111 protein-coding genes and 5 pseudogenes (2 of these 116 only partly in view) are annotated in these 113,779 nt (G+C 67.4%); 55 read left to right on the top strand and 61 right to left on the bottom strand.

Going from position 1 to position 113,779, the window contains the following annotated elements:
- A protein-coding gene (locus PV766_RS13275) for a bifunctional phosphatase PAP2/diacylglycerol kinase family protein (RefSeq protein ID WP_421097197.1) crosses the window boundary here: on the top strand, window positions 1-465 show its 3' portion. It extends 1,071 nt beyond the left edge of the window; 465 of the gene's 1,536 nt are visible here — the last part of the coding sequence; its start codon lies off the left edge, out of view; it ends in the stop codon at window positions 463-465.
- On the opposite strand, the gene prcA is transcribed toward PV766_RS13275, so the two are convergent.
- From prcA to PV766_RS13240, 7 genes are all read right to left on the bottom strand, one after another.
- Window positions 399-1,175, bottom strand: a complete 777-nt coding sequence (prcA, locus tag PV766_RS13270; protein ID WP_064065515.1) for a proteasome subunit alpha — start codon at window positions 1,173-1,175, stop codon at window positions 399-401. The two genes, PV766_RS13275 and prcA, sit on opposite strands and share 67 nt — an antisense overlap.
- Window positions 1,172-1,933: a proteasome subunit beta gene (gene prcB, locus PV766_RS13265; RefSeq protein WP_242496748.1), complete on the bottom strand. Its 762-nt coding sequence runs from the start codon at window positions 1,931-1,933 to the stop codon at window positions 1,172-1,174. Before prcB ends, prcA begins: the two co-directional genes overlap by 4 nt.
- Window positions 1,934-2,022: 89 nt before the next feature.
- Window positions 2,023-2,214: a ubiquitin-like protein Pup gene (locus PV766_RS13260; RefSeq protein WP_006552173.1), complete on the bottom strand. Its 192-nt coding sequence runs from the start codon at window positions 2,212-2,214 to the stop codon at window positions 2,023-2,025.
- 165 nt (window positions 2,215-2,379) lie between these two features.
- On the bottom strand, window positions 2,380-3,873 hold the full coding sequence (dop, locus tag PV766_RS13255; protein WP_115311458.1) for a depupylase/deamidase Dop: 1,494 nt from the start codon (window positions 3,871-3,873) through the stop codon (window positions 2,380-2,382).
- A 57-nt stretch (window positions 3,874-3,930) separates the two neighbouring features.
- On the bottom strand, window positions 3,931-4,317 hold the full coding sequence (locus tag PV766_RS13250; protein WP_129976850.1) for a nitroreductase family deazaflavin-dependent oxidoreductase: 387 nt from the start codon (window positions 4,315-4,317) through the stop codon (window positions 3,931-3,933).
- Window positions 4,318-4,393: 76 nt separating this feature from the next.
- Window positions 4,394-6,163, bottom strand: coding sequence for a proteasome ATPase (gene arc, locus PV766_RS13245; protein WP_064065566.1), 1,770 nt, complete (start codon window positions 6,161-6,163; stop codon window positions 4,394-4,396).
- Between the two features lie 224 nt (window positions 6,164-6,387).
- On the bottom strand, window positions 6,388-7,239 hold the full coding sequence (locus PV766_RS13240; protein ID WP_064065565.1) for a tRNA (adenine-N1)-methyltransferase: 852 nt from the start codon (window positions 7,237-7,239) through the stop codon (window positions 6,388-6,390).
- Window positions 7,240-7,328: 89 nt separating this feature from the next.
- On the opposite strand from PV766_RS13240, the gene PV766_RS13235 reads away from it, so the two are divergent.
- Together PV766_RS13235 and PV766_RS13230 are read left to right on the top strand one after the other, a co-directional pair.
- Window positions 7,329-8,204 (top strand): RecB family exonuclease, encoded by an 876-nt coding sequence (locus PV766_RS13235; RefSeq protein ID WP_421097196.1) that lies wholly within the window; start codon window positions 7,329-7,331, stop codon window positions 8,202-8,204.
- The gene (locus PV766_RS13230; protein WP_064064104.1) at window positions 8,201-9,040 is read left to right on the top strand and encodes a thioesterase family protein; all 840 of its coding nucleotides are present in this window, start codon (window positions 8,201-8,203) and stop codon (window positions 9,038-9,040) included. The genes PV766_RS13235 and PV766_RS13230 overlap by 4 nt, the downstream gene beginning before the upstream one ends.
- Window positions 9,041-9,077: 37 nt before the next feature.
- Here the strand turns inward: PV766_RS13230 and hisG are convergent, their stop codons facing one another.
- The 6 genes from hisG to metH form a co-directional block, all read right to left on the bottom strand.
- Complete coding sequence (hisG, locus tag PV766_RS13225) at window positions 9,078-9,941, bottom strand: ATP phosphoribosyltransferase (protein WP_016934618.1); 864 nt, start codon at window positions 9,939-9,941, stop codon at window positions 9,078-9,080.
- 91 nt (window positions 9,942-10,032) lie between these two features.
- Window positions 10,033-10,314, bottom strand: a complete 282-nt coding sequence (locus PV766_RS13220; RefSeq protein ID WP_172506045.1) for a phosphoribosyl-ATP diphosphatase — start codon at window positions 10,312-10,314, stop codon at window positions 10,033-10,035.
- Window positions 10,315-10,353: 39 nt separating this feature from the next.
- Window positions 10,354-11,241: a pseudouridine synthase gene (locus PV766_RS13215; protein ID WP_064064103.1), complete on the bottom strand. Its 888-nt coding sequence runs from the start codon at window positions 11,239-11,241 to the stop codon at window positions 10,354-10,356.
- Between the two features lie 4 nt (window positions 11,242-11,245).
- Complete coding sequence (locus PV766_RS13210) at window positions 11,246-12,106, bottom strand: rhodanese-related sulfurtransferase (RefSeq protein WP_064064102.1); 861 nt, start codon at window positions 12,104-12,106, stop codon at window positions 11,246-11,248.
- Window position 12,107: 1 nt separating this feature from the next.
- Window positions 12,108-12,833, bottom strand: a complete 726-nt coding sequence (locus tag PV766_RS13205; protein ID WP_421097195.1) for an HAD family hydrolase — start codon at window positions 12,831-12,833, stop codon at window positions 12,108-12,110.
- Window positions 12,826-16,395, bottom strand: a complete 3,570-nt coding sequence (gene metH, locus PV766_RS13200; protein WP_421097194.1) for a methionine synthase — start codon at window positions 16,393-16,395, stop codon at window positions 12,826-12,828. The genes PV766_RS13205 and metH overlap by 8 nt, the downstream gene beginning before the upstream one ends.
- 51 nt (window positions 16,396-16,446) lie before the next feature.
- Here metH and PV766_RS13195 point away from each other — a divergent pair, with 51 nt between their 5' ends.
- From PV766_RS13195 to PV766_RS13185, 3 genes are all read left to right on the top strand, one after another.
- On the top strand, window positions 16,447-17,346 hold the full coding sequence (locus PV766_RS13195; protein WP_129976844.1) for a PAC2 family protein: 900 nt from the start codon (window positions 16,447-16,449) through the stop codon (window positions 17,344-17,346).
- On the top strand, window positions 17,343-18,488 hold the full coding sequence (locus tag PV766_RS13190; protein WP_421097193.1) for an MFS transporter: 1,146 nt from the start codon (window positions 17,343-17,345) through the stop codon (window positions 18,486-18,488). The genes PV766_RS13195 and PV766_RS13190 overlap by 4 nt, the downstream gene beginning before the upstream one ends.
- Window positions 18,489-18,828: 340 nt before the next feature.
- Window positions 18,829-19,011 (top strand): hypothetical protein, encoded by a 183-nt coding sequence (locus tag PV766_RS13185; RefSeq protein ID WP_064064097.1) that lies wholly within the window; start codon window positions 18,829-18,831, stop codon window positions 19,009-19,011.
- A 24-nt stretch (window positions 19,012-19,035) separates the two neighbouring features.
- On the opposite strand, the gene PV766_RS13180 is transcribed toward PV766_RS13185, so the two are convergent.
- The gene (locus tag PV766_RS13180) at window positions 19,036-19,497 is read right to left on the bottom strand and encodes a 6,7-dimethyl-8-ribityllumazine synthase (protein ID WP_421097192.1); all 462 of its coding nucleotides are present in this window, start codon (window positions 19,495-19,497) and stop codon (window positions 19,036-19,038) included.
- Window positions 19,498-19,590: 93 nt separating this feature from the next.
- Between PV766_RS13180 and PV766_RS13175 the strand changes: the two genes are divergently transcribed.
- From PV766_RS13175 to PV766_RS13160, 4 genes are all read left to right on the top strand, one after another.
- Window positions 19,591-20,685 (top strand): helix-turn-helix domain-containing protein, encoded by a 1,095-nt coding sequence (locus tag PV766_RS13175; RefSeq protein ID WP_421097191.1) that lies wholly within the window; start codon window positions 19,591-19,593, stop codon window positions 20,683-20,685.
- A gap of 70 nt (window positions 20,686-20,755) precedes the next feature.
- The gene (otsB, locus tag PV766_RS13170) at window positions 20,756-21,607 is read left to right on the top strand and encodes a trehalose-phosphatase (protein ID WP_421097190.1); all 852 of its coding nucleotides are present in this window, start codon (window positions 20,756-20,758) and stop codon (window positions 21,605-21,607) included.
- Window positions 21,608-21,672: 65 nt separating this feature from the next.
- Window positions 21,673-24,090, top strand: coding sequence for a glycoside hydrolase family 65 protein (locus tag PV766_RS13165; protein WP_207213525.1), 2,418 nt, complete (start codon window positions 21,673-21,675; stop codon window positions 24,088-24,090).
- 15 nt (window positions 24,091-24,105) lie between these two features.
- On the top strand, window positions 24,106-24,870 hold the full coding sequence (locus tag PV766_RS13160; RefSeq protein WP_064064093.1) for an HAD family hydrolase: 765 nt from the start codon (window positions 24,106-24,108) through the stop codon (window positions 24,868-24,870).
- Between the two features lie 3 nt (window positions 24,871-24,873).
- On the opposite strand, the gene PV766_RS13155 is transcribed toward PV766_RS13160, so the two are convergent.
- From PV766_RS13155 to PV766_RS13135, 5 genes are all read right to left on the bottom strand, one after another.
- A complete protein-coding gene (locus PV766_RS13155) occupies window positions 24,874-27,282 on the bottom strand; it encodes a phosphoketolase (RefSeq protein ID WP_421097189.1) in 2,409 nt (802 codons plus the stop codon).
- Between the two features lie 61 nt (window positions 27,283-27,343).
- On the bottom strand, window positions 27,344-28,027 hold the full coding sequence (locus tag PV766_RS13150; protein WP_421097188.1) for a DNA alkylation repair protein: 684 nt from the start codon (window positions 28,025-28,027) through the stop codon (window positions 27,344-27,346).
- 138 nt (window positions 28,028-28,165) lie between these two features.
- Window positions 28,166-29,296 (bottom strand): integrase, encoded by a 1,131-nt coding sequence (locus PV766_RS13145; protein ID WP_421097187.1) that lies wholly within the window; start codon window positions 29,294-29,296, stop codon window positions 28,166-28,168.
- Window positions 29,293-31,785, bottom strand: coding sequence for an aminopeptidase N (gene pepN / locus PV766_RS13140; protein WP_421097186.1), 2,493 nt, complete (start codon window positions 31,783-31,785; stop codon window positions 29,293-29,295). Before pepN ends, PV766_RS13145 begins: the two co-directional genes overlap by 4 nt.
- Window positions 31,782-32,144 carry a hypothetical protein gene (locus PV766_RS13135; RefSeq protein ID WP_421097185.1) on the bottom strand — a complete coding sequence of 121 codons (363 nt, stop codon included), beginning with the start codon at window positions 32,142-32,144 and terminating at the stop codon, window positions 31,782-31,784. The genes pepN and PV766_RS13135 overlap by 4 nt, the downstream gene beginning before the upstream one ends.
- Before the next feature lie 20 nt (window positions 32,145-32,164).
- Between PV766_RS13135 and PV766_RS13130 the strand changes: the two genes are divergently transcribed.
- The gene (locus PV766_RS13130; protein WP_421097184.1) at window positions 32,165-32,404 is read left to right on the top strand and encodes a hypothetical protein; all 240 of its coding nucleotides are present in this window, start codon (window positions 32,165-32,167) and stop codon (window positions 32,402-32,404) included.
- A 92-nt stretch (window positions 32,405-32,496) separates the two neighbouring features.
- Here the strand turns inward: PV766_RS13130 and PV766_RS13125 are convergent, their stop codons facing one another.
- Both PV766_RS13125 and PV766_RS13120 read right to left on the bottom strand, forming a co-directional pair.
- Complete coding sequence (locus PV766_RS13125) at window positions 32,497-33,141, bottom strand: hypothetical protein (protein ID WP_064064087.1); 645 nt, start codon at window positions 33,139-33,141, stop codon at window positions 32,497-32,499.
- Window positions 33,138-33,383, bottom strand: a complete 246-nt coding sequence (locus tag PV766_RS13120) for a hypothetical protein (RefSeq protein WP_064064086.1) — start codon at window positions 33,381-33,383, stop codon at window positions 33,138-33,140. Before PV766_RS13120 ends, PV766_RS13125 begins: the two co-directional genes overlap by 4 nt.
- 993 nt (window positions 33,384-34,376) lie before the next feature.
- Between PV766_RS13120 and PV766_RS13115 the strand changes: the two genes are divergently transcribed.
- The gene (locus tag PV766_RS13115) at window positions 34,377-34,814 is read left to right on the top strand and encodes a carboxymuconolactone decarboxylase family protein (protein WP_064064085.1); all 438 of its coding nucleotides are present in this window, start codon (window positions 34,377-34,379) and stop codon (window positions 34,812-34,814) included.
- Between the two features lie 40 nt (window positions 34,815-34,854).
- Here the strand turns inward: PV766_RS13115 and PV766_RS13110 are convergent, their stop codons facing one another.
- Entirely contained in the window at window positions 34,855-35,106 is a 252-nt protein-coding gene (locus PV766_RS13110; protein ID WP_421097183.1) for a LysM peptidoglycan-binding domain-containing protein, read from the bottom strand.
- Between the two features lie 1,349 nt (window positions 35,107-36,455).
- Between PV766_RS13110 and PV766_RS13105 the strand changes: the two genes are divergently transcribed.
- The gene (locus tag PV766_RS13105; protein ID WP_421097182.1) at window positions 36,456-37,523 is read left to right on the top strand and encodes a hypothetical protein; all 1,068 of its coding nucleotides are present in this window, start codon (window positions 36,456-36,458) and stop codon (window positions 37,521-37,523) included.
- A 79-nt stretch (window positions 37,524-37,602) separates the two neighbouring features.
- Here the strand turns inward: PV766_RS13105 and PV766_RS13100 are convergent, their stop codons facing one another.
- Both PV766_RS13100 and PV766_RS13095 read right to left on the bottom strand, forming a co-directional pair.
- Window positions 37,603-38,043: a VOC family protein gene (locus PV766_RS13100; RefSeq protein ID WP_421097181.1), complete on the bottom strand. Its 441-nt coding sequence runs from the start codon at window positions 38,041-38,043 to the stop codon at window positions 37,603-37,605.
- A 98-nt stretch (window positions 38,044-38,141) separates the two neighbouring features.
- On the bottom strand, window positions 38,142-38,738 hold the full coding sequence (locus PV766_RS13095) for a hypothetical protein (RefSeq protein ID WP_129976829.1): 597 nt from the start codon (window positions 38,736-38,738) through the stop codon (window positions 38,142-38,144).
- Window positions 38,739-39,124: 386 nt separating this feature from the next.
- Here PV766_RS13095 and PV766_RS13090 point away from each other — a divergent pair, with 386 nt between their 5' ends.
- From PV766_RS13090 to PV766_RS13070, 5 genes are all read left to right on the top strand, one after another.
- Window positions 39,125-39,556 (top strand): hypothetical protein, encoded by a 432-nt coding sequence (locus PV766_RS13090; RefSeq protein WP_421097180.1) that lies wholly within the window; start codon window positions 39,125-39,127, stop codon window positions 39,554-39,556.
- 375 nt (window positions 39,557-39,931) lie between these two features.
- On the top strand, window positions 39,932-40,276 hold the full coding sequence (locus tag PV766_RS13085) for a lycopene cyclase domain-containing protein (RefSeq protein WP_255161072.1): 345 nt from the start codon (window positions 39,932-39,934) through the stop codon (window positions 40,274-40,276).
- The gene (locus PV766_RS13080; protein WP_129976827.1) at window positions 40,273-40,614 is read left to right on the top strand and encodes a lycopene cyclase domain-containing protein; all 342 of its coding nucleotides are present in this window, start codon (window positions 40,273-40,275) and stop codon (window positions 40,612-40,614) included. The genes PV766_RS13085 and PV766_RS13080 overlap by 4 nt, the downstream gene beginning before the upstream one ends.
- Window positions 40,611-42,185 (top strand): FAD-dependent oxidoreductase, encoded by a 1,575-nt coding sequence (locus PV766_RS13075; protein WP_421097179.1) that lies wholly within the window; start codon window positions 40,611-40,613, stop codon window positions 42,183-42,185. Before PV766_RS13080 ends, PV766_RS13075 begins: the two co-directional genes overlap by 4 nt.
- Before the next feature lie 2 nt (window positions 42,186-42,187).
- A complete protein-coding gene (locus PV766_RS13070; RefSeq protein ID WP_421097178.1) occupies window positions 42,188-43,231 on the top strand; it encodes a DUF5914 domain-containing protein in 1,044 nt (347 codons plus the stop codon).
- A 122-nt stretch (window positions 43,232-43,353) separates the two neighbouring features.
- Here PV766_RS13070 and PV766_RS13065 read toward each other — a convergent pair whose 3' ends face one another.
- Both PV766_RS13065 and PV766_RS13060 read right to left on the bottom strand, forming a co-directional pair.
- Window positions 43,354-44,607: an acyl-CoA dehydrogenase family protein gene (locus PV766_RS13065; protein WP_421097177.1), complete on the bottom strand. Its 1,254-nt coding sequence runs from the start codon at window positions 44,605-44,607 to the stop codon at window positions 43,354-43,356.
- Between the two features lie 56 nt (window positions 44,608-44,663).
- Window positions 44,664-45,542 carry a helix-turn-helix domain-containing protein gene (locus PV766_RS13060; RefSeq protein ID WP_421097219.1) on the bottom strand — a complete coding sequence of 293 codons (879 nt, stop codon included), beginning with the start codon at window positions 45,540-45,542 and terminating at the stop codon, window positions 44,664-44,666.
- 241 nt (window positions 45,543-45,783) lie between these two features.
- On the opposite strand from PV766_RS13060, the gene PV766_RS13055 reads away from it, so the two are divergent.
- Together PV766_RS13055 and PV766_RS13050 are read left to right on the top strand one after the other, a co-directional pair.
- Window positions 45,784-46,758 (top strand): cyclase family protein, encoded by a 975-nt coding sequence (locus tag PV766_RS13055; RefSeq protein ID WP_421097176.1) that lies wholly within the window; start codon window positions 45,784-45,786, stop codon window positions 46,756-46,758.
- A gap of 8 nt (window positions 46,759-46,766) precedes the next feature.
- Window positions 46,767-48,425: a class I adenylate-forming enzyme family protein gene (locus PV766_RS13050; protein WP_421097175.1), complete on the top strand. Its 1,659-nt coding sequence runs from the start codon at window positions 46,767-46,769 to the stop codon at window positions 48,423-48,425.
- Window positions 48,426-48,578: 153 nt separating this feature from the next.
- Here PV766_RS13050 and PV766_RS13045 read toward each other — a convergent pair.
- A pseudogene (locus tag PV766_RS13045) lies at window positions 48,579-49,086 on the bottom strand (SRPBCC family protein).
- Window positions 49,087-49,125: 39 nt separating this feature from the next.
- Here PV766_RS13045 and PV766_RS13040 point away from each other — a divergent pair.
- Window positions 49,126-49,440: pseudogene (locus PV766_RS13040) on the top strand (ArsR family transcriptional regulator); the annotation flags it as partial.
- Between the two features lie 184 nt (window positions 49,441-49,624).
- Here the strand turns inward: PV766_RS13040 and PV766_RS13035 are convergent.
- Complete coding sequence (locus PV766_RS13035) at window positions 49,625-50,038, bottom strand: lipopolysaccharide assembly protein LapA domain-containing protein (RefSeq protein ID WP_421097174.1); 414 nt, start codon at window positions 50,036-50,038, stop codon at window positions 49,625-49,627.
- Window positions 50,039-50,227: 189 nt separating this feature from the next.
- Window positions 50,228-50,479, bottom strand: coding sequence for a DUF6480 family protein (locus PV766_RS13030; RefSeq protein ID WP_016933973.1), 252 nt, complete (start codon window positions 50,477-50,479; stop codon window positions 50,228-50,230).
- Between the two features lie 327 nt (window positions 50,480-50,806).
- Here PV766_RS13030 and PV766_RS13025 point away from each other — a divergent pair, with 327 nt between their 5' ends.
- Together PV766_RS13025 and PV766_RS13020 are read left to right on the top strand one after the other, a co-directional pair.
- Window positions 50,807-52,099, top strand: coding sequence for a JmjC domain-containing protein (locus tag PV766_RS13025; protein WP_421097173.1), 1,293 nt, complete (start codon window positions 50,807-50,809; stop codon window positions 52,097-52,099).
- Window positions 52,100-52,165: 66 nt separating this feature from the next.
- Entirely contained in the window at window positions 52,166-53,005 is an 840-nt protein-coding gene (locus PV766_RS13020) for a sucrase ferredoxin (protein ID WP_421097172.1), read from the top strand.
- 668 nt (window positions 53,006-53,673) lie between these two features.
- Here PV766_RS13020 and PV766_RS13015 read toward each other — a convergent pair.
- A complete protein-coding gene (locus PV766_RS13015; RefSeq protein WP_421097171.1) occupies window positions 53,674-54,555 on the bottom strand; it encodes an NAD-dependent epimerase/dehydratase family protein in 882 nt (293 codons plus the stop codon).
- A 151-nt stretch (window positions 54,556-54,706) separates the two neighbouring features.
- Between PV766_RS13015 and PV766_RS13010 the strand changes: the two genes are divergently transcribed.
- Window positions 54,707-55,363 carry a ScbR family autoregulator-binding transcription factor gene (locus PV766_RS13010; RefSeq protein WP_421097170.1) on the top strand — a complete coding sequence of 219 codons (657 nt, stop codon included), beginning with the start codon at window positions 54,707-54,709 and terminating at the stop codon, window positions 55,361-55,363.
- Between the two features lie 7 nt (window positions 55,364-55,370).
- Here PV766_RS13010 and PV766_RS13005 read toward each other — a convergent pair whose 3' ends face one another.
- From PV766_RS13005 to PV766_RS12990, 4 genes and pseudogenes are all read right to left on the bottom strand, one after another.
- Window positions 55,371-56,333 (bottom strand): ScbA/BarX family gamma-butyrolactone biosynthesis protein, encoded by a 963-nt coding sequence (locus tag PV766_RS13005; RefSeq protein ID WP_421097169.1) that lies wholly within the window; start codon window positions 56,331-56,333, stop codon window positions 55,371-55,373.
- Between the two features lie 191 nt (window positions 56,334-56,524).
- On the bottom strand, window positions 56,525-56,896 hold the full coding sequence (locus PV766_RS13000; RefSeq protein ID WP_421097218.1) for a hypothetical protein: 372 nt from the start codon (window positions 56,894-56,896) through the stop codon (window positions 56,525-56,527).
- A 48-nt stretch (window positions 56,897-56,944) separates the two neighbouring features.
- Window positions 56,945-57,133 (bottom strand): annotated as a pseudogene (locus PV766_RS12995) (TetR family transcriptional regulator); the annotation flags it as partial.
- A 168-nt stretch (window positions 57,134-57,301) separates the two neighbouring features.
- On the bottom strand, window positions 57,302-58,090 hold the full coding sequence (locus PV766_RS12990; protein ID WP_421097217.1) for a crotonase/enoyl-CoA hydratase family protein: 789 nt from the start codon (window positions 58,088-58,090) through the stop codon (window positions 57,302-57,304).
- Window positions 58,091-58,649: 559 nt separating this feature from the next.
- On the opposite strand from PV766_RS12990, the gene PV766_RS12985 reads away from it, so the two are divergent.
- The 4 genes from PV766_RS12985 to PV766_RS12970 all read left to right on the top strand — a co-directional run bounded on the left by PV766_RS12985 (window position 58,650) and on the right by PV766_RS12970 (window position 61,212).
- On the top strand, window positions 58,650-58,823 hold the full coding sequence (locus PV766_RS12985) for a hypothetical protein (RefSeq protein ID WP_421097168.1): 174 nt from the start codon (window positions 58,650-58,652) through the stop codon (window positions 58,821-58,823).
- Between the two features lie 247 nt (window positions 58,824-59,070).
- Window positions 59,071-59,325: a hypothetical protein gene (locus tag PV766_RS12980; RefSeq protein WP_129976819.1), complete on the top strand. Its 255-nt coding sequence runs from the start codon at window positions 59,071-59,073 to the stop codon at window positions 59,323-59,325.
- A 227-nt stretch (window positions 59,326-59,552) separates the two neighbouring features.
- Entirely contained in the window at window positions 59,553-60,311 is a 759-nt protein-coding gene (locus PV766_RS12975; protein WP_129976933.1) for an HAD-IIA family hydrolase, read from the top strand.
- Between the two features lie 142 nt (window positions 60,312-60,453).
- Entirely contained in the window at window positions 60,454-61,212 is a 759-nt protein-coding gene (locus PV766_RS12970; protein ID WP_421097167.1) for a DUF6920 family protein, read from the top strand.
- Between the two features lie 47 nt (window positions 61,213-61,259).
- On the opposite strand, the gene PV766_RS12965 is transcribed toward PV766_RS12970, so the two are convergent.
- From PV766_RS12965 to PV766_RS12955, 3 genes and pseudogenes are all read right to left on the bottom strand, one after another.
- Window positions 61,260-61,868: a hypothetical protein gene (locus tag PV766_RS12965; protein ID WP_421097166.1), complete on the bottom strand. Its 609-nt coding sequence runs from the start codon at window positions 61,866-61,868 to the stop codon at window positions 61,260-61,262.
- A gap of 141 nt (window positions 61,869-62,009) precedes the next feature.
- A pseudogene (locus tag PV766_RS12960) lies at window positions 62,010-62,911 on the bottom strand (phosphatidylinositol mannoside acyltransferase).
- A 71-nt stretch (window positions 62,912-62,982) separates the two neighbouring features.
- Window positions 62,983-63,687, bottom strand: a complete 705-nt coding sequence (locus PV766_RS12955) for a phosphatase PAP2 family protein (RefSeq protein ID WP_421097165.1) — start codon at window positions 63,685-63,687, stop codon at window positions 62,983-62,985.
- Between the two features lie 245 nt (window positions 63,688-63,932).
- Between PV766_RS12955 and PV766_RS12950 the strand changes: the two genes are divergently transcribed.
- Complete coding sequence (locus PV766_RS12950) at window positions 63,933-64,235, top strand: glutaredoxin domain-containing protein (RefSeq protein WP_421097164.1); 303 nt, start codon at window positions 63,933-63,935, stop codon at window positions 64,233-64,235.
- Between the two features lie 73 nt (window positions 64,236-64,308).
- Here the strand turns inward: PV766_RS12950 and PV766_RS12945 are convergent, their stop codons facing one another.
- The gene (locus PV766_RS12945; RefSeq protein WP_026003569.1) at window positions 64,309-64,581 is read right to left on the bottom strand and encodes a GlsB/YeaQ/YmgE family stress response membrane protein; all 273 of its coding nucleotides are present in this window, start codon (window positions 64,579-64,581) and stop codon (window positions 64,309-64,311) included.
- Between the two features lie 110 nt (window positions 64,582-64,691).
- Between PV766_RS12945 and PV766_RS12940 the strand changes: the two genes are divergently transcribed.
- From PV766_RS12940 to PV766_RS12925, 4 genes are all read left to right on the top strand, one after another.
- The gene (locus tag PV766_RS12940) at window positions 64,692-65,390 is read left to right on the top strand and encodes an SIMPL domain-containing protein (protein WP_064065164.1); all 699 of its coding nucleotides are present in this window, start codon (window positions 64,692-64,694) and stop codon (window positions 65,388-65,390) included.
- A gap of 62 nt (window positions 65,391-65,452) precedes the next feature.
- Window positions 65,453-66,187, top strand: a complete 735-nt coding sequence (locus PV766_RS12935) for a helix-turn-helix domain-containing protein (RefSeq protein ID WP_421097163.1) — start codon at window positions 65,453-65,455, stop codon at window positions 66,185-66,187.
- A 153-nt stretch (window positions 66,188-66,340) separates the two neighbouring features.
- Window positions 66,341-67,624: a competence/damage-inducible protein A gene (locus PV766_RS12930; protein WP_064065163.1), complete on the top strand. Its 1,284-nt coding sequence runs from the start codon at window positions 66,341-66,343 to the stop codon at window positions 67,622-67,624.
- 326 nt (window positions 67,625-67,950) lie between these two features.
- Complete coding sequence (locus PV766_RS12925; protein ID WP_421097162.1) at window positions 67,951-68,709, top strand: cutinase family protein; 759 nt, start codon at window positions 67,951-67,953, stop codon at window positions 68,707-68,709.
- 57 nt (window positions 68,710-68,766) lie between these two features.
- On the opposite strand, the gene PV766_RS12920 is transcribed toward PV766_RS12925, so the two are convergent.
- On the bottom strand, window positions 68,767-70,173 hold the full coding sequence (locus PV766_RS12920) for a selenium-binding protein SBP56-related protein (protein ID WP_421097161.1): 1,407 nt from the start codon (window positions 70,171-70,173) through the stop codon (window positions 68,767-68,769).
- Window positions 70,174-70,454: 281 nt separating this feature from the next.
- On the bottom strand, window positions 70,455-71,936 hold the full coding sequence (locus PV766_RS12915) for a glyceraldehyde-3-phosphate dehydrogenase (protein ID WP_421097160.1): 1,482 nt from the start codon (window positions 71,934-71,936) through the stop codon (window positions 70,455-70,457).
- A 341-nt stretch (window positions 71,937-72,277) separates the two neighbouring features.
- Between PV766_RS12915 and PV766_RS12910 the strand changes: the two genes are divergently transcribed.
- Window positions 72,278-73,309 (top strand): YihY/virulence factor BrkB family protein, encoded by a 1,032-nt coding sequence (locus PV766_RS12910; protein ID WP_421097159.1) that lies wholly within the window; start codon window positions 72,278-72,280, stop codon window positions 73,307-73,309.
- 93 nt (window positions 73,310-73,402) lie between these two features.
- Window positions 73,403-73,726, top strand: coding sequence for a pyrimidine/purine nucleoside phosphorylase (locus PV766_RS12905; RefSeq protein ID WP_421097158.1), 324 nt, complete (start codon window positions 73,403-73,405; stop codon window positions 73,724-73,726).
- Between the two features lie 103 nt (window positions 73,727-73,829).
- Here the strand turns inward: PV766_RS12905 and PV766_RS12900 are convergent, their stop codons facing one another.
- The 4 genes from PV766_RS12900 to PV766_RS12885 form a co-directional block, all read right to left on the bottom strand.
- On the bottom strand, window positions 73,830-75,317 hold the full coding sequence (locus PV766_RS12900; RefSeq protein ID WP_421097157.1) for a DHA2 family efflux MFS transporter permease subunit: 1,488 nt from the start codon (window positions 75,315-75,317) through the stop codon (window positions 73,830-73,832).
- 58 nt (window positions 75,318-75,375) lie between these two features.
- Window positions 75,376-76,098 carry a PadR family transcriptional regulator gene (locus PV766_RS12895; RefSeq protein WP_064065157.1) on the bottom strand — a complete coding sequence of 241 codons (723 nt, stop codon included), beginning with the start codon at window positions 76,096-76,098 and terminating at the stop codon, window positions 75,376-75,378.
- Window positions 76,099-76,505: 407 nt separating this feature from the next.
- Complete coding sequence (locus PV766_RS12890; RefSeq protein WP_421097156.1) at window positions 76,506-77,705, bottom strand: S8 family serine peptidase; 1,200 nt, start codon at window positions 77,703-77,705, stop codon at window positions 76,506-76,508.
- A 202-nt stretch (window positions 77,706-77,907) separates the two neighbouring features.
- A complete protein-coding gene (locus tag PV766_RS12885; protein WP_115311570.1) occupies window positions 77,908-78,591 on the bottom strand; it encodes a winged helix-turn-helix transcriptional regulator in 684 nt (227 codons plus the stop codon).
- A 108-nt stretch (window positions 78,592-78,699) separates the two neighbouring features.
- Between PV766_RS12885 and PV766_RS12880 the strand changes: the two genes are divergently transcribed.
- Window positions 78,700-79,623, top strand: coding sequence for an alpha/beta fold hydrolase (locus PV766_RS12880; RefSeq protein ID WP_084422047.1), 924 nt, complete (start codon window positions 78,700-78,702; stop codon window positions 79,621-79,623).
- 18 nt (window positions 79,624-79,641) lie between these two features.
- Here the strand turns inward: PV766_RS12880 and PV766_RS12875 are convergent, their stop codons facing one another.
- The 4 genes from PV766_RS12875 to PV766_RS12860 are packed head-to-tail and all read right to left on the bottom strand — an operon-like array spanning window position 79,642 to window position 82,785.
- Complete coding sequence (locus tag PV766_RS12875) at window positions 79,642-79,905, bottom strand: WhiB family transcriptional regulator (RefSeq protein ID WP_255161047.1); 264 nt, start codon at window positions 79,903-79,905, stop codon at window positions 79,642-79,644.
- Window positions 79,902-80,525 (bottom strand): LutC/YkgG family protein, encoded by a 624-nt coding sequence (locus PV766_RS12870; protein ID WP_064065544.1) that lies wholly within the window; start codon window positions 80,523-80,525, stop codon window positions 79,902-79,904. The genes PV766_RS12875 and PV766_RS12870 overlap by 4 nt, the downstream gene beginning before the upstream one ends.
- A complete protein-coding gene (locus PV766_RS12865) occupies window positions 80,522-82,024 on the bottom strand; it encodes a LutB/LldF family L-lactate oxidation iron-sulfur protein (RefSeq protein WP_016934054.1) in 1,503 nt (500 codons plus the stop codon). The genes PV766_RS12870 and PV766_RS12865 overlap by 4 nt, the downstream gene beginning before the upstream one ends.
- The gene (locus PV766_RS12860; protein ID WP_115311569.1) at window positions 82,021-82,785 is read right to left on the bottom strand and encodes a (Fe-S)-binding protein; all 765 of its coding nucleotides are present in this window, start codon (window positions 82,783-82,785) and stop codon (window positions 82,021-82,023) included. Before PV766_RS12860 ends, PV766_RS12865 begins: the two co-directional genes overlap by 4 nt.
- Window positions 82,786-83,006: 221 nt before the next feature.
- On the opposite strand from PV766_RS12860, the gene PV766_RS12855 reads away from it, so the two are divergent.
- Both PV766_RS12855 and PV766_RS12850 read left to right on the top strand, forming a co-directional pair.
- A complete protein-coding gene (locus PV766_RS12855; protein WP_371053774.1) occupies window positions 83,007-84,725 on the top strand; it encodes an L-lactate permease in 1,719 nt (572 codons plus the stop codon).
- A 26-nt stretch (window positions 84,726-84,751) separates the two neighbouring features.
- Complete coding sequence (locus PV766_RS12850; RefSeq protein WP_064065426.1) at window positions 84,752-85,462, top strand: FadR/GntR family transcriptional regulator; 711 nt, start codon at window positions 84,752-84,754, stop codon at window positions 85,460-85,462.
- Between the two features lie 76 nt (window positions 85,463-85,538).
- Here PV766_RS12850 and PV766_RS12845 read toward each other — a convergent pair whose 3' ends face one another.
- Window positions 85,539-85,994, bottom strand: a complete 456-nt coding sequence (locus tag PV766_RS12845) for a MarR family winged helix-turn-helix transcriptional regulator (RefSeq protein WP_421097155.1) — start codon at window positions 85,992-85,994, stop codon at window positions 85,539-85,541.
- Window positions 85,995-86,156: 162 nt separating this feature from the next.
- On the opposite strand from PV766_RS12845, the gene PV766_RS12840 reads away from it, so the two are divergent.
- Both PV766_RS12840 and PV766_RS12835 read left to right on the top strand, forming a co-directional pair.
- A complete protein-coding gene (locus PV766_RS12840) occupies window positions 86,157-87,383 on the top strand; it encodes an MFS transporter (RefSeq protein ID WP_421097154.1) in 1,227 nt (408 codons plus the stop codon).
- Window positions 87,384-87,422: 39 nt separating this feature from the next.
- Window positions 87,423-88,253, top strand: coding sequence for an aldo/keto reductase (locus PV766_RS12835; RefSeq protein ID WP_421097153.1), 831 nt, complete (start codon window positions 87,423-87,425; stop codon window positions 88,251-88,253).
- A gap of 150 nt (window positions 88,254-88,403) precedes the next feature.
- Here the strand turns inward: PV766_RS12835 and PV766_RS12830 are convergent, their stop codons facing one another.
- The gene (locus PV766_RS12830) at window positions 88,404-89,339 is read right to left on the bottom strand and encodes a formylglycine-generating enzyme family protein (RefSeq protein WP_421097152.1); all 936 of its coding nucleotides are present in this window, start codon (window positions 89,337-89,339) and stop codon (window positions 88,404-88,406) included.
- Window positions 89,340-89,444: 105 nt separating this feature from the next.
- On the opposite strand from PV766_RS12830, the gene ligD reads away from it, so the two are divergent.
- Window positions 89,445-90,413, top strand: a complete 969-nt coding sequence (gene ligD / locus PV766_RS12825) for a non-homologous end-joining DNA ligase (protein WP_064065422.1) — start codon at window positions 89,445-89,447, stop codon at window positions 90,411-90,413.
- Window positions 90,414-90,435: 22 nt separating this feature from the next.
- A complete protein-coding gene (locus tag PV766_RS12820; RefSeq protein WP_064065421.1) occupies window positions 90,436-90,837 on the top strand; it encodes a TIGR03668 family PPOX class F420-dependent oxidoreductase in 402 nt (133 codons plus the stop codon).
- Window positions 90,838-90,841: 4 nt separating this feature from the next.
- Here the strand turns inward: PV766_RS12820 and PV766_RS12815 are convergent, their stop codons facing one another.
- Window positions 90,842-91,687 (bottom strand): alpha/beta fold hydrolase, encoded by an 846-nt coding sequence (locus PV766_RS12815; protein ID WP_421097151.1) that lies wholly within the window; start codon window positions 91,685-91,687, stop codon window positions 90,842-90,844.
- Between the two features lie 148 nt (window positions 91,688-91,835).
- Between PV766_RS12815 and PV766_RS12810 the strand changes: the two genes are divergently transcribed.
- A complete protein-coding gene (locus PV766_RS12810; RefSeq protein WP_242496717.1) occupies window positions 91,836-92,231 on the top strand; it encodes a hypothetical protein in 396 nt (131 codons plus the stop codon).
- A 236-nt stretch (window positions 92,232-92,467) separates the two neighbouring features.
- On the opposite strand, the gene PV766_RS12805 is transcribed toward PV766_RS12810, so the two are convergent.
- A complete protein-coding gene (locus PV766_RS12805) occupies window positions 92,468-93,346 on the bottom strand; it encodes a LysR family transcriptional regulator (protein ID WP_421097150.1) in 879 nt (292 codons plus the stop codon).
- Between the two features lie 183 nt (window positions 93,347-93,529).
- Between PV766_RS12805 and PV766_RS12800 the strand changes: the two genes are divergently transcribed.
- From PV766_RS12800 to PV766_RS12750, 11 genes are all read left to right on the top strand, one after another.
- The gene (locus PV766_RS12800) at window positions 93,530-94,849 is read left to right on the top strand and encodes an MFS transporter (RefSeq protein WP_255162898.1); all 1,320 of its coding nucleotides are present in this window, start codon (window positions 93,530-93,532) and stop codon (window positions 94,847-94,849) included.
- 16 nt (window positions 94,850-94,865) lie between these two features.
- A complete protein-coding gene (locus PV766_RS12795; protein WP_421097149.1) occupies window positions 94,866-96,596 on the top strand; it encodes an acyl-CoA dehydrogenase family protein in 1,731 nt (576 codons plus the stop codon).
- On the top strand, window positions 96,593-97,768 hold the full coding sequence (locus tag PV766_RS12790) for a CaiB/BaiF CoA transferase family protein (protein WP_060653369.1): 1,176 nt from the start codon (window positions 96,593-96,595) through the stop codon (window positions 97,766-97,768). Before PV766_RS12795 ends, PV766_RS12790 begins: the two co-directional genes overlap by 4 nt.
- Window positions 97,769-98,019: 251 nt before the next feature.
- Window positions 98,020-98,322: an urease subunit gamma gene (locus tag PV766_RS12785; protein WP_016933273.1), complete on the top strand. Its 303-nt coding sequence runs from the start codon at window positions 98,020-98,022 to the stop codon at window positions 98,320-98,322.
- Between the two features lie 12 nt (window positions 98,323-98,334).
- Window positions 98,335-98,664, top strand: coding sequence for an urease subunit beta (gene ureB / locus PV766_RS12780; RefSeq protein WP_016933274.1), 330 nt, complete (start codon window positions 98,335-98,337; stop codon window positions 98,662-98,664).
- Between the two features lie 4 nt (window positions 98,665-98,668).
- Window positions 98,669-100,369, top strand: coding sequence for an urease subunit alpha (locus PV766_RS12775; protein WP_421097148.1), 1,701 nt, complete (start codon window positions 98,669-98,671; stop codon window positions 100,367-100,369).
- On the top strand, window positions 100,369-101,064 hold the full coding sequence (locus PV766_RS12770) for an urease accessory protein UreF (RefSeq protein WP_421097147.1): 696 nt from the start codon (window positions 100,369-100,371) through the stop codon (window positions 101,062-101,064). The genes PV766_RS12775 and PV766_RS12770 overlap by 1 nt, the downstream gene beginning before the upstream one ends.
- Window positions 101,057-101,809 carry an urease accessory protein UreG gene (gene ureG, locus PV766_RS12765; protein ID WP_421097146.1) on the top strand — a complete coding sequence of 251 codons (753 nt, stop codon included), beginning with the start codon at window positions 101,057-101,059 and terminating at the stop codon, window positions 101,807-101,809. Before PV766_RS12770 ends, ureG begins: the two co-directional genes overlap by 8 nt.
- 2 nt (window positions 101,810-101,811) lie before the next feature.
- On the top strand, window positions 101,812-102,543 hold the full coding sequence (locus PV766_RS12760) for an urease accessory protein UreD (protein ID WP_421097145.1): 732 nt from the start codon (window positions 101,812-101,814) through the stop codon (window positions 102,541-102,543).
- Complete coding sequence (locus PV766_RS12755) at window positions 102,530-103,465, top strand: energy-coupling factor ABC transporter permease (RefSeq protein ID WP_421097144.1); 936 nt, start codon at window positions 102,530-102,532, stop codon at window positions 103,463-103,465. Before PV766_RS12760 ends, PV766_RS12755 begins: the two co-directional genes overlap by 14 nt.
- Before the next feature lie 124 nt (window positions 103,466-103,589).
- Entirely contained in the window at window positions 103,590-104,294 is a 705-nt protein-coding gene (locus PV766_RS12750) for a DUF899 domain-containing protein (protein WP_064065411.1), read from the top strand.
- Window positions 104,295-104,363: 69 nt separating this feature from the next.
- Here the strand turns inward: PV766_RS12750 and PV766_RS12745 are convergent, their stop codons facing one another.
- From PV766_RS12745 to PV766_RS12730, 4 genes are all read right to left on the bottom strand, one after another.
- Window positions 104,364-104,915: a dihydrofolate reductase family protein gene (locus tag PV766_RS12745; RefSeq protein ID WP_064065410.1), complete on the bottom strand. Its 552-nt coding sequence runs from the start codon at window positions 104,913-104,915 to the stop codon at window positions 104,364-104,366.
- Between the two features lie 58 nt (window positions 104,916-104,973).
- The gene (locus PV766_RS12740) at window positions 104,974-105,780 is read right to left on the bottom strand and encodes a glycoside hydrolase family 19 protein (RefSeq protein WP_242496716.1); all 807 of its coding nucleotides are present in this window, start codon (window positions 105,778-105,780) and stop codon (window positions 104,974-104,976) included.
- A 724-nt stretch (window positions 105,781-106,504) separates the two neighbouring features.
- Entirely contained in the window at window positions 106,505-107,554 is a 1,050-nt protein-coding gene (rsgA, locus tag PV766_RS12735; RefSeq protein WP_421097143.1) for a ribosome small subunit-dependent GTPase A, read from the bottom strand.
- A 100-nt stretch (window positions 107,555-107,654) separates the two neighbouring features.
- Window positions 107,655-108,320, bottom strand: a complete 666-nt coding sequence (locus tag PV766_RS12730) for a class I SAM-dependent methyltransferase (protein WP_255162834.1) — start codon at window positions 108,318-108,320, stop codon at window positions 107,655-107,657.
- 129 nt (window positions 108,321-108,449) lie between these two features.
- Here PV766_RS12730 and PV766_RS12725 point away from each other — a divergent pair, with 129 nt between their 5' ends.
- Window positions 108,450-109,757: an alpha-hydroxy-acid oxidizing protein gene (locus PV766_RS12725; protein WP_064065406.1), complete on the top strand. Its 1,308-nt coding sequence runs from the start codon at window positions 108,450-108,452 to the stop codon at window positions 109,755-109,757.
- Window positions 109,758-109,764: 7 nt separating this feature from the next.
- Here PV766_RS12725 and PV766_RS12720 read toward each other — a convergent pair whose 3' ends face one another.
- From PV766_RS12720 to PV766_RS12700, 5 genes and pseudogenes are all read right to left on the bottom strand, one after another.
- A complete protein-coding gene (locus PV766_RS12720) occupies window positions 109,765-109,905 on the bottom strand; it encodes a hypothetical protein (RefSeq protein WP_157100864.1) in 141 nt (46 codons plus the stop codon).
- A gap of 23 nt (window positions 109,906-109,928) precedes the next feature.
- On the bottom strand, window positions 109,929-110,234 hold the full coding sequence (locus PV766_RS12715) for a hypothetical protein (protein WP_064065405.1): 306 nt from the start codon (window positions 110,232-110,234) through the stop codon (window positions 109,929-109,931).
- A gap of 155 nt (window positions 110,235-110,389) precedes the next feature.
- Entirely contained in the window at window positions 110,390-111,805 is a 1,416-nt protein-coding gene (locus PV766_RS12710; protein ID WP_064065404.1) for a phytoene desaturase family protein, read from the bottom strand.
- Window positions 111,802-113,619 (bottom strand): annotated as a pseudogene (locus tag PV766_RS12705) (DUF3556 domain-containing protein). Before PV766_RS12705 ends, PV766_RS12710 begins: the two are co-directional and overlap by 4 nt.
- 72 nt (window positions 113,620-113,691) lie before the next feature.
- On the bottom strand, window positions 113,692-113,779 hold the end of the coding sequence (locus PV766_RS12700) for a class I adenylate-forming enzyme family protein (RefSeq protein WP_421097216.1). The gene runs 1,415 nt beyond the window's last position; 88 of the gene's 1,503 nt are visible here — the last part of the coding sequence; its start codon lies off the right edge, out of view — the gene reads right to left on this strand; the stop codon is at window positions 113,692-113,694.

Below are 113,779 nucleotides of genomic sequence, written 5' to 3'. Positions count from 1 at the left end.
GGCCTGGCGATGCTGGCGGTGCTGCGCACGGCGAGCCCGATGCCGGTGCGGATCGACGGCACCGGGCGGGCGGTGTGGTTGCTGTTCGTCGGCAACGGCCGCTACACCCCGGGCGATCAGGTGCCGATGTCCCGGTCGCATCTGGATCCGGGCACCCTGGATGTGCGGTACCTGCCGGCCGAACGCCGGTTCTCGCGGCTCCGGCTGCTCGCCGCCGCCGCGACCGGCACCCTCGGCGCCTCCCCGATGTATCGGCATCGGCACAGCCCGGCCCTGGCGGTGCAGGTGATCGGGGATCCGGTGGCGTTGGCCACCGACGGGGAGGTCCCCGCCGACGGCACCGGATTCGACTTCGAGGTGGTGCCGTCGGCGTTGACGGTCTATCGGCTCGCGGTGGATCAGCCCGCGTCGGTGCCGGCCTCGGGAGCCGGCTCGGATCCCGGTGTCTCCGACGCCGCCGGCTGAGCCGAACCGGTGGGCAGCAGCGCATCGAGCGCCGCCCCCGCGATGCGGCGGAACGCGCGGCGCGGACGCTGCTTCTCGAGCACCGCGACCTCGAGTTCGCCGCGGCCGAGCAGCCGCGGCGCCGCATCGGCGGTGGCCGGCTGCTGCAACGCGGTGACCGCCACGGCGACCGCCTCGTCGAGCGGCAGACCGGCCTTGTAGGACGAGCGCAGCGCGGTGACGATCGGCTCGGTGTTACCACCCATCACCACGAACTGCGGTTCGTCGACGATCGACCCGTCGTAGGTGATGCGGTACAGCTGCGGGCCGTCCTCGGTGCCGGCGCGACCGACCTCGGCGACGCAGATCTCCACCTCGTAGGGCTTCGGCTGCTCGGTGAAGATCGTGCCCAGGGTCTGCGCGTAGGCATTCGCCAACGCCCGCCCGGTCACGTCCCGCCGATCGTAGGAATAGCCGCGCATGTCGGCGTGCATGATCCCGGCACGACGCAGATTCTCGAACTCGTTGTACTTGCCGACGGCGGCGAAACCGACCCGGTCGTACAGTTCGCTGATCTTGTGCAGCGCCTTCGACGGGTTCTCCGCCACCAGCAACACCCCGTCGGCGTAGGTCAACGCGATCACCGAGCGACCCCGGGCGATGCCCTTGCGGGCCAGCTCCGAACGATCGCGCATGATCTGCTCGGCGGACGCATAGTACGGAAGTGTCACCGGGCATCTCCTGCGGTGCGGTCGGCCACGATGCTGCGGGCCAGCTCGGACAGGGTTTCCTCCGCGACCGCCACGGCCCCCGCCGCGGTGATCACCACCGCCGTCGGGTAGATTCCGCGGGTGGTGTCGGGGCCCCCGGTGGCGGTGTCGTCGTCGGCCGCGTCGTACAGCGCCTCGACGGCGGTGCGCAGCGCGCTCTGCTCGTCGGCGTCGGCGCGGTAGAGCTTCTTCAGCGACGACCGGGCGAACAACGAACCCGAGCCGACCGCGTGATAGCCGGCGCGTTCCTCGTAGCGGCCACCGACCACGTCGTACGACACGATCCGCCCGGCGCGGTGCGCGTCGGGAGCGTCGAGGTCGACACCGACCAGCAGCGGCACCACGGCCAGACCCTGCATGGCCGCACCGAGATTGCCGCGCACCATCGACGACAGCCGATTGGCCTTGCCGTCGAAGGTCAGCGGCACGCCCTCGATCTTCTCGTAGTGCTCGAGTTCGACGGCGAACAGCCGCACCAGTTCGATCGCCAGGCCCGCGGTGCCGGCGATGCCGGCCGCCGAATAGTTGTCGGTGATGAACACCTTGTCGACATCGCGGGAGGCGATCAGGTTGCCCATCGTCGCGCGCCGGTCGCCGGCGAGCAGCACACCCCCGTCGAAGGTCAGCGCCACGATGGTGGTGCCGTGCGGGGCGAGGTCCACGTGGTCACCCCGTTCGAACCGGAACCGGTTCTCCGGCAGCATCTCCGGGGCGTGCATGCGCAGATGGTCGGAGAACGACGACAAGGGCGACGCGAGGTGCAGCCTCGGCTGCACCTCGCGGAAGGGAAGAGAGGACCGTTCGGCTGTCACTGGCCACCTTTCTGCACATATGCCCGCACGAAGTCCTCCGCGTTCTCCTCGAGCACGTCGTCGATCTCGTCGAGAAGATCGTCGGTGTCCGAGGCGAGCTTCTCGCGACGCTCCTGACCGGCACCGCCGTCACCGACGACCTCGTCGTCGTCTCCGCCACCACCGCGTGTGGTCTGCTCCTGTGCCATCGCCGCCGACCTCCTCCTGTACTCGGCGCGGAACCGTCACCGGTCGACGATCGGTGTGGTCACCGCTGCTTCGAACTCCTACCCTACCCAGCGAAACGGTCCGCCGGTGGCGACACGCGTACTCGCGGCACACGATCGGGCCACCACCACACCCCGGGACGACCGTCAGTGGGTGAGCTGATCGACCAGTTCGGCCGCCGACTGCGCCGTCTCGAGCAACTCCCCGACATGCGCGCGGCTGCCCCGCAACGGCTCGAGCGTCGGGATGCGCACCAGCGACTCGCGACCCAGATCGAAGATCACCGAATCCCAGCTCGCCGCCGCGATATCGGCCCCGAAGCGGCGCAGGCACTCGCCGCGGAAGTAGGCCCGGGTGTCCGACGGCGGGGTGCGCACCGCGTCGAGCACCTGCTGTTCGGACACCAGCCGCTGCATCGACCCGCGGGCCACCAGGCGGTTGTACAGGCCCTTGTCCAGGCGCACATCCGAATACTGCAGGTCCACCATGTGCAGGCGCGGCGCCGACCAGGACAAGCCCTCCCGGTTGCGGAAACCCTCGAGCAGCCGCAGTTTCGCCGGCCAGTCCAGCAGGTCCGCGCATTCCATCGGGTCGCGTTCGAGCAGGTCGAGCACCATCGCCCACTTGTCGAGGATGTCGAGGATCCGCTTGTCCTCGGTGCCGTCGTGGAACTTCGCGACCCGCTCGTGGTAGATCCGCTGCAACGCCAGGCCCGTCAGCTCCCGGCCGTCGGCGAGCGCGACGGTCTTGCGCAGCGACGGATCGTGACTGATGTGATGCACCGCGGTGACCGGGCGGGCCAGCTGCAGATCCGACAGGTCGATGCCCGCCTCGATCAGGTCGAGCACCAGCGCCGTGGTGCCGACCTTGAGGTAGGTGGACATCTCCGCCAGGTTCGCGTCACCGATGATCACATGCAGCCGCCGGTACTTGTCGGCGTCGGCATGCGGCTCGTCGCGGGTGTTGATGATGCCGCGCTTGAGGGTGGTCTCCAGACCGACCTCGACCTCGATGTAGTCAGCGCGCTGCGACAACTGGAAACCCGGCTCGTCGCCGGACTGCCCGATCCCCACCCGCCCCGAGCCGGTGATCACCTGCCGGGAGACGAAGAACGGCGTCAGGCCCGCCACCACCGCGGAGAACGGGGTGTCGCGGTCCATCAGATAGTTCTCGTGGGTGCCGTAGGAGGCGCCCTTGCCGTCGACATTGTTCTTGTACAGCTGCAGCCGCGGCGCGCCGGGCACACTCGACGCGTGCCGCGCCGCGGCCTCCATCACCCGCTCACCGGCCTTGTCCCAGATCACCGCGTCCAACGGGTCGGCGACCTCCGGTGCGGAGTACTCCGGGTGGGCGTGGTCGACGTACAACCGCGCCCCGTTGGTGAGGATCATGTTCGCGGCGCCGACCTCGTCGGCGTCGATGACCGGGGCCGGGCCGTTGAACCGGCCCAGATCGAAGCCCCGCGCGTCACGCAACGGCGATTCGACCTCGTAGTCCCAGCGGGTGCGGCGGGCGCGCGGCACCCCTTCGGCCGCCGCATAGGCCAGCACCGCCTGCGTGGAGGTCAGGATCGGGTTCGCCGATGGCTCGTTGGGTGAGGAGATCCCGTACTCGACCTCGATACCGATGATCCGCTGCATGCCGTCGAGCCTAGGCGATCCGGGCGGTCCTGGTCGTGGACCACCCCGCCGCCCCGATCAGGGGGCCCGCCGCGGGGTGCAGTCCAGATAGCCGGACGCCCCGATCGCCCGCAGCGCCATCCGCACCGGCAGCGGCGCCCAGCTCGCCTGCGGATCGTTGCCGAGCCGCGGCGCGGTCACCGGTACCGCCTCACCCCGGGTGTGCACCACCGCGCTCCCGGCGGCGCGCACGTTGCGCACCCAGTCGGTGTCGGCGCCGTAGGTCAACGCGATCCGCAGATCGTCCCCGACGCCGAACAGCAGCACCGGGGTGCGGAAGATCCGGCCCGAGCGGCGACCGCGATGCTCGACCACCGCGGTGCCGGGCAGCAACTGCGCGAACGGGGTGGTGACCCGGTTGGTGACCACCTTGTTGAACCGGGCCATTGTGCGCGGCAGCGGCATGACCGGTCCTCCCCCCGGAAGAGCGCGGCGGCCGGGCCTTCCGGATCGGGGAAGGCACCGCCGCCGCGGTCGAGTCCTACAGGTACTGGCCGGTGTTCGATTCGGTGTCGATCGCGCGGCTCGCGCTGGCGTTCTTGCCGGTGACCAGGGTGCGGATGTACACGATCCGCTCGCCCTTCTTCCCCGAGATCCGGGCCCAGTCGTCCGGATTCGTGGTGTTGGGCAGGTCCTCGTTCTCGGCGAACTCGTCGACGATCGAATCGAGCAGATGCTGCACCCGCAGACCGGGCGCCCCGGTCTCGAGCACCGACTTGATCGCGTACTTCTTCGCCCGGTCGACGATGTTCTGGATCATCGCGCCCGAGTTGAAGTCCTTGAAGTACAGGACCTCCTTGTCGCCGTTGGCGTAGGTCACCTCGAGGAAACGGTTGTCCTCGGACTCGGCGTACATCCGCTCGACGACCCGTTCGATCATCGTCCGCACGCACGCGACCCGGTCGCCACCGAACTCGGCGAGATCGTCGGCGTGCACCGGCAGGCTCTCGGTCAGGTACTTCGAGAAGATGTCCTGGGCGGCCTCCGCGTCCGGACGTTCGATCTTGATCTTCACGTCGAGGCGGCCGGGCCGCAGGATCGCCGGGTCGATCATGTCCTCCCGGTTCGACGCGCCGATGACGATGACGTTCTCGAGCCCTTCGACACCGTCGATCTCGGCGAGCAGCTGCGGCACCACCGTGGTCTCCACATCGGAGGACACCCCCGACCCGCGGGTACGGAAGATCGAGTCCATCTCGTCGAAGAACACGATCACCGGGGTGCCCTCGGACGCCTTCTCCCGGGCCCGCTGGAAGATCAACCGGATGTGTCGCTCGGTCTCACCGACGAACTTGTTCAACAGTTCCGGGCCCTTGATGTTCAGGAAGAACGACTTCGCTTCCTTCGAATCGTCGCCGCGGGCCTCGGCGATCTTCTTCGCCAGCGAATTCGCGACGGCCTTCGCGATCAGGGTCTTACCGCAACCGGGCGGGCCGTACAGCAGCACACCCTTCGGTGGGCGCAGCGAGTACTCGCGGAACAGGTCCTTGTGCAGGAACGGCAACTCCACCGCATCGCGGATCTGCTCGATCTGCCGGCCCAGACCACCGATGTCGCCGTAGCCGACGTCCGGGACCTCCTCGAGCACGAGATCCTCGACCTCGGCCTTCGGGATCCGTTCGAAGGCGTAACCGGCCTTGCTGTCGACGAGCAGCGAATCACCGGGGCGCAGCGTGAACGAATTCTCGTCGTCGACGAGGGCGTCGGTCTCGACGTCGGCGGCCGCCGCGGCCAGCGGCGCCGCCAGCCACACGATGCGTTCCTCGTCGGCGTGCCCCACCACCAACGCCCGGGTACCGTCGTCGAGCACCTCCCGCAGAGTGGTGATCTCCCCGACGCGTTCGAAACCACCGACCTCCACAACGGTCAACGCCTCGTTCAACCGCACCGTCTGACCGGGCCGGAAGGTGTCGAGTTCGAGATTCGGCGACACCGCGACCCGCATCTTGCGGCCCGAGGTGAACACGTCGACGGTCTGGTCGTCGAACGTCTCGAGCAACACCCCGTAGCCGCTCGGCGGCTGGGCCAGCCGGTCGACCTCCTCCCGCAGCGTGATCAACTGCTGACGCGCATCCTTGAGGGTCTCGAGCAGTTTGCCGTTGCGGACCGTGAGGGATTCGAGCCGGGTCTCGAGGTCGCGTACCTGATCGGACGGTTCGCCGAGCCGACGACGCAAGGTCGCCACCTCCATGCGCAACTCATCGATCTCTCGTGCCGCCGCAACCGCATCCGGCTTCTCTGACGAGCTCATAGCGACTCCCTCCACTGTCGGTCATTCCACGCTACCGGGACATCGCCCGGCATGGGGGAGGACACGAAACAGTCGTGTTCCGAACATGTGTCGCGTGCGGGACGCACCATGGCACCACACCCCCGATCCACTGTCGGGCTTCCCGAGACCGTGAGTCGACCGGTCCCCTCGAAGGTACTCTCCCGTGATCCCGCCCCCGCCGGGTCCCGCAGGTCGGCGTCGGCTCAGCCCTTGCTGGGCCGACGCTGCGGCTTCGGGGTCTCCACCCCGTCCTGCAGCCGCCGGGCACTGACCAGAAACGCGGTGTGCCCCTGCATCCGATGCTCCGGCCGCACCGCCAGCCCCACCACGTGCCAGCCGCGCACCATCGACTCCCACGAGCGCGGCTCGGTCCAGCAGGTCTGCTCCCGCATCGCCTCGACCACCCGCGACAGCTGCGTCGTCGTCGCCACATAGACGATGAGCACCCCACCCGGCACCAGCGCCTTCTTCACCGTCTCCAGCACATCCCAGGGCGCCAGCATGTCCAGCACCACCCGATCGACCCGCCCGTACTTCTCCACGTCGTAGTCCGCCAGATCCCCGAGCACCGTCGTCCAGTTCGCCGGGCGCTCCCCGAAGAACGTGTCGACATTGCGCTCGGCGTAGGCGAGATGGTCCTCGCGCACCTCGTAGGAGATCACCCGGCCGCCCTCCCCGACAGCGCGCAGCAGCGAACAGGTCAGCGCCCCGGATCCGGCGCCCGCCTCGAGCACCGTCGCGCCGGGGAAGACATCGCCCTCCTGCACGATCTGCGCGGCGTCCTTCGGGTAGATCACCTGCGCACCGCGCGGCATCGACATCACGTAGTCCACCAGCAGCGGCCGCAACGCCAGATAGGGGGTGCCGTTGGTGGAGGTGACCACCACACCCTCGTCGGTGCCGATCAGATCGTCGTGCAGAATCCCGCCGCGGTGGGTGTGGAACTCCTTGCCCGGCTCGAGCACCACGGTGTACTTGCGGCCCTTGGCGTCGGTCAACTGCACCCGGTCCCCCACCTGGAAGGGTCCGCTGCGCCCGAGTCCGCCTACTGCCATCGCCGTGTCCACCTTCGTTCCAGCCCCGCACCCGCGCACGGGCACGCGGGTCCGGCACCGTGTCGGACCCGCGTCCTAGCCTGCCAGGTGTGACCACAGCTGCGCCCACACCCCCCGCCGACACGACGCGGCCGGTCGCCCTGTCCCCCTCCCGCGCCGCCGACTTCACCCGCTGCCCGCTGCTCTACCGCTTCAAGGCCGTCGACCGGCTCACCGCACCCCCGACCCGCGCCCAGGCGCGCGGCACCGTCGTGCACGCCGCTCTCGAAGCACTGTTCGCGCTCGACGGACCGGCCCGCACCGCCACCGCCGCGCAGACCCTGCTGCCCGACGCCCTGGCCCGGATCCTCGCCGCCACCCCCGATCTGGGCGTGGACGCCGACGACGCGGGGTTCCTCGCCGAGGCCGCCGCGCTGCTGAGCACCTACTTCACCGTCGAAGACCCCACCGCCGTCGTCGCCGACGGCTGCGAACTGCGGGTGGAGACCACCCTCGACGGCGACGTCCCGCTGCGCGGCATCATCGACCGCCTCGATGTCGACGCCACCGGCGCGGTGCATGTCGTCGACTACAAGACCGGCCGCGCCCCGTCTCCGCGCGGCGAGCGGGCGGCGCTGTTCCAGCTGAAGTTCTACGCGCTGATCGTGTGGCGGCAACGCGGCCTCGTCCCGGCCTCGCTGCGGCTGCTGTATCTCGGCGACGGTCAGGTGCTGCACTACCGGCCCGACCCCGACGAACTGCGCCGCTTCGAACGGATCGTGCGGGCGATGTGGACGACGATCCGGCAGTTGCGCGGCAGCGGCGACTTCCGCCCCAATCCCGGCCCCGGCTGCCGGTGGTGCGATCATCGGGCATTGTGCCCGGCATTCGGCGGTACCCCACCGCCGTATCCCCTCGACAGCCTTGCGGCGCAGTCGACGTCGGGTGCGCCCCACCGCATCGAGCAGCAGGAGAATCCCGAATGAGCGACGCCGCCTACTACGTGCCGGTCCCCCGGCCGGCCGGCCCCACCGGCCCGGCCGACGACATCGAGATCGCGGTGTTCCGCCCCACCGACCGCACCGTCAGCACCTGGGGCCCGCACCTGCAGCACGGCGCCCCGCCCTCGGCGCTGCTCGCCCGCGCCATCGAACGGCACCGGCCCCGCCCCGACACCCGCCTGACCCGCCTGACCGTCGACCTGCTCGGCCCCGTCCCGCTCACCGACCTCGAGGTCCGCACCCGCATCGAACGGCCCGGCCGCCGCATCGAACTCGTCGTCGCCGAATTGTGGGCCACCGCCCCCGACGGCACCCACCGCCCGGTGGCGCGCGGCACCGGCTGGCGCCTCGAAACCGTCGACCTGCCGGCCGTGGCCCGCACCTCCGAGACCCCGCTCCCGGCCCTGGGCAGCTTCGAACCCCACGCCCCGCACGCGTCGTGGCAGGGCGGCTACATCGACACCGTCGACTGGCGCATCATCGTCCCCTTCGGCACACCGGGCCTGTCGTCGGCGTGGGTGCGCGGCGAGATCGCCCTCGTCGAAGGCGAAACCCCCAGCGGCCTCGACCGACTGATGAGCGTCGCCGATGTCGCCAACGGCGTCGGCTCCAAACTCGACCCCCGCGAGTTCACCTTCCTCAACACCGACCTGACCGTGCACCTGTTCCGCGCCCCCGAGTTCCGCGAACAGGACTGGGTGGGGATCGCCGCGGAGACGTCCGTCGGACCCGACGGGGTCGGCATGACCGCCGGGCTGCTCTACGACCAGACCGGCGCGCTCGGCCGCATCACCCAGAACGTGCAGGTGCGGCCCCGCTGATCGCGGAGCCGCACCGAGACGACGGGAAGGTGTGCGTCTACTCGGGGGCGCGCATCGCCCGGCACGAGCGGATGTTCGACGCGAGGATCGCGCGGGCACCGATCTCGGCGAGCCGATCCATCACCGCGTTGTGGCCCTTGCGCGGCACCATCGCCCGCACCGCCACCGAATTGTCGTTCGCCAACGGCGAGATCGTCGGCGACTCGAGTCCCGGGGTCACCTGCACCGCCTGCTCGAGCAGGTGCTTGGGGCAGTCGTAATCGATCATCACGTACTGCTGCGCGAAGACCACACCCTCGAGCCGGGCGATCAGCTGGTTGCGGGCCCGATCCGAACGATCCGACCCCTCCCGCTCGATCAGCACACCCTCCGAATCGCACAGCGACTCCCCGAAGGCGACCAGATCGTGCTGCCGCAACGTCCGGCCCGAGCCCACCACATCGGCGATCGCGTCGGCGACGCCGAGCTGGATGGAGATCTCCACCGCCCCGTCGAGCCGGATCACCTCGGCCTCGATACCGCGGGCGGCGAGATCACGACGCACCAGATTCGCGTACGAGGTGGCGATGCGCAGCCCCCGCAGATCCTCGACCGTCCAGTCCCGGCCCTTCGGCGCGGCATACCGGAAACGCGACGACCCGAAACCCAGCGACAGGCGTTCGGCGACCGGCGCCCCCGAATCCATCGCCAGATCACGGCCGGTGATCCCCAGATCCAGCTCGCCGGAACCGACGTAGATCGCGATGTCCTTCGGGCGCAGGAAGAAGAATTCGACGTCGTTGACCGGGTCGATGACCGTCAGATCACGCGAGTCGGTGCGGCGACGGTAGCCGGCCTCCTGCAGGATCTCGGCGGCGGACTCGGACAGCGAACCTTTGTTGGGGACTGCGACGCGCAGCATGACGGATTGGGGTCCTTTCGAACGACGAGCAGAAGCGAGGAAGGGATCTACAGGGCACGGACGGCGGCACCGCACAGCGGGCCGGCGGCCGTCACAGATGCTTGTAGACGTCCTCGGGCTTCAGACCCCGCCCCACCATCAGCACCTGCACCCAATACAACAGCTGCGAAATTTCCTCGGACAGTTCCTCGTCGGACTGGTACTCGGCGGCGATCCACACCTCACCGGCCTCTTCGAGTACCTTCTTGCCCTGGAAATGCACGCCGGCGTCCAGGGCGGCGACGGTGCCGGAGCCCTCGGGGCGGGTCGCGGCGCGTTCGGACAGCTCGGCGAACAGGGAATCGAAGGTCTTCACAGGGGTCGATTGTTTCATGCCCCGCCGCCGGCCCCGCAGCCAGGACACCGACACCCCTCAGAACTCGAGCTCCCGCCCGCTGACGAACCGCCGCGCCACCCCGCTGACCGGATCGGTGAACTCGAGCGACCGCGCCAGCAACCGCAGAGGATCGGTGAAATCGTCCGCCCCACGCGGCCGGAACCGCGGATAGAAGTTGTCCCCGACGATCGGCACCCCCAGGGACATCAGATGCAGCCGCAACTGATGGGTGCGGCCGGTGCGCGGACACAACCGATAGCGGGCCAGCTCCCCGCGCCGCTCGACCACCTCGATGCGGGTCTCCGAATTCGGCTCGTCGGCGAACTGCTCGGCCGTCAACTCCCCGTGCCGCTTGACGATCCGGGTGCGCACCACCCGCGGGAACGACAGGTCGGGCCGGTATCCGGCGACCGCCTCGTACACCTTGCGCACCCGCTGCCGCTCGAACAGCTCCTGATAGGGCCGCCGCCACCCCGGATCCGTGGTGCACAACAGCACACCCGCGGTCATCCGGTCGAGCCGGTGCACCGGCACCAGATGCGGCAACTCCAGCTCGCGCCGCAACCGCACCACCACCGATTCACGGATGTGCGCCCCACGCGGAATCGTCGCCAGAAAATGCGGCTTGTCGACCACGACCAGCCCGTCCTCACGGTGCAGCACATGCACCGGGAACGGCACCGGTACCTCCGGCGCCGGATCGCGATAGAAGTACACGAACCGCGTCGGCCGATAGGGGGTGTGCGGTTCGACGCGGCGCCCGTGCTCGTCGACCAACTCCCCCGCCGCCATGCGCGCCGCCCAGTCCTCGTCGGGATGGTCGGCCTCGAGGAACTCCACGACCGTGTCGGCGCCGTGATCGGCGGGCATCCGGATACGGTCCGGGCCGAGCCCGTCGCGTACCGGCAACGGCGCGGCGCGCATCCGGTTACACCTCCACCGGGTCCGGCACACAGCCCTCGCACACCAGAGTCAACTCCCGGCCGCGAACATCCGGATGGTTGCGATACCGCGAGGTGGGCGTGCCGCACAGCGCGCAGCGCCCGATCACCGTCGTCTCGTCGCTGAACTCGACGTTCATCCGCCCGTCGAAGACGTACAGCGAACCCTCCCACAGGCCCTCGTCGCCGAAGGTCTCGCCGTACCGCACGATGCCACCGTCGAGCTGGTAGACCTCCTCGAAACCACGGTTGCGCATCAACGCCGACAGCACCTCACAGCGCACCCCACCGGTGCAGTAGGTCACCACCGGGCGGCCCTTGAGATGGTCGTAGCGGCCGCTGTCGAGCTCGGCGACGAAATCGCGGGTCGTGGCCACCTCCGGCACGATCGCATCCCGGAACCGGCCGATCTGCGCCTCGAACCGATTACGGCCGTCGAAGAACACCACCTCGTCGCCGCGCTCGGCGACCAGCTCGTGCACACCGTGCGGCGACAGATGGGTGCCGCCGTCGACGATGCCGTGCTCGTCGACCTTCACCTCGTCGGGCACCCCGAAAGTGACGATCTCCGGACGTACCTTCACCGACAGCCGCGGAAAATCGTCGCCGGTGCCGTCGGACCACTTGACGTCGGTGTCCTCGAACGCCGCGTAGCCGCGCAACCCACGCACATACTTCTTCACGTCGGCGATGTCGCCGCCGACGGTGCCGTTGATGCCGTGCTCGGAGATCAGGATCCGCCCGGTCAACCCCAGCGACGACGCCAAGGTGTGCTGCCACAACCGGATCGCCTCCGGATCGGGCAGCGGGGTGAACTTGTAGAACAGCACGATCTTCGGAACCGCCACCTCAGGGCACCCCCGCACCGTGCAGCTCGTGCAGATCCTCGGCGCTCAACCCCTCCAGCGTCGATCGGAACACGCGCCGCTCCGATCCGGGCACATCCACCAGCGACGGCACCACCAGCACCGTGCACCCGGCCGCATCCGCCGCGGCCGCCCCGGTCGGGGAATCCTCCACCGCCAGGCACTGCGCCGGATCCAGACCGAGCAGCTCCGCCGCCCGCCGGTAGGGCGCCGGATCGGGTTTGCCGGCCGGCACCTCGTCGCCGCACACCGAATGATCGAAATGCTCACGACCGAGGGTCGCGAGGGCCACCTCGCACAACGCCCGCTCGGTGTTGGTCACCAGCACCGACCCCAGGCCCGCCTCGCGCACCGTACGCAACGCGGCCTGCGCGCCGGGCCGCCACGTCAGTCCGTCGGCGAACAACCGGCCCATGTACTCGGTCAGCCACGCCGCCGCAGCCGCCGCCTCGTCCGGGGTCGGATCCAGACCCAACCCGGTGAAAGTGCGCAGCACCGCCAGATCCATCGGACCCCCGATCGTGGAGATGCGGGTCTCCTCACTCATCGGCCCACCGAGATGCAACGACAACTCGCGCATCCCGATGTCCCACAAGCGTTCAGATTCGAGCAGGGTGCCGTCCATATCCCACAGCACCGCCCGCAGCACACCGGCCCGCACCGCGAGCGGCGCCTCCACCCGATCAGACGCCTCCACCCGATCAGACATTGAAGTACTTCGCCTCCGGGTGGTGCAGCACGAACGCATCCGTCGACTGCTCGGGATGCAACTGCAGCTCCTCCGACAACTCCACCCCGATCCGCTCGGGTTCGAGCAACTCGACCAGCTTGATCCGATCCTCGAGATTCGGGCACGCCCCGTACCCGAACGCGAACCGGGCGCCGCGATAGGCGAGCTTGAAATACTCCGCGACCTCCTCCGGATCCTCGTCCGCAGCCGTGCCACCCCCGGCGAACGCCAACTCCTGCCGCACCCGCCGATGCCAGTACTCGGCCAACGCCTCGGTCAACTGCACACCGATGCCGTGCACCTCGAGATAATCCCGGTACGAATTCGACGCGAACAACTCGTTCGCGAAATCCGCGATCGGCTGGCCCATCGTCACCAGCTGGAACGGCCACACATCCACCTGCCCCGACGCGAGCGCATCCTCCCGCGACCGCACGAAATCGGCGATGCACAGGAACCGCGAACGCTGCTGCCGCGGGAAGGTGAACCGGTAACGCTCCGGAGCATCCGGACGCGGCTCGGTCAGCACCACCACGTCGTCACCCTCCGACACCGCCGGGAAATAGCCGTACACCACCGCCGCGTGCTGCAGGATGCCCTCGGTCGCCAACCGATCCAACCAGTACCGCAACCGCGGCCGGCCCTCGGTCTCCACCAGCTCTTCATAGCTCGGGCCCTCACCGCCCCGCTGACCACGCAGCCCCCACTGCCCGAGGAACAACGCCCGCTCGTCGACCAGCGCCGCATAGTCGGCCAACGGAATGCCCTTGATCACCCGGGTACCCCAGAACGGCGGCGTGGGCACCGGCAGATCCTTCGCGACATCGCTGCGCTCGGGGATCTCCGCCGGCGTCTCGGCGGCCTTGCGCTTCTCCGCGATCCGCTTGCTGCGCTCGTGCCGTTCCTTGCGCTCGGCGGCCTTGCGGGCCGCCTCGATCGCCTCCGGACTGTCCGGCGCCGGCGCCTCACCGCGCTTCTCCGCCATCACCCGATCCATCAGCGACAGACCCTCGAACGCGTCGCGTGCATACGACACCTTGCCCTCGTAGACCTCCGCCAGATCATTCTCGACATAACTGCGGGTCAGCGCCGCACCACCGAGCAACACCGGGAACTGCTCCGCGACCCCACGAGAGTTGAGCTCCTCGAGGTTCTCCTTCATCACCACCGTGGACTTCACCAGCAGCCCCGACATGCCGATCACATCGGCACGCTTGTCGACCGCCGCATCCAGGATCGTCGCGATCGGCTGCTTGATGCCGAGGTTGACCACCTCGTAGCCGTTGTTCGACAGGATGATATCGACGAGATTCTTGCCGATGTCGTGCACATCGCCCTTCACGGTCGCCAGCACGATCCGGCCCTTGCCCTCGTCGCCCGTCGACTCCATGTGCGGCTCCAGGAACGCCACCGCGGTCTTCATCACCTCGGCGGACTGCAACACGAACGGCAACTGCATCTGCCCGGACCCGAACAGATCACCGACCGTCTTCATGCCCGACAACAACGTGTCGTTGATGATCGCCAACGGCGGGGTGGTCTTCATCGCCTCCGCCAGATCGTCCTCGAGACCGTTGCGCTCACCGTCGACGATGCGCCGCTCCAGCCGCTCGAACAGCGGCAGCGCCGCCAGCTCCTGCGCCCGCGACTCGCGTGCCGACGCCGCCGACACCCCCTCGAACAGCTCCATCAGCTTCTGCAGCGGGTCGTAACCCTCACGGCGCCGGTCGTACACCAGATCCAGCGCAACCTGCCGCTGCTCCTCCGGGATCCGCGCCATCGGCAGGATCTTCGACGCGTGCACGATCGCCGTGTCCAGCCCGGCCTCGGTGCACTCGTGCAGAAACACCGAATTCAGCACCTGCCGCGCCGCCGGATTCAGACCGAACGACACATTCGAGATGCCCAGGGTGAAGTGCACCTCCGGATGCGCCTCGTGGAGGCGGCGGATCGCCTCGATCGTCTCGATCGCGTCGCGCCGCACCTCCTCCTGACCCGTCGAGATCGGGAAGGTCAACGCGTCGACGATGATGTCCTGCGGCGACAGACCCCACGTGCCGGTCAGGTCCGCGATCAACCGCTCGGCGATGCGCACCTTGTGTTCGGCGGTCCGGGCCTGGCCTTCCTCGTCGATCGTCAACGCGACCACCGCCGCGCCGTGCTCGACGACGTGCTCCATGATCCGCTGGAACCGCGAACCCGGACCGTCACCGTCCTCGTAGTTCACCGAGTTCACCGCACAGCGACCACCGAGATGCTCGAGACCGGCCCGGATCACCTCCGGCTCCGTCGAGTCGATCATGATCGGCAGCGTCGACGACGTCGCGAACCGCGACGCCAGCTCCGCCATGTCCGCAGCCCCGTCGCGCCCGACGTAGTCGACGTTCAGATCCAGCATGTGCGCACCGTCGCGGATCTGATCCTTCGCGATATCCAGGCACTTCTGCCAATCCGCGGCAAGCATCGCCTCACGGAACGCCTTCGACCCGTTCGTGTTGGTGCGCTCACCGATCATCAGGATCGACGCATCCTGCTCGAACGGCACCGAGGTGTACAGCGACGCCACACCCGGCTCCGGCTGCGGGGCGCGCGGCGCCGGCTGCACCCCGCGCACCGCCTCGGCGACCTGCCGGATGTGCTCGGGAGTGGTGCCGCAGCAACCGCCGACGAAGGTCAGACCGTACTCGCGGACGAACCCGGCCAAGGCCTCGGCGAGCTCCCCCGGCTGCAGCGGGTACTCGGCGCCGTTCGCACCCAGCACCGGCAGACCGGCATTCGGCATCACCGACACCGGGATCGTCGCGTGCTGCGAGAGGTACCGCAGGTGCTCGGTCATCTCCGCCGGACCGGTCGCGCAGTTCAAGCCGATCAGGTCGATACCGAGGGGTTCGAGAGCGGTCAGCGCGGCGCCGATCTCGGAGCCGAGCAACATCGTGCCGGTCGTCTCCACCGTCACGTGCACGACGATCGGGATCCGCCGGCCCGCCCGCTCCATCGCGCGCTTGCTGCCGATGATCGCGGCCTTCGCCTGCAGCAGGTCCTGGCAGGTCTCCACCAGGATCGCATCGGCACCGCCGTCGAGCATGCCCAGCGCCGCCTCACCGTAGGCGTCGCGCAGCGCCGCGAACGGCGCATGGCCGAGGGTGGGCAGCTTCGTACCCGGGCCCATCGACCCGATCACCATGCGGGCCATGCCGTCGGCGCCGGGACCCATCTCGTCGGCGACCTCACGCGCGAGGCGCGTACCACGTTCGGACAGGTCACGGATCCGGTCGGCGATGTCGTAGTCGGCGAGATTGGGCAGGTTGCAGCCGAAGGTGTTCGTCGAGACGACGTCGGCGCCGGCCTCGAAGTACGCCCGGTGGATCCCACGGATCACATCGGGACGAGATTCGTTGAGGATCTCGTTGCACCCCTCCAAACCGCGGAAGTCGTCGAGCGACAGATCCGCGGCCTGCAACATGGTGCCCATCGCCCCGTCTCCGATGACAACGCGCTGGCTCAGCGCATCGAGCAGGACAGAATGAAGTGGGGTGGACATGCCCCACAGACTAGTGGGCGCCCGGAACGGGCCGGGTCGTAGGCTGGACGAGTGAGTGCACCCGAGTATCCCGAGACCCCGGACCAGGACGTCCCCGTCCTGCGCGATCCGGTGCTCGTCGCCGCCTTCGAGGGGTGGAACGACGCCGGCGACGCGGCCAGCGGCGCCGTCGAGCACCTCGAGCTGATCTGGGACGCCGAGCCCTTCGCCGAGCTGGACTCCGAGGAGTACTACGACTACCAGGTCAACCGGCCACAGGTACGCCTCGTCGACGGCGTCACCCGCGAGATCGACTGGCCGACCACCCGACTGTCGCTGTGTTCCCCACCCGGCAGCGACCGCGACGTCGTTCTCCTGCACGGCATCGAACCGAGCATGCGCTGGCGCAGCTTCTGCGACGCCATCATCGAACTCGTCGACGAATTCGAGGTCCACACGGTCGTGTTGCTCGGCGCGCTGCTCGCCGACACCCCGCACACCCGCCCGGTCCCGGTCACCGGCACCGCCTACAGCTCCGAGGCCGCCGAACGCTTCAAGCTGCAGACCTCCCGCTACGAAGGGCCCACCGGCATCACCGGGGTACTGCAGGACGCCTTCGTGCGCGCGGGCATCCCCGCGGTGTCGTTCTGGGCGGCGGTCCCCCACTACGTGTCCAACCCGCCCAACCCCAAGGCCACCGTCGCGCTGCTACGCCGGGTCGAGGACGTCCTCGACCTCGAGGTGCCCCTCGGCGAACTCCCGCTCCTCGCCGAGGAATGGGAACAGACCGTCACCGACATGATCGACGACGACGAGGAGATCGCCGAATACGTGCGCACCCTCGAGGAGCGCGGCGACGCCGAGGCAGAGGAGGACATCTCCGAGGTCATCGCCAAGATCGACGGCGACGCCCTCGCCGCCGAGTTCGAACGCTATCTGCGGCGACGGGGTCCCGGCGGCTTCAACAGGTGAGCGGTCCGCGCGAACCGCTGCAGCGCACGGCGCTGTACGCGGGTGGATTCCTCGGTCCGTTCGGCGGCAGCGTCGTCGTGTCGATGCTCCCCGAGATCGGCGCCGACACGGGCGTGTCCACCGGTACCGCCGCGACGACGGTCACCGCCTACCTCGGCGTGTTCGCCGCCGCGATGCTGTTCTCCGGCACCCTCGGCGCACGCTGGGGTCGGGTCCGCACCGTCCGCACCGCCTACCTCGTGTACGCCGTGGTCTCGATCGCCGCAGCTCTGGCACCGACCTTCTCGCTACTGATCGGCACCCGCATGCTGCAGGGCGCTGCCAACGCGTTCACGACGCCGCTGTTGCTCGCGGCACTGGCCGTCATCACCCCCAAGGACAGGCTCGGGCGCGCACTCGGGTTGTTCGGGGCCATGCAGGCCGCCGGCCAGACCGTCGCTCCCCTGATCGGTGGGCTCGCCGCCGAGGTGAGCTGGCGGTGGGCGTTCGTCGTGCTCGCCGGTGCCGCGCTGCTCCTGGCGCTCGCCGGGCTGCCCGCTTCGGTGCGCGACGACCCCTCCGGTCCCGACCGGGTCCGCCTACGCGACGCCGTGACTCCGCGCGTCCTGCGCATCGGCCTCGTCGCACTCCTCGGCTGGGCCGCTCTCGGTGGGCTCGGGTTCCTCCTCGCCTTCCGCGTCGAGGACGAGTTCGGGTTGTCCCCGGCCGGACGCGGTGTGGTACTCACCGTGTTCGGTCTCGCCGGAATCATCAGCTCCCGGCCGGTCGGGATGCTCATCGACCGTGTCGGGGCCCGCGCGATCGTGCTCGCCGGTGCGGTGAGCGGCGCCGCACTGGTCGCTGTCGTCGGTACCGTCCCGTGGCTCGTCGTGCTCGGTGTCGCGTGGTTCCTGGCGGGCATCGCCTCGCAGTTCATCCTCGTGGGGGTCAATGCCGCGGTGCTCGGCGGGCCCGGTGGCAATCGTGGTGGTGCGGTGTCGGTAGTACAGGCCTTCCGTTTCGGCGGGGCGGCCTTCTCCCCTCTTCTGTTGACCCCGGTGTACGGCGCCGACCCGGTGCTCGCCTTCCTGCTGCCCGCCGCACTGCTCGGCGGGCTCGTCCCCCTCCTCATGACGCGGCGATCGGACGCACCGGGCCGTTGACCCCGGCCCGCTTCGGTGCGGGTGATCTGTTCGTAGGTGAGTTCCTGATGGTGGTGATTGTTGCGAGAGGGAGTGATATTCTGTTTTTCTATGGTTTCCGTATTGTTCAGAATATTTTTGTGGGTTTCTCGCACCCATCGCCTTGCCTCGTCGGGCCACCCGTGTGCCCGACTCGTCGGTGTAGCCGAGACGGTGCGCCTCCCTTTCCCCGGGCCCGGCTTCAGCAGCTCCCCGCTATCGGGCCGAAGGTCTCGGCCACGATCGCCCGCTACGAAGCCTCCTCCTCCCCCAGTCGTCACCGGAGGGTGCGCACACTCGAACCCGGCTCCGCGGCCACCTGATGCCGGGTGAGATCCTCGGCCGGGCGGCGCAACAACACTTCACGCGCCCGGGCGGGCATGAAGCGCTGAACACCGACGAGACCGCGCGAGCGGCGGCCTGCCGCCGGCGCACCGAGACGCCCACCCTGCCGGCGACAGGGCAGACCCCGGCGGCGGAGAACTCGTCCGGCAGCACACGTTGATCCGGCGCGCGCTGCCGGACCGCCTCAGTCTCCGGTCGGCAGCGCGCGCAGCGAGCGCACAGTGGCGTCGACGGCACGGGCCGCTTCGGCGCCCTTCTTGACGAAGTGCCGCGTGAAGTACTCGACGTGCTCGTCGTGCTCATGGAAGTTGTGCGGGGTGAGTACGACGGAGAAGACCGGGACATCGGTGTCGAGCTGGACCCGCATCAGCCCGTCGATCACCGCGGTGGCGACGAAATCGTGCCGGTAGATGCCGCCGTCGACGACCAACCCGGCAGCGACGATCGCGTCGTACTGCCCGGTCTTCGCCAACCGCTTCGCATGCAACGGGATCTCGAATGCGCCGGGGACCTCGAAGAAGTCCAGCGCATCCTGCAAGACCCCGAGACGGGTGATCTCGTCGGTGAACCCCGTGCGGGCCTGATCGACGATGTTGCGGTGCCAGGTCGCCTGAACGAACGCGATGCGCCCGGTGATTTCGGTCATGGTCACGAAACTAGCGCATGCCCCGTCACGGTTCGCGGTGCGGGAGGGGCGGTGTTCCGTCCCCTGAGATTTCGTTTATTTTTCTTTTCCGTCATGCACAGAGTGACTAACGTGGTGGATGTGACACAGCCGGCTTCCGCCCCCGAGAACCCGATCGGTCCCCGCCCCGAGCGGTACATCGACATCTACCGCCGCGCCACCGCCCGCCTCGAGGCATGCCTGCCGCTCGGCTGGTCGCTGTCCAACGACCGCCCCCGCTCCCCCGGCGCACCCACCCGGATGCTCGTCACCGCCCCCGACGGCGACACCGTGTCCTTCTCGGTCGTCACGTCCCGCGGTGTGCTCTCCGGTGACGTCGCCCGCATCGCCGCCGACCTGTCGGACGCCGACCGCGGCTTCGTGTGCGCCCACTATCTGTCCGATCCGGTGCGACGCCAGCTCGACCGGCACGGCATCTCCTACGCCGACGCGACCGGCAACCTCTGCCTCGTCGCGAACCGCCCGGCGGTGTGGGTCCGCGATCGCGGGGCCGACGCCGATCCGTGGCGCGGCCCGGGTCGCCCGTCCGGGGTGCTCACCGGCGAGCCGTCCGACCGGGTGGTGCGGGCGCTCGCCGACCACGTCGGGGAGATCTCCGTCCCGGAGCTGATCAAGCTGTCCGGCGCATCGACCGGCGCGACCTACCGCGTCGTCGAGGTGCTCGTCGAACGCGAACTCGTACGCCGGGTGCCCCGCGGTCCGATCGTGGATGTGCGGTGGGAACCGATGCTCCGCGCCTGGGCGGCCGAACGGAAGGTGTGCCCGGTCCGGCGGTTCACCGCCCCCGACGGCGTCACCTCGACCCGCGCGCGACTCGCCGAACGCATCGACATCCCCTACGCCCTGACCGGGGTCGGCGCCACCGACTACTCCGCACCGGCGCTGCTCGAGCTCTACGCCGACGATCCCGACGACTTCGCGGACGGTCTCGGTCTGCGCCCGGTCGAGCACGGCGGTGATGTGGTGGTGGCGATCCCCTGGTCGCCGGTGGTTTTCGAACGGATGGACCGCCGCGGCGGACTGCGTCACGCGGCAATTTCGCACGTCTACGCCGACCTGCTCGCAGGTCCCTTCCGCAACGACGATGCCGCCGAGCACGTCCGCTCCCGGCTCACCGCGGACGAGCACTGGCGGCGCCCGATCCGCTGACCGTCCCTTCCGGCCGCTCCCCTCCCCGGATCCCGGCCGAGCTTTCCGATCTTTGTGTACGGTGCGAACCATGACGGGTCGCCGCGACGACAGGAGTACCCACCAGATGACCGCGCCGCGCACCGTGGAGGATCTACCGTCCGCACTCGACGATGCGGCCCTGGCCGACCGTCTCGCCGGTCGCCGTCCCGCGGTCTTCCTCGATTACGACGGTGTGCTCACCCCGATCGTCGCCCGTCCGGAGGACGCGGTGTGGTCGGATTCGATGCGCCGCACCGTCCGTGAACTCGCCGACCGCGTGTCGGTGTGCATCGTCACCGGCCGCGACCGCGACGTCGTCCAGCAGCTCATGGGCGTCGACGATCTCGTCGTCGCAGGCAGCCACGGATTCGACATCTGGAGCCCTACCGACGGGCAGATCGGCCACGACGTCCTCGACGACTTCACCGACCTCATCGTCGAGACCACCGACACCCTGCGCACACGCCTGGACGGTCTCGACGGTGTCGGCATCGAACCGAAACGCGCCTCGGTCGCCGTGCACTACCGGCAGGCCGCCCCCGAGGTGCACGACCGGGTGGGTGCGATCGTCGACGCGCTGCTGCGGGAGAACCCCGATCGCCTCGCGGTGGTGCCGGGCAAGATGGTCTACGAACTCAAACCGGCGGTGGACTGGAACAAGGGCAAGGCGGTCCTGCACCTGATCGAGGTCCTCGGTCTGGCCTCCGACGACGTCGTGCCGCTCTATCTCGGCGACGACATCACCGACGAGGACGCCTTCCGGGCGCTGCGCGGCCGCGGTATCGGGATCCTCGTCGGCAGCCCCGACGACCCGGAGATGGCCGGTCGCCGCACCGACGCCGAGTTCGTGCTGGCCTCCGTCGACGACGTCGAACGCTTCCTGTCGGCCCTGGGTAGATGAAAGCGCCGCCGGGTGAGAGCACCGCCGGACAGTACGTGCCGACTACGACCCGCCAGGAGGTTCGCGTGTACGACCCGGAGTTCACGCTCGACTACGACGGTTTCGATCCCGACGATGAACGCCTGCGCGAGGCCCTGACGTCGACGGGAAACGGCTACTTCTGTTCGCGGGGCACCGCGGAGTGGGAGGACATGGGCGAGGCCCACTATCCGGGGACGTACGCGCACCGCTGCTACAACCGCGAGACCACCATCATGGGCGGGAGCCCGGTCCTCAACGAGGATCTGGTCAATCTCCCGAACTGGCTCGTGCTGAAGCTGCGCATCGACGGTGGGGAGGCGATCCGCCTGGCGCAGGTGGAGATCCTGGCGTACCGGCACATCTACGACATCCGCACGGCCACCGTCGCCCGCGAGCTCCGGTTCCGTGATCGGCACGGCCGCGAGACCTCGCTGCGCAGCAGACGTTTCGTGAGCATGGAACATCCGAACCAGGGCGCGCTCGAATGGTCGCTGACCCCGGAGAACTGGTCGGGGCGGGTCGAGATCGTCACCGCCCTCGACGGGCGGGTCTCCAACCGCGCCGTGGCCCGCTACCGCGATCTCGAGGCCCGGCACCTCGATCCGGTCTCGCCGCGCACCTACGGTCCCGAGACGATCGCCTTGAAGGTGCAGATCCGCCAGTCCGACACCTATATCGCCCAGGCCGCACGGACCCGGGTGTTCCGGGAAGGTTCGGAAGGGGCGATGCTCGTCGATCGGGATCTGTACCAGATGGAGGACTACATCCAGCAGGTGCTCTCGTTCGACATCGCCGCGGGGTCGACGGTGCGGATCGAGAAGATGGTGGCGATGTTCACCTCCCGCGACGACGCGATCACCGAACCCCTCGCCTCGGCGGGCCGACACGTGCTGCGCTATCCGGATTTCGCCGAGGCGTACGACGAGCACGTCGCGGCCTGGGACGAGTTGTGGGACATCTGCGACATCCGGCTGCCGCGGGAGCCGCGGGCGCAGTTGCTGCTCCGCCTGCACGTCTCGCATGTGCTGCAGGTCTGTTCGCGACACACCTCACGTCTCGACGCCGGGGTGCCGGCGCGCGGACTCAACGGCGAGGCCTATCGCGGGCACGTGTTCTGGGACGAGATGTTCGTCTATCCCTTCCTGAACATGCGGGTCCCCGAGATCACGAAAGGGCTGATCCTCTACCGCTACCGGCGGCTCGGTGAGGCGCAGGCCGCGGCGAGCGAGGCCGGTTACCGGGGCGCGATGTTCCCCTGGCAGAGCGGCAGCGACGGCACGGAGGAGACGCAGACGGTGCATCTCAATCCGATGTCGGGGCAGTGGGATCCGGATCTGAGCCGCAACCAGCGGCACGTCAGTGCGGCGATCTTCTACAACGTGTGGCACTACTACCGGGCCACCGACGACGTCGACTTCCTCGCCGACTACGGCGCCGAGATGATGCTCGAGATCGCCCGTTTCTGGGCGTCGATCGCGCACTACAACCCCGACCGGGATCGCTACGAGATCCACGGGGTGATGGGCCCGGACGAATTCCACGAACGGTATCCGGGTGCCCGCGAGGCCGGCCTGCGCAACAACGCGTACACGAACGTGATGGCAGCGTGGATCGCGGCGCGGGCCCTCGACGTCTTCGAGGTGCTCTCGAAGAGCCGGCGCACCGCGCTGCGGGCCCGGCTGCGCGTCAGCGACGCGGAACTGCGCACCTGGTCGGAGATGAGTCGCAAGATGTTCGTGCCCTATCACGACGGGGTGATCAGCCAGTTCGAAGGTTACGAGGACCTCGAGGAACTCGACTGGGAGCACTACCGCACCGAGTACGGGAACATCGGGCGGATGGACCGCATCCTGCGCGCCGAGGGACGCGACCCGGATGCCTACAAGGTCGCCAAACAGGCCGACACGGTGATGTTGTTCTTCCTGTTCGACGACGCCGAACTGCGGCAGGTGTTCGAGCAGCTCGGCTGTCCCTACGATCGCGATCTGGTGCGCCGCACCGTCGACTACTACGACCGGCGCACCTCGCACGGTTCGACGCTCAGTCACGTGACGTTCGCCGGTGTGCTCGCCACCTTCGATCCACAGTCGTCGTGGCTGCGGTTCAAGCTCGCGCTCGAGAGCGACGTGAGCGACCTGCAGGGCGGCACCACCAAGGAGGGAATCCACATGGGGGTCATGGGCGGCACCCTCGATCTGGTGCAGCGCTATTACGTCGGTGCCCGCGCCTACGGCGACGTACTCGTCTTCCGGCCCAAGCTGATCTCCCACCTCGACGGCGTGTCCTACTCCATGCGGTATCGCGGCACTCCCCTGCGGGTGCGGATCGACGGCGACAAATTGTCGGTGCGCGCCGAGACGGAGGGTTTCCGGGTTCCGGTGCGGATCGCGGTCGAGGGTGAACTCGTCGAGCTCGGCCCGGGCGACTCGCACGAGTTCCGGCTCGCCGCCGTCCCGGCCTGACCACAGGAGGACATCATGGCCGAGACACGCTCGAGATTCCGCGCGGTGATCTTCGACGTCGACGGGGTTCTCGTCGACTCACCGCACGAGACGGCCTGGCGGGAAGCATTGGCCGAGTTGATGACCGGTGACTGGAAGGATCTGCGACCCGAGACCTCCTGGGAGGAGGACGCATTCACCGCCGCCGTGTACCGGCAGGTGCTGTCGGGCCGGCCGCGGATGGACGGTGCCCGCGCCGCCCTCGAGCACTTCGCGGTACCGGACGCCGACCGTCGCGCCGTCGAGTACGCCGACCGCAAACAGACCCGGTTGCTGCAGCTGATCGACGAACGGCGATTCCACGCCTACGACGACGGGGTGCGCTTCGTCGCCGCGGTGCAGGCTGCGGGCATCGCGGTGGCAGCCGCGTCGTCATCGAGGAACGCCGCTCTGTTTCTGCGGGCGATCCCCGCCCCCGACCGGCCGGGCGAGACGCTGCTCGACCGGTTCGACGCGGATCTGTCGGGACGCCCGGTCGCCCACGGCAAACCCGACCCGGACTTGTTCCTCACCGCCGCGAGCGCACTCGACGTGCCCGCCGCCGAGTGCGTGGTGGTCGAGGACGCGATCAGCGGGGTGCAGGCGGCGAAGGCCGGCGGTATGTGGGCGCTCGGGGTAGCACGCTTCGGCGACACCGACGACCTCGAGGACGCCGGCGCCGATCTGGTGGTGACCTCCCTCGACGAGGTCGATCTCGCCGCCTTCACGGCCGGTCGGCTCACCCGCCGCGGCGCGGTGTGACGTTCAGTCGATTCCGACCCCCTGCCAGTGCCAGTCGGTGATCACCGGCATGTCCTCACCGTGGGTGCGCACGTAGCGGGTGTGTTCGGCGAGGATGTTCTCGAGTTCGTCACGGGCGTGCCCGGCGATCGGCCGGATCCTCTCGACGCGGTCCAGGACGTCGAGGGCGAGGTGGTAGCGGTCGATGCGGTTGAGCACGCACATGTCGAACGGCGTGGTGGTGGTGCCCTCCTCGATGTATCCGTGGACGTGGAAGTTCTCGTGGTTGGTGCGCCGGTAGACGAGGCGGTGGATCAGCCACGGATAACCGTGGTAGGCGAAGACCACCGGCCTGTCGGTGGTGAACAACGCGTCGAAGTGCGCGTCGGGCAGGCCGTGCGGATGCGCCCGATCATCCTGCAGGCGCATGAGGTCGACGACGTTGACCACCCGGATCCGCAGGTCGGGAAAGCGGCGGTGCAGGATGTCGACGGCCGCAAGGGTTTCCGTCGTGGGGATGTCCCCGGCGCAGGCGAGCACCACATCCGGCTCGGCGTCCCGGTCGGTCGAGGCCCACTGCCAGATTCCGATACCCTTGCGGCAGTGGGTCATCGCGTCGTCGATGTCGAGAAACTGCACGGCGGGTTGCTTACCCGCGACGATCACGTTGATGTATTGGCGGGTGCGCAGGCAGTGGTCGGCCACCGAGAGCAGGGTGTTGGCGTCCGGCGGCAGATACACGCGCACCACCTCGGGTTTCTTGTTGACGACGTGGTCGATGAAACCGGGGTCCTGGTGCGAGAAGCCGTTGTGATCCTGTCGCCACACGTGTGAGGTGAGCAGGTAGTTCAGCGACGGAATCGGCCGGCGCCACCGGATACGGTTGGTGGTGAGGAGCCATTTCGCGTGCTGGTTGACCATCGAGTCGACCAGATGCGCGAAAGCCTCGTAGCTGGAGAACAATCCGTGCCGTCCGGTGAGCAGGTAGCCCTCGAGCCAGCCTTGGCAGGTGTGTTCGGACAGGATCTCCATGACCCGGCCGTCGGGGGCGAGACGGTCGTCGCCCGGGTCGATGCGTGCGTTCCAGGTGCGGTCGGTGGCGTCGAGGACGGCGTCGAGGCGGTTGGAGTTGTTCTCGTCCGGGGCGAACACGCGGAAGTTCTCGTCGTTGCGCCGCATGATGTCGCGCAGGAAGGTGCCGAGGACTCGGGTGGCTTCGGCGGTGGCGGTGGCCGGTTCGGGGACGTCGACGGCGTAGTCGCGGAAGTCGGGCAGGACCAGATCGCGCAGCACCGCTCCCCCGTTGGTGTGTGGGTTGGCGCTCATCCGCCGTGTGCCGCGCGGTGCCAGATCGCGCAGGGCCGCGACGGGAGCGCCGTCGTCGTCGAACAACTCGTGGGGCCGATAGCTGCGCAGCCAGGCTTCGAGATCACGGCGGTGATGCTCGTCGCCACGGGGATCGCCGATGGGCACCTGGTGGGCGCGCCACGTGCCCTCGACCGGTGCGCCGTCGACCTCCACCGGGCCGGTCCAGCCCTTCGGGGAGCGAAGCACGATCATCGGCCAGGCCGGGCGGGTCGCGTCGCCGGTGCTGCGGGCGGTCTGCCGGATCTCGGAGATCCGATCGAGCGCCCGATCGAGGGCTGCGGCGAACCGCCGGTGCATGTCGGTGGGATCGTCGCCGGCGACGACGATCGGTTCGTGCCCGTAGCCGCGCAGCAGCGAGATCAGTTCGTCCTCTCCGATGCGGGCGAGCACCGTCGGGTTGGCGATCTTGAAACCGTTGAGATGCAGGATCGGCAGCACGGCGCCGTCGCGTCGCGGGTCGACGAATTTCGTCGAATGCCAGCTCGCGGCGAGCGGCCCGGTCTCTGCTTCACCGTCGCCGACGACCGCGGCGACGATCAGATCGGGATTGTCGAAGGCCGCGCCGTAGGCGTGCGAGAGGGAATAACCGAGTTCGCCGCCCTCGTGGATCGACCCGGGTGTCTCGGGGGCGACGTGGCTGGGAATGCCGCCGGGGAACGAGAACTGGCGGAACAGGCGCCGCATGCCGTCCTCGTCGCGGGAGACGTCCGGGTAGACCTCGCTGTAGGTGCCTTCGAGCCACGCCGCGGCCACCGGTCCGGGTCCGCCGTGGCCGGGACCCATGACGTACATCATGTCCAGATCGCGGGCGGTGATCGCGCGGTTGAGGTGCGCGTACACGAAGTTCAGGCCCGGTGTGGTGCCCCAGTGCCCGAGCAGGCGCGGTTTGATGTGTTCGGGCCGCAACGGTTCGCGCAGCAGCGGGTTGTCCATGAGGTAGATCTGTCCGACGGACAGGTAGTTCGCGGCCCGCCACCACGCGTCGAGCGTGTCGAACTCCGGATCGATCGCGGGCCCCGGCTCGGAGGCTGCGTCGGAACTGATCTGCGGGGTGCGAAGTGACATCGGATTCCTCGTCGTCGGCGACCGGGGTGCTCGTTGCAGCGGTACCCATCCGGCGACGGGCTCACTCGCCCCGTCGCCGCACCATCTCGCCGATCCAGCTCGGCGCGTAGGGCGACGTGCAGCCCGGCGAGGTGGGATAGTCCTTCAGTACCTCGAGGCGTTCGCCGATGTCGAGCGCGCGGGCGCGGTGGTCGGGGTGTTCGATGCCGATCTGCGCCAGGCACGTGTTCATCGCCCACTGCAGACGCTCCGGGGCGTCGCGCATCTGCGCGTCGATGGTGTCGAGCAGGCCGGACAGGTCGAGCCCGTCGGCATCCTTGACGGCGCGGTCGGCGGTGAGCGCCCAGCCGGCGCTCGCGACGATCGGATCGGGGTCGGTCATCCACCGTGCCCGCAGCTCCTCGGCATGCGGGTTCTTCTTCACGACGTAGTTGACGAACCAGTCGTGCACCTTCGGGGTGCCGGTCTCACGGACCATCGCGTCGAGCTCGTCGACGGTGAACGCAGTGGGGCGGCAGATCAGCAAGGCGAGCAGGCGGGCGGCGGTGTCGCCGGTGGCCCAGAGTTGCTGTGCGAGCTCGTGCTGCGTTTTCACCCGCTTGGCGACGGAACGCAAGGCACTGAGGTTCACGCCGTGATCGTCGCCGTGCTTCTCGTTGACCGCACGGATCTTCGGGTCGTCGAGCGCGGCGAGTTCGGAGAGCAGCTCGTCGACGGTCGGAGCGTCCGTTGTCGTCTGTGCCACCGCGATCTCCTGTCCGTGTGTCGGTCGCGCCTCAGCCTACGAGCGCTGGCCCACAGTCTGGGTCGGTTCACGCTCGATCCGGGTGGGTTCGGCCCCGCCGAGCGGGGTCGGATCCACCGAAGTTCTTTCGCGACGTGGTTACAGCCCGAGCCGAGTGACGGCGTTGCCGACGAGACCGGCGTGGTGGCGGCTGTACAACGCGACCATCCGTTCGTCCGCGTGCCCGGTCTGCGTCATGATCGTCTGTGTGGTCGCGCCGCCGCGCACCGCCTGGGTGACGAACCCGGCCCGCAGGCTGTGCCCACCGAGGGTCGCGACGAGGTCGTCGCTGAAGCCGGCGCGACGGGCGCGGCGCTGGATCATCGAGTGCACGGACTGTCCGGACAGGGCCGTCGCGCCCACGGCGCCGCTGCGGTGCACCGGGCGGAACAGGGGCCGGTCGCCGTCCTGCGGGCGCCCGGCCGCCAGGCCCCGGCAGCAGTGCTCGGCCGGGTCGGGCGCGGCGGTGCCCAGCAGGTCGACGACCGCGTCGCGTCCGGACTCGTCCCACGCGTCGAGTACCTCTCGCCAGCGTCGATACGCGCACACCGGGCAGGTGTGCGGATCCGATCCGTACGGCAGGGTGACGGTGCGGCCGCGGGCGCTGCGGTCGGTCTTGGACCGGCGGACCGTCACGTACAGCCCGTCGGCGCGGTGCGGGATTACGTCGGAGACGACGAGCCCGGTCAGCTCGGAGCGGCGCAGCGCACCGGCCAGTCCCATGAGCAGCAATGCCGAGTCGCGGCGTTCGGCGACGCGGTCGGCCCACCCGGCGTCGGCCGCGTCGGTGCGCATTGCGGTGAGGATGGTGCGGATGTCGTCGGTGAGCAGCGGGGTGCGCCGCGCCGGCGGGGTGGCCCGATCACGCCGGATGCCACGCAGTAGATCCCGAACCGATTCGTGTCCACCGGGTTTCGGAAGTCCGGCCAACGCGTGCATCTTGTTGATGGTCGATACCCACCGCGACAGCGTCGACGGCGCGTACGCCCAGCGTCCGTCGGGGCGCAGTTCGGCGGCCTTCTCGGTGAGGAACCAGCTCAATTGCTCGGCGGTCGCCGGCATCGGACTGTGCCCGGTGCGTTCGCACCAGCGGGTGAAGATGGTCCAGTCGCCGAGTTGGGCGACGCGGGTGTTCTCCGAGGCCGCCTTCTCCCGCAGCCGCCGCATCGCGATGGCGACCGTGTCCGGTACCGCGGGTACCTCGGGGCGGGGCAGATCCGGGCTCGTCACGGCGTGGTGATCCTCTGGACACGCATGTCGCGGGCGAGGTGGTCGCGTTGTTCGATTACGAGGCGCCGCAGCGCGGCCGGGGCGTCGGTGTGGGCGTCGAGCCACGCGTCGACGGGGTCGAGGCTGTCGGCCGCCGGGAACAACCCGATGACGATGCGGCGGGCGATCTCGATGCTGCGGCCGCTCCAGGTCTCGTGGAGCACCGCGAAATAGTCGGTGTCGTAGGCGGAGATCAGGTCGCGGCGCTCCCCGGCACGGAACCCGGCGATGGTCGCATCGAGATGGTCGTTGGTGAGAGTGTGATCGGCGAGGATCGTCGCCCACGCATGCGCCTTGACCTCTGCGCGCGGACGAGAGGCGAGCGCGCGCAGGTGAGCGGTGCGTCCCGAGGCGGTGTCGTCGTTGCGCAGTTCCTCGTCGAGGTCGGCCTCGTCGGCGTCGCCGGTGGTCGTCAACGCCGCCCACCAGCTCCACCGCAGGTCGGGGTCGAGGCGCAGCCCCTCCGGCGGTGCGACGGTGCCGCACAGGATCGCCCGCAGGTCGGCGGCGTGCCGGTCGTCGACGCTCGCCGCGACACCGACCGCGCGGGCGAATGCCAGCTGGGCGTCGCTGCCGGGTGCGGCGCCGTGCAGCCCGTCCCACACCGCGTCCAGCCACCGACACCGCGCATCCGTCCGCCCCGCGGCGGGCACATAGTGCTCGACGGCGTGGGCCGCATTGGCGAGCACCGCGGTCAGCAGCGCGATGTCGGCCTCGTGCGGAGCGAACCGGGCGGCCATGGACAGATAGCGGTCGACGGCGAGTTCACCGTCGCGGGTGGCGTTCCACAGCGCCGACCACAGCAGTCCGCGCGTGAGCGGGTCGCGGACGCGGTCCAGGGAGGACTCGACCGTGTCGAGCGACCGCGCGTCGAGGCGGACCTTCGCGTAGGTGAGGTCGTCGTCGTTGAGCAGCACCAGCGCCGCCTCGGGCAGCTCGACGGGGGTGCGCTCGTCCGCGAGGTCGACCTCGACGCGGTGGGTACGTACGAGGTCGCCGGAGTCGTCGGGGTCGTAACAGCCGACGGCCAGGCGGTGCGGGCGCGGATCGCTCTGCACGATCTCGTACGAGTCCCCCGCCGCCTCGAGGTGCAGGGTGGACACGCCGGTGGTCTGCAGCCATGCCTGTGCCCACGACGACAGGTCGCGGCCGGAGGTGCTCGACAGCTCGACGAGCAGATCGTCGAGGGTGGTGTTCCCGAAGGCGTGGGTGCGGAAGTACCGGCGGGCACCCTCGAAGAAGGCGTCGCGGCCGACGTAGGCGACGAGCTGTTTGAGGACGCTCGCACCCTTGGCGTAGGTGATGCCGTCGAAGTTCAGCTTCGCGGCCTCGAGATCGACGATGTCGGCGACGATCGGATGGGTCGTGGGCAGCTGGTCCTGCAGGTACGCCCAAGCCTTGCGGCGGTTCGCGAAGGCAACCCAGGCGTCGGTGAACTCGGTGGCCTCGGCGCTGGTGAAGGCGCCCATGAAGTCGGCGAACGACTCCTTGAGCCACAGGTCGTCCCACCACTTCATGGTCACCAGGTCGCCGAACCACATGTGTGCCATCTCGTGGAGGATCGTGTTCGCGCGTCCCTGGTGCTGGGCGGCGGTCGCCGCGCCGCGGAAGACGTAGGCTTCGGTGAAGGTGACGCACCCGGGGTTCTCCATCGCGCCCAGGTTGTACTCGGGCACGAACACCTGGTCGTACTTGCCGAACGGATACGGATAGTCGAAGTGCTCGGCGTAGAAGTCCATGCCCTGCCGCGTGACCTCGATGATCTCGTCGGCGTCGAGATGCTCGGCGAGCGAGGCGCGGCACAGCACCCCCAGCGGCACCGTCAGCTCGTCGCGGCTCCACGACGACTCGACCCGGTGGTACGGACCGGCGACGATCGCGGTGATGTAGGTGGAGATCGGCTGGGTCGGCGCGAACGTCACGGTCTGCGTGTCGTCGCGCTGCACGGTGCGCTCGGCGGCCTCGTTCGACAGCACCTGCCATCGGCGCGGCGCGGTGACCACGAACGTGAACGGCGCCTTGAGGTCGGGCTGCTCGAAGCACGCGAAGACGCGGCGGGCGTCGGCCGGCTCGTACTGGGTGTAGAGGTAGGTTTCGCCGTCGACGGGGTCGACGAAGCGGTGCAGCCCCTCCCCGGACCGGCTGTAACGGCCGGTCGCGACGACGGTGACGACGTTGATCGCCTTCAGGCCACCGATCGCGATCCGAGCGCCGTCGTACACGACGGGCACGAGCTCGCCGTTGACGGTCACCGACTCGACGGAATCACCGATGAAATCGAGCCAGACCTCCTCGGTCGAGGCAGTGAATTCGAGCGTCGTGACCGTGGGGAATCCGGTGCGGCGGGCATCGACGGCACCCCGCAGGTCGAGTTCGACGCGGTAGGAGTGCACGTCGAGTGCGCGGGCGCGGGCGGCAGTTTCGGCACGGGTCAGATTCGCGGAGCTCACGAGTCCCGATCCTGCCACCACGCGCCCGGACTCGGCGGTATTAGCGGCTGTCGGGCACCGATCGCCTCCGCAGCCGGTGGCGCGGGACATCCGATGAGTCGTTCGAGATCTCCGCTGTCGGTGTCGAGCGCACCGACGGCGATGTCTGTGTCCGAGTCGGCGAGGACGGTGGCGAACTGTGCGGGCACTCCGGCGATCTCGAGGATCCTCGAGTGCTCCTCCTTCGGCAGATCCGTGTAGGTGACGGGCACGCCGACGATGCCGGAGTGGACCTCTGCCAGTTCGGTGTAGGTCGGTCGTCGACCGCCGAGTTCGTGGACGACACCGGCGTGTCCCCGTTCTCGTAGTTCTTCCGGCACCAGCCGTTGCGAAGGAACGCGTGGTCGATGTCGGAGCGGCGAGCCGTTCCTCGGTGGCCTCGTGTTCACCGGCGAGGATCAACGGGCTGGGGGGCGACGAGCAGAAGGGAGGTGTCGGTGATGAACGCGACGCTCGTGGTCTTCGCAGCGTCGATGATGTCGGTGTGCCGAGGTGGTCGCTGCTCCACTTCGCGGCCGGGCATGAGGAGCAACTCGTCGACATCGTCGCCGCGCAGGACGAGTACGACCGCACCCACTGATCCGGCGGGATCGATTCTCGCGATGCCGCCTGTTCGGTGGGGTGTCCTCCGTCGAACAGAACACCGCCCGACGGAGGACAGCTCGAGGGGCGTCACGTCCCATAGGGACGCCGCCGCGGACGAGAGCGAATCCGCTCCTCCGGACCCGGTTCGGGAATCGGAACCCGAATCGGTGGTCGCACCTCCCAGTGCACCGGGAAGTCCGCTTTACGACTCAGCAAGGGTGGCGCCGCGCCGGCAAGCGACAGGCTCACCGTGAGCTCGCCGGCATCGCACTCGATGAAGTCGACTGCGCCGTGCCGAAGCGAGATGCTGGTGTGTCCCATCGCGAAGACGACGTCGAAATCGAAGTCGACGCGCGCCGATTCCTGGTTCTCGACGAGCAACGCCACGTAGGCGGAGCGACGGACCGGGATCCGGTAGGGATCCTGAATGGTCGCGACCACCCGGCGACCCGGGTCCGCCCGGGTGGCTCGAGCCGCGCCCATCACCTCCTGTAGGGCTCCGAGTCCTTTCGCGAACAGCGGGCCGGGATCGTCGTCGAGAAGACTCAGGGCCGTGGCCAGGATCCGACTTTCGACGAGCTTCAGGGCCGCGCGGGGAAGACGCGCGCCGCGCGTCCCGTCCGCGAGTCCCCGGCGGGGGAGGTTCGACGTCATCTGCTCGGTCAGAGCGGCGTCGTCGGCGCGGTCGAACACCAGCGCTCGAAGGGTGGTGTGAGTCTCGACGGTGGTCATGACTCCTCCTGGTTCGAGATTCTCAGTTCGAGATGGATGGAGCGGGTAGGTAGTGGATCCTCTGGCATATCGACCACGACGGGTGTTGCGGCGAGCCGGGTTTCGAAGCGGGTGACGAGGTCGCGGCGCGATGTGTACCGCCGGTGGGCACGCGCGACCCGCACCATCAGGAACGTCCCGGCCAGTGCCGCGGCGAAGAGCAGCCATGCCTGGAAGTCCGTGACGACCGCCTTCGACTCCACATCGGCAGTCGACGGAGCCGGTAGCGGTGAGGGTGCCGGTGACTCTGATGGTGCCGGTGGAGCGAGCGGCGCCGACCCGACTTCGGATTCGGGTGGCGGCGCGGGTGGCGCGCTGTCGTCGGGTGCTCGACTCCGGCCTGCTTCGACCCCTGGGGTGGTAGGACCGGCCGGCGCAACTGTGTCCTCGACGGTGGTGGCTCCTGGTTGTTCCGACCGCAGCTGCAGAGATTCGAGGCGCTGCGGTGGGGATGGAGTCACCTCTGGTGTCCACGACGGCACAGAAGGCCGCGACCATGAAGGTGGAGTCCACTGCGGCGGCGTCCACGTAGGGGGTCGAGGGGGTGGCCACGAGAGGGTAGGAATCGGGATCCGCGGAATGACGACTTCGCCACCCGTTCCACCGGAACCGCGCTTCGAACCGGATCCATCGCTTCCCGACGTCCCTCCTTCGGTACCGGACTCGGTCTCTCCTCGGTCGGGCCCCGAACAGGTCGAACACGCATCGACTCCGGGTTTCTCCTGTGCTGCTGCGTGCATTGTGGACATCCCACCAACGAGAACCACTGCAAGGCAAAGCGTGAACAAGGCGCTGTGTCGGCGTGACGGTGTCATCATGGTTCCCTCCCTGCGTGACATCCACTTTCGCGTCGCTTCACGGGCAACTCGCGAGTAGAGCACTACGCGAATCGGCGAACACGGTGGCGCACGCGGTGGCCTGCGGGTCCCCACCGATGTTTCGATCGCTGCCGCACCGCCGTTCGACGTCCTGCTGATCTGGCACTGCATCCGTTCTCGCTCGTCGACCACGAACCGGCGTGCCGGGTCGCGCGACAGATGGACTACCGGTGGCAGGAATCCCCGGAACTCGACGGACCGGGACCGGCCGACCTCTGGTCGCAATGCAAAAATCCGCCCCCACCGGCCCGGACGTGGCTGACAGAATGGAGCAGCCGGTCGTTCCGACCGGTATCGCTCGCCGGAAGGACATTCACGATGGCGCATGTCAACCTCGGTAAGCAGCACCCGGCCGCCTACAAGAGCGTATTGGCCCTGAACAAGGAGGTCGAGGAGGCCGTCGCGCGAGCCGGACTCGATGCGAAGCTGGCCGAACTGGTGAAGGTCCGGACGTCGCAGCTCAACGGATGCGCGTTCTGCCTGCGCATGCACACACGCGACGCGCTCGACAAGGGCGAGACCACCGATCGTCTCGCGGTCCTTGCCGCGTGGTGGGAATCGCAGTACTTCACCGAACAGGAGCGGGCCGCGCTCGCGCTCGCCGAAGACGTCACGCACCCCATGGAGCCCGGCGGTCACGAGTGGGACAACGGATCACTGAGCGACGAGCAGGTCTCCGCGATCACGTGGCTCACGATCGTCATGAACGCGTGGAACCGCATCGCCGTCCGAAGCCACTACCCCGTCGCCCCGTGACCTGCGCCGGACACCACCGCCGACCGGAAGATCTCCCGCGTCAGAAGTCGGTGAGGTCCGGGAAGAACAACACCTGCCCGACAGTGATCTTGTTCGGATCGGCGATGTGATCGGCAGCCGCAACGATCGGGAACATCTCCGCGTTCCCGTAGTGGTGTTGCGCCAAGACCCGCAGGGTATCGCCGGCGACGACGGTGTGCCGGAAATTGAGTCCCGGACGGATCAGCACGCGTCCGACCTCGACGTGGTCGGGGTCGGCGATGCGGTTGGGGAACGAGATGATCGGATGCAACTGCGCCTCGCCGTACCAGCGACGTGCCAGTTCCGAGAGCGTCTACCCTGCGACCACGGTGTGGTGCCCGACGTCCCCGAGTTCGGGAATGAGAAGCGATGGACGTCGGCGATTCGGATCGAGCCGCCGATGACCATGCTGCTCACCATCAGCAGCAGGTACACGCGTAGCGCGCTACCCGAATTCACTACCGACGAGTCCCTTCGACTACGTCGGTGGCAGCAGTGGTCGGCAAAGAGGGGTGCGGCACCGAACCCGCACGAGTGCGAGCGCTCATCACGACGTTCTCGAGGTGTCCCCATCGACTCGGTCGTAGGTGCGCTCGGGACGGAACGCACTGCCGGTCATGGTGTCCGCCCTCACGACCGTTGCGCACCCCGGAAAGCACGCGGAACGTGTTCGACAAGGTGGGATACCGGCGTCCGACGTACCCCCGGGCTCACTGAGTCCGGGCCGTGCGCCGCCGAGCCGCCGCGTCGGCGCACGGCCGGCCGGGCGGCGACCTGTCAGTGCCGGCTGGTGGATTCGTCGGTGACGAGCCGGTACAGCACGTACACCGCGAACCACGCGATGAGCACCGACGCGATCACGAGGGCGATCTCGTAGAAGAGGACCATGCGCTCGATGCTACGACCCTCTGGAGCCGCCCGCCCACTATCGCGGGAGCTGTCCGCCGTGTCGGGTCGGCAGGTCGCGAGTTCCGAGCGCCGTCTCGAGGGCCGCTCGTCCGGACAACCGCGTCGAATCCGGTACCGAGGGCGGCGAATCATCCGGGGACACCAGGAGGAGGATCTCGGTGCGACCACAGCGGTGAGAGATCCGAGTCCGGACGACGATCCCGTCTCGATCGGCTGCGTGATGCCGGCGACGAGAACATCCGCGCGGAACGCTGCGGCAGAGCCTATTCGACTATCTCCTTCTTCGATGTGCTCGCTCGATCGAGCGCGGACTGCCGAGCGCCGCACGGTCTTTCATCGCATCCGCCGGCCGGGGCAGACAGTGGACAACGTGCGCTCCGCGCATCCGGTGACCGCTGCCACAAATATGGGCTCCCTCCCCGAGACCCCTGCCATGTCTCCGCCCGGAGGGGTGCACAGTTTTCGACGTCGCGATCCGCGTGATCGTCATAAGTGAGGATTATGACGATCAGTGGCCGCGTCCGACTTCGTATCGAACCGTATGCACTCCAATCGCAATAGTCGTGACGAAATAATCCATTTTTGTTATTTTCCCAGTTCAGAACATTTCATATCGTTTCTTTTCGTTTCAATCCTGACACGTAATTACGTAATGAAATGAGGTAAGATGCCCTGCAACTGACCCTTCGAGGCACCACGACGAGGACATCCATGACCGACACGAACCCCCCTGCACCCGAAGCGACCTCGCAGGCGGACGACTCACCCAAGCCCCGGGTAGGGCGCCCTCGGAAGTACGCCACCGCAGCCGACCGTGTGCGCGCCTACCGCGAACGCGAGCGCGCCAAGAAGGAAGCGGTCGGCATGGCCCCACCCGTGGTCGAAAGCCCCGACGACGCGGTCTCCGCCCTGACGGCTGCCGCCACCGCACTGCGTGCCCTGGCCAGCAATACCGTCGAGCAGCACGCCGCGATCGCCGAGCGGATCACCACCGCGGTCGACAAGCTCACCGATGCCGAGGCTCTCGAAGCGCAGATGACACGGGCCGCCGCCGAACTCGCCAAGGTCAAAGCCGACGCCGACGCGAAGGTCGTGCGGTTACGCGAGCAACTCGCCCAGTCGATCGAAGACCGCGACAACGCGGATGCCGCTGTCGCTGCCGTCGACGCCGAACTCGCCGACGCCCGTGCCGCTCACGCCGAACAGATGCGCGGACTCGAAGAAGCGCACAACGCCGAGCTGACTCGATCGAAGGACGAGCACGCCGCGACGCTGCAACGGTGGAAGGACGAGTTCGAGGCTGCGGCTGCCGAACATACGCGGACCCTCGGCGAGCTGCGGGCGACGATCGCCCAGCAGGACGAGTCCCTCTCTTCGCAGCGACGGCAACTCGACGACGCCACTGCACAGCACGAGCGGGCGACCGGGGAAATCACCGACCTGCGTGCCGAAATCACGCGCCTGCAGGCGGTTCTCGACCGGGAGGTCGCAACCCGAGAACGTCTCGACACCGAACTCACAACCGAGCGCGAACGCGCATCCGACCTGCGGAGCCGGCTCGAAGACTCACGCATCACCGCTGCTACCGCCCAGGCGGCCGAAACTGCGGCACGGGCGCGCGGCGACGAACTGCGTGCCGAACTGGCGACGCTGCGCGATGAGATCACCACCCTGCGCGACGAGACGAGGACACAGCAGGCCGAGAACGCCGCACTCAGGACCGAATCACGCGCTCTGCGCGCCGATCTGGAGGCAGCGAGGGCACTCGACAAGGGCTGAGCCGTCAGCTGTTCATCGGATGCGTGTCCCCCAACGGCTCGGAAAGTTCGGCACCGATCTCTGCCCGCGAAGGCGAGCGTCAACCGAGTTGTTCGAACAGCGAAACGATGATCCCGTCGGGTCCTCGCACGTAGGCCATCCGCACGCTGTTCTCGTACTCGCCGATGCCCCCGACGAGCCCGTATCCCTGCGCAGCAACGGAGCCGACGGCCGCCTGGAGGTTTTCGACCTCGAACGACACATTGCGGATCCCGAGCTCGTTCGGCATTGCTGCCGGCGAGCCAGGAAGGTGACCCGGCGTGATGAAGCTCGCCAGCTCGAGCCGGGCTCCACCGTCCGGCGGTCGGAGCATCGCGATCTCGCAGTGCGTGCCGGGGAGACCACAGACGGTCGTCGGGAAGTCGCCTTGGACAGAGCCTGTGCCCTCGACCTCGAATCCGAGTCCGACGAAGAACGCCGTCGCGACCTCGAGGTCCGAAACGGTGAGGCCCACGTGATCGAAGCGTCGCACGTGTGTCATGGGATCCATCCTTCGGTGTTGTCCGGTCCGTTCGATGCCGGGACGGAGTCGGTGCTCGGATCTCGACATCGCGCGTGGCTGCCGACCGCCACCCGGCTCTACGGCTTACCTACTGCCCTGCTACGTGCGCCTTTGATCCGAGAAGACCGGAGAATCATCAGCAGACATAGTCCGAGGCCCCACCCCAGCTCCGACAACATGACGCCTACTCCAGCCTGACCGGTGTCATCGGTGCCGGCGACCACGCCGAATGCGGTAGTGAACCCTGCAGCCGTACCTGTTGCGGCCGCGAGCCCGCCGCTCAGCGCCCAGCGAGATCGATGAGCGGCAAAGAAGCACGCCAGCACTACGGTCACTCCACAGGCGATCACCTGCCAGGTGGGGAACTCGTTCGGTGCAGGGAGGCCAGGACCTCGGAACTTCCCGTCGTATTCGGCCGACCAGGTCAACCATCCTGCGCAGGAAAGAAATCCGAGCGCGAATGCTACTGCGCCGGTCGCCCACAGTCCGAGCCGACCGGCGCCCGTGAATCGGGTCCGTGTCGAATTTCGGCGGGCCGGTGCGTGGCGGAGAGCGGCCTGCTCCGACTGCCGGGCGAACCGCACGATTCCCGCACCGAACAGTGTGGGAACGCCCACGAGGATGAGCACGTACCCGAGGAACTGCGACCAGGAGAAATCGAACACGGTGACCATAGGAGGCAGTCTTCTCACAACGCGCATGACTCGTCCACTCCTTACCGGCGATCCCGAATCGGAGCGGCAGAGTCCTCCCGTACTACGAACAGGACCGGACTCCCCATCCGAGAGCAACCGCTCACTCGACTGGGTCGGTGGGTACGGGCGCATGGATTCGGCCACCGTCATGTCCCAGCGTCCCGACTTCGGAAATCCGACCTTCGTGGACTCGGCCCCGTCGCCGACAAGGATCGATGCGGTCGGTGGCGTACGTCGAAAGCGAAGATGTCCCCCTCGCCGACTCGCGGTACGTCACAGGTGGCGTCAGTCGGTCGACCGCGGGATGATCGAAGTACTCCGATGCTCGACCCGAGGTTCGACCTTGCGCACAGAGGAGAAAAGCTGTGAGAGTAAGTCATCTTCCCCTGCGTCTGACAACCGGCGCGTTCATTCTCAACTCGGGCCTCGGTAAGCGAGCACTTTCTTCCGAAGCTGCCGCCGGGTTACAGGGCATGGCCGCCAACGCTGTTCCCGCTGTACGCACGATGCGTCCGGAGACTTTCGGCAAGACGGTCTCCGCGGCCGAAACGACCCTCGGCCTGGCACTGCTCGCACCGTTCGTGCCCTCCGCGCTTGCTGGGGCCGCACTCGCGGCCTTCAGTGGTGGATTACTGACCATGTACTGGAAGACCCCCGGCATGCACAAGCACGGCTCGATCCGACCCACCCAGGACGGCACCGCCGTGGCCAAGGACGTGTGGATGTTGGGCATCGGTGTAGCCCTCGTGACCGACGCACTCGATCTCGGACGGCGAACAGCGGTCGCGGCTCGGTAGAAGCTCCACCTCGACGGCGCGCAGACAGACAGGCACGCCGAGCTCCTGACGTGGCCTGACCGGACATTCGGCGGATCGCGCGCCGGCGATCGTCGCTGATCGACGGGGCCACCGATATCTACTCACCGATCGACTGCGGTGTCTCTCCCTGTGCTTTTCTGCGCCATTCGGGCATGACCGGACCGATGTCGTGATTGGCTGTATTCGCGGATGCGTTGTCGACACGCGTCCGCAGAATGACGGAGTAGCGCTGAAATCATGGTCCGAACCGTGCTCGGTTGCGACGCTCCCGGCGATCAGGAGTCCGCCGGTCGGCCGAGATGCCCCTGCTGAACGCGAGCTGCATCGACTCCTTCACCCTGAGCGGAGTGTGAGATGGATTCCTGGCATTACGTGTTCGTCCTGGCGGCCTGCCTGATCGTGACCGCTCCCCTCGAGTGGGGTGCCCGGGTCTACCGGCAACCGGCCCGCGTCGTCCGAGCTGTCGCGCCGGTGGCACTCATCTTTCTGGCCTGGGATGTGCTGGCCGTTACCGCCGGGGTCTGGAGCTTCAATCCTCGCTACGTCACCGGGGTGGAACTACCGGGACACCTCCCGGTCGAGGAAGTCTTGTTCTTCGTCGTGATTCCGTTGTGTGGACTGCTCACCTACGGCGCCGTCGAATTTCTGTCGGACCGGTTACCACAAGGTCGACGGCGAACCGGGCGGCAACGGTCATGACCGGTCTCGGATACACGCTGCCTGCAGCGATCGCGGTCCTGGCTGTATGTCTCGCCGAGACGGTGGTCCTGCGTACCGGCCTGTTCCGACGGCCCGCCTACTGGCTGAGCATGACCATCGTGCTCGGCTTCCAGATTCCGGTGGACGGCTGGCTCACCAAGCTCCACGCCCCGATCGTGATCTACAACGACCGCCACATCAGTGGTGTTCGCTTCCCGCTCGATATCCCGATCGAGGACTTCCTGTTCGGATTCGCATTGGTCACTGCAGTGCTGCTCGCATGGGAGCAACGCCGTCACCGGCGCGCCGACCGGAAACGGACACCAGAATCGCGATGACGCCCCGCACTCATGTCGATCCGCGGCGTATCCGGCACCGGGCACCACCGGGTCTGCCCGACGCCGCACTGCTCCCGGCACGCCCGCACGTAGTTGTCGTCGGAGCCGGTATCGCCGGACTCGCGGCCGCGACCGGCCTGGCGGAACGGGGCGTGAGCGTGGACATCGTCGAGCGCGAGCATTACCTCGGCGGACGCGTCGGAGGTTGGACAGACCACCTCGCCGATGGCACCCCCGTCGCGATGAATCGTGGATTCCACGCCTTCTTCCGGCAGTACTACAACTTGCGGGCATTGTTGCGCCGCACCGACCCCGAACTCCGCTTCCTGACACCGCTCGACGATTACCCCCTGATCGATGCACACGGTCGACGAGACAGCTTCCGCGGTCTGCCTCGCACGCCACCATGGAACGCGCTCGCCTTCGTGCTGCGCAGCCCCACATTCGGCCTGCGCGACCTGATGCGCATCGACCCCCGTACCGCGGCGCCGCTGGCAGCGGTGTCGGTTCCCGACATCTATCGTCGACTCGACCGGCTCGATGCCGAGACGTTTCTGGAACGGATCAACTTCCCTGCCGCCGCCCGGCACCTGGCTTTCGAGGTGTTCTCGCGCAGCTTCTTCCTCGAACCGGCGCGCATGTCCGCGGCGGAGCTGGCCACCATGTTCCACATCTATTTCCTCGGCTCGAGTGAGGGCCTGCTCTTCGATGTGGCCGGCACCAACTTCGACGAGCTGTGGGAGCCGCTACGCGAATATCTGACAGCCGAGCGAGTCCCGTCCCGTACCGGCACCGTGCGCTTCCACACCGGTGTCTCCATTGCCGCCATCGACACCACCACCGGCGCTCCATTTCGGCTTTTCGACACCACCGGCACCTGGGTGGATGCCGACGCTGTAGTCCTGGCCACCGATGTCGGCGCGCTCGGCCGTATCGTGGCAGCCTCACCCACCCTCGGCGACGCGGCCTGGCGGACTCGAATCGAACACCTGGGCACCGCGCCCGCATTCCTGGTACAGCGACTCTGGCTCGACCGGCCCGTCGACGAAGACCGCCCGGCATTTCTGGGGACCGGCAGCCTGCATCCGCTCGACAACATCAGTGTCGTCAACCGCTACGAGGACCGAGCCCGCCACTGGGCTCATCGCCACGGCGGATCGGTGATCGAACTGCACGCCTACGCCCTGCCCGAGACCGCGACCGTCGACCCGGACCGGGTCGCACTGCGACAGCAGATGTCGGCGCGACTGCACACCCTGTATCCGGAAACCGCGGACGCCCGTATTCTCGGCGAACGCCTGCAGTACCGACGCGACTGCCCTCGACTCGGCCCCGGAGACTTCGCCTCCCGGCCCACCGTGGACACCCCACACCGCGGATTGGTGCTGGCCGGGGACGGAATCCGTATCGACCTACCGGTGGCGTTGATGGAACGGGCCGCCACCACCGGATGGTCGGCAGCCAACCACCTGCTCACCCGCTGGGGCGTGAGCGGCCACGACCTGTACACCGTGCCCACCCAAGGCCGATCGGCGCTGCTCCGACGACTGGCCGCTCGAGAAAGCCGCTAGCCATGAGCATTCCGGAACCGATGTACCGACGGTGGCCTCGGACGTGGCCGCTGCAACCGATCCCACCGACCTCCTGGGCGCGGCAACAACCCACCTACCAGGATGCCGACCCCCGCGTGATCACCGCGATCCTCGATCGAGCACAACAACGACCCTCCGGCAACTGGTACGTCTTCGCCGCCGGCGACGCCATCCGTACCGATCGCCCGCTGGCCGCCTCCGTCGCCGGCGTCGAACTCGTCGCCTGGCGCGACTCTCGGCAACAACTTCATGTCGGGCCCGGCGCCTGCCCCCACCTCGGCGCGCCTCTGGCCTCGGCAGTCCTCGACTGCGACAACCTGGTGTGCCGTTGGCACGGACTACGCCTGGGCCCCGACGCCGGGCACGGGTGGACCCCGTTTCCCAGTCACGACGACGGCGTCCTGGCTTGGGTCCGTCTCGACCACATCGGCAACGAACCCCCACTGGACGCGCCGGTCATCCCGCCACGACCGCCGGCCCGTACCCACCTGGCGGCCGTAGCGACCCTCACCGGAATCTGTGAACCGGTCGACATCATCGCCAACCGACTCGACCCGTGGCACGGCGCGTGGTTCCACCCTTATTCCTTCACCCACCTGGAGGTCCTCGACGCGCCCAGCCGCCACCGCACCGACGACACCGGCGACCGATTCGTTGTCGCTGTGACCTTCCGCGTCGGCGGGGGGCTCGGCGTCGCGGTGAAGGCCGAGTTCACCAGTCCGGAACCTCGTACCGTCGTCATGCGCATCATCGACGGTGAAGGCACCGGCAGTGTCGTCGAAACTCACACCACACCCCTGGGCGTCGGAGCCGACGGACATCCGCGCACCTGTGTCATCGAGGCCGTCCTCGCCGACTCTCCCCGGCGCGGCTTCGCCGTTGCACGCCGTGCTCACCGTGCCCTCTCACCAGTACTCCGTAGGGCGGCGACCCGACTGTGGCGTGACGATCTGGCCTACGCTGAACGGCGTTATCGGCAGCGCAGCCTGGTCGATCGTGGTATCGGTCCCCGACTGTCGACCTGAACCATCCACTCCTCGGGCAACGGCTCGAGCGTCGTCTTCCCGGTTCGCATGACGTGAAAGTTCCTCCGCCGGCCGGAACCGAGCTCATCGCCCACGCGGGCGTTACTCCCTCGGCCCGGAAGTTACCTCGCATATCTGCGCAGTTCGTTCTTGGCGATCGTGCGCAGGTGTACTTCGTCGGGGCCGTCGTAGATGCGCATCGCGCGGTGCCAGCCGTACATCGCGGCAAGGGGAACGTCGTCGCTGATACCGGCGCCGCCGTACACTTGGATCGCTCGGTCGATCACCTCGAGGGTCATGCGCGGCACCGCGATCTTCGCCGCGGACACGTAGGGGGCTGCGGCCTTGTTGCCGTGTTCGTCGATGGTCTTGGCTGCAAGACGACACAGCAGCCGGGCCTGTTCGATCGCGACGCGCGATTCGGCGATCTGGTGCTGGACGACACCCTGCTCGGCCAGCGTCTTGCCGAAGGCGACACGATCCTGGGCGCGGGTGGTCATCAGCGCCAGGGCCCGTTCTGCGGCGCCGAGAGCGCGCATGCAGTGGTGGATGCGGCCGGGTCCGAGACGCGCCTGCGCCATGGCGAACCCACCGCCCTCCTCCCCGAGGAGATTCTCGGCGGAAACGCGCACGTCGTCGTAGACGACTTCGCAGTGCCCGTGCTGGTCGTGTCGTCCGAACACCGGCAGGTCGCGGACGATCGTGACGCCGGGAGTGTCGATCGGCACCAGGATCATGGACTGCTGACGGTGGGTGTCGGCAGAGGGGTCCGTCTTTCCCATGACGATCAGCAGGGTGCATCGGGGGTCCGCAGCGCCACTGGTCCACCATTTGCGGCCGTTGATGACGTAGCTGTCGCCGTCGCGCTCGATGCTGGTCTCGATGTTGGTCGCGTCGGAACTGGCCACGGCGATCTCGGTCATGGAGAAGGCCGACCGGATCTTCCCGTTCAGCAAGGGGTCGAGCCACTGCTTTTTCTGTTCATCGGTACCGAACAGGTGGAGCAGTTCCATGTTGCCCGTGTCGGGCGCTTGCCCGTTGATGGCTTCGGGTGCGAGATGCAGGCTCCAGCCGGTGATCTCGGCGAGTCCTGCATAGTCCAGCTGTCCGATGCCGGATTCGGAGGGTAGGAACAGATTCCACAGGCCGCGCCTGCGGGCCTCGTCCTTGAGGGTTTCGATGACGGGTGGAACGGTGTGGTCGTCGGGACCGACGTTGCGGCGGTAGGTCTCGTACTCGTGTTCGGCAGGGAACACGTGGCTGTGCATGAAATCCACCAGCGTCTGCTCGAGTTCGAGTGCCCTGGGCGAGGGCCGGAGGTCCAGCGATTCGGTATTCGTCTGCGCAGTGAGCATGCTGTCGGCTACGTCGGTCATGTGAGTTCTTTCTCGAAGGGCCGTGAAAGGGATGTCATGGGCGGCTCGTTGTTCCGTCAGGGTCCGCGGGCGAGATCGGCGCCCCGGTATTGCATGAGATCGAGGGCGTACTCCACATACAGGTCTGCTACCTCTTCCGGGCTCATCCGGCCTCCCGGTCGCCACCAGGTGGGGAGGGCGGTGCACATCGAGACCACTGCGCGAGCGGCGTCCTCGGGGTTGCGGACCCGGAACGATCCGGCACGTACGGCGGCCAGTACCTTCTCGTCCACGACCGCCTGCTGCCAGTTCCTCTTGCCGGCAATGATCTGCCGGTTCTCCGGTGTGAGAGCACGCATCTCACTGGTGCCGATGAACCCGAGTTCACGGCGGTGCGTGTGGTACAGGGCCAGGTTCTCGATCAACAGCGTGAAGACCGTGACGGGATCTCGGCCGGCGCCTTCGGTGAGCGCCCCGCGTGTGCGTTGCTCGAGGTCGTCCATCGTCACCTGATAGATCGTCATCAGGATGTCCTGCTTGCCGGTGAAGTAGTTGTAGATCCCGGGAACCGACAATCCACAACGATTGGAGATTTCACGCATGCTCGTGCCGTGGTAACCCACGGCGAGGATCTCCTCGAGCGCTGCCTGGACCACAGGCGCCAGCGACAACGGTTCGTACTCGCGCCACTGCCGGCGTGCTTGGGCCTGCCCGGCTGGGTCCGAACGAATCGCAGCGGGGGCGCCCGGCTCCACTACCGGTGTCGCGAGCGCCGCCCGACCGGCTTCGAGGATCTCCGCCGGCCTCACCCCGAGTGCGTCGGCGATGCGGTTCAGGCGATCGACGGTCAGTCCGGTCTTGTCGTTCTCGATCTGACTCAGCGTGGCCGGACTGACGTCGATGCGCTGAGCCAAGCCCCGCAGCGTCATGCCGCGCGCCATCCGTACCCGACGCAGACCTGCCCCGACCGATGCCGACCTGTCGACCGAAACCGCGCCCACCGACCACTCCCGTGTTTGGAATAGCTGAACACTGCATACACGATCCTCGACCGCCTCGGGCAGCGTATCCACTTCCACGGCTGCCCCGCAGGCATTTTCGCGAGCACATCGAAACGTTGACGTCGGCAGGTGTGACGTGCACCATAGACTTACCGAGCGTGTGCTCGCTCCCGCTGTTTACCCGATGGAGGACAACATGACCGAGGTCGACGCTCCCGCGATGCGTGAACTGCTCGGAGAGAACGCGCCGAGCAATTGGGGCAAGTGGGGACCCGACGACGAGTTGGGCGCCCTGAACTACCTCGACGCGAGCGAAGTGCTGCGCGGGGTGCGGCACGTCGAGTCCGGCGAGACCTTCACCCTGCAGATTCATATGGGACGCGCCGAGAGCCCCGGCGACCCGCTCTGGCCGGGTCGCGAAGGCATCAAGCGGCAGAACGTGCTCGACGAGAGCTCCTGGGACGGTGACGGTGCACCGGCGTTCCCCGGCGGCCTGCACTACGCCGACGACACCGCACTGGTCTTCCTTCAGGGATCGACCCAGTACGACGCGCTCGGACACGTCTGGTACGACGGCAAACTGTGGAACGGATACGACGCACGCAGCACCGTCGGAGGAATGGAGAAGGCCTCCGTCCTCCCGATCGCGGAGAAAGGGATCGTCGGCCGCGGCGTTCTCATCGATATGGCCCGGCATCGCGGCAAGTCCTATCTCGACAAGGGTGAGACATTCGACCACCGCGACCTCGAAGAAGCCGCGACCGCCCAGGGCGTGACCATCGAACCGCACGACATCCTGATCATCCGCACCGGATGGCTCAAGTACTGGTACGAGCTGAACAACCCCGAACAGTTCTACAACGGATTCTGCGAACCCGGCCTGACCTATTCCCCCGAACTCGTCGAGTGGTTCCAGGACAAGGAGATCCCGAACCTGGTGACCGACACGATCGCCAACGAGGTGACCTACGACCCGCAGAGCGGCGTCGCATTGCCGCTGCACTGTGCCCTGATGCGCAATCTCGGTGTCACTCTGACGGAGATCGCCTGGCTCGATGATCTCGCCGACGCCTGCGCCGCCGACGGTCGATGGAGCTTCCTCTACACCGCCGCGCCACTGAAGATCGTCAACGGCACCGGCGCCCCGGTGAACCCCATCGTCATCCGCTGAGGCGAACCATGAGCATCTACGACGACAAGGTGTGGTTGTCGCAGTACGACGCTGCGCAGCGGGAACCACGCACGATCGAGTTCGACAATGCCCTGGCGATGTTCCGGGCGACCGTCGAACGCAATCCGGACGCCGACGTCATCCGTTACTTCGACGGCCGAATCACCGCAGGCGAACTCGACGAACTGAGCGATGCATTCGCCGCCGGCATCCTCGACGCCGGGTTCCGTCCGGGCGAACGAGTCGCGATCTATGCACAGAACGTGCCCCAGTTCGTCATCGCTCAGGTCGGAACGTGGAAGGCCGGTGGTATCGCCGTGTCCGCCAACCCGATGTACCGCGAACGCGAACTCGAGGAGATCCTGCACGACTCCGGTGCGACGGTCCTGGTGGCGCTGCAGTCGCTGTACATCGACGTGGCAGCGAAGGCCGTCGAGTCGACCGACGTGCGCACCCTGATCACCACGTCGGAGTTGGAGTACCAGAGTGCGAACAGTGGCACCCTCGCCGGCGTCCAACGCATCGAGTGTGCGGGCACCACGGACATGGCGGAGATGCTCGCGGCCTTCCGGGGTAAGAGCGTCCCCCCTGCCGAGATCCGCCCCGACACGGTCGCTTTCCTGACGTACACCTCCGGGACCACCGGCCCGCCGAAGGGCGCGATGACCACCCACCGCAACGTGGCGTTCAACGCGCAGACCTACCGGGACTGGATCGACATCGGCCCCGACGACGTCGTCCTCGGCGTCGCGCCGCTGTTCCACATCACCGGACTCGTCGGCCACATCGCCTTGTCGCTGCTGACCGGTGCACCCCTGGTGCTGATGCACCGCATGGATCCGGCCGACACCATCGACACGATCGAGAAGCAACGCGCCACGTTCACCGTCGGATCGATCACGGTGTTCATCGCATTGATGAACGCCCCGAACGCGAGCAAGGAGGCCCTGGCGAGCCTGACCAAGATCTACTCCGGCGGAGCACCGATCCCACCGAGCACCATCGCGGCGTTCGAGGAGAGATTCGGTCACTACATCCACAACATCTACGGTCTCACCGAGACGACCTCCCCGTCGCACGCGGTGCCGCTCGGCAGGCGGGCACCGGTCGACGAGCTGACCGGAGCGACCTCCGTGGGCGTGCCGGTCTACGACACCGTCGTGCGGATCGTCGACGACAACGGCAACCACCTTCCCCCCGGTGAGGTCGGGGAGCTCGTGACCGCGGGGCCGCAGGTGGTGGCGGGTTATTGGAACAAGCCCGAGGCCACCGCGAACTCGATCCCGGACGGAGTGCTGCACACCGGCGACGTGGGCTACATGGACAGCGACGGCTGGTTCTACATCATCGACCGCAAGAAGGACCAGATCAACGCCAGTGGCTACAAGGTATGGCCTCGCGAGGTCGAGGACGTGCTCTACGAACACGACGCCGTTCGCGAAGCCGCAGTGGTCGGTGTACCCGACGAATACCGCGGAGAGACGGTCAAGGCCTTCGTCAGCCTCCGGCCCGGAACCACCGTCACGCCCGAGGAACTGATCGCATTCACGAAGAAACGGCTGGCCGCCTACAAGTGCCCACGCTTCGTCGAGATCATTCCCGACATCCCCAAGACGGCAACGGGTAAATTACTGCGCCGCCGGCTGCGGACCACAACACCTTCCTGACGGTCGTTACGGCGGAAGCGCTGTCGACCCCGCGAACCCGTGACGCGTGTCCGACCTGCAGTCGGTACCGATACCGTAGCGGGTGAGCGGACACACCTGTCGCCCCACTGAGAGGGTGCCGACCCGAACTTCTCGGGTCGGCACCCTCTCGTGTCACATCCGGGGTATGTCCGACAACAGCTCCGTCCGCCCTACCGGTCCTCGAGGAGTGGGTCGGTCCACGTCCCCGCGCCACCCACCGGTCTCGTGTCCGCTCTGCTCGATGAACTCCTTGAACTTCTTCATGTCGTTCTTGACCCGGTTGCCGAGAACACCGAGCTTGTCGGCGACATTCTCGACGAATCCCTCAGGGTCGACATCCATTTGGGCTGTCACTCGGGTCTTCTCGTCGTCGAGACGATGGAACGTGATCACTCCCGCGTGGTTGGGTCCCGAGTCCGAGGTCCACGCCACCCGCTCGTCCGGATGTTGCTCGGTGATGGTGGCATCGAACTCGCGGACCTGACCTGCGATATCGATCACCCAATGGACATCTGTGTCGTCGAGTTGCCGGATCTCTCGAACCCCTCCCATGAAATGGGGAAACGATTCGAACTGCGTCCACTGGTTGTACGCGACCCGGATCGGTATCGACGTCGACGGCTTCCGTGATTGTGCTCATGACGATTGCGTACCCCTCCCCCGGGAAGGCCACACCCGGCACGAGGTCGCACACGATGCCGGACGGCGCGTCGTCGCCGCCGCGGGGGGTGATCTTCTGGAGACGCTGCGCGGCTGCGGCTATCTGCCCCGCGCCGATGCCGACGGCGGTATCGACCTCCGCAACTGCCCCTTCCACCTCGTCGCCCGAGACCATCTGGATGTGGTGTGCGGGTTGAATCTGCACCTGATCGAGGGTTTGATCGCCGGTAGCAGCGAACCCCATGCGCATGCCGAACTGGAACCGAGACCGGACCGGTGTTGCGTGGTGATCCACAAAGCAGTCGCCGGTTCGAGAACTGCGCCGAACAGGTGACGGACGCGCCGCCTACCGTGCGGGCGGCCTCAAACCGTGCGGGCGGCCTCGTCGGTGTGCTTGCCGCGGCGATCGGTATCGATGCGCCGGCCGCGTGTTCACTCGCCGCCGATATCACCCGTCATCACTGTGACGACGACGCGACCGGGACAGCACACCACGGAGGTGCGGTAACCGGGGTCCGTCATTGGCCGGTGCCGAGCGTGCGCTGCCGGTTGGCAGCGTGGCGGAGCTGCAGGATCCGCAGGCCGCCCGCGATTCCGACGATCGCCGCTCCGGCGATCGCAGCGAACAGCAATGCCACGCCCAGCGGCAACGAGAAGTCCCACCCGAAGAGTTCGAGGGTGATGCTGTCGAGATTTTGCAGGATGAATACCAACAGCAACAGCAGAATGAGGACACCGAGTATCAGAGCGGTCCACAGGGCCCCGGTACGAGTCCCCCGGATGCCTTTGCCACGGGCAAGGTCAGGATGCAGTCCGGCGACCGCGTCCGGATCGGGTGTCGTGCCCGACGGGGGAACCGGAACGTCGCTGCGGCGCGCGGAAGGCGAGAAGTCGGAGTTCGAATCGCCTGGGCCTCTCGAGCTGGTTGTCATATCGGTCGAGTACCCCGTCGTGCTCCGGTTATCCCGTTCCGTTCGGTCGCTCGAGGAGGGACACGGACGATGCGACTCGCAGTCGGCGGTAAACACTACGAGGTCGACTCGTAGGCCTACACGCAGATGGCTCGACTCCGATAGAGAACTTCGCTCCTCGATACGCTCGTCCCTCGCGTCTTCGACAGTTCAGAACAGGCCGATCGCTCGGACGATCAGCCCGACAGCAACCACCAGCACGACGATCACTGCAATCGCGATAGCAACGAGAGCACCGACACTGCGACGTTGCGGCGGCTCATGTTGCGGACCACCCACAGCGGTCTCGGCGGGCGGAGTATCTCCGGGCGCCACGCCTCCTCCGGGTTCGAGACCTGGAGTATTCGCGGGATCGGGGTTCTGCGGATCGAACCTGGACGCATCGGCATTCTCGTCAGCCATGCCTACGTATACCCGAAAATCAGCGGCCGACGCCTCGACTGCCCCTACACAACGCGACAGTACTGAGGTCGTGAGTACGACCCCTGGGGCAACGATTCGGTGATCTCGAATTTCACATGTCCGCCGACCCGCGCGGATAAGCTGAAATCGGCCTAACGATGGACCGGCACGGGGCTTCGGCGCCGATAACGCCCCTGTTCCCAAGCCTTTCGATCTCGGGAGGAAGCATGACCGATTCACCGCAGGATCCCAGTAAAGAGGAAGGCCAGGAAGGGCCGGCGGACGGCGGAGCAGCGGGCGTCCCGGGCGTTCACGACGGAGGTGCCGATGGTGGAGCCGACGGAGGTGCCGACGGAGGAGCCGACGGAGGTGCCGACGGTGGAGCCGATGGCGGAGCCGACGGAGGCAGTCAGGTGTGAGCACCCTTCCCCCCGCATTCAGGATTCCGGCAGCGAGGCAGACGTCGGAGTCCTGGAATCACGCCTGATCGACATCGGCCGGAAGAAGTTCGCATCGGAAATCTGGGGACACTCACCGCTGCTCACCCGCCGCACCGGCACATTCTCCGATTTGTTCTCGGCAGACGCAGTCGACGAACTCATCTCGCGCCGAGGACTCCGCACACCCTTTCTTCGCGTCGCCAAGGACGGGGCGACACTCCCGGACTCGTCGTTCACCTCCCCCGCCGGCGTCGGCGCTACTATCGCCGACCAACTCGACGACACCAAGCTCTGGCGCAGCCTCGCCGACGGCGCCACCCTCGTCCTGCACGCTCTGCACCGCACATGGGAGCCGATCACACAGTTCAGCACTGATCTGAGCAACGAACTCGGACATCCCGTCCAAGTCAACGCCTACATCACCCCACCGCAGAACAAGGGATTCGACCATCACTACGACGTTCACGACGTCTTCGTCCTGCAGATCGAGGGAAACAAGCGATGGGTGATCCATGAACCCGTCCACCCGGCTCCCCTGCGCGATCAACCCTGGACCGATCACCGCTCCGCCGTCACCCGAGCCGCGCGAGGGCCGGCCTGTATCGACACCGTACTCGAGCCCGGCGATTGCCTCTATCTGCCACGCGGCTGGATCCATGCCGCCGAAGCTCGAGGTGAGATGTCCGTTCACCTCACTGTCGGCGTTCACACGTGGACGCGTTACGCACTGGCCGAGCATCTGAGCCGAGCCGCGCTTGCCGCACTTGCCGACGATCCCGGGATGCGTCGCGCACTGCCTCTGGGTATCGATGCTCCGGACAACGAAATCGGTTCTGTTCGAGAAAGTCTCATCGACTGCATGTCCCGGGTCGACACCACTTCCCTGTTCCACCGTGTCCTGCGGGAACAGGGACGTCCGGCACCCCTGGGCCCGTTGGCCCAACTCGGTGCTGTTCACGATCTCGGCCCCGACACCGCAGTGCAGCTTCGCGGTGCGCTGCACGCACGCCTGGAAGGTTCGCATCTGGTCACGCGTGTGGGCCGGCTCGATGTGCCGGCCGGGGATCGGCCGGGAGTCACGCAACTACTCGACGGCAAGACCCACCTGGCAGAAACTCTCGGAATCGATCTGGTCGAGCGGCTGCTACGCGCAGGGATTCTCGTCCCCGCGGAACAGTGACGGTGTACTGTGGCCTCGGCCGAACGCTTCTTCTGCGCAGACAGTGCCCGGATGCGCGGTGACCCGATGGCCGGCACAGCACCTCGTGGCTTCGTCTGGGTTCTCATCGAATGTCGAAGTCGGTGGCCGCTCGACGGCTTCGACGGTCTCGATCTCGAGCCTGCGACCAAGACGCTCGTGTTCTCCGCCGCGCAGACGGCACGGGCGCGGATATTGCTGGTCGAGCGCCCGGGTCGCCGTCGCCGCGAAGGGCCCGACCGTTGGGCGGTGCTGCGCCGTGAGACGTCCGGTGTCGTGCGTCAGCAGTGGGGAACGTGGAGTGGTGACGAGGATCTGGCGCAGATCGCCACCGCCCTCGATACTCCCGGACGTCCGGGCGGGCCGCCCGTCCTTCTGGTCTGCACGCACGGTCACCACGATCCGTGTTGCGCCGTACGTGGGCGGCCGGTGGCACGCGCTCTCGCGAAGCACTGGCCGGAACAGGTGTGGGAATGCACCCACGTGGGCGGAGACCGGTTCGCAGCCAATGTCGTCATCGTGCCCGACGGTGTCTACTACGGCGGTCTCGATGCCGAGTCGTCCGTCGTCACGATCGAGGAGCACTTCTCCGATCGCATCCATCACCATCATTTGCGCGGATACACCGACCTGGCTCCGCTCCAGCAGGCCGCGATCGCGGCCACTCTCCGACGTTTCGGCCCGGCCGGACGTAGTGACTACACGGTCGCCGAGAGCGCCCGCCAGGGTGACCTGTGGCGGATCCGGCTCACCGGCCGTGCACCGCACCCGGAGCGCGTCGAGGTCGAGTTGCAGGTCCACCGTTCTCCACCGTGTCGATTGACCTGTCGTGGAGCGGCGACGAGTTCGGCCCTCGTCTACGAACCCACGTCGGTCCACATCGTGTGAGAGGACGGCACGACCGAACGGTACAGCGTCAAGTCGTCACCCGAACTCTTCTTCTGCCTTCGCGAGTGCTGCGAACTCTTCCTCCGGGGAGTTTGCGACGAGACGGTGCCGAACACCGCCATGTCGAGGGGAGCATCGCGCCCTCACCTGTCAGCGACAGGACGAATCCGATCACGCCGGGCACGACCATCGCGAGCAGGGGTGCCTTGCGGGAATCGGTTACCGACAGGCTCTCGCCACGCCCTGCCCTTCGGCACCCGTCATCGAGATCGTCGTCGAACGAGGAGGAGTTGCGCACACGGTCGAGTTCTCGAATAGTCTGTGCAGGGCCCCATGCTCCCTATGTGGGGCACAGTTCGCGCGCTTTCCCCCCCGACGCGCGGACCATGGTTCCGTCGGCGCCGTATGCCGACGGAACCTCGCAGGCCAGTGATGGTGAGTACCCCTCGTAAAGCTCGCCATCACTGGCCTGTCAGCCACTCCCGATATTCACCCGCATCGATGCCATCCGATACAAACAATACCATTCGACCGGTATTGCCGGTCCAATAGAGAATACCGCATGTACACCACATAGGGAACGCTTCACCGACACATACACGCTGCACGGTCGCTCCGTCCCGGAGAACACGTTGAACCCGATCCACGTCGGGATTTCAGGAGCTTCCCTACCGTGAGGTGGGATCTGCCGGGATGGGGTCCGGCGAGGGTTCCAGTGCAGCCTCGGCCCAGATTCGGGCACTGACGTAGTGATGATCGTGCCCGATCAGATCGATGTGACGCGCGGACAGTCCTCGTTCCCGCCCTCTCCGTAGTGCTTGCTCGAAGTCGACGGAGTGGGTCGGTGGTGCGAGCAGCCCACGCGCGGCGGCAGCGTGGACGAGTTCGCGGACGGTCACCGCGGTCGGATGCGCGAGATGCCGTATGCCCCCACGTAACGCAGCCGGTAGCGGGCGCGCCGTGATCGCGGCGGCGAGCCGACCGACGTCACGGCGTGAAATCACCGATTGCCGTGCGACGCCATCGTCGACCCACGCCCCGAGCGTCGAGACGATGTGCGCCAACCCGGGCAGGAACCACCGGTCACCGGGCCCGTGCACGAATCCGGGACGCAGTACCAGACCGCCGTGCTCGCGTACATGGTTTTCGGCAGTCAGACGACTCGTGCTCAGCGCAGTGACGGGAGCAGGGACAAGTTCCCCCTCGACGACGTTGCGATGCGGTCCGGGGCCGTAGACGCCGATCGTGCTCAGATACACGATGTGGTCGATACCGTGGCGAGCGGCCGCCGTCACCAGATTCTCGGTACCGACAGCGTTGACCTCTTCACACCGGGCTGCGTCGGAGCCCGTATAGGAGGCTGCATGCACAATCGCGTCGACACCGGCCAGCGCGTCGGTCACAGACTCCACATCGAGAAGATCTGCCGCCACGACGCGCATGGACGGTCCCGACAACGCGGGCGGACGGCGCGCTATCGATGTGCATGTCACCCCCATGTTCAGCAGGGCGTCGAGCACCGCCCCACCGAGAAAACCACTCGAACCCACCACTGCGACGCGCAATGCGGATGTCGGCGACGAGGATGCGCGGTCCGCGATGTCGTTTCGGTCCGGTGGTACGGTTCGCCTCAGGGGAGGCAGAGGGTCGAGGTGCTCCACGACTGGCCTTTCGGTAGATCTTCGAGTAAGGACACGGGGTGTGGCCAAACAAGCTCGGGCAATAGAGACCCGACAGCAGATCGTGGCGGCAGCGGCCGCTACCTTCGATCGGCTGGGATTCGACGGTGCCAGTCTCGGGGCGATCGTCGACGCGAGTAGTGGGCTCACCAAAGGCGCCCTGTACTTCCACTTCAGATCGAAGGACGAACTCGCGCACGCCGTCGTGGAACAGCAACACGCCATTTCGATCGCCGCGGTCGACGCGATCGCCGCCACACAGGCCTCGGCACTCGAGCAGATCGTGATGCTCTGCCATGAAATGGGGCGGCAGATCGTCGAGGATCCGATCGTCCGGGCCGGCATCCGGTTGACCCTCGAGTTCAGCGCAGGCGCCGAACCTGACCAGCCGGGACCGTACCAGGACTGGATCGAAGCCTGCCGGCACCTCGTCGAGACCGCGATCGCCGAGGGCGACCTGCTCCCTACGATCGATCCCCCCGAGTTGGCACGGTTCGTGATTTCGGCGTTCACCGGCGTTCAGATGGTCTCGAATGTCCTCGATCGACGCATCGACCTCGAACAACGCATCGACCAGATGCTGCACTTCGTGTTCAACGGCATCCTGACCGCCGACTGCCGCCCCGACAGCGACACGATCATCCACGCCCGCTGGAGCAACACCCGCCAACCGGTCTGACACGCCGCTACCTGCCGGACTCCGGTCCCGGCGCACGACATGCGCCGGCGGCCCATTTCAGCATCGCCGTAGCCATCGCGATTCCACGCTGCTCGAGCACGACATGCGCACTCGCAGGCTCCTCCTCGACGCTCGAGACCACCATCTCCGCCGGAGCGTCGAGTTCGACGAACCGATGAAACCGCACGTTCATCGAGACCGGATCCGCCTCCGGGTTCCCGCGTTCCGCTCGGGCCGCCTGACGGGCAGCCTCGAGAACGAGCATGCCCGGCAGGTGATCGGACGGATGGTCGAACAACACCGGATGCGACAGATCCGGCAACACCCGCCAGCGACCGGTCCGCGCCGTCGCACCCACCACCACATCCCCGACCACCGGCACCCCGATCACGGCTGGATCCACCGGTGTTCCCCCTGGGACAGACCCCAGCGCCCGCGGCCCACCGGCACCCCAACGCACGATGTCGTACTCTTCGGTCGTCAGAACCACAGTTCGGCCGCGGCCGGACCCCACACGGCGACCGGCGATCGTGAATTCGAACGCCGCGCTCAAAGCGGTGACCTGCGAGCCACGGCGTCGAATATCCGATACCACCGCGGTGACGGCGACCTCCGCGGCGCCGGCACCGATCACCAGTCGCTCCGACTCGGCGGTGATCTCGAGCGTCTGCATCACGAACCGCCGACCGAGCGAGACCCGATACCGGGTGTGCGCCAGATAGATCACGCATTGGCGCAGCGTCTCCGCGAGCAGCATCGGGTCGTAGCAACCCGCCCGGCTGCGGTAGAAACCGTGCAGACGCGGCCATTGCGCACCCAGGACGAACCGGTCCGGTCCGGGACCGCGGACGCAATCGGTGAGGAATACCTCGGACACTGCCTGGCGGTGGACATGCCTTCGCGGCACCGTCGACTCGAACGACAACACCGCGACATCATCCTCCGAACCGGACGAACCGTTCACTTCCATACCGCAAGTATCCCCTTGCGGGTGAGAGGTGATCGCGCCCGATGCCGCCCTCTTCTCTTCGACCACGCCGGCCCGGGGGGTCTCCGGTGCTTCGAGATTGTTCTGCCCACCCTGAAGGACACGGTCGACCGACGCCGCACATGCACGAAGCCACGATCGGCTGCCCCGGCCGGTCGGTCGATCCACGTGGTTCACCACCTGCCGGGCAGACCGGTCTTCTCGAGAATTTTGCGCACTTCGGACTGCACGATTGCGTGGTCACGCTCGGGGTTGTCGGTATGGGCCAGGTACAACATCGCCTCTTCGACTGCGGCAACCAGCAGACGGGCGAGTACGGCCGCGCGAGTCGATGGTCCTCGTTCGCTCGTTTCGACCGGTTCCAGCATGGCCGTGATGCGGTGCAGTAGCTGTTCTTGAGCTCCTCGGATGTCGATCCACCCGAGGACGGCGGGCGCCTCGATCAGGAGTAACCGACGCACCGCCGGGTCGTGAGCGGAATCGAGAGCAGTGAGTACCCCACCGATGAGCGCCTCCCACGAAGCGTCGACCGGCTCGGTCGGCACAAGGGCTTCCGCAATCCCCCGTTGCGCGCGCTCGATCACAGCTCGGAACAATTCGTGTTTGTTCGCGAAGTGATGGTAGAGAGCTCCTCGGGTTACCCCTGCAAGGGCCACGATCTCCGCGGTCGTAGCTTTGCCGTACCCGTCCCTGAGAAACACCTCGAGCGCTGCATCCAACAACGCGGTCTGTGTCCGAGTCGCGTTCCGAACGTGTCCGGCAGCCTCTGTCGTTCTCTTCACCAACGCCCCTTGCAATTACGATTGCATGTGGAAAATTCAGGCCGATCCAGAAAATTCATGATGCTCGAGCCTCACCCGATCCCGAGAGGTGCGACAGCTCGAGAAGGTCGTGGATACACACACCAACCCTCGGTCGACGAGCTGCTACGGCGAGAAGATGTGCACAGTTCAGCGGTTCCGCCATACGGGCGGCCGTTTCTCGGTGAATGCGGCAGCACCTTCCAACGCGTCCTCGCTGGCACACACGGCGTCGGACTCGGTCGAATTTACTTCCCAGATGCGGTCTTCGAGTCCGGCTGCTTGCGCGTGCGCCATGATCTTCTTGCTCGCGCGTACCGCGACAGGTGCGTTGGCTGCGATGACATGAGCCAGACGTAATGCTTCGGGCAGTACCTCTGAGGGCGGAACTACCGAGTTGACCAGCCCCCAGCGCAGGGCCGCCTCGGCCGAAACAGGTTCGCCGGTGAAGACTGCGTGCGCGGCGATCTTCGGGGGAATCTGTCCCGGAAGACGAATGAGACCTCCGCCTCCCGCGATGAGACCACGTTTGACCTCCGGCAATCCGAGCGTGGCTTCGGAACTGAGCACGGCGAGATCACACGCCAGCACCATCTCGGTACCACCACCCACCGCCACCCCGTTGACAGCGGCGATGAGCGGCTTGGACACGTAATGCTCGACCAAGCCGGCAAAGCCCCACTCCGGATGGATTGTCGGCAGCACGGACTCGCCATCGGCGAAGGCCGCGAGATCGGCGCCGGCGCAAAATGCTCGTCCCGCTCCGGTCACGACGCCGACTCGCAGACCGGGGTCACGATCGAACTCGTCGAGAACGGCACCCAACGCGTCGGACAGAGCAGCGTCGACGGCATTGAGAACCCGGGGCCGGTTGAGGGTGATGACTCCCACAGGCCCGTCTCGATGGAGCAGTACGACGTTCTTTTCCTCGTCCTGCATTGCCGTATGCGCGTCTTCGGACGCAAGACCTCGAGCAATGTCCCGACCGACTCCCGACCCGGAGCCGGTCGCTGAAGCGAATTTGCCGTCCGCTGTACTCATCTGATCCTGTCCCTCCATGGGCATCGAATCTCGTCACGAGATCAGGGATCACGTTCGACTGGCAACCCGACTCTTGAAGACCGGGACCGGCACTCCGTCCTGACGCTGGTGGGGTCGACAATCGCTGCACACACGGAGCGCGGCAAACCGGTAGGCATGCCGCTCCGCCCCCGATAGGGTAGATAACCAAAGCCCCGGAGCGGCCTCGGCACCCTCGGTGCATGTCCCCGGGGTTTTGGCCGTTCATCACCCGCATATACGCGCTCAGCACCAGATCCGCACCCCGTTTCCGGTGCGCGTGATCCGTACACCTACCTACCGGCCCGACTCGTCCCCTACGCGAAGGAGGACCGATGAGCGACCCTGATTCGACCCGGCCCCTGCGTTCGGGAGCACGGGGCGTCGGGGATCGCACCGACCACGCTTCCTGCTACCCGCGGTATCTGCTTGGCTGGGAGTGCTGTCCCTCGGCTTCTTCTGGTTTTTCGAACCCGGCTTCATCCTCGGGATGATCGCGGCCGGCTGCGGGACGCTTGCCACCTCGCGGCCGACTGTCGCCGAGGACGAGGCCGCCTCCCTGCAGGCCCTGCTCGCAATCGTCAACGCAACTCCCCACTCTCGTACCGCGTAGACCACGCGTACGCGACTCCACACTGCGCGTTGTATCTACCGGTGATTCGGTACCGGCTTCCTATTGGCCTTCAACGTTTCGAAAGTCGAGGCCACACTCACCGACTCGCGACCGGTGAGCCACTTCCCCGAGGTTGCCTCGACCCGCTACGCCGACCGAGGCTCGCCGGGTTCGGCCGGCACTGGACCGGGTATCTCCGCAGAGGCCCACCACTGGGTTCACGAGGACTGCAAGTGCAGGAGGACATGTGCCCACCAACCTGACCGTCGCCGACCTACGAGAACTTCTCGACTCGACACTCGACAACCCCGCACTCGTTCTGGAGGAAGGTCTATTCCGCGTTGTCGGAGGCCACGACGTAACCGATCGGAATCGAGCCTTCCTCGTGGTCACGCGAGAGGAACTCCGGACACGGCTGCCGAAGGATCGGGACTACGACGAGAGCGACCTCGAGCTACAGGCGGGTGTGCTCGACTCGACCATCGCGAACCTCGGCGGGTGAGTTCCTTACGCAGCATCGAATCCGCACGGAGCGGACAGCGCGGAGCCGCCGGGGTCGTCGATGCCCGGCTTCGCAGGACGCAATTTTCACAGGCCGTTCGGCGGCCACGGTTCTACATATCGTCCTCGTCGGGTGATCGGGTTGTATCGGCTGCCGAGCCGAGCGGTCGGTGACACACTCGAACGGTGAGCGACGAACCCGTATCCGCGCCGGTCTGGAACTATCTCATGGACATGGACGGGGTTCTGGTGCACGAGGATCACTTGATTCCCGGCGCCGATACGTTCCTGACCGAACTGCGCGAGAACGGCACACCGTTCATGGTGCTCACCAACAACTCCATCCGCACGCCACGAGACCTCCGTGCCCGCCTGCTGCGTACCGGCCTCGACGTTCCCGAGAAGTCGATCTGGACCTCGGCGTTGGCGACGGCGACGTTCCTGGCCGATCAACGACCCGGCGGTAGCGCCTATGTGGTGGGCGAATCCGGATTGACGACGGCCCTGCACGACATCGGATACGTGCTGACCGACAGCGACCCCGACTACGTCGTCCTCGGGGAGACGCGCACGTACTCCTTCGAGGCGATCACCACCGCGATCCGTCTCGTCGAACGCGGCGCCCGCTTCATCGCGACCAACCCGGATCCGACCGGCCCCTCGCGGGAGGGCTCACTACCCGCCACCGGGGCGGTCGCGGCGCTGATCACCCGCGCGACGGGCCGCGAACCGTATTTCGTCGGTAAACCGAACGCCCTGATGATGCGCTCGGCCCTGCGCGCGATCGGTGCGCACTCCGCCCACACGCTGATGATCGGCGACCGAATGGACACCGACATCGTCTGCGGCCTCGAGGCCGGGCTGCAGACGCTGCTGGTTCTGACGGGTATTTCCACCCGCGAATCCGTCGAGAGATTCCCCTATCGGCCGACCCGCGTCATCGACTCGGTTGCGGATCTGGTGGGCTCCACGGAAAATCCGTTCTGATCAGCAGAACAGCCGGCAAGGACTCGATGGCGGGGCATAGTGTGCTGGAAGCAGCGAATATCGGCCCGATTCGACCGATGACGAACCGACATCCGGACGAATCACCGGAAGGGCCGAGTCGACCGGTGAAGGATGCGGGCGGATGGGCCGTGCACGAACTGTTCCTCTCGCCGCGCGTCATGTCGGCGCACACTGGCGCACCCTTTCCGAGGTTCGGGGCAGCACCGCACCGTTCTCCCCAGTCCTGACCGAATCTCTGCCACCGGCTGTGCGGCGCTGGATCGACCATGCGGTTGCCGACGGTACGCCGATGGCCGCTGCCGTACGACTGGAAATGTCCGGGCAGATCCGGCTCGGATCCTGGCGGCCGTTCACCGCCGTGCAACTTCTCGCTCCGGCGACAGGATTCATCTGGGCTGCGACCACCCGGATCGGCCCTGTTCCCGTATCGGGTTACGACCGTTTCACCGCCGGGGTCGGTGAGATGCGCTGGCGGATAGGAGGATTCATTCCGTTGATGTCCGCCACCGGCCGGGATGTCAGCGACAGTGCGACCGGTCGCCTGGCCGGAGAGAGCATCTTCGTGCCCACCGCTTTTCCCCTCGCGCGGTGGAGTGGCGACGAACTCCTCGCGTCCGCGACCTGGACGGTGGCGGACCGGCAGGAGACCGTACGCCTGGACATCGCCGAAGACGGGGCGTTGCGAGGGCTGCGGATGCTGCGGTGGGGCGACCCCGAAGGGCAGGGATTCGGTCGGTACCCGTTCATCGTCACCGTCGAGGCCGAGCGTCGGTTCGGTGGCATGACCATCGCCTCGCGTATCGGCGCGAGGTGGGACACGGGTACCGGTTCGGACGGCGAGTTCTTTCGTGCGGAGATCACCGGAGCCCACTTCGCTTGACCGTCCGATACACCGCATCCGGCACGTGGGCCCATCCGGCGGCGCGCTCAGCCGATGGGCCACCCTGGAAGCCGCCGTGTGTCCTGCCACTCCCGGTGCCACTGGGAGATTCGATGCCGGTTCACAACGCCGTGAATTCCGAGCAGTGTGAGCACGCATCCGACGGTTTCGAGGATGAGGAATGCCAGGGCCGCACCCAGCGCAGCGATCGCGTTCTCGGTTCCGGTGCGGGCAGCAGGCATGTAGTCGCCCTTCTCGTCGACTCGGATGCGCACCGTCTCCCCTGTCTCGCCCCGGGAATCGAGACCCACCAGGCCCGTGTGCTCGACGCCCCCCACTTCCCATCGCGCGAGAACCGGTCCGAGACGCGATGGATACTCGGCCACCGGGTCGCGCACCGCCACATCGTCCGGATCGTCATCGAGAACGATCGCCGGCACCTGCCGCTCTTCGATCGCCTGCTGATGCGATCGTTCGGTCAGCTGCGCATACGAGTCGGTACCGATGACACCGGCGACAGGCACCAACAGCAGCATGATGGCGACCAGAAGCACCACTGCGACGGCCTCGAGGCGGTCATTGCCGCGCATGAGCGGGTTCGCGCTCCACGGCCGCAAGCGCCACCACCGAACCGCTGCCGTGTCTCCGCGGATCATCACACTCTCCGGGCATCGTGCTTCCGTCCTCAGTGTCGATCCTCCGCAACCGTCGTTGTAGAGCCGAAAGTCGCATCGCCGCTGGGCCCACCTGCAGGGATCGAGGGTTATCGGTAGCGAACCATCGCCCTGTGGGCAGTCTCAACGCCCCGCCGGAGGCGTCTGCGGGTGGCCCCACCTGTCGGCCGTCCACACCGGTTGCAGCATGTGCCAGTCGGCGGGATGCGCGGCGATACCGGCGGCGAACCGGTCGGCCAGGGACTGAGTCGTGGCCTGTACGCTTCCTGCGGTATCGATCGGCGCGTCGACATGGAATCCCCAGCCGCCCGGAGTGAACCAGCAATGCACCGGCAGCAGCGGTGCGCCGGTGTCGATCGCCAGCCGGGCCGGGCCGACCGGCATGCAGGCCGGTTCGCCGAAGAAGGTGACCGGCACGCCCGCTCCTGTCAGATCACGCTCGCCGAGGAGGCCGACGAACCGTCCCTGACGAATTCGGACGGTCAATCGTTCGAACGGGGAACCGTGCCACCGGTGAGCGGGAGGATCTCGAAACCCAGACGTTCACGGAACCGGACGAAGCGGCGGAACAACGATTCCGGTTGCAGCCGCTCGGCGACGACGGTCGGTGTGCCGATCCGCTGTACGATCCACACTCCCGCCAGGTCCCAGTTGCCGCTGTGCGGAAGCGCCAATACAGCTCCGCGCCCGCGCGCGACGGCCTCGTGGATGTGTTCGAGTCCGGTCGCCGCGGAGTCGATGGTCTCGGCCAGCCGTACCGGGTCCATCGACGGCAACCGGAATGCCTCACACCAATACCGCGCGTAGGAACGCAGACTCGCGCGCACGAGTTCGTCGGGCACCCGATCCGGAGTAGTGGACAACACCCGGGCAAGGTTGCGTCGTAGTTGGATCGGCCCACCGTCTCGCGCCGCACGGTCCGCGGCCATCTCGAACAGGCGGTTCGCCGGCTTCTCCGGAAGCGCGCATACCGCCCGCCACCCCGCTGCATACCCGAGATCCCGGATCCGGTCCCCGGTACTCATCGAGCACCGCCGCCGCGGAAGCCGACAATGATGCCCATGACGGCCTCCCGGTCCGGACTGTGCACCTTCAGTCAACGCCCTGGGCTCACCCGCTGTCCAGACCCGTCCCCGTTCGACCGGGCCTCGCGCGACAGGATGGGAAGTCGCGACGCGAAGGGCAGAAGCATCGCGACGACGAGCGACACGACCAGGACACCGAGCGCCATGCCCGACAGCACGTCGTGCACGTAGTGCACCCCCACCGTCACCCGGGAGAACGCGAGTACCGCCGCGAGCGGCGCGACCAGCCAGATCAGGCGCGGAGCCGCAAGCACACACGCGGTCGCGAACGAGGCGGCGATGACGGAATGGTTGGACGGCCAGGACCAGTCGCCCACCTCAGGACACTCCAGTACCGTCGCGATGCCGAGCGCGCGACACGGTCGCGGCTCCGTCACCACCAGTTTGACGAGTTCGCTCGACAGATAGGCACCCACCACTCCGAGACCGCCGGCGGCGAGGGCGCCGAAGCCCCGGCGGTCGTTCCGCCACAACCATGCCGCCAGGACACCGGTGAAGGCGACGAGGACGAGCAGCCCCTTGTCGGCGACGAGACCCGCGGGCGGTCCGAGAAACGATCCCTCGACGGTCCGGGCGACGGACAGGTACAGGCGATCGCGGATCGGCACCGTCGCTGCCGCGAGCAGAGTCAGCACGAGTGCGACCCCCACGGCAGGGATGAACATCGAGCGGACCAACCGCGGGGATACAGGAGGTGAACTCTCGGTGACGACCATGACCGAATACGCTAGCGCGCGCTCTCTCCTGTGCGCAGACCCGCAGGTAGCGGCATATGGGCGGAGCGGTCATCGGGCAGCCTTCGAGCCCTCCGTCGATGCCGATTCGAAGGAACTAGGCTCACTCCTGTGTGGCGAACCTGGATCCTGGCTGCGGCGATGGTGGTCGTTGCGCCCGTCGTTCTGCTCACCGGTGCATTCGACGTGACCTCGGTGGTGACGTCGGTATTGCTGCTCGCGATGGCGTGGGTCGCCTCTCCCCTGTTCTTCCCCATCATGTCGACGACGCGACCGCTCGTCGCGATGCAGTGGCCCGCGGCGTTCCCGTGGTGTATTGGCGCCCGGGCTGCACCTTCTGCATCCGGTTGCGCGCCACCGTGCGCTCGCGGGCACGTCGCGCGATCTGGGTGAACATCTGGCGGGATCCCGCCGCCACGGCGCAGGTTCGGGAAGTCAACGGCGGGAACGAGACGGTGCCCACCGTGTTCGTCGGCGATGTGTCGCATACCAATCCCGACCCGCGCTGGTTCCGCGACCGGCTGGGCTGACGGATACCAGGTCCGGACATGAGCGAGGTCCCGGACCCTGTGCGGATCCGGGACCTCGAGCGGTGCAGAACGGTTAGCGGCGCACGCCGCGGCCGGTGGCGGCCTTGACGACGAACAGCAGGACGACCGCGCCGAGGAGGCAGGTCAGGAAGCTGAAGATCAGTCCGCCGCCTTCGACATCCACGCCGAAGACCTTGAGCAGGAAGCCACCGATCAAGCCGCCGATGACGCCGACAACGACGTTGAGGAGAATGCCCTGCTGGGCGTCGGTGCCCATGATCTTGCTACCGATCCAGCCGGCGAGACCACCGATGATGATCCAACCGAGGATTCCGAGTCCGAGCATGTGCAGTCCTTTCGTGAACACTGGCTAGTTCGACTCACCTCGAGTACCCAGTCGTCCCATCAGTCACACCTCTCACTTCTGAAAACTTTCGGAGTGGCACACTCGTGCGCATGACCCAGCCTCCCGTCACGATCACCGTCACCGGTCATGCCGAACGCACCGTCGCACCCAACCGGTGCACGGTGGTGCTGCGCGCGCACGCCGATGGCACGTCGCGCAAGCAGGCTGCAGAACCGGTGGCCGCGGCTGTCGCCACGATCACCGATCTCGTGACCGAATTGCGGGAGTCCTCCCCGAGCCCGGTGAAGAGGTGGACCTTCGATCGGGTACGCCACAGTCGGCGACGCCCGTTCAGCCGTGAGGGTAAGAATCGGCCCTGGGTGTACAACTCGTCGGCGTCGATCACCGTGACCTTCCACGAGTTGGACGTGGTGGGTACCTTCGTCGAGCAGGTTGCGGCGCTCGAGGTGGTCACCGTCGCCGACCTTCGTTGGTGGATCACCCGCAAGGCGCAGCAGAAGCGACTCGCGCGGGTCCGCGATCTCGCCGTGGGCGACGCACTGGTCAAGGCGAAGGCGTACACGGCCTCGTTGGGCCTCAACACGATTCGCGCTGTGGCCATCGCCGATCCGGGCATGCTCGGGTCCCAGCCCTCCCCCGTTCACACGGCAGGCGCTCCCATGATGCACACCGCGATGTTGCGGTCGGATGCAATGGGCGCGCCCGAGTCCGCCGAGCCCGAGTTGGTGTTCGAACCCGACCGCGTCACTCTCACCGCCGACGTCGAGGCACGCTTCGAAGCCCGTTGAGCGCGCCAGATGTCCGACCGATCAAGGAGTCGAACGGGGGTCAGAATACCCTGGCCGGCGGGGTGCGTCGTGGACCGCGCCTGGCCGCCGATTTCACCGTTCTCAGCAACGCTGTCATCACCGATGAGCGGTTGTCCTTCCGCGCCCGGGGCGTGCTCGTCTGGTTGCTGTCCAAACCCGACGACTGGCGCACCCGTGCCGACTCGATCGCGGCCCAGTCGCCCAGGGACGGCCGCGACGCGATCCGATCTGCACTGCGCGAGCTCACCGACCTCGGCTACCTGGTGCGCGAGAAGATCCAGAACGAGCTCGGCCGGTGGATCACCATCCAGACCGTCTACGAACGTCCCGTCGCCGACCCGACACCTGAGAATCCGACCCCCGGCGGCGCGGACAGCGGCGCCCCAGGCGTTCTTGAAAGTACTGATCTACCGAGGACGGAAACCAACCGCACTCCGCGCGTCGCGAAGGAACCGCTGAGTCCGGCGATGGTCGAGCTGGCAGCGGCCTGCAGGCGAGCCGAACTCACTGCGACATTCGTCTACCTCGAACCCGATGCGGCAGCGGCAATCGAAGCACTCATCGCTACGCACGGGGTGGCAATGCTTGTCGCAGCGGCGAAATCCGTGCACAGACCGGGCAATCCGATGCGCTTGGCGCACGGATGGCTGCCCTTGTGGCGGTCGCTGCCGACACCCCGTGTCACCCAACCGAAGTGCGACGAGTACGGGTGGTTGCCCGACGACGAGCACGGACGGGCCGTGCGGTGCGGGTGTCGGGTCCCGGCTGCGGCCTGAGGTCCGTTGCGAGGGTATCCACACCCGCTCGCACGAAAGGCGTCCCTTGTGTCGTGAAGAGACGTCACCTCTCGGGTCGAGATCAGAAATCGGGGAGGGAACTTCCCGGTCGGGCGCAAATCACCGGCGGACCCTGTGACTAGGCTCGGCTCCGTGAGCGTACGTGCAGGAATCATCGTGACCGGAACCGAAGTGCTGACCGGGAGGATCGCCGACCAGAACGGACCGTGGTTGTCCGACCGACTCCTGAAACTCGGCGTCGACGTCGCCCACATCACGATCTGCGGCGACCGGCCCGCCGACCTGACCGCACAGCTGCGTTTCCTCACCGAGCAGGGCGTCGACCTCGTCGTCACCAGCGGGGGTCTCGGTCCCACCGCCGACGACCTCACCGTCTCCACCGTCGCGGAGTTCTGCAATCGCGAGCTCCTGCTCGACCCCGGACTCGAAGAACACATCGCGGGCATCATCCGCAGCTTCCGACCGGACGCCCCGGATCTCGACGCGGGGCCGACGCGTATCGGGATTCGTAAGCAGGCGCACGTTCCCATCGGCGCCACTGCTCTGCCGCCCACAGGTACAGCGCCAGGTGTGGTCGTCCCCGCGGTGCCCGGTGATCGGCCGGTGCCGACCATCGTGATCCTGCCCGGCCCGCCCGGTGAGCTGCAGGCGATGTGGCCTAGCGCGGTCACCTCACCCGCGGTCGCCGACGTACTGTCCCGAGCCGATGACCTGCAGCAGGAAACCGTGCGCGCCTACGGATTGCACGAGGCACAACTCGCCGAGACACTGCGCCGGGCCGAAACGGAGATCGCCGACCTCGATCGGCTCGAGATCACCACGTGCCTTCGACACGGTGAACTCGACATGGTGACCCGATTCGCCTCCGGCGACGCACACATCTATCGCCGTCTTCTCGGCGTCCTCATCGAACACCATGAACGCCAGATCTTCTCCCTCGACGGTGCCACCATCGACGACCGGCTGATCGATGCCCTCGACGGTCGCTCGATCGGAACTGCGGAGTCGTGCACCGGCGGTCTCGTCGCTGCGCGTCTCACCGACCGACCCGGGTCGTCGGCCTACGTCATGGGTGGGGTGGTCTCGTACTCCAACGACGCGAAGTCCGATCTGATCGACGTACCGGCCGAAATGATCGTCGCGCACGGCGCGGTGAGCGAACAGGTCGCCGCAGCCATGGCCGAGGGTGCCCGACATCGGCTGAAGGTCGACGTCGCGGTCTCCACCACCGGCATCGCCGGCCCCGGCGGTGGCACCGAGGCCAAGCCGGTCGGCACGGTCTGCTTCGGCGTCGCGATCGAGGGACGGCCGACGTACACCGTCACCCGCCGCTTCCCCGGGGACCGCGAGCGCATTCGAACTCTCAGCACCACGGCGGCATTGCATCTGGTTGTCGCACAGCTCGATCAGGGTTGATCGGGTGCTCGTCGACCACCTTCCGCCCTCCCACGCCGTCCTCGACGGAGCACGGCGAGAATCCACTTCGGCTCGGAGGTCGTTGATCTCGGCGGTACAGGGACGGGACCCGGTCTCGGACCGCTTCGTCGGTGTACTGCGGGATCGAGCTACGTGAACAGTTCCGGCCGAAGCCTCGCGACCTCGATGAGAATGTTCCGTTCACATCGTGCAGAGATTCTCCGACCGTCACCGAGATCGCGCACCCCCACCATGCCGAACAAAAGAGACATCGATATCATCGACGTCGATTGTTGTCTGTCGGGGACACACGAGGAGAATCGCGCATGTCCCGGATCGATCGCAGACACCGCCGCGCCGTCGGCCTGCTCACCGCAGGTTTGCTTACTGCAGGACTGAGCGTCGCGGGTCCGGTCGGCTCCGCGTCCGCCGACCCGGTCCGCAACTGCCCTGAACGATACGTTCTCGCCGTCGACGGCACCCGCGGCTTCGAGACCCTCGACTCGATCGATCCGGAATCCCCCCTGGCGGAGATCTCCGCTCGTTACGAGGTTCCCGGCACGGTGGTCGAACACATCCGGTACCCCGCAGTGGTCGTACCGATGCCGGGCACCGGCTCGAGCGACGATTTCGACGGCATAGACGACGACGGTGCCGTCGCCTACGACAGGTCGAAGCAGATCGGGCATCAGCGACTCCGCCAGACCATCACCGTCCGACACAGCACCTGCCCCGACTCGGACCTGCTGATTCTCGGATACTCGCAAGGCGCTTCGATCGCGGGAGACGTTCTCGCCGAGATCGCAGCCGACGGGTCCGTTCCCGCCGAACGGATCTCGGGCATTCTCTACTCCGATCCCCGCGACAACCGCGGCGTCGAGACCTTGTTCCCGGGTCCCGTCGTTCCCGGCGTGACGCTCGGCGGCGCTCGCAGCGATTTCGGCGAGATCCACGTCGAGCGAGTCTGCATCGAAGGCGACGCGATCTGTGACGGTCGCACTCCCGACGACGGCAAGGACTGGCTCCGGGAGAACGTGACCGGATATTTCCGGCTGCACACGAAGTACCCCGACTACCAGCCCTGACCGAGTCGGGCCGGAGGGTGCGCCGACGGAGTGGGAGGCCTCGGGTCCGAGCCGTCGTTACCGATAGCAGTAGGAATCCGAGGAGGCGTCGCCACCCTGGAGGCGAACCTGGTGCGCCCGCAGACCACGAAAGTCGTCGCCGTGCGGGAAGAAGCGCTCGTCGATTTCCATCCCGCCGCGAGGGTCGGTGTGCAGCAGGGCCATCCAGGCGCCGACCCCGTCCGGGTAGAACTGGTCGTCCCAGGCCCCGTACAAGGAGTTGGTGACGTAGACCCGCTTGCCGTCCCGGCTGATCTCGACCATCTGCGGACCACCGGACAGCGGCTCGTTCGGTACCGCCGGATGGGCGCGGCGGCCGACGATCCCTCCGAGTCGGACGGACCCGGTCTCCTTCGGATGGTCGGGCTCACGCACGTCGAACTGTTTCAGCTCTCCGGTGCCCCAGCACGAGACGTAGAGGAACGCGTCGTCGACCGACAGGTCGATGTCGGAGACGAGCGGCGGTACCGCACCGAACGGCTTCAACGCCGGCGGCAGTGCGTCCGGCTCCGCCGGCTCGGCCGGGATCGTGATCACCTTGTCCACTGCCCAACCGTCGTCACCGCGGTGCCAACGCCACACCGACGCGGACAGGTCCTCGGTCGAGACGACCACGCCGACGAATCCCCAGGTGGCCTCCGGGTCGTGCGACGGGCGCAGTTCGAGCGGCATCTGATACTGCGCGCCCAGATCCACTCGCTGCTGGTGCGCGCCTGTGGACAGGTCCCAGAAATGAATCGCATGGCCGTACTCGTTCGCCAGTAGCAGCTCGGGCACCACTCCGTTCTCGATCATCGACGGTGTGCCCCATTCGCTGCTGATCAGCGTGTTCTGGTTCAGATGCCACCAGGCGTCGTACGCGAAATACTGCGGCCCCCGGTCGGCTTCCCATTGCCGGAGCACGTCGAACGTGCCGTGATCGAGGAGGGCGATCCCGCCTGGGCCGTCGGATCCGTCGGCACCACCCAGGCAGGTCATGAACACGCCGTCCGGCCCGCAGTGCAAGGTGTGCGGTCGAGAGTAACCCGCCTTGGCAGCGAGATCGGCAGCGTCCACAACCTTGGCCACGGTGGGTTGACGCGGGTCGGGCCCGGTGTCGAGCACATACAGGGACGACGAGCGGATGCCCGGCACGATGAGGTATCGGCGTGCCAATCCCGCCATATCGTGGCCCTCGTGCTTCAACGCGCTGCTGCAGGCGTTCCAACCGAAATGATGCAGTTCGTTGCCCAACCCGGGTACCTCGGTCCAGCCCACTACTCGGCCATAGGTGTCCGAGCCGGGATCCACGTCTATCACGCTCATGGCGTCGGGCTTGTCCGCCGCGCGATCGAACGCAGCCACGTAGGCCAATCGCTCCGGTGGGGCGGCGGCCGCGTCTGCTGCGGTCCGATAGAAGGTCGGGTCTGTGGTCGGCCGACTCATTTTCAGCCTCCTTCGTCGAGGAGACCCCACAAGACAGAATACGAGGATCGTGCGAGGGACGGAACCGTGACGAGCTCACGGCCGGACGCCGCGAACCGGCGTGCAGTGCTCCGCGCTGTGGACCGGATCGCGACGACCGGGCGGTAGAGGTGCGGTCGGGGTTCTCCCCGGCGAATACTTCGGTGACCCAACGTAAAAGGGAACCCATCCTCAGGTAAGGATGGGTTCCCTCGTCGACGAGTCCCTGGAGGACGGTCGTTACTGCAATCCCCGCAGGTCTGTTATCCCTGCGCAACGGCAGGCGCACCGACGTGCTCCACCGGGCCGGCTTCCGTGAGGGGATAGACGGGGTACTCCACACCCGAGAGGTACTGGACGGTGCGTACCACCTGGCACGAGTAGCCGAATTCGTTGTCGTACCAGACGTAGAGAATGGCGGTGTCGCCGTCGACGATCGCGGCGTTGGCGTCGATGATGCACGCCGCGCGCGACCCGATGAAGTCGCTCGACACTGCGTCGGTGGCCGAGGTGTAGTCGAGGTTGCGGCGTAGCGCCCCGGTGAGCGACTCATGGTGCAGGTGCTCGAGCACCTCTTCCTTGGTGGTCTCACGAGTCAGCTGAAGGTGAAGAATCGCGACGGAGACATCCGGCGTAGGGACGCGGATCGAGTTGCCGGTGATCTTCGCTTTCAGATCGGGAAGTGCCTTCGCGACCGCCGAGGCGGCCCCGGTCTCGGTGAGTACCAGGTTGAACGGCGCGGAACGACCCCGGCGGTCGGCCTTGTGGTAGTTGTCCAGCAGGTTCTGGTCGTTGGTGAACGAGTGCACCGTCTCGACGTGACCACGCACCACACCGAATTCGTCGTCCATGGTCTTCAGCGGCGGAACGATGGCATTGGTGGTGCAGGACGCGCACGACACGATCTTCTCGTCCGGGTCGAGGTCGCGGTGGTTGACGCCGTGCACGATGTTCGGGAGATCACCCTTACCCGGTGCGGTGAGCACCACCTTGGCGATACCGGGGCGGAGATGCTTCGACAGCCCGTCGCGGTCGCGCCAGATTCCGGTGTTGTCGATCAGGATGGCCTTGTCGATGCCGTACTCGGTGTAGTCGACGCTTTCCGGATCGTTGCTGTAGATGAACTTGATGACATTGCCGTTGGCGACCAAGGCGTTGTTCTCGGTGTCGACCTTGATCGTGCCGTTGAACTGTCCGTGGACGGAGTCGCGACGCAGCAGAGAGGCACGCTTGGTCAGGTCGTCGTCACCTCCCTTACGGACCACCACAGCACGCAGGTTCAGCCCATTGCCCGAGCCTGCCTTCTCGATGAGCAGACGGGCGACGAGCCGGCCGATTCGCCCGAACCCGTACAGGACCACGTCCTGCGGTTTCGCGGGGCTCGTCTGCGCGCCGCCGACCAGATCCGCGAGGCTCTCAGCGACGAACTCCGGGATGGACCGTCCGGCCCCCTCGGCGTGATATGCCGTCACCAGCAGGCCGAGATCGATCTTCGACGGTTGCAGATCGAGATCGGTCAGCGCTTCGAGGAACGGGAATGTCGCCTCGACGGACAGCTCGTCGCCGCGGATCTGCCGCGCGAAACGGTGGGTCCGCAGAATGCCGATGACCGATTTGTTCACGAGGGAGCGGCTGTGGAGCAGGATTGTGACCGAGTGCCGGCGGTGCAGACCGCCGATGATCGGGATCATTGCTTCCGCAATGGCCTCCTGGGAGTTCCACTGTGACAATTCCGGGGTGCTCACTGCGCTCCTCTGCCTTTCGGGCTCGTCTGACCCGTCGCAGGCTGAGGGTGCCGCCCGGACGAGGCGCACGCCACTCGCCGGTCGGCGTTCCGGATCGGTGGAACCGTTCGCGACCGACACCGATTACGGCGTGCGCAACGCCAAGCATAGGAAAGTGCTCCCGCGGGTCGACGACCGGCGTCGCCGAAGCCGGTTCGCCCGGATCTCTTGCTCCTCGGTCCGCCGTACCCCGTCGACCGATTCCGGCCGGAGCCAGGGTTCCCGCGCCGGCACCCGTCCCCTTGTGGTTCTTCGGACAATGGAAACGAACAGCCGACCCGGTACCACTTCGGAGGCGAACGATGAACCGGATCGAAATCATGGTCCGCCGGATCGACGGCTTCCAGCAACGACATCCGGTCCTCGCGGTGCCATTCGCGGTGGTGCAGAAGTTCGGCAACGATCAGGCCGGCGGCAAGTCCGCCATCATCGCCTATTACGGATTGTTCGCGGTCTTCCCTGTCCTGCTGCTGTTTTCGACGATCCTCGGGTTCATCCTCGCCGGTCATCCCGACCTCGAACAAGACATGATCAACTCCGCGCTGGCCGATTTCCCCATCCTGGGGACCCAGCTACGCAGTTCCACCCACCCGCTGCGGGGTAACGGCTGGGCTCTGGTCCTCGGTGTGCTCGGTGCCCTCTACGGGGCCCAAGGCATCGGCCAGGCCGCCCAGAACGCCATGAACACGGTATGGAACGTTCCGTTCAAGGACTGGCCCGGCTTCGTCGGCCGCCGCATCCGAGGAATGACGATCCTGGTGTTCCTCGGCCTCGGCATCCTGCTCTCGACCACCCTGATCGGGTTCGCTCCCCGCCTGGGCGCGCTGTCCGGGGCATGGACCATGGTCGCGTCGGCGGCTGTGAACTTCACCGTGTTCCTGGTCTGTTTCACCGTGCTGACCTCGGCCACCGTGCAGATCAGGGACGTGGTCGTCGGCGCAGTCATCGCCACCGTCTTCTGGGAGATCCTCCAACGCATCGGAGACTGGTTCGTCCGCTACACCATCGACCACGCCACCGACGTCTACGGTTTCTTCGCCATCGTCCTCGGACTCCTGTCCTGGTTGTATCTCGGTGCGCGGCTGACCCTGCTCGCCGCCGAGATCAACGTCGTCCTGCGTTACCGTCTCTGGCCCCGATCGATGACGCAACCGCCGTTCACCGCGCAGGACAAGTCGGCGATGGTGCTCCTGGCCAAGATGGAGGAACGCCGACCCGAGGAAACCGTCGAGGTGAGTTTCACCGACGAGGCGGACCGGCAGCCACTCGACGACACCACCCTTCCGCCCCGTCAGCACCAGCACCGGCACCGGCACCGGCACCGGCACCGATGACACCCTGGCGAACCCGCCACGCACCCGGGGGGTCACCCACCTCGACCGACCCTCCGACCGGCGACCCGCATCCGCCTCACTACGCTCCAGTTCATGAGTAAGCCGACTTCGACCTACGCCGACGTGACGCTCGACCCGCGTGCCAACGTCTACTTCGACGGCAAGTGCGTCAGCCACAACTTCCATCTGGCGGATGGAACCCGCAAGTCGGCCGGCGTGATCCTGCCCGCCACCCTGAAGTTCGGAACCGCCGCGCCGGAGGTCATGGAGCTGCACAGCGGCGCGTGCCGCGTCCGGCTGGCCGGCAGTGAGGAATGGGCGACCTACGGTGCCGGTGATTCGTTCTCGGTGCCGGGCGATTCTTCGTTCGACATCGAGGTCACCGAAGCCGTCAGCTACGTCTGCCACTACGGCTGACCGTACTTCGACAGACGAAACGCTCCCACCGAGTGCGGTACTCGGCGGGAGCGTCTCCATTCGTGCCGCCCAGGACCGGACGATCGCGCCGAGGGAGCTCCGCTCAGCCGGTGATCTCGGCCCGATCGGGTTCGGTTCCGGTCTGCGCCTTCCGCTGCGACGAGGCGTGACCGACGAACATCGCCGACGCCACGATCCCGATGAGCAGGACCGTCGCCGGCAGGAGCATCGACTGGCTCAGCGCAGTGCTGAACTTCTCGGCGATCTGCTCCGGGAGAGCGTTTCCCATCGCGGCGCCGCTTCCCTCGCCGGCCTGCACTTCGCCCAGTCCCTGCGCGGCCATCCGCGACGAGATCAAGGCACCGATCGCGGCACTGCCCAGCACCGAACCGACCTGGCGGGTGGTGTTGTAGATGCCGGCACCGGCGCCCGCCTGATGGATGGGCAGGTTGTGGGTTGCGGTCGACGCCAGCGGTGCCCAGATGCAGGAATTGGACACGCCGGCAACGGCGGCGATGATCAGGAACAGCACGATGGGACTGTCCGGCGTCATCAGCACCGCGAAGCCGAAGACCGACGCCGAGAACACCGTGAAGCCGATGGTGGGCAGGACCCGCGGCGGCATCCTGTCGGAGAACTTGCCGATGAGCGGTGCGGTCAGGCCGGTGACGATCGCCATCGGGGCGAAGATCAGGGCTGCTCGCGTGGGGGAGAATCCGCGGACGGTCTCGAGATAGAAGTAGGCCGGGACCATCAGGGCGGTCATGGCTGCGCCCATCGACGAGATCGCGATGTTCGACATCGAGAAATTCCGGTCGCGGAACAGGCTCAGCGGCACCAACGGTTCACCCTTGTTGCGGGCCTGATTGACCACGAACAGCACCATCACCGCGATACCCGCGACGATCATCACCCACGTCCAGACGTCCCAGTCCCGGCTGGATCCTTCCTGGATTCCGAAGACCAGCAGGAACAGACCGATACCGCTGAGGATCACACCGACGACGTCGAACTTGTGCGGTTGGGTTTCGAGGCTGGGCACCAGCCACGCCGCCGATGCGAACGCCACGACACCGATCGGGACGTTGATGTAGAAGATCCAGTTCCAGCCCTGCCAGTCCACCAGCACACCGCCGACGAGGGGGCCGAGCAGTGAGGCCAGGCCGGCGACAGCGCCCCACAGCCCCATGGCCGCACCCCGCTTGTCCGGCGCGAACGTACGAGTGATGATCGCCATCGTCTGCGGCGTCATCAGCGCCGCGCCGAGTCCCTGGACGGCGCGGGCGGCGATGAGAATTTCGATCGAGCCGGAGGTCGCGCACCACAGCGATGCCGCGGTGAACACGACCAGGCCGGCGAGATAGATGTTCTTCGGCCCGAACCGATCGCCGAGGCGACCGGTGAACAACAGGGGCACCGCGTAGGTCAGCAGGTAGGCGCTGGTCACCCAGACGACTTGATTGATGTCTGCCTGCAGGTCGGTCATGATCGCCGGGTTGGCCACCGCAACGATGGTCAGGTCCAGCAGGATCATGAAGAACCCGACCACCAGGGCCGACAGGCCCCACCACGGATTACGGTCGGTTTTCATCGATGTCGTTCCTGTCCGTACCGGCCGAGCACGACCGGCGATCCATTGGTTCGAGATGTCACGGTTCGGTCGACGCCCGCGACCGTCCCGGGTCGCCTACAGCGCTTCTCCGCAATTCGGCGAGAGTCTCGTCGGTCAACGCCGCGCTCCAGTCGCGGCCGGGATCGCGGGGCGGGTCCGGGATCCGCGCGCCTCCGGCGTCGAAGTTCTGCCACGCGAGAGAGCCGTCACGGATCTCGCCGATCAGGCGCCGCAACCATTCCGTTTCGTGAGCGGTTCTGTCGCGGAGGAAGTCGACGGCCACCCAGTACCGCCGGGGCACGTCGTTGTCGACGGCCCAGGCACGGATGGCGTCCAGTTCGACGAGATCGTCCTCGAGACGATCGATGCGTTCACCGATCAGGGCGACGACCTCGTCTGCCGGCAGATTGTGCGATTCGGCGAGGCCGAGAGGGAAAATCGGATACTCGCGAGCCGGTCGACGGATGATCTCGGCGATGCGGGCACGCACGGCCTCCGCTCCGGCCGCAGTGATGCTGTAGGTGGTGCGCTCGGGTCTGTTACCTGCGCGTTCGGTGCCCTCCTGCCGGATCAATCCGCTCTCCACCAGACGGGAGACGGTGTGGTACAGCGAGCTCGGCCGGAGCTTGATCAGGTTGTCCTCCCGGCGCTTGAGCAGAAGCTGATGCATCTCGTAGGGATGCATCGGTCGCTCCTCGAGCAGTCCGAGCACAGCGATGGCTATCGGTGTCAGGACGGCGATACGGGATTGTTCGGACACCGCTCCTGCCTCCTTCGATCGTCGGGAGGCGTTCGGGAACCGCGACTGCTGCGCCTCGAATAGTCGGTATCGAATATACGACGCGGATTATCCGACGGACAACAATGCCTCCTTCCTGGCGTTCGTCGCCGTGCCGGGCGCGCGGCAGACGTGGATCGGGGGTTCCGACCGGTGCGTGACATCGGCCGGAACCCCCGATCCGGTGACGAATACTGTTCTCGTCACGATCTGTGCAACCACACGTCGGGGATTCTTCGAATCTCCTCCCTCACATCGGGATCCGCGAGGACGAGAAGCAGCCGTGGCCGGAGCGACCGGGCCACCGAGACAACGGCCTCGATGGCGGCGAGGGCCGCGTCGGCCTGCCCGGCGGCAAGGACGACGAGGTCCTGCGCCTCGACGCCGAATCACGGCGCCGTCGCCAACCCCGCGCCTGCATCGGTCTGCGGCAACGGCAGCACCTCGGCTCCGTCGACCAGCGTCTTCCAGAGTTCCTTCCCGGTCCTCGCCGTGCTCTGCACGATCAGAGCCGCCAATCCCGCCACGTGCGGGGTGGCCATGGACGTCCCACTGATCGTGTTGTAGCGGTCCGGCATCGGCCACGACGAGTACACGTCTACACCGGGTGCGGCGATATCGACGGCGCCGCCCGGAACCACGGTGGCTCTGGCCGAGAAGGCCGCCATCTTCAGGTCGGACGCCAGTGCCGCGACCGCCATGATCGACGGCGAATTCGCGGGGCTGCCGACGAATCCGGGATCCGTCGGCCGACGCGCGTTGTTCCCCGCGGCCGCGACGATCAGCGTCCCGGCCGCCAACGCCCGCTGCCCGACGGCCTCGTAGGCCGTCACCGGCCGAGGTACGTCGGCGCCCAGCGACATCGAGATGACCTGGCACCGATTGGCCAATGCCCATTCGATCCCGGCGAGGATGGTGGAGTCGGATCCGCTGCCCTGATTGCTCAGTACCTTGCCGACGAAGATCGCGGCCCGTGGTGCGACGCCGTAGCCGCGCGCGGTCGGTAGATTCCTCGGTCCGCAGGATGTGCCGACGCAGTGGGTGCCGTGCCCGTTCCCGTCCTGGACGGCCTGACCTGCGATGAACGACTTACTGGTGATCGTCCGACCTGCGAAGTCGGGATGGTTGAGATCGAATCCGGTGTCGAGCACTGCTACCCGGACAGCGGACCCGTCGAACTGTGACGTCAGTGCCCGGGTGGCCTGCAGACCCCAGGTGTGCCTGCGACCGTCCGCCAGATGTGTCTCCAGGGCGAGTGGTGCCGCCAGCGTACGGACGACGTGTTCGGGTTCCACGGCCACGATCGCCGGATCCTGACGTGCGACGTCCTCGAGCGATTCGACCTGCGACCCGTCGACGGCGGCGACAGCCACCCCGAGCCGATCGAATAGGGTCGCATCGGTGGATTCGAGTTCGTCTGCGGGTACCGCTTCCGGCCCCGTCTCGTCGCTGGACGCGATCGAGTTCACGCCGCTGATCGCCTCGAGTGCGGCCACGCGTTCCTCGTGAGTGCTGTCCTCGGTGAAAGTGATGATCTGCCGGCCCGTGGTTTCGGCTTCGACGGGGCCATCGGCATCGTCCGTCATCATGATGCGTTCCTCTGATCCGAAGAGTGATACGAGATGCGGGAGAACCCCGCGGGATCAGTATGGGAACCGGCCGATACCGGCGCCTGCGTAGACGACTACCCCATTTCGACCGTGCTGGTCGCGTCACCGGTGCGTAGCCGTTCTCGATTTCGGTGTTCCCGACCGCGCTGAGCGATGTCGGGAACACCGAAATCGCATCCGGTCACCGCGTGTGCGACCGCTCCGGGACCGGCCGGAACCAGTCCCCCACACGCGACACCAGCGCGGGATCTCCTGCAGCCGTGACGGATCCGTCCCGGACAGCGCGCGACCAATCGCCCCGACCGCGAGCCAGTGCCAGCAGTGCCGGGATCGACGACTCGAGATACACGTAGCGAGCCGGGTCCAGCAGCGGATCGGTGAGGCATCCGTACGGTTGCGCGCCGCGCTGCACGACCAGCCAGTACCTGCGGTCGCACCGATGGTGGAGCCGGAACTCGAGCACGACCGGCCGGGCCGGACAGTGCGCGCGCTCCACCCGTCGCGCCAACCAGCCGAGCACAACGTCCGGGTCGCGTTCGACCATCGCCGGATCGTCCGGCAACCATGTCTCCGCCCAGGTGCGCAGCGCGCCGAGCGGTGCCATCAACCCGAGGCCGACGTCGGTCAGACGGTAGGCCGGGTGCGGATCTTCGCAACGGGACACCACCCCGAGCATCTCCAGCCGGCGCAGTCGGTCGGCGAGCACCGAACGCGAGATCCGGCCGGGCAGGCCGGTGGCGAGGTCGTTGAAGCCCTGCGGCCCGAGGATTCCCAACTGTCGTACGACGAGCAGACTCCACCGGTCACCGAGGTGTTCGATGGCCTTGGTGAAGGAGCAGTACCCGGCGGATCCACTCGCGTCCACCCCCCGAGTGTCCCACCGCCCGGCGGCCGGGTGCGGTTCGAAGTTCGAACTGGTCACGTCCCACTCGACGACGGATCGTGAAGACGAGGACGAGATCCGGAGGTCACGATGAACATCCAGACGCGCGTACCGGGTCACCCGACTCGCGTGCAGAACGGATACGATCGGATGGTTCGGGACGCCGGTGGTCGGAGCCGATTCGTCCCGACACGGACGGGCCGGGCACACGTCGTCGAGCACGGTGACGGGCTACCGGTCGTCCATCTGCACGGCAACAACACCTCGTCGTTGTCGCACCTGATGCTGCTCGAGCACACGACGGCGGTGCACTCGTTCCTGGTGGATCGGCCGGGTTTCGGTCTCAGCGATCCGTCGGACTTCCGCCGCACCGGGCTCCGGCGGCATGCGGTCGGATTCGTCGACGACGTGCTCGACGGGCTCGGGCTCGAGTCGGCGGTTCTGGTCGGCGCGTCGGGCGGAGGGATCTGGTCGATCTGGTACGCCCTCGATCGTCCGGAGCGGGTGCGGGGTGCGGTCACGCTCGGGTCCGTCCCGCTGCTGCCCGGTGCTCGGATTCCCGTCGATGTCCGGGTCATGGCGACCCCCGTTCTCGGGCAACTGCTCGGCCGCATCGTGAAACCGGGTCGACGGATGCTGCTGCACCTGCTGTCCTCGGTGGGCGAAGGCGAGACCATCCGGCGGTACCCCGAGCTGCTCGACTCGCTCGTCGACGCGGCGCACGATCCCGTCGCGAGGGCAGCGAACGTTGCGGAGTTGCAGGCGATCCTGTCACCGTTCGGCACCCGGCGCGCCGCCAGGATCTGTCCGGATGTGCTGCGGCAGCTACACGTTCCCACGCTGATGATCTGGGGTGACCACGATCCCGTGGTCCCGGTCGAGGACGCCCGGGCCGTCGCGGCACTCGTACCGCACGCGCATCTGGAAGTGCTGGTCGCGGGACACGTGCCTCAGCTCGGCCATCCCGCACGGGTGGCGGCGCTGATCGAGGAGTTCGCCCACTCGATTCCGTGAGCAGCCCGCGGGACGCGATCAGTGCTTCAGGTGTTGCAGCCGTTCGTGTTCCGACAGTCCACCCCACACTCCGTGCGGTTCGCCGCTGAGTATCGCGTGGGTGCGGCACTCGGCCAGCACCGGGCAGTTCGCGCAGATGCGTTTCGCGACGACCTCGCGCCGCCTGCGGATGCTCGGTGGCTCGCCGTCCGGGGCGAAGAAGAAGTACTCGTCGGAGGTCCGGCAGTTGGCATGCTGCTGCCATCCGAGACGTGGCCGGACACGCTCGGTCAGCAGGGTCATCCGATCATCACCACCTCCAAAGTGCGGGGGCCGTGCACGCCCTCGACGCGTTCGAGTTCGATGTCCGACGTCGCGGACGGCCCACTGATCATCGTGATCGGCCGCTCCGGGACGAGCCGGGCCAGCGCTTCGGGCACTCCCACCTCGACATCGCTCATCGCCACCACGCACACGTGCAGGTCGGGGACCAGTGTCAGCGCGCGTCGCCCCTGGTCGAGGCTGCCGTCGAGGAAGATCGTGCCCGTCTCCGCGCAGGTCACGGCCGAGCCGGTGACGACCCCGTCGAGATCACCGAGGTCGGCTGCGGGCCTGTCGGTGGAGTCGACCACCACCTCGCCACCGAACTCCGCCAGCCACGACCGATCCAGGCCCTCCGGGACCCCGACGCGGCGCACCCCGCGATCCGTGAGGATCTTCGCCAGCACGACGGGCAGATCCTCCGGCGTGCTCTCGTGCACGTGAGCCTTGTAGTCGACCAGCCGATCGACCAGCAGCTCACGGCGCTCGGCGTCCGGCAGGGTGCGTCCGAGACGATAGTCGCGCGGTACCTCGACCGGTGTCGGCGGTGCGAGGGTCTGCGCCGAACGGATCCGGCCGAGAATCGCGTCGCGGCTGCTCATCGCTGCTGTCCTTCCTCGCGTGCCTTCGCGAGCGCGGCACGGCCTTCATCGGATGCCCACCATTGCCGGAAGGTCTGTTTCGGCGGGGCCGGCATGTCACGGGCGTCGGTCCAACCGGCGAGCGGACCGGGCAGACTGGTGATCTTCCCCTTCTTGCCGGCGAGGACGCGGCCGAGTCCGGCGGCCTTCTGCGCGGCCGTCCAGCGCTGCGAGGACGACATGGCCAGCGAGGCGGCCTTCATCGCCGCAGCCTCGGGCCCGAAGCGGGCGTGTTCGACCTTCTGGTGGCGCAGTTCCACCAGCAACGAGGGGATGTCGATCTTGACGGGGCAGGCGTCGTAGCAGGCACCGCACAGGCTCGATGCGAACGGCAGGCTGGCGTTGGGGTCGTCGGGTCGGTCCATCCCGGCCAACTGCGGGCTGAGGACGGCGCCGATCGGGCCCGGGTAGGTCGAGCCGTAGGCGTGGCCCCCGGTGCGCTCGTAGACCGGGCACACGTTCAGGCATGCCGAGCACCGGATACAGTGCAGCGCTTCACGTCCGATCTCGTCGGCGAGCGCGGCGGTGCGGCCGTTGTCGAGCAGCACGAGATGGAACTCCTGCGGGCCGTCGCCGGGGGTGACACCGGTCCACATCGACGTGTAGGGATTCATGCGCTCCCCCGTCGACGAGCGCGGCAGCAACTGCAGGAACACCTCGAGGTCACGGAAGGTGGGCAAGAGTTTCTCGATGCCCATGACGGTGATGAGTGTCTGCGGCAGCGTCAGGCACATGCGGCCGTTGCCCTCGGATTCGACGACGGCGAGGGTGCCGGTCTCGGCGATGCCGAAGTTCGCGCCCGACACCGCGACCGGCACGGTCATGAACTTGTGACGCAGGAACTTTCGTGCCGCGGCTGCGAGATGACGGGGGTTGTCGTCGAGGTCGGGGTCGACGTCCGGCATCTCACGCAGGAAGATCTCGCGGATCTCGGCGCGGTTGCGGTGGATGGCGGGCACCAGGATGTGCGAGGGCTTGTCGTGGCCGAGTTGGACGATGAGCTCGGCGAGGTCGGTCTCGTAGGCCGCGATCCCCCGTTCTTCGAGATGCTCGTTGAGCCCGATCTCCTGGGTGGCCATCGATTTGACCTTGATGACCTCGTCGGATCCTGTCTTCCGGATCAGCTCGGTGACGATGGCGTTGGCCTCGGCGGCGCCGGCAGCCCAGTGCACCACGCCACCACGCGCGGTCACCGCCTCCTCGAGCTGGGTGAGCAGCTCCGGGAGGCGGTTGAGCACGTCGGTCTTGATGGCGGCGCCGGCGTCGCGCAGTTGTTCCCAGTCGGGCAGTTCCCCGGTGACGTTCAGTCGCTTGGCACGGATGGTGTGGGTGGCCTTGCCGATGTTGCGCCGCAACTGCGGGTTCGCGAGTTCCTGGTGCGCTGCGTCGGGAAACTTTCTGATGCCGCGCAGATTTCCGGATCCACGCGGCGGGACGGTGGGCATACCGAGTGCGGTCACGCGGGCACTCCCTTGGGGGCGACGGCCGGTTCCACGGAGGCGAGGATCTCGGCGAGGTGGATGGTGCGGGTACCGGTGCGCAGGCGCGTGAGACCACCGCCGATGTGCATCAGGCACGACGAGTCGCCGGCGCTGCAGTATTCGGCGCCGGTGGCGGCGACATTGCTCAGCTTGTCGGCGAGCATCGCAGTGGAGGTCTCGGCGTTCTTGATCGCGAAGGTGCCCCCGAACCCGCAGCACGAATCGGCCTCGGGCAGTTCGACGAGATCGATCTCGCGCACGGCTCGCAACAACTGGAGCGGCTTCTCCCCCACCCGCAGCATCCGCAACGAATGACAGGTGGGGTGATAGGTCACCCGGTGCGGGAAATAGGCGCCGACGTCGGTGACGCCGAGGACGTCGACAAGGAATTCGGACAACTCGTACGTCTTGGCCTTGACGGTGTCGACCCGTCCGCACAACGACGCGGAACCGTAACGGGAGGCGACGATGTCGTGCTGGTGGCGAACGGATCCGACGCACGATCCGGAGGGGGCGACGACGGCGTCGATGCCGCTGTCGCCGAAGGCGTCGACGTAGTTCTCGACGAGCGGCAGCGCGTCGGGTTGGTAGCCGGTGTTGACGTGCATCTGACCGCAGCAGGTCTGGCGTTCGGGGAAGACGACGTCGTGCCCGAGCCGGGTGAGGAGCAGGGCGGTGGCCGAAACGGCCTTCGGGAACATCGTGTCGCCGAGGCACGTCGCGAACAGGGCGATTCGCATGGAGATCTCCGCATCGGGGGTGTGGTCTGACCACATTGAACCACACGTTCCGGAGATCCGCCGCACATTTTCGGACAGTGACCGCACATTCCGTCAGGGGGTCGACTGTGACGCGGACCATGGTGTACTTTCACGTGGTCTGACCACATCGGTCGAAATCACATCCGCCGCCGACAGCGGCGCAACCACAGGAGTTTCGTGTGGCAACCCGGATATCGGCGGTGACATTCACACCCGCCACTGACGCCATCGCAGGCAGCCTCACCGCATCGGCTCTCGTGGGCCTTGCGCCGCTGCTGACCTTCTTCGTCCTGCTCGCCGGCTTCAAACTCAAGGCCTGGTATTCCGGACTCGGCGCCCTCGTCGCCGCGCTCATCGTCGCGATCATCGGCTTCGACATGCCCGCGCCCCTGGCCGGCCTGTCCGCCCTGCAGGGCATCACCTTCGGACTCTTCCCGGTGATGTGGATCGTGATCACCGCGATCTGGTTCTACGAACTCACCGTCGTCAGCGGCCGGTTCGAGGATCTGCGGCGCATCTTCAACTCGATCGGCCACGGCGACATGCGGATCCAGGCGATGCTCATCGCCTTCTGCTTCGGTGGCATGCTCGAAGCACTGGCCGGATTCGGCGCACCCGTGGCGATCACCGGCGCCATGCTCGTCACCCTCGGCATGCCTGCCCTGCGAGCCGCGGTCACGGTCCTGATCGCCAACACCGCGCCGGTCGCCTTCGGCGCCATGGCCATCCCGATCACCACCGCCGGTGCCCTGACCGACATCCCCGCCACCGAGATCGCCGCCGTCGTGGGCCGTCAGACCCCGGTCCTGGCGCTCTTCGTGCCGCTGTTGCTGCTCTTCCTGGTCGACGGTCGTCGCGGTGTCCGGCAGGCCTGGCCGATCGCGTTGGTCACCGGCACGACGTTCGCGCTCGCCCAGTTCTGGTGCTCGAGCCACTTTTCGTACGAACTCACCGATGTCGTCGCCTCGCTCGCCGGTCTCACCGCCGCCGTGCTGATGCTGCAGGTCTGGAAGCCGCGGACCCCCGAGGACCAGCTCTCGCGTACCCGCACCGATGTCATCGCTGTCCAGGCCGGCAAGGAGGGCCCCGGAGCCGCTCGTGCGCCGCAGCGTCCCGTCGCCGACGAGTCGCTGACCACCTCGCGCGTCGTCATGGCGCTGTTCCCGTACCTGCTGGTCATCACCGTGTTCGGCATTGCGAAGCTGTGGACCGTCGGTGTCGATCTGCCGGAGCGTCTCGCCGCCACCGACGTCGAGATCGAGTGGCCCGGCCTGTACGGCAATCTGCTCACCGGCGGGGGCGACGCATCGAGCAGCGCGGTCTACACCTTCTCGTGGCTGTCGTCGCCGGGCACACTGCTACTGCTCAGCGGCGCGATCGTCACTCTCGTCTACGCGCGGCGGGACAGCGGCGGCATGTTCCCGCTGACCGTCCGCCGAGCCGTGGCCACCTTCGGCACCACCGTCGTGCGTATGAAGCTCGCCATCGCCACGGTGGCCACCGTGCTGGGTCTGAGTTATGTGATGAATCAGTCCGGCCAGACCGTCGCGATCGGCACCTGGCTCGCCGGCACCGGTACGATCTTCGCCTTGTTCTCCCCGATCCTGGGCTGGCTCGGCACCGCCGTCACCGGCTCGGATACCTCCGCCAACGCCCTGTTCGCCCGCCTGCAGCAGGCAGCCGGGCAGACCGCCGGCATCGACCCGACCCTGCTGGTCGCGGCGAACACCTCCGGTGGTGTGGTCGGCAAGCTGATCAGCCCGCAGAACCTCACCATCGCCGCCACCGCGGTCGATCAGCCGGGCAGCGAATCGGTGTTGTTGCGCAAGGTGATCGGCTACAGCGTCGCGATGCTCGTCATCCTCTGCGTGCTGGTCTACCTGCAGTCCACACCGGTGCTGTCCTGGATGCTCCCCTGATCCGGAATCGACTAGGCTCTGAAGTCATGTCGTCGTCCGAGGGTCGTGCGTGGGAGCAGGTGCTGAACCACCTGGAGCAGATGCTGGTCTCGGGAGAACTCGGCCCGGGCCAGCATCTGCCCCCGGAGCGCACGCTCGCCGCACAACTCGGCGTCGGCAGGTCTTCGGTTCGTGAGGCACTGCGCGTGATGGAGGCCCTCGGACTGCTCAGCACCCACACCGGTTCCGGGCCGAACGCCGGCGCAATGATCGTCTCGCGACCCACCGGCGGGATGTCGATGCTCATGCGCCTGCAGGTCGCGGCGCAGAACTTCCCGGTCTCCGACATCGTCCGCACACGTCTGGTACTCGAGACGGAAGTGATGCAGACACTGGCCAACCGAACCCCGGCACCGGAACTCACCCAGGCCGAGGAACTCCTGGACGCGATGGACGCTCCGGAGTTGGCCGCACCCGAGTTCCTGGTTCTCGACGCCCAGTTCCACGTCGCGATGGCCGACGCGGCCGGCAACCTCGTCGTCGCGGCGATGATGGCCGGTCTGCGCGACTCCATCGAGAGCTACGTCCTTGCGGGCGCGCCGCACACCGACTGGCCCGCGACCTGCGTGCGGCTGCGTCACGAGCACCGCGGTCTCGTCGACGCGGTCCGCGCCGGCGACGCCACGCTCGCACGCAAGCGCATCGTCGAGCACATCCGCGGTTACTACGCTCGAAGTTTCGGCGCCGACGCGTTCTGACGCTGCTCCCCCACACCTGCACGGTCGACCCGGTCCGACGAGACAAACTGTCGGGCCGGGCTTTTCGGATGTTCGATCACTGCTCTTGCAACTGCCGGATGGCGTCGACCAGCGGCGCCAGGACGGGTTCGGTCGCGGCCTCGTCGAGCGCCTCCCGCAGGGCGGTGTTGTGGGTGGGCCGGGCCTCTTCGAGCAGGCGCCGACCGGCGTCGGTGACGTCGGTGTAGATGCCGCGACGATCGGTAGGACACAGATAGCGCGAGAGCAACCCACGATCCTCGAGCCGCGTGACCAACCGCGTCGTCGCGCTCTGACTGAGAACCACAGCATCGGCGACCTGACGCATCTGCAGGTGCCCGCCCTCCCCCTCGCGCTGACGGTTGAGCACATCCAGCAGCGAGTACTCGCGCACGCTCAACCCGTGGCCGGACTGCAGGGCGCTCTCGATCCGGTTCTCGAGCCGCCCGTGCAGGAGCGACAGCGCCGACCAACTGTTGGCCAGCGCGGTCATCGAGGGGTCCGTGGCGGTCATGGTCGGCTCCTGGGTCGGCTCGTACGAACAGGTGACGCCGACGGCATGCCGACGTTGTCGCAACGCTCACTATACCCGCGCTTGCAATTAGTCGGCGCCTGCAATTATTGTCTACGCCAGTAAAGCGCGTCTGCGTCTCTTCTCGATCGAAGGATCGTTCTCATGCCACTCGCTCTGCTGGCCCTGGCCATCGGCGCCTTCGGGATCGGCACCACCGAGTTCGTGATCATGGGTTTGCTCCCCCAGGTCGGATCGGATCTCGGCGTGTCGATCCCCACGGCCGGATATCTGGTCACCGGCTACGCCCTCGGCGTCATGATCGGCGCCCCGATCATGACGGCGCTCGGCACCCGGATCTCCCGTAAGAACATGTTGATGCTGCTCATGGGCCTGTTCGTCCTGGGCAACGCCGTCTCCGCCCTCGCGCCCACCTTCGCCGTCATACTGATCGGCCGCGTCGTCGCCTCCCTCGCCCACGGGGCCTTCTTCGGCATCGGCTCGGTCGTCGCCGCCGAACTGGTGGCACCGCAGAAAAAGGCGGCTGCCATCTCCCTGATGTTCACCGGACTGACGGTGGCCAATGTCGCCGGCGTGCCGCTGGGCACCTTCGTCGGCCACACCGCGGGCTGGCGCGCGACATTTCTGATCGTCGCCGCGCTCGGCGTCGTCGGCCTGGCCGGCGTCGCGAAGCTCGTTCCCGACGTCCCCCGACCCGCAGGCGTGCGGCTGCGCCACGAGATCGCGGCGTTCAAGAACGTCCAGGTCGTACTGGCCATGACCATGACGGTCCTCGGCTTCGGTGGCGTGTTCGCCGCGATCACCTACATCGCACCGATCCTGACCGATGTCAGCGGGTTCGCCGAGTCCTCCGTCCCCTGGCTGATGGCCGTGTTCGGAACCGGCATGGTGGTCGGCAACCTCGTCGGCGGACATTTCGCCGACCGCAATCTCATGCCGATGCTCTACACCGCCCTGGCCGGCCTGGCCATGGTGCTCGGACTGTTCACCTTCCTGTCCTCCGACAAGACCGTGTCCGTCGCGGCGGTCTTCCTGATCGGCGCCCTCGGTTTCGCGACCGTGCCGCCCCTGCAGAAGCACGTCCTCGACCATGCGCACGGCGCCCCGACCCTGGCTTCCGCCGCCAACATCGGTGCCTTCAATCTCGGCAACGCCCTGGCCGCCTGGCTCGGCGGCACGGTGATATCCGCCGGATTCGGGTACACGGCACCCAACGCCGTCGGGGCCGTCCTGGCCGCGTCCGCTCTGGTCCCGGCGGTCCTGTCCCACCGACTACAGCGAAAGGACGACCACACCAACGCAACTCACACATCCACAGAACCCGACCTCCACAGCACAACCCGTGCTGCAGTCGACCCCGTCCGACTCTGATCCCGGACTACGCGAACACCCCCGAAGGAGCACCGACTCGTGACATCGTCCACGATCCCCACCGTCACCCTGAACAACGGCGTCGAGATCCCTCAGCTCGGCTTCGGCGTCTTCCAGATCCCCGAGGACGAGACCACCGCGGCCGTCAGCGCCGCACTCGAGACCGGCTACCGCCACATCGACACCGCCGCGATCTACGGCAACGAAGCCGGCGTCGGCCGCGCGCTGGCGGATTCCGGACTGTCCCGCGACGAGCTGTTCATCACGACGAAGGTGTGGAACTCCGATCAGGGTTACGACGCCACCCTCCGCGCCTTCGACACCAGCCTCACCGCGCTCGGCCTCGATCGTCTCGATCTCTACCTGATCCACTGGCCGACCCCGGCCCGCGATGTCTACGCCGACACCTGGCGTGCCCTCGAACGCCTCGTCGAGGAAGGACGCCTTCGCGCTGCGGGCGTGTCGAACTTCCAGCCGGCCCACCTCCAGCGCCTGCTGGACGGCAGCTCGCTCGTCCCGACGATCAACCAGATCGAACTGCACCCCGGTCTGCAGCAGAGTGAGCTGCGCGCCTTCCACGCCGAGCACGGCATCGCCACCGAGGCGTGGAGCCCGCTCGCCCAGGGCGCCGTGCTGGACGACGAGGCGATCACGTCGATCGCCGGGCGCACCGGCAAGTCGCCGGCCCAGGTGGTGCTGCGCTGGCATCTGCAGCTCGGCAACGTCGTCATCCCGAAGTCGGTCACGCCGTCCCGGATCCGGGAGAACTTCGAGGTCTTCGACTTCGAGCTGACCGACGAGGACATGTCCACCATCACCAATACCGATCGCGATCTGCGCACCGGACCCCATCCGGACCAGTTCAACTGACAGACCTCACCACTCCGGTTTCTCCGCCCGGGATCGGATCCGGACGCAGATCCTGGCTCATGGTGGATGCCTCTTTTCACCCCCATCCGTTCCCAGTACACCACCGGTATCGGGCGGCATACACCCCTGACCAGGGTGAAACCTGTCGTCTCACGGGTGAATGACGCAGCCGAATCCGATATGGCACGTCGCGGTCTCCTCGGTGTCACCCTGGCGGGCCGCGGGTCGGTACCGCAGACAGTAGTTCGGGGCGCACAGGTGCGAGCCGCCCTTGATGACGCGGCGCGGATACGCTTCGCGCGGATCGTGTTCGGCCTCGTCGACGCGGGGATTCGTCGGGATGCAACACGATGAGGCCGGCGCGACGTTCCTGCCGCTCGAAGCATGGTTCGCGGTGAAGTAGTCGGCGGTCCACTCCCACGCGTTGCCCGCCATGTCGTGGAGGCCGTATCCGTTCGGCCGGAAGTGTCCGACAGGTGAGGTTCCGGCGAATCCGTCCGTTTCGAGGTTCTGCCACGGGAATTCGCCCTGCCAGACGTTCCCGCCGGGCCGGCCCTTCGGTTCGCGCTCGTCGCGCCATGTGAAGGCCTTGCGGTCGAGTCCGCCGCGGGCGGCGAACTCCCATTCGGCCTCGGTCGGCAGTTCCTTGCCGGCCCACTCTGCGTAGGCGCGGGCATCGAACCACGAGACGTGGGTGACGGGATGGCGTTCCCGCCCGCCGACGGTGCTCCCCGGGCCTTCGGGATGACGCCAGTCCGCACCCGGGACGAACGACCACCACCTCGTGTAGTCGTCGAGCGGTACCGGCCCCGGAGGAGGCGTGAACACGAGCGAGCCGGGCACGAGCAGGGACGGATCGGCGCCGGGATAATCGGCCGGGTCCGGCGCGATCTCCGCGGTAGTGACGTGTCCGGTGTCCTTCACGAAGCGCCGGAACTCGGCGACGGTCACCGGGTGCGTGTCCATCCAGAACCCGTCGACCGTCACCTGGTGGACCGGTCGCTCCTCCGGATAGAAATCCTCCGACCCCATCCAGAACGTGCCCCCGGCGACGAGAGTCGTGTTCTGTGTCGCAGCACGCCTCATGACGTCAGCCTCGCACGGCCCCGTTCAGGGCGCGAAGGACGCACCGCCGCGAGGAGACCGCGCATTCACCGGTCCCGTCCCGCCCCCGTACCGCAGACTCGGGACATGCCCTCCACGACGACGGAACTGTCCCCGATGCTGGCGACCCTCGGTCCGCCGCCGACCGGGAATTGGGCGTTCGAGATGAAATGGGACGGCCAGCGCACCCTCGCCACGGTGACCGACGGACAGTGCCGGCTGACCAGCCGCACCGGCAACGACATCACCCGGAGCTTCCCCGAGCTCCCCCACCCGCTCACCACTGCGACGGACGGCCGGGACTGCATCGTCGACGGCGAGATCGTCACGCTCGATTCCGAGGGTCGGCCGTCCTTCGCCCGGTTGCAGCGCCGGATGCACGTCCACCGCCCCACCGAAGAGCTACGTGCCGAGCTACCGGTCCTGATCTACCTGTTCGACGTCCTCGCTCTCGACGGAGAATCCACGACGGAGCTGTCCTATCTGGAGCGCCGGGCCGTCCTCGAGGACCTGATCGTCCCCGGACCTCGGGTTCAGCTGTCGCCCTACTGGACCGATGTCGACGCACCGACCATGCTCACGGTCGCGCGCGAACACGGCCTCGAAGGGATCGTAGCCAAGGACCCGGACGCACCGTATCTACCCGGGACCCGTAGCGACGGCTGGATCAAGACGCCGCTGCGTCGGAACACCGAGGTGGTCGTCGTCGGGTGGCTCCCCGGATCCGGCAAGGCTGCCGGCGGCATCGGTTCGCTACTCCTCGGAGCGCACGACGACGAGGAACGGTTGGTGTTCATCGGCCGGGTCGGGACGGGATTCACCACCGCGACCCGCCGCGAGCTGCGATCGCAGTTGCGTCCGCTGGAGCGGCCCACCACCCCACTGGCGGTCGCTCCGCCGGCACGGGAGACCCACGGCGCCCACTGGGTGGAGCCCATCCTCGTCGGAGAGGTCGAGTACCGGGAGTACGCGGGCGGAAGCCTCCGGCATCCGAGCTGGCGAGGACTACGCACCGACAAGACGGTGCCGGAGGTCGATCTCCCGGGCCGACACTGACCGTCCGGTTACCGTGAGGCGCATGGACGTCCGTCGCAGTGTCGCCGATGCCCGAGTGGCCCGCCTCGCCACCGCCGACGGGTCCGGCGAGCCACACCTCGTCCCCATCGTGTTCGCCCTCGACGGCGACGTGATCCACACCTGTGTCGACGACAAGCCGAAATCCACCCGGCGCCTGCGTCGACTCGCCGACATCGCCGAGAACCCACGGGTGTGCGTGCTCGTCGACCACTACAGCGACGACTGGTCGCAGCTGTGGTGGGTCCGCATCGACGGCATCGCCACGGTCCACGACGCCGACACTGCCGAGGGAACTGCGGGCATCGACGCGCTCGTCCGCAAATACCCGCAGTACCAGGCGAAACGACCACCGGGACCGGCCATCACCATCGACAGGCTGCGCTGGCGATCCTGGTCGGCGTGAGCAACTACCGGTCCAACGTGAGCATCGCCTCGGCGATCTCGTCGACCACCGCAACAGGGACCGCGGTGCCGGCATCGTCCAGGACGAGCAACCGCGCTCTCGGGATCTCGCGTGCGATGGCTTCTCCGTTGCCGACGGGGAAGAACGGATCCCGGCGGCCGTGCACGACGAGGGTCGGGACGTCGATCTGGCGCAAGCGTTCCCGCCAGCGGGGCGTGCAATCGAGTCTGGCGAAGACCATTCCGAGCTGATTCGCGGACTGGACCGACGGCTCGTCGTTCGGTGTGCGGTCCCAGATGCGCTCGGCAACCACGCACGCGGCGTCGGGATCGTCCCCGAGGACCGCGGCGCGAGCGGCCGCGAATTCCGCCACGGCCGTGCGATCGGCCCAGTCGGGCATCGGGAGCGCGAACATGCGCTTCATCGTCGCCGCGTCGTGATCGGGAAGGTCGGGATCGCACGGGCCCGGTGCGACCGGACGCGTCCCGACCAGAGTCAGGGCCCGGAACGCGGCTGGATGGTCGAGCGCAGCGACCTGGGCCACCATCCCGCCGACACCGATGCCCGCGAGATGCGCCGGCCTGCCATCGAGCGCGTCGACGAGGGCTGCCGCATCGTCGGCGAGGTCGCGCAGGGTGTAGCCGGGCGCGTCCGGGTCCTTCGTCGTCGACTCCCCGCAATCCCGCAGGTCGTATCGCACGACACGACGCCCACCCGCGGCGAGCCGTGTGCACAGTTCGTCGGGCCACGAGAGCATCGTCGTGCCGCCGACGAGCAGGACGAGTGGTGCGTCATCGTCGCCGAAGAACTCGACGCCGAGGTCGACCCCGTTGGCGCTGATGGTGGTCATGGCTCACTCGAGCTTCCGGTGTGCAAGGTCGAGTCCTCGTAACGGGTGCCGTCGAGCCGTGGTCGATGTCCCATGTTCTCGTCTCCTTCTCGATCGGGTTCGGTCTTCTCCGAATCTGCGTGAACGAAGTCCGCGACAGTGGCCACGAGTGGTGGCGTTGAAAGGACAGACCGGAGCAACTCCCCGATCTCATCGGTCCGGCCGTCCAGATCCCCTTGCCGACGAGGACCTGGTCGAGACGCAGTGGGTCGCACTGCGCCTCGCCGAACGCTCCGACGGTTCGCCAGCGCTTCCCGCACTGCTCCACGACACCACCTACGTACCGGACACTGCGGAGGTCGTCGATTCCCTGATCGCTCGGAGCCTGATCCGCGACGACCGGCTCAGCGAATCCGGACGAGAAACCGTGGCAAGGATCGAACATCGCATCGAGGAGCTGACGTCCGGTATCTGGGAGGCCGTCCATCCGGCCGACCGTGTCGCCGCCGAACGTGCGCTGAACACTGTGCTCGACCGTGCCCGAGCGGTCCTTGTGAGTCGGTAGTTGTCAGCGCATCAGTCCTGTCGATTGCCGCGAGCGAGGCACCTTCTCGACGAGTTTGCAGGACGGCCCGTCGACGTCGAGAGCCACGATCGAGATCGTCCTGGGTGTGCTGTTGTCGGTCGTCGGTGTCCGGCAATGGTTCACCTCCTCCGTTCGAGCGTCGGACCCTTCGAGGGTGTCTTCCACCTTGACACGCCCGACTTACCCGGAGGGCACATACCGGGGTGCGACAGCGGTCAGTTCACGTGTGCGCGCAGCACATCCACCACCCGGCGGACCGCCGGCGCCGGGTTGTCACGACGCCACGCGAGCGCGATCGGCAGCACCGGACTGTTCCGCAGCGGGACGTACCGAACGCCCGTCACAGTGATGTCGGTGGTCGACGCGACGACGACCGCAACCCCCACCCCGGCACCCACGAGGGCCAGCAGGCTGTAGGGGTCCGGTGCCTCCCGGGCGATCACGGGGGTGAATCCGGCGGAGTGGCACACCGTGAAGGTCATCTCCCGCACGCTCGACCCGTGGGCGGCGGGATAGACGACGAACCGCTCGCCGGTCAGATCGGCGGCGTCGAGTTCCTCCCGGGTCGCCAATCGATGATCCGCCGGCAGCGCAACCGTGAGCGATTCCTGCCGCACCGTCTCGGTGGCGACGTCCCGGGGCACCGGGAGGCCGACGATCCCCATGTCGAGCAGTCCCTGCGAGACGAGATCGAGCACTTCCCCCGTATAGGTCTGCGGACGCAGATCCAGCTCGATCCCGGGACAACGCTCCTCGAGGCGCCGGGCCAGCTGTGAGATCACCGTGTAACCGCTCGCGCCGCCGAATCCGACGCTCACCACGCCGGTGACACCCGAGGCCGTCGACCGCACGACCGTCCGGGCGATCTCGATCTGGGCGGAGATGACGCGCGCGGGACCGAGCAGCGATTCACCGGCGGCGGTGAGCTGCACCGAACGGGTGGTGCGGGCGAACAGCTCGGCGCCGAGGTCGCGTTCGAGGGCGCGGATCGTCTGGCTGAGCGGCGACTGGGCGATGTGCAGTCGCTCCGCCGCGCGTCCGAAGTGCAACTCCTCGGCCACCGCCAGGAAGGCCTGCAACTGCCGAAGTTCCATGCCGACCTCGACTTTATAAGTTGATCTACACAATCGTGCTCGATTAGGTCTTGGACTTTACACGGTTGCGCCGGTGATAGTGATCCACGACTCATTCATCCGCGGATCGACTCCGCTCGACGCCCTCGGAAGTGCAGCGTGAATACTCCTCCAGAGCACACCGCGACCCCGCCGCCACGCCCGATGCACGACACCCGGGCCGCACGCCGCGCCGGTGTGACCGCCTTCGTCGGCACCACCATCGAATGGTTCGACTTCTACATCTACGGCACGGCCTCGGCTCTCGTCCTCGGGGCACTGTTCTTCCCCGACGCCTCGCCCGCGGTCGGCACACTCGCCGCCTTCGCGACCTTCGCCGTCGGTTTCATCGCCCGGCCTCTCGGCGGGATCGTCTTCGGCCACTTCGGCGACCGCTTCGGACGGAAGAACGCGGTCATCATCACCCTCGCGCTCATGGGCGCCGGCACCGTCGGCGTGGGCCTGCTGCCCACCTACGACCAGATCGGAATCTGGGCGCCTATCCTCCTCGTCGCCCTGCGAGTGCTGCAAGGCATCGCGATGGGCGGCGAATGGGGCGGAGCAGTCCTCATCGCCACCGAGTTCGCCCCACCCGGCAAGAAGGTTCTCTACGGTGCCTTCGCCCAGCAGGGTTCGCCGGTGGGCAATCTCCTTGCCACTCTTTCCTTCCTCGGACTCACCGCGATGTCCGATGCCACCTTCGAAGACTGGGGCTGGCGCATTCCGTTCCTCGCATCCGCCGCGCTGGTGATCGTCGCCCTCTACATCCGCGTGCGGATCCAGGAAACGCCGGAGATGCGCGTGGCCGCCGCTGCACAGGAACGCACGAAACTACCGTTGGTCGAAGTCCTGCGTTCACACCCGGCGGCGCTGCTCCTCGGTGTCGGTGCCGTGGTGGCGGGCGTGGCGATCACCTACGTCAAGACGACCTTCGCCCTCGCCTGGGCCACCACCGACCTCGGGTTCACCCGATCGGACTTCCTGCTCGTGATCACCCTCGCACTGGTCGCGCAGGTGCTCGTCCAACCCTTCGGTGCGGTTCTCGCCACCAGGATCGACGCGCGACGCGCCGTGCTGTGGATGCTCGGACCCGAGCTCATCGTCCTGCCGCTGATGTTCGTGCTGATCCGCACGGGCTCGCTCACCTGGGCGATCATCGGCATGGTGCTCGCCACCGCGCCGCACGCGATGTACTACTCGGCGCTGGCCGGCATCCTCGCGCAGGTCTTCCCCACCCACGTGCGCTACACCGGCATCTCGTTGTCGTATCAGATCTCGACGGCGATCTTCGCCGGCACCGCCCCGATGGCGAGCCAGTTCCTCCTCAACCGCGCCGGCTCGATCTGGCCGGTCGTCGGACTCGGGATCGGATACGTGCTGATCTCCCTGGTCTGCATGACCGCGCTGCTCAAACGCTCACCGACCAGCACCGAGCCCGACGAACCACGCCCCGCCCCCGCCCGGACGACGGCCGACGCCTCCTGACACCGAACGGACGAAAATGAACTACGCCCACACCGACCCGGCTCTGGATGCGGTACTCGACCGCTGGATCTCCGACGCCCACCGGCCGCTCACCGACCGTCTCCTCGCGCGCCTGGGTGCCGATGCCGCCGACCGTCTCGACGCGCTCGCGGCCACGGCGAACGCCCATCCGCCGGTGCTGCACCGGTACGACCCCGACGGCGAGCGCATCGACCGCATCGAGTACCACCCCGCCTATCTCGAACTGTGCCGCGCCGCCTACAGCGAATACGGTCTCTCGGCACTGTCGCACCGCCCGATCCACGGTTGGACGGACACGCCCCCGCATCTCGTCAAGTACCTCGCGTCATATCTGTTCGTGCAGGCCGAGTTCGGCCTCGCCTGCCCGGTGTCGATGACCGATGCCGCCGCGCGCACCCTGCGGATGTTCGGCGACCCCGAGGTGTTCGGCCCGTGGATCGACGGCCTGACCTCCACCGATCCGGCCACCGCTCTGACGGGGGCGATGTTCATGACCGAGACCCAGGCGGGCACCGATATCGCGAAGACCGAGACCCGCGCCGAATTCGACGGCAACGCATGGCGCTTGACCGGACGCAAGTGGTTCGCCTCCAACCCGGACGCCGATGTCGTGATCACCCTCGCCCGGTTCCCCGGCGGCGACGAGAACTCGACCCGCGGCGTCGGAATGTTCATGCTGCCCGAGCGGCTTCCCGACGGGAGCCGGAACTCGTACACGATCGACCGTCTCAAGGACAAGCTCGGCACGCGATCGATGCCCAGCGGCGAGGTCACCCTGCACGGGGCGTACGCGCTGCAGGTCGGCGACCTCGACCGTGGATTCCGGCAGATGACGGAAATGCTGAACACCTCCCGCCTGTCGAACGCGATGCGCTCGAGCGCCCTGATCCGGCGCGCCGTGCGCGACGCCGTCGCTCACACGAGGGATCGGGTGGTCTTCGGGAAGTCCCTGTTCGACCAGCCGCTCATGCGCGCCACCCTGCTGCCGCTGCTGCTCGACGCCGAGGCCGCTCTCGCGCTCGTCGCCTACAGCGGTGCGACCCTCGATCGCGCCGACCACGGTGACGCGCAGGCCCGCAGTGTCGTCCGGATCCTCACGCCCGTCGCCAAGCACTACATCTGCAAGCGCGCCCGCACCGTCACCGGTGAGGCGATGGAGATCCGGGGTGGCAGCGGCTACATCGAGGACCGGGTGTTCGCCCGTCTCGTGCGCGACTCACACCTCGGATCGATCTGGGAGGGTTCGAGCAATGTCATCGCGCTCGACGTGCTGCGGTCGATGCGCAAGAACGGCGCGCACCGGGTCCTGGCCGACGCGCAGCGCACACTGCTCCACGCGGCGCATCCGGAGTGCGCCCCGGTCGTCGCAGCACTGCGGGAACGCTGGGATGCGCTCGAGGCGCGCGGCGAAGACCTGCTCGCCGGCGACGACACGCACGCGCAAACCCGCTGCGCGACCTACACCGACGATCTCGCACGGACGGTGATGGCGACCCTGCTCGTGGACCTGGCGTCGCACCGCATCGCGCGCGGTCTCGGCCACCGGTCGTTGCTCGTCGCCCATGCCTACCTCGACGGCCTGGCCGGTGAACCGAATGCCGTCGCTCTCGACCACCTCGCCGTGATCGCCGACGGCACGGACGTCGACCCGTCCGTCGCGGCCGCCGCGGCACCGAGCATCGCCGCCGATGCGGCACCGACTGCACTGACAGGAGCCCGCTCATGAGCACGCATCCCACCGGCCCGGCCCCGCTCGCCGGCATCAAGGTCCTCGACCTGTCGAAAATCCTCGCCGGACCGTACGCGACCATGTCGTTCTCCGACCTCGGCGCCGATGTCACCAAGGTCGAGCACCCCCAGGGCGGCGACCCCACCCGGGTGTGGGGGCCACCCTTCGTCGGCGACGACGCCACCTACTACCTCGCGGTCAACCGCGGCAAGAAGTCGGTGACGATCGACCTCAAGTCGGAGGAGGGACAGCGGATCGTGCACCGGATGCTCGCCGACGCCGACGTCGTGGTCGAGAACTTCAAACCCGGCAGCGGCCTGCAGAAGATCTTCGACTACCGCGCTCTGTCCGAACAGCACCCGCACCTGATCGTCCTGCACATCTCGGCCTTCGGTGACGAGGGACCGCTTGCCGACCAGCCCGGCTACGACATGGTCGCTCAGGCCGCCGGCGGTCTGATGTCGCTGACCGGTGAACCCGGTGGCGCGCCGATGAAGGCCGGATACGCGATGGGCGATCTCGGTGCAGCACTGTTCGGGGTGATCGGGGTACTCGCCGCGCTGGTCGAACGCACTCGCACCGGTCGCGGCCAGTACGTCACCACGTCGCTGTTCGAATGCCAGCTGGCGATGCACGTCAACTGGGCCACGAACTATTTCGCCACGCGGGAGCGACCGCACGCTCTGGGCTCGGCGCACCCCAATCTCGCTCCCTACCAGGCATATCCGGCGAGCGACGGATACTTCGTCGTCGCGGTGGGGAACGACGGGCTGTGGGAGAAGCTGTGCGTGGCGCTGGGCCGACCCGAGCTCGTGACCGATGCACGGTTCCTCCACAACCGTGATCGCATCGAGCATCGCGACGAACTCGACGAGGTCCTCACCGAGGCATTCGCCATCGGGACGGTCGAATATTGGTGCCGGGTCCTCGAGGAACATGGCGTGCCGGTATCCCCCATCCGGCATCTCGACGAGATCTACAGCGATCCGCACACCGCCGCGATCGGCATGGTCGGCACCGTCGACCATGCGTCCGGGCCTCTCGAACAGATCGCGTTCCCGGTCAATTTCGGGGGGGCACGACCGCCGCTGCGGTCGGCACCGCCGCTGCACGGAGAACACACCGACGAGATACTCGCGGGATATCAGGAGGTCTCCGTTCCGTCCTAGCGACGAACGCCTCGAATATCGCTGACCTACGGCCGTTTCCGATCGATCGGGAACGGCCGTAGGTCTGTCCGGCCATGGACGGCGGTGGCGGCATCCCACTGCGGTGTTGCCGGGGTCACGCAGTGCGGCAGCACTTCTGAGGTCGATACGTCCGGATTCTCCGCGATACGCGGGGGTAACGTCCGCGAAACAAGAGCCGCGCATGATCGGCATCGAGTGCACGACCGCCGACTCGCACGAAAGAACGACATATGCAGCTGACTCCCGCCGATACCGAGAAACTCCTTCTGGCCGTCGCCGGCATGGTGGCGCGCGACCGGCGGGACCGCGGCGTCCGACTGAACTACCCCGAAGCCGTTGCCCTGTTGTCCACCTGGGTGATCGAACGGGCACGCGAAGGCGCCGACGTCGCCGACCTCATGGTGAAGGGCCGCGAGGTCCTCGCCCGCGAAGAGGTCATGGACGGCGTCACCGAAATGCTGACCGACGTGCAGGTCGAGGCCACTTTCCCGGACGGACGCAAGCTCGTCACGATCCACCACCCGATCTCCTGAAAGGAGCCCGACATGGCATCCGGACCGACTTCGGGACCCGGAGCGATTCGCGTCGCCGAGGGCTCCCTCACCCTCAACGCGGACCGCTCCGACGACGAGCGCATCACCCTCGTCTTCCTCAACACCGGTGATCGTCCCATCCAGATCGGCTCACACCTCCACCTGCCGGACGCGAACGCGGCCCTCGAATTCGACCGTGAACGCGCGCAGGGCTTCCGCCTGGACATCCCGTCGGGGACGTCGCAGCGATTCGAACCCGGCAGCAGCCGCGAACTGGACGCCGTCGCCCTGCGCGGGCGACGCGTCGTACCCGGTATCCAGGTGCGGAAGCAGGAGGACTGAGAACGTGGAGATCACACGCGCCGAGTACGCGGCACTGTACGGACCGACGGTCGGCGACCGGGTACGCCTGGGCGACACCGACCTGTGGATCCAGATCGAGGAGGACCGCACCTTCGGCGGCGAGGAAGCCGTCTTCGGTGGCGGCAAGTCCATCCGCGAATCGATGGCCCAGGGCGTGACGACGCGGGCCGAAGGTGCTCCCGACACCGTCATCACGAACGTGATCGTGCTGGACTGGTGGGGCATCGTGCGCGCCGACGTCGGTATCCGCGACGGTCGCATCGTCGCCCTCGGCCGCGCCGGCAACCCGGACATCGCCGACGGCGTGCACCCGAAGTTGCAGATCGGCCCGTCCACCGACGTCATCTCCGGTGAAGGCCGCATCCTCACTGCCGGCGCGTTCGACTCGCACGTGCACCTGCTGTCGCCGTCGCAGATCGTCGAGGCACTCGCCACCGGCATCACCACGATCGCCGGCGGCGGAACCGGTCCGTCCGAAGGATCGAAGGCCACCACCGTCACGCCGGGCCCGTGGCATCTGATGCAGATGCACCGCGCGCTCGACGCGCTGCCGGTGAATGTGCTGCTGCTCGGCAAGGGCAACACCGTCTCCACCGAAGGGCTGCGCGAACAGGCCCTCGCCGGTGCCGCCGGGTACAAGGTGCACGAGGACTGGGGCTCCACACCGGCCGCGATCGATGCGGCGTTACGCGCGGCCGACGAGCACGGACTGCAGGTCGCGCTGCATTCGGACTCGCTGAACGAGGCGGGCTTCGTGGAGAGCACCTTGGCCGCGATCTGCGGCCGCTCGATCCACGCCTTCCACGTCGAAGGCGCCGGAGGTGGGCACGCCCCGGACATCCTGAGCATCGCCGGATTGCCGCACATCATCCCGGGCTCGACGAACCCGACTCTGCCGCACACGGTGAACACCGTCGACGAGCACCTCGACATGCTGATGGTCTGTCATCACCTCAACCCGGCCGTCCCGGAGGACCTCGCGTTCGCCGAGTCCCGGATCCGGGCCACCACCATCGCGGCCGAGGACATCCTGCACGACATGGGTGCCCTGTCGATCACCTCGTCCGACGCTCAGGCGATGGGACGGATCGGTGAGGTCATCACCCGCACGTGGCAGGTCGCGCACGTGATGAGGAACCGCCGCGGGGCGCTCCACGGCGGCATGCCCGCCGACAACGAACGGGCCCGCCGCTACGTCGCGAAGTACACGATCAACCCTGCGATCGCACACGGCGTCGACCACGAACTCGGTTCGATCGAGGTCGACAAGATGGCCGATCTGGTCCTGTGGGATCCGAAGTTCTTCGGTATCCGGCCGTCGCTGGTCATCAAGGGCGGATCGATCGCCTGGGCCGCGCTCGGCGACCCCAACGCCTCGATCCCGACGCCGCAGCCGGTGCTGCAGCGTCCGGCGTTCGGCGATGCGCTCGCTCCGCACACGTCGGTGTCGTTCGTCTCCCCCACCGCCCTCGACGACGGCCTGGTAGAACGACTCGGGTTGCGCCGCAGACTGTTGCCGTTGCGGCCGACCCGGCACATCGGCAAGGCCGACATGAAACAGAACGACGTGTTGCCGCGCATCGAGATCCGCCCCGACACCTTCGACATCGACATCGACGGCGAGCGGGTCGTTCCGGCGCCGGCCACCGAACTGCCGCTCGCGCAGCTGTATTCGATGTTCTGATGTTGCCCGCAACTCTGTCCCCCACCACGGTGCTACTCCTCCTCGCGGACGGGCGCGCGCCGGTCGGCGGGAACGTCAACTCGGGTGGGCTCGAACCCGCACTCCAGGGTGGAATGTCGCCGACCGAGGTGCGCCGCTTCCTCGTCGCGCGGTTGCGCACCTCGGCGGCGGTCGAGGCCGGCGTCGCCGTGGTGACCCGGCACGCGGTGGACGCCGTGGCCGAAGCCGCCCTGACGCTCCGGATCGACGAGATCGAGGACCACTGGGCGGCGCGCACTCCGGGCCCGGCCCAGCGCGACGCGTCCCGGTTGCTGGCCCGCGGTTATCTGCGACTGGCCCGGAACCTGTGGCCCTCCACCGTTCTCGACGATCTCGACGCCCGGACCCCGCGGCCCTCGCGGGGACTGGTGGTCGGGGCCATCGCGGCGCTCGCGCGCATCCCGGCGATCGACACCGCGCGACTGGTGCTGTATGAGGAGGCGCAGGCGATCGTCGCGGCCTTCCTCAAACTGCACCCCTCCGACCCGGCCATCGGTTCGCGATGGGCGCTCGAGGCCTGCGCTCATCTCGAACCGCTCATCGCCGAGCTGTCCGCTCTCACCGATCCGGCGGACATCCCGGCCACCGGTGGTCCCCAAACCGAATTGTGGGCCGAAGCCCACGCATCCGCTCCGGAAAGGCTGTTCCGTGCCTGAACACATCACCACCCGTTCGCTCCGTCTCGGCGTCGCCGGTCCCGTCGGCACAGGCAAGAGCTCGCTGATCGCGACCATCTGCCGCACTCTCGCGTCCGAGCTGCAGCTCGGCGTGATCACCAACGACATCTACACCGACGAGGACGCCCGTTTCCTCCGCTCGGCGGGCGTGCTCGATCCCGAGCGCATCCGCGCGGTGGAGACCGGTGCGTGCCCGCACACCGCGATCCGCGACGACGTGACCATGAACCTGCTGGCCGTCGAGGATCTCGAACGCGACTTCGCGCCGCTCGACGTCGTCCTGGTGGAGAGCGGCGGTGACAACCTCACCGCGACCTTCTCCCCCGCGCTCGTCGACGCGCAGATCTTCGTGCTCGATGTCGCCGGTGGTGGCGACGTCGCCCGCAAGGGTGGTCCCGGCATCAGCCGCGCCGACCTGCTCGTGGTGAACAAGACCGATCTGTCCCCCTATGTGGGTGTCGACGTGCCGCAGATGGTCGCCGACGCCGAGAAGGCCCGCGAGGGCGGACCGGTGCTGGCGCTGTCCCGGACCGACGCCGCATCGGTGCAGGCGCTCGGTGACTGGGTGCGCGAGATGCTGGCAGCCCACCGCGCCGGGTCGCACACCCCGGTCGATCCCGGTCCGATGGCTCCGCACTTCCACGCCGACGACGACCACGACCACGGCCACAGCCACAGCCACAGCCACAGCCACAGCCACGCCGTCGCACACACGCACGACTGATCATGTCCCGCACCGTGATTGGTATCGACCGCGCACCGGGCCGGGCACGCCTGACCCTGCGGGCGGGCATGCTCGTCCCCCGCACCGTCGAGGTCGGTCCTGACCGCGCGCGGGTCGCCCTCGTCGCCGCCGGCGCGTTGTTGCTCGGTGGTGACTCGGTGACCGTCGACGTCCACGTCGACGCCGGGTGCACGCTCGAACTGCAGGACATCGGTGGCACCGTCGCCTACGACGCCGACAACCGGCTGTCCCGGTGGGACGTGCGGATCACCGTCGCCGAGGGCGGCACTCTCGTCTGGGACACCTACCCGTTCGTGATCGCCACCGGCGCCCGCGTGCACCGCGACACCCGGATCGAACTCGCCTCCGACGCCGCCGCGGACATGCGGGAGACGCTAGTCCTCGGGCGCCACGGAGAAACCGGAGGTGCGATCCGCAGCCGCACCTCGGTCACCCTCGATCGTCATCCCCTCTTCGTCGAGGAGTTGTACGCCCACGGCGCGTTCCCCGAACCCGGGATCCTCGGTTCCACGCGGGTGCACGACGTCATCGCGACCTACGGGCGACGCGCCGAGGGCGACGGCGTCGTCCAGCTCGAAGGGCCCGGCAGCCTGCTGCGGTTCCTCGGGGCCGACGCCCACTCCTCGCCGCTCGAATCGACCTGGCGCTCCTGGCGCTCCACACCCGTTCACCCGTCCACCCTCGAAGGGAGTCTCACCCATGCACGTCCCTGACCATTTCCTCCCCATGAGCGCCACCGCGCCCGCTGCGGCGATCGCCACCGGTGCGGTCGTCCTCGCCGCCACCGCCGGGCGGCCGCGCATCACGACCCGGGACACCTTTCTCGCCGGCACCACCGCCGCCATGATCTTCGGCGCTCAGATGGTCAACTACCCCATCGCCGGCGGCATCAGCGGCCACCTCATCGGCGGCGCTCTCGCGACCGCGCTCCTCGGGCCCCGGCTCGCGCTTCTCGCGATGACCGCCGTGGTCGGCGTGCAGGCATTGCTGTTCGGGGACGGCGGGATCAACGCCCTCGGGATGAACGTGCTGCTGATGGCGGTGCTGCCCGTCCTCGTCACCGCCGCCATCCGTACCGGCGCCGAGCGACTCGGCCTCGGGAAGCTGACGCGGACCACCGCCGCTCTCGGCGCAGGTCTGTCCGTGCCGGTGAGCGCCGCGGTTCTCGGCGCCGCATACTCGGCGACCGTCGGTACGGGCGCCGCCGCAGCGTTCATCGGCGATCTGACCGCAGTCCATCTGGCCATCGGTCTCGGTGAAGCCCTCATCACCGCCGCGGTGTCGAGCGCGGTGATGGCGTTCGCGCCCGGCGTGGCCGTGTGGGACGAGCGGTCCACCGTCACCTCGGTCGCCGTGCGACGGGGAGTCGCGGCACTCGGTGGTCTGGCCGTGACCAGCGCCTGCGCGCTGGCCCTCGTCGCGTCCGGCAGCCCCGACGGTCTCGAGCACATCGTCGGCGCCTACTCGCTGCCGGTCGGGGATGCCACCTTCGCCGGTGTTCCCGGCCTCGCCGCCTACGGCACGATCAGCGGCACCGAGTTCCTCGCGGCGCTGGCCGGGCTCGCTGCGACCGCGGTGATCGGCGCCGGCCTCGCTGCGCCGGGCCGCCGCACGCCGGTCCGTCAGGGCGCGTAGCGGTCACGGCACGCGCCTCGTCGAGCCCCTCGGTCGGGACACCTCCGATCGAGGGGCTCGATGAGTTTCGGGCCTGCCCCCGGTCGACATTCGTGAACGGATCCGTCCGACTCCGGGAGACGTCATGACCCAGCAGACCACCCGCGCCCTTCCCCCGATCGTCGACGAGCAGACCTGGCGGTCGGCTCTCGCCGACCTGCGGCGTCGAGAGAAGGCCGCCACTCGCGAACTCGACGCCATCGCGGCACAACGTCGCCGACTGCCGATGGTCGAACTACCCGACTACACGTTGATCGGCGTCGGCGGCCCGATCCGGCTCGTCGATGTGTTCCAGGGCCGCTCACAGCTCATCACCTATCACCACATGTGGTCCGACGGCGCCGAATGGCAGTGCGGTGGATGCACGAGCCTCACGACACAGTGGACCCGGCTCGGCATCCTCGACAACTACGACGCCCGCATGGTCATCGTCACCGACGGACCGATCGACGAAGCCCTGGCCTACAAGACGAAGGTCGGCAACACGATGGAGTGGTACTCGTCGTCGGAGAGTTCGTTCGGTGCCGACGTCGACGCACCTCCCGGTGGAGGGTTCGCGGTCAACGTGTTCCTTCGCGACGGCGACAAGGTCTACCGCACCTGGCACACCACCGGCCGCGGAACCGAACAGCTCAGCTACACCTTCGCCCTGATCGACCTTCTTCCGTGGGGTCGTCAGGAGGAATGGCAGGATTCGCCCGAGGGCTGGCCGCAGTCGCCGACCTATTCGGGGTGGCTCGATTCGCCCGACGTGGCGCGGCTCTACGGCCCGGGCACCGGCGCGCGGTGAAGGCGGGTGACATGGCGGACGCGACCCCGTCACGCGCCTGGTACGTGGGAACCGGTGTGTCACAGGAATTCAGTCGGCAAGGTAGCGCAACATCACTGCGGTGGCGAAGTGACGTGTCTCGACCAGGCGCAGATCCACGCGTTTCTCCAGGGGCGGGAACATGGGTGTGCCACCACCGAGCAGGACGGGTGAGACGAACACCTGGTACTCGTCGACGAGACCGTGGGGGATCAGCGACGCGGCGAGGTTCGCCCCACCGACCTCCATGACTCCGTCGCCTTCGGCCTTGAGTCTGCGCACCTCCTCCACCGCGTCGTCGCTGACGAGGCGACTGTTCCAGTGGACTTCGGTAAGTGTGCGGGAGAAGACGACCTTGGGCGTGGTCGTCCACAGTTCGGCGAAGTCGCGCTCGATGGGCGAGGCATCGTCGGGCAGGTGCGGCCAGTACTTCGCCATCAACTCGTACATCCGCCGGCCGTGCAGCGAGAGCTCGAGCTGACGGAACCGGTCGTTGTGGAACCGGTGCAGTTCGTCGTCGGGGTCGGTCCAGTCGATGTTGCCGTCGCGGTCGTTGATGTAGCCGTCGAGGGACACGCCGAAGTCGTAGATCAGTTTTCTCATGATCCGATAGACCGTCGGCGCGCCCCGAACTCATCGGCCCGGTGCGACTGTGTGGCGCTTACGGCTGAAGCAGCACGTCCAGACCACGCTTGAAGTCGTCGATGCGGCGACCGAGCGCGTGGTGACCGCCGTTGACGAGCTCGGACACCCGGACGATCCCCGCGGTGTCCGCGACCTCGTTGAGGTTGCGCGAGGACCAGTACCAGGCGGCGGTGGCGAAGGCGTTCTCCGGCGCAGCGAGCAGCTCGGGGTGCGCGACGAAGTCGACGCCGACGTGTTCGCTGACCTTCTCGTAGTTGTGACGGCCCGTGATCTGGATCGCGCCGCGCCCCTTGTAGCGTTCCCCGTCGCCCGGCTGGGTATTGCCGAGGTCGGCTCGCCCCTCGTAGGCGCGGCCGGACGCGTACTCCTCGAAGGTGCGGAAGGAATCGGATTCGACGGCGAGCTGGGCGATGAACGCCGCCTGACGGACCGGGTTGTCGATGCCGCTGCGCGTCATCGCATCGTTCAGCGGCGCGATGTACTGTTCGATCTTCTCTGCCGGGATACCCGGCACGATGCGGGTCAGCTCCTCGGGTGTGACCGCCGGCGGTACAGGAGGCGGAGCGATCTCCGTCGCGACCTCCACCACCTCGGCCGACTCCGTGGAGGTGGTGTCCTCCACGGAGTCCGTCACGGTCCATCCGTCGGCGGACAGTGCGTCGAAGTCCAGCGCCCGGATCAGAGCGCGGGGCTCCTGGAATCCGGTCGGTGCGGAGGTGGCGGTGTCGGCATCGGCGGCGGACGTACCGACTCCGATGGCGGTGGTGAGAACGGCAGCCGCGGCGAAGGCGGCACGGAAACGGCGCAATGATGAAACGGACAAGGTCGTGCTCCAAAATCGGCCGAATTGTGTCCGGCCCTCAACGGGGCCGCGGGCATCGCCGGCGGGATCTGGACCACCGCACGGAGCGTCATCACGCGACCTTCAGGTCACAACCAGGTAACGTCGCAGCTAGAGAGGTTTTCAAGCGATCGTGGCCGACGCCATCTGAACCGAGGCAAGTGAGACACGCCATACTCGAAAGTCGATCATTGCGGCCCTCGCGTTCGGCCGGCCCGATAAGAACCTGCCGTAACGGCACCTGGCCGATCCCGCCCCTCGTCCACGGAGGATCGACGTGCTCTCACCGAATTCCTTGTGCATCAATACCTTCGATGACACGACCGCACGCGCCGAAGGTTCACTCCACAGATGATCGAATCGAGGCAGCGATGGGTCGCCCCCTCGAGAACAGACCGGTTCGATTCGACCGAGAAGGTGTACACCCCCGAGCCGGGTCGTAATCATTTCGTGTCCGACGACACACCTCGATAACGCGCTGCCGCAAGCAGAGGAGTCCATCCGCGTTCACGGTGTAACGGACCCGAAGGGGAAGTACCGACCGGTATGTTGACGCAGGTCGAAGGCCCCAACTATTCGGTCGGGGCCGTCCATGATCAGCGCGCCCGAAACGGGGTCGACGCGGCGCGTTGCGGTAGCGAGCCCCGGTTCATCGCGCGAACTGCACTGAGGGGTACCGACCGCCCTGTATGCCGCGCCGAGAACTTCAACGGTCGCGGTAATACGCCCGGATCGCGCGGCTCATCACCTTGATCTCGCGGGTCCGCTCGTGCCGCAATCGGGCATCGGACCGGGCCGCGATCCGCTCGTTCTCACGCCGCAGTTTGCGATGACTCTCCACTCGCCGGGCATCGAGGTCGCCGCGGTCGACGGCGGCACGCACCGCGCATCCCGGCTCGGTCTCGTGCGCACAGTCCGTGAAGCGGCAGTACTGCGCGAGCTCGTCGATCTCGGGAAAGGCGGACGCGATGCCGGCATCGGCGTCCCACATCCCGACGCCCCGCAGGCCCGGCGTGTCGATGAGGGTCACGCCGCCACCCAGAGGGAACATCTCCCGATCGGTCGTGGTGTGCCGACCCTTGCCATCCCCCTGCCGCACCGGTGCCGTCGCCTGGATGTCGCGACCACACAGCGCGTTGACCAGCGTCGATTTCCCGGCGCCGGACGCTCCGACGAACACGACGGTGCCGTGGAGCAGCGCGCGCAGTTCTCTCAACCCGGATCGGTCCGGCGCGCAGACCTCGACCACACTCGCTCCGGGCGCGAGCACGGCGACCTGCTCGAATACCGGTTCGGTGGCGAGGTCGACCTTCGTCAGGGCGACCACCGGTTGCGCGCCGCTGCCCCAAGCCAGCGCCAGCAGACGTTCCACGCGACCGAGGTCGAGAGTGTCGGCCGCGACCGTCACCACGACCGTGTCCACGTTGGCGGCGAGGACCTGCTCTTCCGAACGGCCCGACGCGTCGGCACGACGAATCGCGCCGGTACGCGGCAGCACCGCACAGACCGTGCCGGTCATATCGCCTTCGGTGGGCGGTTCGCGCACGATCACCCAGTCGCCGGTGCAGACGTGGTGGCCCGCTGTCCGTACCCGCAGCGGACCGGCGGAGGTCACGGCGTCACTGTGACCGCGACCGACCCGCACGATCCTGCCGGGGGATCCCTGGATGCCGTTGTCCGCGAACCGTTCCGCGATCTGCTCGGACCAGCTGTACTCGACCAGCGGATCGGTTCCGGATGGGACATCGGGGTGCACGGTGACTCCTGGATCATGACGAGGCGCGGGTGGTCCGCTCCGACAGATCCGATGGTGAACTTCGCACCCCGGCAATGCAATCGAATTTCCGCGTGCACCCTCAACCGCGGTGGGCCGACAGCAACCAGGCCGGGAGCATCGAACGGCCCTTGTCGTCGCGTTGCCACGCGGCAGCCTCTTCGTCGCCGAGAAATGCGTGGATGAAGGCCGGCCGCACGTCGTCGACGGTCCAGAACTCGGCAACCACGTCGCGCAACTCGTCGTCCGTCACGGGATTCGGTCCCTGGCCCTCTTCGGGGAAGGCGTCCTTCGAGAAGGCAAGGACGCAGAAGGACGCACTCGGTGCAGCGGCACGGGTGACGGCGCTCAGGTAGGCGCGGCGCCGGTCCACGGGCAGCGAATGGAACAGAGTGCTGTCGACGATCGTCGCGAACCGGCCGTCGAATCCCGTGAACGACGTGATATCGGCGACCTGGAAGGTCGCGGTCGTCAGACCCCGCTCCGACGCCGCGGCTCGAGCTGCCTCGATGGCTGTGGGCGACAGATCGAGACCCACCACCGTGTACCCCTGTGCCGCCAGGTGGAGGGAGGTCTCGGCATGTCCGCAGCCTGCGTCCAGCACATCGCTGCGGAATCCGCCCTCGTCGATCGATCGGGCGATCTCGGGTTGGGGTTCGCCGATGTTCCACGGTACGGGGCCCGAAAACCCTTCGGCGACTCCCCGGTAGATGTCGTCCCACGGTGCAACCTGGCCGTCCTCGGTCATGGATCCGACGGTACGCCCGCCGCCGGATCCGCCGCACCGATTCCGAATTCGACACCGGTAACCGGTTCACTCGACCGGGTTCGTGAGGAAGGATCGACAAGCGCCACCGCTCGAGAGGGGAACTCACTCGTGACCGAAACTGCTGCCTCTGCACCCGCCGGCCCCGGCCGGGAACGTCAGGGGGTCGTGTACCGCAACGGAGCGTTGGGCCGGCGTCCGGCCGTTCCGACCTCCTTCGGCGACCTCGAACGCGCCGCGCGGCGTGCGAGTTCGAAGCGGGCCTGGGCGTATGTCGCGGGCGGTGCCGGCGAGGGACGCACGATGCGCAACAATCGGCGTGCGTTCGACCGCTGGGCGATCGTCCCGCGTATGGCCCACGGCGTCACCGAACGCGACCTGCGTACGACTGTGGCGGGCACCTCGCTCTCCTCGCCGCTGTTGCTGGCCCCGGTCGGGGCGGGAGCGTTGATGGCCGCCGACAGCGACCTGGCGATAGCGCGGGCGGCCGCCGCGACCGGCGTGCCGTACATCTTCTCCAATCAGGGCTGCAATTCCATGGAGGACTGTGCTGGCGCGATGGGCTCTGCGTCCCGCTGGTTCCAGCTGTACTGGAGTTCCGACGAGGATCTCGTCGACAGCCTGCTGCGACGGGCCGAAGCAGCCGGCGCCGAGGCCGTCGTCGTCACCCTCGACACGACGATGCTGGGATGGCGTCCGCAGGACCTGAATCTCGGGTCGTTGCCGTTCGCGCGCGGCGAGGGCATCGCCCAGTACACCTCGGATCCTCGCTTCCTCGACATCGTCCGGCAGCGGATCGACGCCGCCCGCGAGATGGTGACGGAGCGACCCGATGTCACGTTCGGCGCGATCCGCACACTGGTGTCAATGACCCGTAACCATCCGGGCCGATTCCTCGACAACCTCCGTTCCCCCGTGCCGCGCGCCGCTGCGGAGACCTTCCTCGACATCTACTCCAATCCGGGACTGAGCTGGGGGCATCTGGCGACGTTGCGTGAGCGGACGCGCCTTCCCATCGTGCTCAAGGGAATTCTGCATCCCGACGATGCGCGTCGCGCCGCGGATCTCGGCGTCGACGCGATGGTGGTGTCGAACCACGGTGGACGCCAGGTCGACGGGTCGATCGCCTCGCTCGATGCTCTGCTCGACATCCGTGCCGCGATCGGCCGGGAGCCGACCGTGCTGCTGGACAGCGGGATTCGCAGCGGTGCCGATGTCTTCGTCGCGCTCGCGCTCGGCGCGGACGCCGTGCTGCTCGGCCGGCCCTACATGTACGGCTTGGCGATCGCGGGTCGGCGCGGTGTCGAGGAGGTGGTCCGCAACGTGATCGCCGAGTTCGATCTCACCATGGCGTTGACCGGCGCCCGATCGGTCGCCGATATCGACGAGCGGTTCGTCCGGCCGAATCCCTCCTTCTGAGACAGGATCAGCCCTTGCGCGCACGCACCTTGCGGTACGGGGTCTCGTCGATACGCGTGGTGATCTCGGCGACCATCTTGTCGTACGACTCGTTCTTGCGGGCGATGCCGATGAGCCGCTCGGTGGTGCGCGCGGCGCGGAGGTTCATCGGGCGTCCTTCGACGCCGTACATCAGGCGCGCCACTCCGGCAGGCGCGACAACATGCCGTCCTGCACCACGACGAAGGTGAACACCTTCACCGGATTGCCCCACAGGCTCGGCTTCCGGAGCGCGTGCGTCGCCTCGGCGACAGCGACAACCAGTGGCGCTGCTCGTCGACGTACGCCACGAGGTCGGTACGGGTCGCGGGCGGTCCGGAACTGCGCGACGAGTTCTGCGGCGATGCGCTGTTCCCGCCATGCCCGCGACGCGAGAGGACGGATCGGCGTACACCCTCCACGAGACGGAGCCGGGGCCGCAGTAGCCGTCGTCTTCACGCGGCGCGTTCCGGGCAGGGTGGGGGGTAATTGCGGTTACGGGTAGGGCTCCTTCAGCACCGGGGGAAGTGCATATCGGGAGAATGTCATTTCCGTGTGCGAAGTTTCGCGCGCCGCTCAGGCCCCTCACCCCACACTCACCCCGGAAGATCACCTCATGTCTTCAGGTACGCCAACGCCGACCGGGCGGCGTGGTACCCACACATGCCGTGCGCCCCGGCACCCGGCGGAGTCGCCGCCGAGCACAGGTACACGCCGGAAACGCCGGTCGCGTACGGGTCCAGAGCCGGGCGGGGCCGGAGCACGAGCTGCACCGCACTGTTGGCTCCGGTGACGATGTCCCCGCCCACGTAGTTCGCGTTGTGGACCGACATCTCGGTCGTCGTCCGCACGTGCACCGCACGGATCGTGTCGCGAAAGCCCGGGGCGAACCGTTCGATCTGAGCGGTGATCAGCTCGGTCGCGTCGCCGGTGTACCCGTGCGGGACGTGCGCGTAGGCGTAGAGCGGGTTCAGGTTCCCTGCGGAGCGCGACGGGTCGGCGAGGAACTGCTGGCCGACCAGGACGTAGGGGCGATCGGGCATGGTCCCCCGGTTCACCTGACGCTCGACCGCCGCCGTCTCGGCGTACGAACCGCAGACGTGGACGGTGCCGGCGCGGCGGGACGGTTCGTGCTCCCACGGCACCGTGCCATCGACGGCGTACTCGACCTTGAACGCCCCAGGCCCGTGCTTGTACCGACGGTAGGCGCGGGCGGTGCGGCGAGGCAGCCTGGCGCCGACGATCCGCACGGCGTCGGCGGGTGAGGTGTCGAGGAGCACCAGATCGGGGTTGCCGAGTTCGTCGAGGGACTCCACGCGCACCCCGGTTTCGACGGTGCCGCCGTTCTTCTCGATCAGCGACGCCATCGCTGCGGCGATCGCGCGCGATCCGCCCTGCGCGACCGGCCACCCGTAGGCATGCGCGGCCGTGCCCAGCGCGATGCCGATGGCCGAGGACATCGGCGAGCCGAAGGGCCGCAGCGCGTGCGCTGCGACCCCACCGAACAGGGCGCGCGCCTCGGGTGTCGACCAGGCGCGCGCGAGCACGTCGGCGGGCATCGCGGCGAACATCCCGAACCTGGCGAGCAGCACCGGATGGACGGGCACGTGCAGCATCGGGCGCAGGAAGTCCTCGGTGATGCCGCCGAATCGTTCGGTCAGCGCACCGAAGATCCGGCGCCACACGGCCCCGTCCGTCCCGAGCTCCGCGGCGGTGTCGTCCACGGATCGATAGGCCGCGCCACCACGTCCGCCGTCGAGCGGATGGGTGTACTGCACCTCGGGCCACGACCAGATCAGACCGTGTTCCGCGAGGTCGTACCGCCGGCTGAAGGGTGTGTCCACGGCCAGCGGGTGGAAGCCGCTGCATTCGTCGTGGAGCAGACCCGGCAGGGTCAGCTCGCTGCTGCGCGTACCGCCCCCGATCGTCTCGGCTGCCTCGAGCACTCGCACCCGTACGCCCTCGGAGGAGAGGACGACGGCGGCAGCGAGCCCGTTGGGTCCGCTGCCGACTATCACCGCGTCGGTCATGCTCCAACCTTGACACGATCGGGCCGGACCTGCGGGTGGAGGTAGGCCGTCCCGGCCGGTTCGTAGCCGGCCATCCGCCAGGTGACGGTGTGCGGGATCGGGCCGTCGGGCAGCCACGGCTGCGCCGAGACCGCGTCCTCGATGTGATAGTGACCGCGCTCGACGACACCGAGCGCCGCGTCGATCACCTTGTACTCCAGCGTCTTCCGATGGATCGGCTGGGATTCTATCCAGACGATGACGCATTCTCCCGGTTCGAACCGGCACCGCGCCTGGACCGCACTGATCGTCTGCTCGTTGTGGAGGTGGCCGTCGCCGAACTGCCAGCCCACCAGGGTGGTGCAGGTGAACTCACCTTCGCGGATGCGGTAGTTCTCGAGCTTGTCGAGGTGCCGCATCATCAGCGACATCAACCCGCGACCCTGGCTGTGCATGGTGCGCCATGCGACCGCCTTCTGCATGAAGATCTCGGCGACCTCCTTGCCGAACGCCCCACTCAGCTGGTCGATCTGGTTGTCGTTGAACTTGGTGAGGTTCTCGTTGAGCTTGTTCTCCGCCTCGTCACCGCGGAAGGCCCACAGCGCCGACGCCCAGTTGCCGGCGTACTGACGCATCGACGGCAGGAAGGAGACGAGGTCGGGGCGCACGTTGCCGAGGATCGGGAACAACAGGAAAGCGACGAGGATCGGTGCGAGGATCCAGACGGAACTCACGTCGCCCACCCCGTAACCGGCGCCGGTGGGGAATCCACCGAAGAGCCAGACCGCGGCGAACATGTAGAAGACGTTCCACTCGAGCGGGACCGCCAACGGGAAGGTCGAGGTGATGAAGATGTGGAACATGACCATGCCGATGATGGCGAGCCAGGTGATCGCCGTGTTCGTGGAGAACAGCAGCACCAGCGGGACGACGAGTTCGACGACGGTGCCGCAGACATGGGCGAGGAATCAGCTGACCTTGGACGGACGCAGGTCCTGCGGGAAGTTGCGGTAGAGCGAGCGCTTGAACCGCTTCGAAGTGATCCACGGGGTGTTGCTGAGCATCGGCGGGATCACATTGGTGAAGTGGTGGCCGAACTTGGAGACACCTGCGCCGAACCACACGGTGACCAGCGCGATCTTGGCTGCCAGGATCATATCGACGTGGTTGCTGAAGATGCCGAAGAAGAACATGACTGCGACGTACTGTTCCGAGCGTGCGGCCAGGAAGACCACGCGGTCGCGCAGGCCCATGACGATGATGAGGCCGACGTAGGTCAGCAGCGCCCACTGCGGGAGCAAGCCGACCTCGCTTCCCGGCAGGGCAGCGGTCGTGACGCCGGGTCCGAGCAGCAGGAACAGCAGCGTGGCGAGGAGCGCGAAGTAGATCGCGACGTCGACGACGGTGCGATGGTCACCGCGGGTGAACGGCACCACCTTCGGCCAGGGTGGGAGCCGCAGGGTGCCGCGGCGGGTCCAGTAACGCCAGCCACCGGTGAACGGCTCGAACTTGAACGCCAGCGGTCCGGAGGACGACGCGTAGCCGGTGATCTCGAACAGGATCGTCCACACCATCAACTTCTGGTAGACGATCGGCTCGCCCCACCAGCCGGCGAGATCGGCGAAACCCAGTCCGGGCGTGGTGAGTCCGACGACCGCCACCCCACCGAGAACGTAGAAGATCAGCTTGTACACGTACAGCATGTGCATCTGTTCGGGGCTGCCGAAACCGTATTCGGCCCAGTGGGTCGCCAGCACCCGCATGCGCTCCATGAAGGGCATGTCGTCGTAGGTGGCCGGGTCGACCGGCGGCATGTCTGCCGTCTTGAATCCCATTGTTACTCCTGAAGGTGGGCAGGGCTCATCACCGCGAGGGGAACTCGCGTCGAGGTAGGACGAGAGGTGGGGTCAGGCGTGTTGCAGTGTGCGCCTGAGCGAGGGCTTGTCGATCTTGCCGACGGGGTTCTTCGGTAGTGCGTCGAGGATGTCGATCCGC

The sequence above is a fragment of the Rhodococcus sp. As11 genome (assembly GCF_048957735.1).
GTDB classification, from domain to species: domain Bacteria; phylum Actinomycetota; class Actinomycetes; order Mycobacteriales; family Mycobacteriaceae; genus Rhodococcus; species Rhodococcus gordoniae.
The sequence above is the reverse complement of the archived record's forward strand: the minus strand, read 5'-3'. Positions and strand labels throughout refer to the sequence as shown.

Excerpts from the sequence above, each read along its gene's own strand:
- PV766_RS13240 (WP_064065565.1), bottom strand. The coding sequence starts at position 7,239 with ATGGCAGTAGGCGGACTCGGGCGCAGCGGACCCTTCCAGGTGGGGGAC.
- PV766_RS12800 (WP_255162898.1), top strand. The coding sequence starts at position 93,530 with ATGCACGACACCCGGGCCGCACGCCGCGCCGGTGTGACCGCCTTCGTC.
- PV766_RS12720 (WP_157100864.1), bottom strand. The coding sequence starts at position 109,905 with ATGAACCTCCGCGCCGCGCGCACCACCGAGCGGCTCATCGGCATCGCC.
- PV766_RS12770 (WP_421097147.1), top strand. The coding sequence starts at position 100,369 with ATGTTGCCCGCAACTCTGTCCCCCACCACGGTGCTACTCCTCCTCGCG.
- PV766_RS13055 (WP_421097176.1), top strand. The coding sequence starts at position 45,784 with ATGACCGAGGTCGACGCTCCCGCGATGCGTGAACTGCTCGGAGAGAAC.
- PV766_RS13025 (WP_421097173.1), top strand. The coding sequence starts at position 50,807 with ATGGTGGAGCCGACGGAGGTGCCGACGGAGGAGCCGACGGAGGTGCCG.
- PV766_RS12750 (WP_064065411.1), top strand. The coding sequence starts at position 103,590 with ATGACCCAGCAGACCACCCGCGCCCTTCCCCCGATCGTCGACGAGCAG.
- PV766_RS13205 (WP_421097195.1), bottom strand. The coding sequence starts at position 12,833 with ATGTCTGATCGGGTGGAGGCGTCTGATCGGGTGGAGGCGCCGCTCGCG.
- PV766_RS13180 (WP_421097192.1), bottom strand. The coding sequence starts at position 19,497 with ATGACCGAAATCACCGGGCGCATCGCGTTCGTTCAGGCGACCTGGCAC.
- PV766_RS12970 (WP_421097167.1), top strand. The coding sequence starts at position 60,454 with ATGGGCCGTGCACGAACTGTTCCTCTCGCCGCGCGTCATGTCGGCGCA.
- PV766_RS13035 (WP_421097174.1), bottom strand. The coding sequence starts at position 50,038 with ATGACAACCAGCTCGAGAGGCCCAGGCGATTCGAACTCCGACTTCTCG.
- PV766_RS12880 (WP_084422047.1), top strand. The coding sequence starts at position 78,700 with ATGAACATCCAGACGCGCGTACCGGGTCACCCGACTCGCGTGCAGAAC.
- metH (WP_421097194.1), bottom strand. The coding sequence starts at position 16,395 with ATGTCCACCCCACTTCATTCTGTCCTGCTCGATGCGCTGAGCCAGCGC.
- PV766_RS12975 (WP_129976933.1), top strand. The coding sequence starts at position 59,553 with ATGGACATGGACGGGGTTCTGGTGCACGAGGATCACTTGATTCCCGGC.
- PV766_RS12790 (WP_060653369.1), top strand. The coding sequence starts at position 96,593 with ATGAGCACGCATCCCACCGGCCCGGCCCCGCTCGCCGGCATCAAGGTC.
- PV766_RS13160 (WP_064064093.1), top strand. The coding sequence starts at position 24,106 with ATGGCCGAGACACGCTCGAGATTCCGCGCGGTGATCTTCGACGTCGAC.
- PV766_RS13175 (WP_421097191.1), top strand. The coding sequence starts at position 19,591 with ATGCACAGAGTGACTAACGTGGTGGATGTGACACAGCCGGCTTCCGCC.
- PV766_RS13080 (WP_129976827.1), top strand. The coding sequence starts at position 40,273 with ATGACCGGTCTCGGATACACGCTGCCTGCAGCGATCGCGGTCCTGGCT.
- PV766_RS13105 (WP_421097182.1), top strand. The coding sequence starts at position 36,456 with ATGACCGACACGAACCCCCCTGCACCCGAAGCGACCTCGCAGGCGGAC.
- PV766_RS13085 (WP_255161072.1), top strand. The coding sequence starts at position 39,932 with ATGGATTCCTGGCATTACGTGTTCGTCCTGGCGGCCTGCCTGATCGTG.
- PV766_RS12830 (WP_421097152.1), bottom strand. The coding sequence starts at position 89,339 with ATGAGGCGTGCTGCGACACAGAACACGACTCTCGTCGCCGGGGGCACG.
- PV766_RS12925 (WP_421097162.1), top strand. The coding sequence starts at position 67,951 with ATGTCCCGGATCGATCGCAGACACCGCCGCGCCGTCGGCCTGCTCACC.
- arc (WP_064065566.1), bottom strand. The coding sequence starts at position 6,163 with ATGAGCTCGTCAGAGAAGCCGGATGCGGTTGCGGCGGCACGAGAGATC.
- PV766_RS13075 (WP_421097179.1), top strand. The coding sequence starts at position 40,611 with ATGACGCCCCGCACTCATGTCGATCCGCGGCGTATCCGGCACCGGGCA.
- PV766_RS12850 (WP_064065426.1), top strand. The coding sequence starts at position 84,752 with ATGTCGTCGTCCGAGGGTCGTGCGTGGGAGCAGGTGCTGAACCACCTG.
- PV766_RS12900 (WP_421097157.1), bottom strand. The coding sequence starts at position 75,317 with ATGAAAACCGACCGTAATCCGTGGTGGGGCCTGTCGGCCCTGGTGGTC.
- PV766_RS12910 (WP_421097159.1), top strand. The coding sequence starts at position 72,278 with ATGAACCGGATCGAAATCATGGTCCGCCGGATCGACGGCTTCCAGCAA.
- PV766_RS12745 (WP_064065410.1), bottom strand. The coding sequence starts at position 104,915 with ATGAGAAAACTGATCTACGACTTCGGCGTGTCCCTCGACGGCTACATC.
- PV766_RS12990 (WP_421097217.1), bottom strand. The coding sequence starts at position 58,090 with ATGCAGGACGAGGAAAAGAACGTCGTACTGCTCCATCGAGACGGGCCT.
- PV766_RS12760 (WP_421097145.1), top strand. The coding sequence starts at position 101,812 with ATGTCCCGCACCGTGATTGGTATCGACCGCGCACCGGGCCGGGCACGC.
- PV766_RS12785 (WP_016933273.1), top strand. The coding sequence starts at position 98,020 with ATGCAGCTGACTCCCGCCGATACCGAGAAACTCCTTCTGGCCGTCGCC.
- PV766_RS13030 (WP_016933973.1), bottom strand. The coding sequence starts at position 50,479 with ATGGCTGACGAGAATGCCGATGCGTCCAGGTTCGATCCGCAGAACCCC.
- PV766_RS12805 (WP_421097150.1), bottom strand. The coding sequence starts at position 93,346 with ATGGAACTTCGGCAGTTGCAGGCCTTCCTGGCGGTGGCCGAGGAGTTG.
- PV766_RS13215 (WP_064064103.1), bottom strand. The coding sequence starts at position 11,241 with ATGCGCGCCGCGCCGTTGCCGGTACGCGACGGGCTCGGCCCGGACCGT.
- PV766_RS12955 (WP_421097165.1), bottom strand. The coding sequence starts at position 63,687 with ATGGTCGTCACCGAGAGTTCACCTCCTGTATCCCCGCGGTTGGTCCGC.
- PV766_RS13100 (WP_421097181.1), bottom strand. The coding sequence starts at position 38,043 with ATGACACACGTGCGACGCTTCGATCACGTGGGCCTCACCGTTTCGGAC.
- PV766_RS13230 (WP_064064104.1), top strand. The coding sequence starts at position 8,201 with ATGAGCGACGCCGCCTACTACGTGCCGGTCCCCCGGCCGGCCGGCCCC.
- PV766_RS13020 (WP_421097172.1), top strand. The coding sequence starts at position 52,166 with ATGGCCGGCACAGCACCTCGTGGCTTCGTCTGGGTTCTCATCGAATGT.
- PV766_RS13250 (WP_129976850.1), bottom strand. The coding sequence starts at position 4,317 with ATGCCGCTGCCGCGCACAATGGCCCGGTTCAACAAGGTGGTCACCAAC.
- otsB (WP_421097190.1), top strand. The coding sequence starts at position 20,756 with ATGACGGGTCGCCGCGACGACAGGAGTACCCACCAGATGACCGCGCCG.
- PV766_RS12860 (WP_115311569.1), bottom strand. The coding sequence starts at position 82,785 with ATGCGAATCGCCCTGTTCGCGACGTGCCTCGGCGACACGATGTTCCCG.
- PV766_RS12945 (WP_026003569.1), bottom strand. The coding sequence starts at position 64,581 with ATGCTCGGACTCGGAATCCTCGGTTGGATCATCATCGGTGGTCTCGCC.
- PV766_RS12875 (WP_255161047.1), bottom strand. The coding sequence starts at position 79,905 with ATGACCCTGCTGACCGAGCGTGTCCGGCCACGTCTCGGATGGCAGCAG.
- PV766_RS13220 (WP_172506045.1), bottom strand. The coding sequence starts at position 10,314 with ATGAAACAATCGACCCCTGTGAAGACCTTCGATTCCCTGTTCGCCGAG.
- PV766_RS12710 (WP_064065404.1), bottom strand. The coding sequence starts at position 111,805 with ATGACCGACGCGGTGATAGTCGGCAGCGGACCCAACGGGCTCGCTGCC.
- ligD (WP_064065422.1), top strand. The coding sequence starts at position 89,445 with ATGCCCTCCACGACGACGGAACTGTCCCCGATGCTGGCGACCCTCGGT.
- PV766_RS12845 (WP_421097155.1), bottom strand. The coding sequence starts at position 85,994 with ATGACCGCCACGGACCCCTCGATGACCGCGCTGGCCAACAGTTGGTCG.
- PV766_RS12870 (WP_064065544.1), bottom strand. The coding sequence starts at position 80,525 with ATGAGCAGCCGCGACGCGATTCTCGGCCGGATCCGTTCGGCGCAGACC.
- PV766_RS13050 (WP_421097175.1), top strand. The coding sequence starts at position 46,767 with ATGAGCATCTACGACGACAAGGTGTGGTTGTCGCAGTACGACGCTGCG.
- PV766_RS12795 (WP_421097149.1), top strand. The coding sequence starts at position 94,866 with ATGAACTACGCCCACACCGACCCGGCTCTGGATGCGGTACTCGACCGC.
- PV766_RS12755 (WP_421097144.1), top strand. The coding sequence starts at position 102,530 with ATGCACGTCCCTGACCATTTCCTCCCCATGAGCGCCACCGCGCCCGCT.
- PV766_RS12890 (WP_421097156.1), bottom strand. The coding sequence starts at position 77,705 with ATGATGACGGACGATGCCGATGGCCCCGTCGAAGCCGAAACCACGGGC.
- PV766_RS13185 (WP_064064097.1), top strand. The coding sequence starts at position 18,829 with ATGCCGGGTGAGATCCTCGGCCGGGCGGCGCAACAACACTTCACGCGC.
- PV766_RS13005 (WP_421097169.1), bottom strand. The coding sequence starts at position 56,333 with ATGGAAGTGAACGGTTCGTCCGGTTCGGAGGATGATGTCGCGGTGTTG.
- PV766_RS12840 (WP_421097154.1), top strand. The coding sequence starts at position 86,157 with ATGCCACTCGCTCTGCTGGCCCTGGCCATCGGCGCCTTCGGGATCGGC.
- PV766_RS12815 (WP_421097151.1), bottom strand. The coding sequence starts at position 91,687 with ATGACCACCATCAGCGCCAACGGGGTCGACCTCGGCGTCGAGTTCTTC.
- dop (WP_115311458.1), bottom strand. The coding sequence starts at position 3,873 with ATGCAGCGGATCATCGGTATCGAGGTCGAGTACGGGATCTCCTCACCC.
- PV766_RS13065 (WP_421097177.1), bottom strand. The coding sequence starts at position 44,607 with ATGACCGACGTAGCCGACAGCATGCTCACTGCGCAGACGAATACCGAA.
- hisG (WP_016934618.1), bottom strand. The coding sequence starts at position 9,941 with ATGCTGCGCGTCGCAGTCCCCAACAAAGGTTCGCTGTCCGAGTCCGCC.
- PV766_RS13155 (WP_421097189.1), bottom strand. The coding sequence starts at position 27,282 with ATGTCACTTCGCACCCCGCAGATCAGTTCCGACGCAGCCTCCGAGCCG.
- PV766_RS12905 (WP_421097158.1), top strand. The coding sequence starts at position 73,403 with ATGAGTAAGCCGACTTCGACCTACGCCGACGTGACGCTCGACCCGCGT.
- PV766_RS12965 (WP_421097166.1), bottom strand. The coding sequence starts at position 61,868 with ATGATCCGCGGAGACACGGCAGCGGTTCGGTGGTGGCGCTTGCGGCCG.
- PV766_RS12820 (WP_064065421.1), top strand. The coding sequence starts at position 90,436 with ATGGACGTCCGTCGCAGTGTCGCCGATGCCCGAGTGGCCCGCCTCGCC.
- PV766_RS13070 (WP_421097178.1), top strand. The coding sequence starts at position 42,188 with ATGAGCATTCCGGAACCGATGTACCGACGGTGGCCTCGGACGTGGCCG.
- PV766_RS12730 (WP_255162834.1), bottom strand. The coding sequence starts at position 108,320 with ATGACCGAGGACGGCCAGGTTGCACCGTGGGACGACATCTACCGGGGA.
- ureB (WP_016933274.1), top strand. The coding sequence starts at position 98,335 with ATGGCATCCGGACCGACTTCGGGACCCGGAGCGATTCGCGTCGCCGAG.
- PV766_RS13125 (WP_064064087.1), bottom strand. The coding sequence starts at position 33,141 with ATGACCACCGTCGAGACTCACACCACCCTTCGAGCGCTGGTGTTCGAC.
- prcB (WP_242496748.1), bottom strand. The coding sequence starts at position 1,933 with ATGCACGCCCCGGAGATGCTGCCGGAGAACCGGTTCCGGTTCGAACGG.
- PV766_RS13095 (WP_129976829.1), bottom strand. The coding sequence starts at position 38,738 with ATGGTCACCGTGTTCGATTTCTCCTGGTCGCAGTTCCTCGGGTACGTG.
- PV766_RS13260 (WP_006552173.1), bottom strand. The coding sequence starts at position 2,214 with ATGGCACAGGAGCAGACCACACGCGGTGGTGGCGGAGACGACGACGAG.
- PV766_RS12920 (WP_421097161.1), bottom strand. The coding sequence starts at position 70,173 with ATGAGTCGGCCGACCACAGACCCGACCTTCTATCGGACCGCAGCAGAC.
- PV766_RS13115 (WP_064064085.1), top strand. The coding sequence starts at position 34,377 with ATGGCGCATGTCAACCTCGGTAAGCAGCACCCGGCCGCCTACAAGAGC.
- PV766_RS12940 (WP_064065164.1), top strand. The coding sequence starts at position 64,692 with ATGACCCAGCCTCCCGTCACGATCACCGTCACCGGTCATGCCGAACGC.